Consider the following 112,805-nt stretch of genomic DNA (forward strand, 5'->3'; position numbering starts at 1 on the left):
ATCTTGGGATCCCTCTCCCTCTCCACTCGCGCTCCCCTCCCGCTTGCGGGAGGGGTCGGGAGAGGGCCTGAATGTAGAAGCGAGACGCTATCCTCCCCTCCCCCAGCCCCTCCCGCAAGCGGGAGGGCAGCGCTGGCTGAGGCGAAGGGGCTTCAAGACGTCACACCAGCTGGCAGATATCCAGCACCTGCATGTCGGTGTAATCCTGGTTCTCGCCCGCCATCGCCCAGATAAAGGCATAGGCCTTGGTGCCCGCCCCCATATGGATCGACCAGGGCGGGCTGATCACCGCCTCTTCGTTGGCCATGACGATGTGGCGGGTGGCCTCGCCCTCGCCCATGAAGTGCATCACGCGATCCTTCTCCAGATCGTCGAGCTCGAAATAGAAATAGATCTCGCTGCGACGCTCATGGACGTGGGGCGGCATGGTGTTCCACACGCTGCCCGGCTTGAGCACGGTCAGCCCCATCACCAGCTGCGCGCTGTCGCATACGCCGGGGATAACCAGCTGGTAGATCGTCCGCTCGTTGGACTCGGCCAGGCTGCCGCGCTCCAGTGCATTGGCGTCCGCAATGCCGAGCTTCCGGGTAGTGAACGCCTTGTGCGCCGGGCACGACGCCAGATAGTAGCGCGCGCCCTCCCCTGCGAAGGTCACGTCCTTCGAGCCCATCGTCACGTACAGGCAGTCCTTGTTGCCCAGCGTGAAGACCTCGCCGTCGACGGTCACCGTGCCCTCGATCGCGCCGACATTGACGATCGCGAGTTCGCGCCGTTCGAGGAAGGGATGCCCGGCCGCCGAGGGCGGCTCGGACTGGTCGGGCAGCTTCACCGGGGCGCTGCCTACCTGCACCCCGCCGATCACGAAGCGATCGGCATGGGTGTAGTTGAGCACGCATTCGCCTTCCCGGAACAGGCCGGAGATCAGATAGCGGTCGCGCAGTTCCTCGTTCGACACGCAGTCCATCATGTCCGGGTGCGTGGCGTAATAGGTGCGGTCGAACATCGTCTGTCTCCCTCGCGCGGTGCTTATGCTACCGGTGTCTATCAGGCTCTATCCAGCTTGTAGGCCTTGCGAACAAGCCCGTTGGTGAGCTCGAACGCGAGTTCCGCCGCCTCCCAGTCGAGCAGCCGCCCCTCGGCGACCAGCTGCGCCAGGAAGCCGCAGTCGATCCGCCGCGCGACGTCGTGGCGCGCCGGGATCGAGAGGAAGGCGCGGGTGTCGTCGTTGAAGCCGACGGTGTTGTAGAAGCCCGCCGTCTCGGTCACCTGCTCGCGGAAGCGGCGCATGCCCTCGGGGCTGTCGTGGAACCACCAGGCGGGGCCCAGCTTGAGGCACGGATAATGGCCGGCGAGCGGCGCCAGCTCGCGCGCGTAGACCGTCTCATCGAGCGTGAAGAGGATGATCGACAGATCGGTCGAGGTGCCGAAGCGATCGAGCAGCGGCTTCAGGCCATGGACATAGTCCGTCGCCATCGGAATGTCGGCGCCCTTGTCGCGGCCATGGCTGGCGAACAGGCCGCCATTATGGTTGCGGAAGCTGCCCGGGTGGATCTGCATCACCATCCCGTCCTCGACGCTCATCGCCGCCATTTCGGTGAGCATCTGCGCGCGGAACAGCTCGGCATCGGCCGGAGTCCAGTCGCTGCCGAGGACACGCGCGAACAGCGCGGCGGCTTCGGCCTTGCTGAGGTTCGCCGTGCGCGCGGTCGGGTGGCCATGGTCGGTCGCGGTGGCACCGGCGGCGCGGAAGTCGGCGCGGCGCTTGGCGTGCGCGGCGAGATAGCCGTCCCAGCTGTACACGTCCTCGCCGGTCTTCTCGGCGAAGATCTTGAGCGCACCGTGGAACTGCTCATGCTCGACGTCGATCACCGCGTCCGGGCGGTAGGTCGTCACGACGCGGCCCGGCCAGCCCGAGGCCTGCACGGCGTGGTGCGCGGACAGATCGTCCTGTGGGCCCTCGGTGGTGGCGAGGAACTCGATGTTGAAGCGATCGAACAGCGCGCGCGGGCGGAAGTCGTCGCTCGCCAGCTTGGCGTTGATCGTGTCGTAGTAGAAATCCGCCGTCTCGCCGTCGAGCGCGACGTCGAAGCCGAACACCTCGCCGAACACATGCCCCAGCCACATCGCCGAGGGCGTGCCGCGGAACAGGTAGAGATGCTCGGCGAAGGTGCGCCACGCCGCGCGCGGATCGGTGGCGGGCATGCCCGCCTTGCTCGGCACGCACAGCGCGTCGAGCGACACGCCCTGCGAGTAGAGCGTGCGGTAGATATAATGGTCGGGCGAGAGCAGCAGCTCGGTCGCGTTCGACCAGTTGGCGTTGGTCGAGAACCAGCTCGCATCGGTATGGCCGTGCGGGCTGATGATCGGCAGCTCGGCCACTTCACGGTAGAGTTCGCGCGCGATTTCACGGGTGCGCCCCTCGGCCGGCAACAGCCGGTCGGGATCGAGCTTCAGCGGCTTGGCCATCGGGTACTCCGGAACGTTGGAAGTTGGATCAGGCGTCCATGTCGACACGGGCGAGCCGCGGCGACAGGAAATGCACGCAGGCGAGCGCGACGAAATAGGCGCTGCCGGCCACCGCGAAGAGCGGCCAGTAGCTGCCGATCCGCGCCAGCACTTCGCCGGCATAGAAGGACATCAGGATGCCGCCGACCGCGCCGACGGTGCCGCCGATGCCGATCACCGAACCCACCGCGCCGCGCGGGAACATGTCCGCCGGCAGCGCATAGAGGTTGGCGGAGAAGGCCTGGTGCGCCGCGGTCGCGATGCCGATCACAGCCACCGCCAGCCAGACGCTGCTCAGCGATTCCGCGAACAGCACCGGCAGCACCGCGAAGGCGCAGACCAGCATCGTCAGCTTGCGCGCGACATTGGCGCTATACCCTGCGCGCATCAGCCGCGAGGAGAGCCAGCCGCCGGCGACGCTCCCCATGTCGGACACGAGGTAGATCGCGGCGAGCGGCAGGCCGAAGGTCTTGAGGTCGAGCTGGTAGCGCTCGAACAGATAGCCGGGCAGCCAGAACAGGAAGAACCACCAGACGGGATCGATGAAGAACTTGCCGAGCGCATAGGCCCAGGTCTCGCGCTTCAGGAGCACCGAGCCGTAGCCGAGCTTCTGCACCTTGTCGGCGGGGTCCTGCTCGATCCAGGCGAGTTCCCCCTCGGTGACCTTGGGGTGCTCGCGTGGGGTGCGGTAGAGCATCCACCAGGCGATCAGCCAGACGAAGCTGACCACGCCGGTGATGACGAAGGCCGAGCGCCAGCCCCAGGCGATCACCATGTAGGGGATGACCAGCGGGGTGAGCACCGCGCCGATATTCGCGCCGGCATTGAACACGCCGATCGCGAAGGCGCGTTCCTTGGCCGGGAACCACTCGGTCACCGCCTTGATGCCCGCGGGGAAGTTGCCGGATTCGCCGATGCCCAGCGCGAAGCGGGCGATGGCGAACTGGGTGATGTTGTGGGCCGCACCGTGGAAGATGTGCGCCACCTGCCAGACGACGAAGGCGATGGTGTAGCCGACGCGCGCGCCGACCTGGTCGACGATCTTGCCGAACAGGATGTAGCCCACGGCATAGGCGAACTGGAACCAGATGATGACCCCGGCAAAGTCCTGCTCGGTCCAGTGCAGGTCGGCCATCAGCGTGGGCTTGAGGACGCCGATCATCTGGCGATCGATGTAATTGATGATGGTGGCCGCGAACAGCAGCCCGCAAATCACCCAGCGATACCGCCCCACCCGTTCCACGGCGCCACGTACCGCGGCTTCGCCCTTGCTCGCCATCAACTCTCCAATCCCACTCCGCCGTCCCGGAATCAGGCGATCCCGATCGAGCACTGCACGCACAGCGCCGGCCCGAACCGCGCCTCGACCTTCTGCCCCGGCCGAACCGGGTGGACGCCGGTGACAGCGCCGGTCGATAGCCACTGACCTGCCGCCAGGGGCAGCCCTTGGCTCGCGCGTTCGAACAGGAAGCGCACCGCTCCGATCGGTCCGTCGAGCATCGCGCTCGCAGTGCCGGTTCCAGCGACCTCCCCGTCAATCGTTAGCGACACCGGCCAGCGAAGGAAATCCTCCCTAGAAGATATACGGTATCCGATCAGGAGACCATTGTTGTTGCCGAAGTCGGAAATGGTGACGGCGGGGCCGTGCCGGTTGATGCCTGCGAAAGGTGAGCCGGCGATCTCGATGCCCACGCGCACTTCATCGATGTAGGGTAGCACCGCCTCGTTGGTCCAGGCGCGGTCGAAGCTCTCGGGGAGCGCACCGAGCCGGAGCAGATACTCCGCCTCCGCCGCGCCGAAGCCGCCACGGAACATGGGCATTTCGGGGGTATCGCCCGGTGCCGCCCACACCACGCTGTCGGCGAAGATCGGCCCCGACAGGCGATTGACGCCATGGCGCGCGACCAGCGCATCGGGCACGCGGCCCACCTTCCACCCCGCAATCGGCTTGTCGAACAGATCGATGGCCCGCGCCTGGATGGCATAGGCTGCGTCGAGCGTTTCCGGCATCGCCCCCGGATAGTCGGCGAAGCCCGTGCGCGCGCGGCGTGCGGCCACAAACGCTTCAGCGATTTGATCGACTGCCGCTTGCTCCGCCATCGCTCTGTTTCCCTGTCTCGTGCCGATCCGTCCGACAGGCAGTGCTGATACCGGTATCAAGGTGCGCGATCAACGACGCCGACCGCGCTCTTCGGGTTCAGGCGGCAGCGAGCAGCTCGCGTTCGAGCGCGGCATAGCGTTCGGCCTGGTCCAGGATCCCGAGCCGCTCGTAGAACATCGCCAGGTTGCCGGCCGCGAGGTAGCTGCCGCACCCGATCACCGACCCGTCGAGCAGCGGCTGCTCGCCGATCTCCAGGCAGCGCAGCCAAGCCCCCTCCACCACCGGCAACAGCTCGTCGATGGCGAGTTCCGGAGCATGGCTCGCCCATTCGAGATAGAGGTCCGCCACGGCGAAGTAGAAATCGGGCGATTTCGGCCAGGCGGTCTGCTCGGCGTCGACCAGCGCCAGCGCATCGTGGAGCCGGCCCGCTTCCTTCAGCGCGCGGATATTCGACAGCACCACGGCATGCCGATAGGTCGCGGCGGGCGGCGTCAGGCGATAGGCCGTCTGCAGCGGCTCGACCGCCGCCTCGGCTGCACCGCGAACGAGATGCTCGCGCCCCAGCTGGTACCAGAGGTAGCAATCCTCCGGCGCCTCGGCGAGTGCCGCTTGCAGCAGCGCGAGATTGCGGCCGTGCTTGGCGGCGAGCTGCGCTTCGGCATAGCCATCGTGCCCGATCCGCAACGCACACGGCACCAGCGGCAGCGGCGACACCGGCTGTTCATGGATCCGTCCGACATAGCGCACGCCACGCGGCAGGAGGCGCGGAAGGAAGCGCCGCGCGACACTGCTCGTTCCTTCGTTCCGCAGCTGTGGGCAGCCGATGAACGCCGCCGGTGCCGATTGTGCGGACGGCAGCGCCGCGGGCGACAGCGCCTCGAACCCGCCATCGAGCCATTCATCGGCATCGAGCACCAGGTTCCAGTCGGCATCCGAATGGTCGAGCGCGGCGTTGCGGGCCGCGGCAAAATCGTCGCACCAGGCGAAATTATGGACCGTCGCGCCGCAGCGCTCGGCGATCGCCACCGTCTCGTCCGTCGAGCCGGTGTCGAGCAGGATCATGCTGTCGACATGGGGACGCGCGCTTTCGAGCGCCCGCGCAATCGCACGCGCTTCGTTCCGGGCGATCATCACCAATGCCAGTCGTACCACGCGCACACCTTCCCCCGGCGCCGCCGCGGGCGCCTCGCTCCGCATTATAGGCGATGCGAGGCCAGGTGGGGCGGCGACGGACCGATCAGCACCTGATCCGGTTCCAAAGCCTGCCTTCGCGCCAGCAGGTTACCGAGCACATTTATGGCGCCGCGCCACCCCTGCATCGCGCGGGGATTCTATAATGGAGGACTTGCCACCGGTGCATCCAACGCCGGGGCGCGGGGGATTCTAGGGATGAAACAGTTACTCGCGCGCGTGCGCGTGCCCGTCAAAATCCTGGCGGTGATCGCCTTGATCAGCCTCGTGACGCTGGTCGTCAGTGCGATCAGCGCCAGCAGCCTCAATCGCGCCAATCGCGATTATTCCGAACTCACGCTGGGCAAGCTGCCCAGCACCGCCCACACCGCCCGGCTCAACCGCCTGCTCGAAGCGATGGCCTATGCCGGCTATCGCGCCGTCGCCTATGACGGCAACAGCGCGATGGCGCGGGAAACCCAGGGCGAGGAAAAGGACAATTACACCCAGGCCAAGGCGCTGCTCGGCCAGATCGAACAGGAAGACCCGTCCGCTAAGCCGGTGCTCGACGAGGTTCGCGCCAAGATCGAAACGCTGCAGGACAAGACCCAGGCCGCCATCCAGCTCGGCCTGCGCAACGAGGACGCAGCCGCGCTGGCGCTGCTGCGCGAGGTCGACCCCGACGTCCAGGCGATTTCGCAGCGCCTCTCCAGCTTCAACAATGAACGGGTGAAGGCCGCAGCCGAAACCTCGCGCAACCTGCAGGCGGCCGGCGAGTCGACCGTGTGGACGCTGGTCGTGATCAACGTGGTCTCGCTGCTGCTCGCCATGGGCACCGGCTATCTCGTCGCGCGTGTGGGCATCACCGATCCGCTCAACGCGCTGCAGGCTGCCATGCAGGCAGTCGCCGGCGGCGACCTCCGGCGCGCGGTGCCGGGCACCGATCGCGGCGACGAACTGGGCACCATGGCGCGCACCGTCGAGGTATTCCGCGAGAATGCGATCGGCCTGCAGTCGACCCAGCAGGCCAAGGCGGCGGCCGATGCCGAGCAGGCCCGCCTGCTCGAAGCGCTCGATAGCCGCCTCGATGCGCTGTCGCACGGCAACCTCACCGCCACGATCGATGTCGCGGTGGCGCCGGAATTCGAACCGGTAAAGTCCAACTTCAACCGCGCCGTCGCCAATCTGCGCGCGCTGATCGCCCAGGTGCTCGAAAGCGCCACGACGATCCGCACCGGGTCGAGCGAGATCGCGACCGCCTCCGAAGACCTGGCCAAGCGCACCGAAGCCAATGCCGCCAGCCTCGAGCAGACGGCTGCGGCCGTGACCCAGATGGACCAGCGGCTGAAGGCGACCGCCCGCGCCGCGGACACCACCGTCCAGCGCACCAACGGTGCGATACAGACCGTTAACGACGGTCGCGCGATCACCGACACCGCGGTGCAGGCGATGACCCGCGTCTCCGAAGGCGCCAAGGGCATCGACAGCGTGATCGAAGGCCTCGACAAGATCGCGTTCCAGACCCGCGTTCTCGCGATGAACGCCGCCGTCGAGGCCGGCCGTGCCGGCGAGGCCGGCCGCGGCTTCGCCGTGGTGGCCGACCTCGTCTCGCAGCTGGCGATGCGCTCGGAAGAGGAAGCCAGCCGCGCCCGAGACCAGCTGAGCGCGACGCAGAAGGACATTGTCGAGGCGGTGCAGACCGTCCAGCAGGTTGAAGGCGCGCTCGACACCATCTCCACCGCGACTGCCGAAGTCCACCAGCTGGTCAGCGCGATGGCCAGCGACAACCAGGCCCAGGCCACCGCGATCTCGCAGATCGCCGCGGCGGTGCAGACGATGGACCACAGCACCCAGCAGAACGCCGCGATGGTGGAGCAGACCTCCGCCGCCGCGCGCAATCTCAACGCCGAGGTCACCAGCCTCAGCGATTCCGCGCACCAGTTCGAGGTGGGCGGACAGCGTGCGGCACCGCCGCGGCAGGTGCAGCAAGCCCAGCCCAAGCGCGAGGCGCCCCGCAGCAACGGCGGTGGCTATGTCTCGCCGGTGAAGCCCCTCCCCGCCGCTTCTATGGCTGCGGCGGGCGCGGACGACTGGGCGAACTTCTAAGGGCCGTTCAGCGCCGCAAAAGAAAACGGCCGGGAGAGCAATCTCCCGGCCGTTTCCGTTTTCGCTCCGAAGCTCAGGCGGCGGCGAGGCGTGCCGCGCTCCGCGCCCGGCGGCGCAGCGAGGCGCCGACAAAGCCCACGCCCGCGATCATCAGGCCCCAGCTGGCCGGCTCGGGCACGCCGCTCGGGCCGAACACCGCGACCGGGGTTGCCGTGCCGATCGTCGCGCCGGCAAGGCCCGGGGTGCCGAGCGTGGTGCGGAATGCGGCCGCGGCCTCGTCGGTCAGCGTCAGCACCGAACCCGCGCCGAGGTTGAACAGCGAAAGGTTGTCGCCGAGGGTGAACCCATTGGCCGAGGCGCTGCCGCGGACGAGGCCGGCGGCGGTGTCGATCTCGAAATTGCCGATGCTGAGCGTGTTGCGGCCCAGCGAGAATTTCAGGCCCGAACCGGCATGGTCGATGATCGTCGCGCCGGTCGAATCATTCCGCGAGCCACCGGTGATGAGGAAGGCGGCAACGAGATCGTTGCCGATCTTGAAGGCGCTGGCGGTGCCGTAGGTCGAAACCTTGTAGCCGAGCGAATTGAACGTGCTGGTCGCGGTCAGATCGATGGCGGTCGCGCCGCCGATAACCGTAGCGGCCTGTGCCGCGACGGGGGTGAGCGACAGGCCCGCAACCAGGGCTGCCGCGCTCAAAGCGCCTTTAATCATCCGGAAATCTCCTGAACAGGGTACAACTCGCCAGGAACGGCCGCATGGATCATGCCCGCAACATGGCAGCCTCCGAACTGCAGGCTGACGCGGCAGTTCCGTCGATTTGTCGTGGCAAGCCATCAGCTTGGCTGAAAAATTAACCATTTGGCGGCGGGTCGACGGATTCCATCGACTATCTGCGCAGCTGCGAATGAATCTCAGCGATTGAGGCGGTGGAGCAGCTGCGCGCGCAACCGTCGCGCGGCCGTCATATCGATCGGCCCCAGCGGCCCGCGCGCCGCCTCCGGCAGGTGCTCCGCGGGCAGTTCGGGATCACCGAACACATAATAGTCGAACAGCGCCTTCCAGGCCTGTTTCTCGGGGGCCGGGCGGTCGCGCAAGCTGAGCAGCCCGTGGAGCAAGGTGAGCTGGGGCGTATCGAGCCAAGCCGGACTGGTGTTCCACCAATAATTTACCAGCACGTTGAACGGCGCCAGCGCCTCGACATGGTGCCACCACATGGCCGGATAGAAGAGGAGGTCGCCGGCTTCCATCTCGGCCACCTGCGCCGTCGCCATCGCCGACCGGAAACCGGGGTGGCGATCGAAATCGGGCGCGGCAAAATCGACCATGCTCACCACCTGCCCGCCCGGCGTCGGCTCGAGCGGGCCGGGATAGAGATTGGCGATCTGGTCGGGCGGAAACAGGGTGAAGCGGCGGCGACCCACCGCACACACCGCCAGATTGTGCGACATGTCGTAGTGGCAGGTGGCCGTGGTGCGGTTGCCGATCCAGATGCTCGCCAGATGCTGGGCGAACATGGGGTGATCCAGCACGAGATCGTTCTCGGCGCGGAAGCCCGGCAGATACTCGTCGAGATCGGTGGAGCCGACATAGACGCTAGGCGCGTCCGGATCCCCGATGGTGGTGCGCATCGCGTCGAGCAGCGGCGTCAGCGGCTCGCGGCGGCCGGTGAAGTTCAGCCCGGTGACGCTCTCGTCGTAGAAGAAGCGGCCCTGGATCTCCGGGGCGCCGCTGAACGTCACCACCGGGCGACCTGCGTCGAAGCGCTGCAGCAGGTCCATGGCCGCATCGGCAGAGACAAGGCCCGCGCGGACCAGCGGCCAGTCGGCGGCGATGCCCTTCAGGAGCACCGGCGCCTGATCGGCCATCAACTGGTCGAACGGGATCGCGTCGGGGGCGATGCCCTCGATCACCCGCACCGCGGGTGCCGTGCCCGCGAGGATGTTCACCGCGCCGCGCCGGCGTTCTTGCGCTCGATCAGCGCGCTGATGTTGCCGAGCGAAGCGGCGACCAGATAGGCGAGGCCCAGCACGTTGGCGCTGTGCAGCCGCTCGATCGCCTCCGGCGCCAGCGCCGCCAGCCGCTCCCGCGAGAGCATCTGGAACCCGTCGATCCGGTACCGCTGCTCGTCGTGGAGCGTCACCTCGATGACGTTGCGCTCGAGCAGATCGAATTCCTGGAACAGTGTATAAACCGGTGCGGCCGCACCGATGCCGCCATGAATCCGCCCCAGCACGCGCGAGACATGCTCCAGATAGCGGCTCGCGCCGCCCTGGGGCAGGAACAGGAGCTCGCCCGCCTCGGTGCCGACACGGGGATCGTCGAGGTCGACATGCACGGTCGGCCCTTCCTCGGCATCGGCCCCGTCCGCGGGAATGCCGATCGAGAAGGGCCCGCGCTGCTGGAGTGCGGGCACGTAGCGGCTGGTCCAGCGCGCGCCGTCGAAGAACAAGTTTTCGTCAAGGTCGAAACCGGTAAGCGCCACCGCCTGCAGCCCCTCGCCTTCCGCCTCGCGGAACAGGATCGGGAATTCGCGCTGCACCGCCTCGAACTCTGTGGGGAAGATCAGGATCTGATTGGCGGCATCGCCGAATTCCGCACCGTGGCGGAAGGCGACGCGCAGGTCCTGGTGAAGGACATTGTCCAGCGCGACCGGGTTCGTCATTCGAGTACATCCATCATTCCGGGCCTCGCGCCCGGTTCGGCAGGACCATGGCGCAAAGCCGCGGCCCCCTCAACCATCTGCCGCCTGCGCACATAAAGGAAAGGGCCGCTGCACGGGGCAGCGACCCTCCCTCTCCACTCGCGCGGATGCGCGGTAGCTCAGAACTTGAAGCGCACGCCTGCCAGGAAGCGGCGGTCGAGTTCTTGGGCGAACCACAGCTCGCTGATGTCGCGGGCATAGGTCCGCACGCTCGCCTTGGTCAGGTTGATGCCTTCCAGCGAGAGCGCGATCTGCGGCGTGATCTCGTAGCTCACGTTCATGTCGAGCTGACCGAAGGGCGCGGTGAACTCGGGGTTGCGCGAGCCCTGGCGGTTGATGCCCGACAGATACTTGTCGCGCCAGTTATAGGCGAGACGGGCCGAGATACCGTTCTTGTCGTAGATCAGCGTGGTGCTGAACGTGTCGCTCAGGCCGAGCAGCGCGAACTGGTCCTGGCCCGGATCGGCACCCAGGTTGAAGCCCACGTCGCCGCGCACCAGCGTGTACGCCGCCGCCACACCGAAGCCGGTGTTGCCGAGGAAGTACTGGCCGGCCAACTCGACGCCGTAGATCTCGGCATCCTTGTTGTTGATCGGCTGGGTCACCTGGAACTGGTACAGCGGATCGGCCGAGTTGCCACGGAGATCAAACTGGTTGTTGATCGCCTTGACGTAGTTGTCGTCGAGCGCGCGGGTCGAGGCGTTGTAGTTTGCCTGGAACTCGGTGGTCGCCGCCGCGACCGAGCCGCGATTGGCGATCAGCGACGACATGACGAACAGGTTCACGTCGCTGATGTCCGCACCCAGCCCGTTGAGCGCTGCCTTCGCCTGGCCCGACCGGCTGCCTGCCGCGCCCGAGCTCGGATCGCGCAGGCCGAACAGCGCCGAGGTGAACTGGCCGTTGCCGACGAAGTTGTGCACCCGCTTGTCGAAGAAGGCCACCGAGACGTAGCTGTCCGGCTTGAAATACCATTCGAACGACGCGTCGAAGTTATCCGAGATCAGCGGCGACAGGCGGGCGTTGCCGGTCGATGCGCTGGGGATACCGCCATTGTTGGTTGGGCGCGGCGGGCCGCCCACCGTGGTGGCGGTGAACAGGTTGTTGTAGTTCGGCCGCGCGATCGTCTTGCTGTACGACACGCGGGCGAGCAGGTTGCGCTTCAATTCGACCTGGAAGTCGATCTGCGGCAGGATGTTGTCGTAGCTGCCGGTCTGGTCGAGCGGGCTGGCGTTGTTGCCGACCACCACCGTGAAGTCGTTGTCCGAAACCCAGTCGATCGCGGTCGGGATCGACACGAGCGAGATCGAACGCGACTTGGTGTGCTCGTAGCGGACGCCAGCGACCAGGCGTGCCGGCGCACTGCCCACTTCGCCCTTCCAGGTCAGCTGGCCATAGGCCGCCCAGATGTCTTCCTTGACCCGGTTGTTGTTGTTGCCGGTGATGCCGACCGCGTTGCCGCGACCCGCATAATAGGACGACAGGATCGGGTAGAGCTTCGCGGCGTCGCCACGGAAGGCGATCTTCGAGTCCGGATCCGAGCCCGGATCATACTTGTCGAACTTGCACTCGAGGCAGAACGACTTGACGAGGCCCGGCGCCAGCCGCTGGACGTCGCCCGGATTGGCGATACCCCAGTCGCCCAGCGTCTGCTGGGTGCTGACGAAGGTCTGGCGCATGTCCGTCTTGCGGTAGTTGGCGCCGAACTCGAACTTGCTGTCGCCGCCGAGGTCCCAGCCGAAATCGGCACGGACTTCGCGAACCAGCTGCTCCTGGGTCGACTTGTTGGTACGGCCGATCTGGCTGCCGAACGAGGTCAGGTCGAGCGGGACCGAGCCGAGCGTGATGTCCTGCTTCGGAATGCCGGCACCGCTATAGTCGACCGAGTGCGCGGCGACGACGTTGGCGCCCATGCCGACCAGCGTCGAGCTGACGCCGTTCGGATTGTCCGGCAGGCTCGACGACTTGGAGATGTGGCCGTCGAGGCGCAGCGAGAGGTTGCTCGCCATCTGCCATTCGGCGTTGAGGCCGAAATCGGTGAGCTTGTTCTTCTGGGCGCGCGACTGCGCTTCGAAACCCTCGTCCTTGAAGCCGTTGATCGTCTCGTGGAGATAATTCGCGGTGGCTACCGTCGTGTTGCCGTCGAAATGCACTTCGTCGAACGGACGGCTGAACCAGTTGGACAGATCCGAACGGGTCTCGCGCTGGCGGTTCTGCGCGTAGAGCGCATCGGCGGTCAGCGTGAGGGCGTCGGTCGGCTTGAACTGCACCACGGCCTGGCCGTTGATGCGCTCGCGGCTGCCTTCGGCATAGTGGTAGCGGCTGTCATTGGGGATCGCGACCAGCTGGTTGGGATTGCTGGGCACGCCCTTGACGATCGTGCAGGTCGAGCTGAGCGTCGTCTGGCCGGCCGGGCACACCGTGTTGTTGCGGGTGAAGCCGCCGGTCACGAAGCTGCTGTACGGAACGATGTTCCAGTCGTTCGACGTCGCCGCGATCGAGGTGAAGTTACGCTTCTGGTAGCTGCCGAACAGCTCGACGCCGAAGCGCTGGTCCGCATCGCTCCAGCCGACCACGCCGGAGAATTCCGGGGTGACCTTCGCGCCGCAGTCCAGGCAGCCGTCGACGCTGGTGTCGTACACGGCCTTGGCGCCGACGCTGCCGTTGAAGCCCGGCTTGCTGCCGCTGTCGAGCGGACGGCGGGTGACGACGTTGATCGTCGCGCCGATGCCGCCCGACGGCACCGCAGCGCGGCCGGTCTTGTACACTTCGAGCGTGCGGACGCCTTCGGTCGCGAGGTTCGAGAAGTCGAACGAGCGGGTGGTGCCCTGCGCGCCGTCGGCATTTTGGTCGCCGCCCACCACCGAGATCGCCGCCGAGGCGAGCTGGCGGCCGTTCAGCGTCACGAGGTTGTACTGCGGGCCGAAGCCGCGCACCGTGACCTGCGAACCTTCACCGTTGGTGCGGTTGATCGACACGCCCGGAATGCGCTGGAGCGATTCCGCCAGGTTGGTATCCGGGAACTTGCCGATGTCTTCCGCCGAGATCGCGTCGACGATACCCGGTGCTTCGCGCTTGATCGCGATCGACCGTTCCAGCGAGGCGCGAATACCGGTGACGACGATTTCTTCGCCCTGCCCGCCCTCTTGCTGCGGCGCTGCCGTGGCAACGCTGTCGGTCTGTGCTTGTGCAATCGTTGGCAAGACCATGCAGGCAGCCACTGCCATCATGGAAGCCGAGCGCGACCATATAGTCGAACGCGATACGCTCTTCATGTCCCCTCCTCTGCCGACTTTGATCGTCGGAAACCGTTTTTGTTGCGAACGCCCCGATGCTTTCGCGACGGCGATATCGCTACCATCGGTCACAACATTGTCAATGTTGGAAACACGAAGCTGTCCGACAGGTTTGATTTTGTCCGCCGGTGTGTTTTAGAGGTTACAGCCTGTAATTCGCTTTCATTAGTGCAACATCCTTCCAAACGCTATTGCAGCGCAGCAAGCTGTTGGACTGAAACGGGTTACATCGCCCCTATCGAGAAGGGCGCGTCTATTCCGCGCGCGCTAACAGGCGCCGTGCCTGTTCGAGATGCGGGCGGTCGATCATGCGTCCGTTCAGCCGCAGTGCCCCCGCCGCCGGATGGGCGCGAAACGCCTGTACGATATCCTCGGCAGCGGCGATTTCGGCCGCGCTGGGCGTGAAGCCGCCGTTGATCGCCTCGATCTGCGCCGGGTGAATCGCCAGCATGCCGGTGAACCCGTCGCGCCGGCCGCGCGCGACATAGGCCGAAAGCCCTTCGATGTCGGCAATGTCGGGATAAACCGTCTCGATCGCCGCGACACCCGCGGCATGGGCCGCGAACAGTGCCAGCGAGCGGACCATTGCGAAGGGCGCGGTGTAGCCGCCGTCTTCTTCGCGCGCGCTGGCTGCGCCGATCGCGGCCGGCAGGTCCTCCGCCCCCCAGGTGAGCCCGGCAAGATGGGGAGCGACCTCGCCATAGCTGCCGAGGTGGAACAGTGCGGCCGGCGTCTCGGTGGCGATCGGGAGGATCGGGGGGCACGCCGCGCCTGCCTGGGCGACCAGCGCCACAAGGCTGCGGATCGCAGCGGCACCGTCGGCCTTGGGGAGCACGAGCCCCGCCGGACGGCACGTCGCGATGGCCGCCAGGTCCTCCGCAAGCGCCGGGGTGCCTAGCGGATTGACGCGGACGAAACACGCCGTTTCGGAGGTTTCTGCGAGCCATTCGGCGATGGCATCGCGGGCGAAGCCCTTGCGCTCGGCGAGCACCGAATCCTCGAGATCGAGGATCAGCGCATCGGCGCCGCTCGCCGCCGCCTTGGCAAAGCGCTCCGGCCGATCGCCCGGCACGAACAACAGCGACCTAAGACGCATGGCACCCCTCTCCCGTTTTGAGAGGGATGCCATGGCATCATCGGGGCCGGGCTGGCAACTGCCCGACCGTTCGCTTCACTCGCCGCTGCCGGGCTCGGCGATCTTGCGGTGCTGCTCGGCGGTGACCGACTGCGGCAGCACGCCGGCGCCGGCGACCTGCAGCTTGTTGGACAGGCCGGAGACGATGTTGTCGGTGCCCTTCATCAGCGCCGTCCAGCCGTCCTTGGCGACATCGGCGGGATCAGATTTGCTCTCGCTCTGGCCGACCTTGGTGTCCATCATACCGGCGCGTTCGAAGAACTCGGTCTCGACCGGGCCAGGGAGCAAGGTGGTGATGGTGATGCCCTTCACGTCCTTCAGTTCGTTGCGGATCGCCGCCGCAAAATTGTCCACGAACGCCTTGGAGCCGTTATAGACCGCCTGGAAGCTGCCCGGTATCCAGCCGGCGATCGAGCCGGTGATCAACACCTTGCCCTCGCCCGCATCGCGCATCTGCCGCAGCACCTTCTGGAGCAGATAGACGGTGCCGGTGATGTTGGTGTCGATCACGTGTCGCCACTCGGAGACTTCCTGGTCGAGGAAGCCACCGCCGAGACCATGACCGGCATTGGCGCAGAGCAGGTCGATCCGCCGGCCACCCGCGGCCGTCAGCAGCCGGTCGACGCCCTCGATGGTCGACAGGTCGGTCTCCACCGACTGCACCTCGACGCCCTCGCCCTTCAGCGCGGCCGCGGCATCGACCAGCGGGGTGTCCGCCACGACCAGCAGGTCATAGCCGTCGCGTGCCGCGAGCCGCGCCAGTTCCAGGCCGATGCCGCTCGAGGCACCGGTCACGATCGCAAATTTGTCTGCCATTTTCCGCGCCTCCTTATTCGGCTGCCAGCGCCATGCCGGGCTTCAGCACGACCTTGGTCACTTCGTTCTGGTTGTCGTGGAACATCTTGTAGCCCTGCGGCGCCTGCTCCAGCGGCAGGGTGTGGCTGATCAGGAAGGTCGTATCGATCTTGTCTTCCAGGATCGCATTGAGCAGCCCGGGCATGTAATGCTGGACATGAGTCTGGCCGGTCTTGAGCGTAAGCCCCTTCTCCATCAGCGCGCCGAGCGGGAACTTGTCGACGAAGCCGCCATAGACAGCGGGCATTGAGACGCGCCCGCCCTTGCGGCAGGCGAGGATCGCCTGGCGGATCGAGTGGATGCGATCGGTGCCGAGGAAGGTCGACTTCTTGATCTGGTCGAGCACATTGTCGACGAAGAAGCCGTGCGCCTCCAGGCCGACGCTGTCGATCACCGCATCCGGGCCGATGCCGCCGGTCATCTCGAACAGCGCGGCCGCGGTGTCGGTTTCCTCGAAGTTGATCGTCTCGGCGCCGAAGCGGCGGGCGAGTTCGAGGCGGCGCGGGAAATGGTCGATCGCGATGACGCGTTCGGCGCCCATCAGGAAGGCCGATTGCACTGCGAAGAGGCCGACCGGGCCGCAGCCCCACACCGCAACCGTGTCGCCGGGCTCGATCTCGGCATTTTCCGCCGCCATCCAGCCGGTCGGCAGGATGTCGGACAGGAACAGCACCTTGTCGTCCTCGATGCCGTCGGGGATCACGATCGGGCCGACATCGCTGAACGGCACGCGGACATATTCCGCCTGCCCGCCGGCATAGCCGCCGGTGAGGTGGCTATAGCCGAACAGCGAGCCCATCGGCTGGCCGTACATTTCCTGGCCAAGATCCTGGTTGTCCGCGGGCAGCCCGTTCTCGCAGCCCGAATATTGGTGCTTGCCGCAGTGATAGCAGGAACCGCAGGCAATGGTGAACGGCACCACCACCCGCTGGCCCTTCTTGAGCGTCGAGCCCGCGCCGACCTCGACCACCTCGCCCATGAACTCGTGGCCGAGGATGTCGCCGGCCATCATCGTCGGGATGAAGCCGTCATACAGGTGAAGGTCGGAGCCGCAGATCGCGGTCGAGGTGATCTTGATGATCGCATCGCGGGGGTTGAGGATCTCGGGGTCGGGCACCGAGTCCACGCGGACGTCGTGCTTGCCGTGCCAAGTGAGTGCGCGCATCAGTTCCGCTCCTCCTCGAGCTGTTGCTTGGTGCGGGACGAGGTTGCGATCTCGCCGGTTTCCATGAGTTGCTTGAAGCGGCGCAGGTCGCGCTGCGCCTGCATCTTCGGCTCGCGCTGGAAGATGCGGGAGAGGACGCGGCCCAGGGTGCCGAAGGGCTGGTCGTAGTTGATCGTCGCGACGACCACGGTGCCGCGGGCGCCGGCATCGCGGAACTCGATCCGGCCGCTATTCGGGATGTCTGCGCCCTCCTCGGAAGCCCAGGCGATCAGTTCGCCCTCGCGGTCCTCGGTGATGCGCGAATCCCATTCGACGGTGCCGCCGCCGGGAGATTTCACCACCCAGTGGCTACGCTCGCTGTCGAGCACGTCGATCCGCACGACATTGTCGAGGATCGGCGGCAAATTGCTGAAGTCGCGCCAGAAGGCGTAAAGTTCGGCGCGGGGGCGGTTGATCGTCACCGCACGCGCGACGAGCTTGTCGCCGCGCTGGACGATCAGGCCATCCGTGGCCTCGTCGATCGCCTGGCGTTCGTTGTTGGCAGTACTCAGCGGCGCGTCGTCGTGCGACGCGCGGTTCATCGTGTCGGCCATAATGCCTCCGTTGGCGGGGTCAGCCCTGCGGCGAACCGGGCAGCTTCGGGGGAAGATCGTCGTCGCCCTCGGCCGGTGCCGGGGTCGATGTGGCGGCGGGGTTGGTCTCGGTCGAACCGGGGTCGCGCTGTTCGTCACGCACCTCGGGATCGTTCGGCGGGGTGGCCATGATCCAGTCTCCTGCACTTGGGGGAGGTGCAGAAGGTAACCACCGGGGCGGGCACGGGTTGCAAATTTTGTTGACGGTAACGTGGGTTAGGCACGGTTCGGCAGATACCGACCGCAACTCCCCTCTCGCTTGCGGGAGGGGCTGGGGGAGGGTGTGTGAGGGTAGCGGGCTATGCCGGTGCAGAAAGAACCAACACGTCGCACCCTCCCCTAACCCCTCCCGCAAGCGGGAGGGGAATTAGAAGAAGCGGGAGGAAGTAATGGCTTCAGCGCCCGTAGATCCGATCCAGCACCTCGGCCGACTTGGCGAAATGCTCGGCCTCGGCGTCGAACCTGGGCGAGCGGGCCAGTTGCTCCGCCCAGGCTGCAGCCGCCCGGCCGCCCCAAGCGTCCGGCGGGCTCGCCAGCACCGTCTTGGACGTGCCGGTAAACCGCTCCGCGACGAAGTCGTAGAAGCTGCCGCCGACGTTGCGCAGCGCCGCCCCGCCCTCCGTGCCGTAGAACACCGCGGAGATTTCCGCGTCCGTGCCGGCATGCACCCGCCACGAGCAGGCGAGCCGGACGTCGGTATCGCCCGCCCGGAACGCAGCGGTGGCATAGTCCTCCACCTGCATCGCGCCGAGCAGCTGCCCCTTTGCGCGAAGCGACGCCGTGACGCCGTCGACGGCGGGAAAACCGAGCGTCCACAGCGCCAGGTCCACCAGATGCACGCCCAGGTCGATCACGCAGCCGCCGCCCGACTGCGCGGGATCATAGAACCACGGCTTGTCCGGACCATAGGCGTTGTGGAAAACCAGATCGACCGCGAAGACATGGCCGAGTGCCCCGCTCCGCACCAGTTCGGCGATCGCGTGCATGCCCTCGGTGTACCGGTACGACAGATCGACACCAAGCAACCGATCGGCAGTGCGCGCCGCGGCGATCACGGTCTCCACCTCGGCAGCGGTGCGGCCGAGCGGCTTCTGGCAGAACACCGCGACGCGCGCCTCCAGCGCGCGGATGCTCTGTTCGGCATGGAGAGCGCTGGGCGTCGCGATGACGATGCCGTCGAGCCCCAGCGCCAGCATCGCCTCCAGCCCGTCGACCGCCTTCGCGTCCGGCGCCAGCGCCCGCGCCTGTTCGGCCCCCTCGGGCGAAGGATCCGCGAAGGCAGCCGCCTCGATCGCACCGGTGGCGAGCATCGCCTCCATCCGGTGGCGGCCGATCCAGCCGGTGCCGAGAAATCCCACGCGCGGCCTCATCGCAGCATCACCAATGCCTTGACGAAATGCTCGGGCTTGTCGCGGGTCGCCGCCAGCGCTTCGCCAAGTTCCTCCAGCGCATAGCGATGGGTATAGAGCGGCGTCGGATCAAGCCGCCCGCTCGCCACCGCATCCACCGCCTCGCGCAGGCCCTGCATCTGCACTTCGGGGTCGCGCTCGTGGGCGTTGATCACGTCGATACCCTTCCAGTTCCAGCCCTGCATGTTCACCTGGCGCGGCCCGTCCTGATGATAGCCCGCCACCACCAGCTTGCCCCCGAACCCGACCAGCTCGCCCGCCAGATCGAGTGGCCATTGCTTGCCCACCGCCTCGATCACCCGCGCGCACATCGCTTCGCCGGTGAGCGCCTTCACGGTATCGATGATCGCATAATGGTCGTTCATCGGGATGGTCTCGGCAGCACCATAGTGCCGGGCGAGATCCAGCGACTCCCGGCGCCGCGAGATCGCGATCACCCGCGCGCCGGCATCGCTCGCCAGCTTGGTGAGCACCGCGCCGAGAAAGCCGATGCCGATGATCGCCACCGTCTGGCGTTCGCGAATGTCGCTGCGGCGGAAGATGTTGAACGCGCAGCCCAGGGGCTCGCCGGGAAAGGGCTGGCCGGAGAGGCTGTCGGGCAGCTTCACGACCATGTCGGCCTTGGCCACGTCGTAATCGGCGAAGCTGCGGAAGGAGAGCGAGGCGACCCGGTCGCCGGGCATCAGCCCCTCCACGCCCTCGCCCACGACGTCGATCTCGCCCCAGCCCTCATGGCCGAGCTCGCCGGGATCGCCGGGAAACTGGCTCCAGGGCTGGCCCTGCCACGGTTCGACATTGGACGCGCAGACGCCGCAGCCCTCCAGCCGGATGCGCACCTCGCCCGGGCCCGGCGCGGGGAGCGTCGCGGTCTCGATCCGGATCTGTTCCGGACCTTCGAGGATCGCCGCGCGCATCATGCGTTTTCTCCGTGCAACCAATTGATTTGACGCGATGTTGTCGAACGATGATCGAACCACGCCAGGGCATGGGCGCCACGCTCCGCCAGAACATCGAAGACCTCACGGCGCGGCAGCGCGAGGACGCCTTGCGCGCACCGCTCAGTGACAAGGTGGCGGATCGGATCACCCGCTTCACGGGATCGATGACGTTCGTGGTGCTGCATCTGGTCCTCTTCGGGCTCTGGATTTCGATAAATCTGGGGGTGCTGCCGGTAGTGCCGCGCTTCGACCCCACCTTCGTGGCGCTGGCGATGGTCGCGTCGGTGGAGGCGATCTTCCTCTCGACCTTCGTGCTGATCAGCCAGAACCGCATGGCGGCGATGGCAGACCGGCGCGCCGACCTCGACCTGCATGTCAGCCTGCTCACCGAGCACGAGCTGACCAAGCTGGCCAGGCTGGTCGAGCGGATCGCCGACAAGCTCGACATCCGGCCGGACGATCCCGGTTTCGCGGAGATCCACGCGGATGTGGAGCCGGTCCAGGTGCTCGACGCGCTCGATGAAAGCCGCAAGGAAAAGGGGATCGACTGAGGATCCCACCTCAATTACCCGCGATGAACGCTTCCACCGCCGCATACGCGTCGTCATCGGGCATCTGCTCGGGCGGGTGCTTGCAGAACCACGCCGCGGCCGGCAGGATCGCCCCGCCCAGCCCGCGATCCTGGGCGAGCTTGGCGCAACGGATCATGTCGATCGCCACCCCGGCGCTGTTCGGGCTGTCCTCCACGGACAGGCGGAGTTCCAGGTTCATCGGCACGCCGCCGAACATCTGGCCTTCCATGCGCAGGAAGCAGATTTTGTTGTCGTTCTGCCAAGCGACATAGTCGCTGGGGCCGACATGGATGTTCTCGTCCTCCAGCCGGGCCTCGGCGACCGACTGCACCGCCTCGGTCTTCGACTCCTTCTTCGAGGCCAGCCGGGAACGGTTGAGCATGTTCAGAAAGTCGGTGTTGCCGCCGGTATTGAGCTGGTAGGTCCGCTCCAGCTTCACCCCGCGCTTGCGGAACAGGTCGGTCAGCACGCGGTGGACGATGGTCGCGCCCAGCTGCGCCTTGATGTCGTCGCCGATGATCGGCACGCCCGCCGCGTCAAAGCGCGCCGCCCATTCGGGATTGCTGGCGATGAACACCGGGATGTTGTTGACGAACGCGACCCCGGCTTCGAGCGCGCATTCGGCATAGAATTCGGTCGCCGCCTGCGATCCGACCGGCAGATAGTTCATCAGCACATGCGTGTTTGTCTCGCGCAGTGCCTGCACGATCTCGTCCTTGCTGGGCTCCGCGCCGTCGCCGAGCAGGAAGGTGCGCTCCGGTGCATAGTCCGCCATGTGATCGGCAACCCCGTCCAGCACCCTGCCCATCCGCACCTTGGCGCCGGTATGCCGCACTTCCTCGCAGAACACCGCGGTGCAATTGGGCTTGGCGAAGATCGCTTCGGCGACGTCCTGCCCCACCTTGCGACGATCCACGTCCCAAGCGGCGACGACGCGGATGTCGCTGGGGGCATAGCCGCCCAGCTCCGGGTGCATCAGCCCGACCATATCGTTGGCGCCGGCGCGGTAATGCTCGATGCCCTGCACGAGCGAGCTGGCGCAGTTGCCGACCCCCACGAGCGCGACATTGATGGCATGGCGGTCTGGGGACAGCATCAGGCGGACCTCCTCTCGGCGGCGAGACGCTCGTCGCGGTTGAACAGCAAAGGGTTGAGCTCGGGCTGGCTGGTCGCCAGCGTCACCGGCGCGGCGGGTGCCGCCACGGTGGCGGTACCGGCATAGCGATCGATCATCCAGGCGCAGAAATCGGCGAACGCCTGCGGATCGCGCGCCGGGCTGGTGTGGTGCGGGGCGATGCCGAGATGCTCGGGCGTGAAGCAGAAAGTGACGGTGACGTCGAAGTCCGCCAGCGCTTCCATCTGCCGGTCGAACCAGTCGACCGCGTTCTCGCGGAAGCTGTCCGCCCAGCTGAGCCCGGTGCGGATGCGGCGGGTGCCCAGCCGCTTCATCCATGCCACCGCCTCGTCGAGCCGGGGATCATGGAAGTGGAACCACTGCATCAGCCCCACCTCGGCAGCGTGCTCGGCATAGACGTCGAGCGCCGGCTTCGGGGTGCCGTCCTCGCGGATCAGCCCGAGGTAGAAATGGCGGTAATAGGAGGAACCCTCGGCCTCGCGATGGCGAGTTTCGGCGCCCCAGCTGGTCGGCAAGTCGAACAGCGAATACCAGAAGACGCGCTCGGCCCTGCCACGCAGCAGCTCCACCGTGCGCCGCAGGCCGAATTCCTGCACTTCCTCGGCGCCGAACGAGCTGACGCCCACCTCGGTAACCCACACCGGCTTGTCGGTAACCGCCTGTATCTCGGCAATCTTGTCCGGCCAGGCGGAGAGCGGCCACAGGTTCCAGTCGAGCGGGAAGCCGTGCACCGCCACCACGTCGACGGCATCGAGCGCACCATGCGCTTCCATGCGACGCAACCAGTGCGGGTCGATCGGGGACATGCCGCCGAGTACGCGGGGCAGCGTCGGATTCACCGCGCGGATGGCGTTGCCCGCCGCGATCACATGCTGCGCGAACATCGACCAGTCGGGATCGATCGCCGGATCCCAGTGCGACTTGTTGTTAGGCTCATTCCAGAGCATCGCCGCTTCGATCATGCGGCGTCTCCGTGTGCCGGATAGACCGCGGCGGGACCATATTGCGCGTAGGGCACGTCGGCGACGCGGCACCAATAGACTTCGGATTCCGGATTCGCCTCGATCGCGAAGCCGGCAGCTCGCAGCATCGCCTGGCTCGCGGCCGCGTTCGGCGCCCACCAGTTGGTCCAGTCGTTAGCGAACTGGCGCTCGATGAAGTGCAGCTTGGGGTAACCCGGATCGTTGAAATAGGCCGGCGGATCGAAGGTGCCGGGCATGTGGAAGGGATGATCCTCCGGCACCTCGGCGACGTGGTCCGCCCCCTGCTGCATCGTCTGGAATAGCATATATTCGCCAGCGACATGCTCGCGGATCAGGTCCAGCGCCAGCAGCGGGTGGCGCAGATGATAGAGCACGCCCATGAAGATCACGATGTCGAACCGCCGCCCGAGCGCGGCGACATCATAGACCGAGCGGTTCTCGAAGCGCACATCGTCGAAGCCCAGCGCCTCTGCCGCAAAACGGGCCTGCGCCAGATAGCGCTCGTCGCTGTCGATGCCGAGCACCTCCCCAGCCCCGCGGCGCTTCATCTCGAACGCGTAGAAGCCGGCATTGCAGCCGATATCCAGGACCGAGCGCCCCTCAAGATCGGCGGGCAGCGCATCGGCAAAGCGAGCGAACTTGAAGGCGGGATAATCCCCCAGAAAATGCTCGGGGGCAGTCTCCACGCCCTGGATGCGGATATTCTGGAACCATGGCCCCAGGGCATCGATGCGCGCACGCAGATCGTCCGCCGGCACGGTGCGCGCCGTTGCTGAGTTTTTCATTCCTGTCCCCCGTTGAGCTTGAGCAGACGCGCTCCCCACTTGCCGATCAGCAGCGTGCTGACCGAGCCGGGGTCCACGTCAAAGGCGAGCAGGCGATCGAGGCCTAGCCCGAGATAATGGGCGATCACGCCCCGGATGATGTCGCAGTGGCTGACGCAGAGCAGCGTCCCGTTCCAGCCGCGTTGTACCAGCGCATCGAGATGGCCTACGGCGCGGGCGGTCGCCTCCGCCATCTTCTCGCCATTGGGCGGACGAACGGCCGAGCGTTGCCGGTTCCATTCGCGCCACTCCGGATCGCGTTCCAGTTCGTCGAAGCTCCGGCCGGTCCAGGCGCCGAAATCCACCTCGTCGAGCGCCTCCACCACCTGGGCCCGCACGCCGATCCGGCCGCCGATGATTTCTGCGGTGGCGCGGGTGCGCTCGCGCGGGCTGGCGTGGATCGCCGCGATCGACTCCTCGCGGGCGAAATGGGCAGCAAGCCACTGCGCCTGCGCATGCCCCGCAGCGGACAGCGGCGACCTTGCGCTGCGACCGCTGAGCACCTGACCGACATCTTCATGCGCGCCGTGCCGGATCAAATGTACTTTTGCAGTCATCAGCAGGTTTGCAGCCTATGAGCATCAACTTAGATGCTTCCGTAACAACTGCTCTGCCGCATTGGTTCCAATTAACCTAGATCATATTCCTATATTCAACAAGTTAAATCTACTCGTTACACCATGATCACTGGGAACAAAGATGAAGAAGAAGCTGTTTGTTTCACCGACGGATGGTTTCTCTAGCAAATCATCATTTTGTCATGACTTACCCAAGTTAGTTTTACATGCAGGAAAGCATCGACATGGCGGAAAAGGTGCTCGTAACGGGCGGCGCGGGGTTCATCGGATGCCAGGTTTCGGCAGAATTGCTTCGCAGAGGGCATCAGGTTCGCGTGCTCGATTCCATGCTGGAGCAGGTCCATGGCGACCGCGAGCGCCCCGAAGCACTGGATGCTGACGTCGAGCTGATCCGTGCCGACGTGCGCGACGGCGATGCCGTCGCCCGCGCGCTGCAGGGCGTGGACAGCGTCATCCACCTCGCCGCCGAAGTCGGCGTCGGCCAGTCGATGTACGAAGTCGAGCGCTACACCTCTACCAACGATGTCGGCACCGCCGTGCTGTTCGAGCGGCTGATCGACACGCCCGTGCGCCGCGTGGTCACCGCCTCGTCGATGAGCATCTATGGCGAAGGCCTGTACCGCGATGCCGACGGCAAGCTCGTCGAGAATGCCGAACGCGGCATCGTACGCGACGGCCAGCAGCAATGGAATCCGCTCGACGCGCAGGGCCGTCCGCTGGAGCCGGTCGCCACGCCCGAATGGAAGCGGCCGAGCCTCGCCTCGATCTACGCGCTCAACAAATATGTGCAGGAGCGCACCACCCACATCATGGGCGCGCCCTACGGCATCGAGACCGCGTGCCTGCGGCTGTTCAACGTCTATGGCCCCGGCCAGGCGCTGTCGAACCCCTATACCGGCGTGCTGGCGATCTTCGCCTCGCGGCTGCTCAACGGCCAGCGCCCGATGATCTTCGAGGATGGCGAGCAGCGCCGCGACTTCGTACATGTCAGCGACGTCGCCCGTGCCTTTGCCGATGCGCTCACCCTGCCCCAGGCCGCCGGCCAGACCTTCAACATCGGCTCGGGCGACGATCGCTCGGTGACGCAGGTCGCCGAGGCGCTCGCCCGCGCCATGGGTCGCAACGATGCCGCACCGGAAATCGTCGGCAAGACCCGCGTCGGCGATATCCGCCACTGCTTCTGCGACACCAGCCTCGCCCGCGAGAAGCTCGGCTTCGAGGCGCGGCAGGATTTCGAGGCCGGCTTGGCCGAACTCGCCGATTGGGTACAGCAACAAACCGCCGAGGACCGCGTGGCCCAAGCGCGCGCCGAGCTCGAGAAGCGGGGCCTCGTCGCATGAACGGCGGTGACGAACGGCCGATCCTGATCACCGGCGGCGCCGGGTTCATCGGATCGAACCTCGCCGATCGACTGGCGCGCCAGGGCGAGACGGTGGTGATCTACGACGCGCTGCGCCGCCCCGGCGTCGAGCGGAACCTCGCCTGGCTGCAGGCGCGGCACGGCGACCGCATTCGCCCCCTGATCGCCGACATCCGCGAGACGACCAAGCTGGTGGAGGCAGTACGCTCCGCCCGCGCGGTGTTCCATTTCGCCGCGCAGGTGGCGGTGACCACTAGCCTCACCGATCCCACCGCCGATTTCGAGGTCAACATCGCCTCGACCTTCGCGCTGCTCGAAGCCGCCCGCACCGCTGCCACCCCGCCGCCGGTGATCTTCGCCTCGACCAACAAGGTATACGGCGATCTCGCCGATCTGGACTTCGCGCTGGGCGACAATGGTTATGAGCCCGTCGACCGCGACGTGCACGCGCGCGGCATTGGCGAAGCGCGGCCGCTCGACTTTCACACGCCCTATGGCTGCTCCAAGGGCGCGGCCGACCAATATGTGCTCGACTATGCCCGCAGCTACGGCTTGCCGACCGCGGTGCTGCGGATGAGCTGCATCTACGGCCAGCGCCAGATGGGCACCGAGGACCAGGGCTGGGTCGCGCATTTCCTGATCCGGGCGCTCGAAGGCGCGCCGATCACTCTCTATGGCGATGGCCATCAGGTTCGCGACATTCTCGACGTGGCGGACGCCGTGGATGCCTATGTCGCCGCGTGGCGACAGATCGATCGAGTATCGGGCCAGGCCTTCAATCTCGGCGGCGGCCCCGCCAATGCGGTGAGCCTGCGCACCCTGCTCGCGCACGTCGAGACGATCACCGGCCGCCCGCTCGACCTGCATTTCGACGACTGGCGCGCGGGCGACCAGCGCTATTTCGTAGCGGACACCAGCAAGGCGCGCGCGGCACTGGGCCTCGGCGCGCCGACCGGATGGCAGGATGGCGTGAGCGCCCTCGCGCGCTGGCTCGGCGAAGAGCGCGGTCTGACGATCGGTCGCGCGGTGCAGCGCGAGCGCCTGGCGACGGCCGCGCTGTGACCATGGCGGTGCCGCTGCGACTGCTGCTCACCACCGACGCGGTCGGTGGCGTGTGGCAGTACAGCATCGACCTTGCCGGAGCGCTGGCTGAACACGGGGTCGAAACGGTGCTGGTCCAGCTCGGGCCGGCGCCCAGCGATGCGCAGCGGGCAGAGGCGCACGCCATCCCCAAGGTCACGTTCCTGGAGACGGGACTGCCGCTCGATTGGCTGAGCGACGGCCCTGCCCCGGTGCTTGCGGCGGGTGCGGAGATCGGCGGCCTGGCACGGCTGCACGGTGTTGATCTCGTACAGCTCAACATGCCCACGCTGGGAGCTTCGGCGGACCCGGGCGTGCCCATGGTGGCGGTGACGCATGGCTGTGTCTCCACTTGGTGGCAACATGGCCGCCCCGGCGTGCCCCTCGACCCGAACTTTGCCTGGCACCGGGCGCTGACCGAGCAAGGCCTGCGCGCGGCCGATCGGGTCGTTGCCCCTTCTGCCGGCTATGCCGAAGTCGTGCGGGACTATTACGGCCTGCCCGTCCGGCCGACCGTCGTGCACAACGGCCGGACGCCGCTGGTGACGCCCCAGCACGAACCCGCGCAGGACTGCGTGCTGACCGTCGGCCGGCTATGGGACTCGGTGAAGGGCGCCGAACTGCTCGACAAGGTGGCGGGGCAGCTCTCGGTACCCTTCCATGCCGCCGGTGCCGCGACCGGCCCCCACGGCGAAACCGTGCGGCTGGAGAACCTGCATCTGCTCGGCCAGCTGGACAGCGCTGCATTGGCGCAGCGTCTGGCCGCGCGCCCGGTCTTCGTTTCCGCCGCCTGTTTCGAGCCGTTCGGGCTTTCCGTGCTGGAGGCAGCGGCTGCCGGATGCGCGCTGGTGCTGGCCGACATCCCCGTCTTTCGCGAGCTTTGGGAAGGCGCCGCCCTGTTCGTGCCGCCCCGCGACGCCACCGCCTACCGCGCAGCCATCGAGCGACTGATCGGCGATCTCGCTTTGCGCCGCAGCCTGGGCGACGCCGCTGCCGAGCGAGCGCGCCGCTACACGCCCGCCCGCATGGCCGACGCCATGCTCCCCCTCTACCGCCAGCTCCTCGCGGAGCGCGCGCCCGCCGGAAAGGTCGCGGCATGAAGATCGTCTATTTCACCCATTCGCTCGCCTCGTGCTGGAACCATGGCAATGCCCATTTCCTGCGCGGCGTGCTCAGCGAACTGATCGCCCGCGGCCATGAGGTGAAGGTGTGGGAGCCGGAGGACGCCTGGAGCCTCACCAACCTGCTCGCCGATCATGGCCAGACTGGCCTGGCGCCCTATCGCGACGCCTATCCTGAGCTGCATTCCCACACCTACACGCCGATGTGCACGCCGGCCGAAATGATCGGGAACGCCGATCTGGTGATCGTTCATGAGTGGAATGATCCCAAGCTGGTTTCCCGCATCGGCCATGCGCGGGCGATGGGCGGCCGGTTCACGCTGCTGTTCCACGACACCCATCACCGCGCCGTCAGCGAGCCCGCGGCGATGCAGGCCTATGACCTGAACGACTATGACGGCGTGCTCGCCTTCGGGGAGACGCTGGCCGAGGTCTATCGCGGCTGGGGCTGGGGCAACCGCGTCTGGACGTGGCACGAAGCCGCCGATCTGCGCCGCTTCCAGCCCCCGGCGCAGGAAGGTGCGCGCGAGGGCCTGGTCTGGATCGGCAACTGGGGCGACGGCGAGCGTACCGAGGAATTGGAGCAGTATCTGTTCCGCCCCGCCGCCGAGGCCAGCCTGCCGCTCGACATCTACGGCGTCCGCTATCCGGAGGAAGCCAAGGCGATGCTCGCCCGGCACGGCGCGCGCTATCATGGCTGGGCACCCAATGCGCGCGCGCCGGAGATCTTCGCCGGCCACCTCGCAACGGTGCACGTGCCGCGGCGCTATTACGCGACGATCCTGCCGGGCATCCCCACGATCCGCGTGTTCGAGGCGCTGGCCTGCGGCATCCCGCTGGTCTCCGCGCCTTGGGACGACGCCGAACATCTGTTCCGGCCGGGCACCGATTATCTGGTCGCCCGTGATGGCGCGGAGATGACCCGTCACCTCACGGCGTTGCGCAACGATGCCGATCTCCGCGCATCGCTCGTCGCCAACGGCCTCGAGACGATCCGCACCCGCCACAGCTGCGCGCACCGCGTCGACGAACTGCTCGCCATCGTCGCCGGTCTCGCCCGCCCTCATTTTGCCAAGGACGCCGCATGAAGATCGCATTCTACGGATCCAGCCTGCTCTCCTCCTACTGGAACGGTGCCGCGACCTATTATCGCGGCATCCTCAAGGCGCTGGCCGCGCGCGGCTACGACATCTCCTTCTACGAACCCGACGCCTTCGAGCGCCAGCAGCACCGCGACATCGATCCCCCCGCATGGGCCAAGGTCGTCGTCTATCCGGCCACCGACGAGGGCCTGCGCAGCGTGTTGGCGGAAGCGCGACATGCAGATGTGGTGGTGAAAGCCAGCGGCGTCGGCGTGTTCGACCGCGAACTGATCGAAGCGATGCGCACCGCGCCGCGTCCCGACGCGCTTCGCATTTTCTGGGACGTCGATGCCGCAGCGACGCTCGACGAGATGCGCAGCGATCCTACGCATCCGGTCCGCGCCATGCTGCCGGAGATCGACCTGGTGCTCACCTATGGTGGCGGGCCGCCGGTGATCGACGCCTATACCGCAATGGGCGCCCGGGAGTGCATCCCGGTGTACAACGCGCTCGATCCAGAGACGCACCACCCCGCCCCCACTGACCCGCGATTCACCGCGGACCTGGCCCTGCTCGCCAACCGGCTGCCCGATCGCGAGGCACGGATCGAGGAATTCTTCCTCCGCGCCGCGTCTGTGGCACCGGATCGCCGCTTCCTGCTCGGCGGCAATGGCTGGCACGACAAGGGGCTGCCGGCGAATGTGCGCGCGATTGGCCATGTCGGCACCGCGGACCACAACGCCTTCAACTGCACGCCGCAAGCGGTGCTCAACGTCGCGCGGGATTCGATGGCAGCGATCGGCTTCTCCCCCGCCACCCGCGTGTTCGAGGCCGCCGGCGCCGCCGCCTGCCTGATCACCGACGCCTGGGAAGGCATCGAGCTGTTCCTCAAGCCCGACGCCGAAGTGCTGGTCGCCCGCGACGGCCAGGACGTGGCCGAGCATCTCGCCACCCTCACCCCCGAGCGCGCCCGCGCGATCGGCGAGGCAGCCAAGGCCCGCGTGCTCGCCGAACACAGCTATGACCTCCGCGGTGCGCAGGTCGATGCGATCCTCAAGTCGCACCAACCCCGCGAAAGGAAAGCGGCATGAAGCTGATCGTCCTCGGCCTCAGCCTCGGCTCCTCCTGGGGCAATGGCCATGCCACCACCTTCCGCGCCTTGCTCCGCGCCTTCACCGCACGGGGACATGACGTGTTGTTCCTGGAGCGGGAAGTGCCCTGGTACGCCGGTGCGCACCGCGATCTGGTCGATCCGGATTTCTGCCGGCTGGAATATTACCGCACGCTTGCCGATCTCGACGACTGGCGCGACGCGATCGCCGAGGCCGATGCTGTGATGGTAGGCTCCTATGTGCCGGATGGCGTGGAAGTCGGCCAGTTCGTCAAGGGTACGGCGAAGGGCGTCACCGCCTTTTACGACATCGACACGCCGGTCACCCTCGCCAAGCTGGCGCGCGGCGAATTCGAGTATCTCACCCCGGCGCTGATCCCTGGCTACGACGTCTATCTCAGCTTCACCGGCGGCCCGACGCTGGATAGGATCGAGCGCGAACTCGGCAGCCCCGCTGCCCGCGCGCTCTACTGCTCGGTGGATACCGCCGCCTATCGCCCACTCGATGTCCCCAAGCGGTGGGATCTCACCTATCTCGGCACCTACAGCCCCGATCGCCAGCCGACGCTGGATAAGCTGTTGCTGGAACCCGCCCGTCGCTGCCCGGAGAAGCGCTTCGCCGTCGCCGGCCCGCAATATCCCGACAGCATCGACTGGCCGGCCAATGTCGAGCGGATCGAGCATCTGCCGCCCGCCGAGCATCCCGGCTTCTATTCCGCCTCGCGGATGACGCTGAACGTCACCCGCGCCGACATGATCGCGGCGGGCTGGTCGCCCTCGGTGCGACTGTTCGAGGCGGCCGCGTGCGGCACGCCGATCCTGTCCGACCGGTGGGAGGGCATCGAAAGCCTGTTCGTGCCCGGCGACGAGATTCTGCTCGCCGATACCACCGAGGACGCGATCGCGGCCCTCAACCGTGATGCCGAAGCGATCGGCACGGCCGCGCGACGCCGTCTGTTCGAAGGCCACGACGCCGCGCACCGCGCCGCCGAACTCGAAGCCCATCTCAATGAAGCCAGAGCGCGGCCCCACGGTACGCGCCGGGAGAGGAATGCCCCGATGAACAACGATAACGAGAAGTCGCTGATCCTGGTCGCCGGGGGCGCCGGCTTCATCGGCTCGCACCTTTGCGCCGAGCTGCTCGACCGCGGCGAGCAGGTGGTGTGCCTCGACAGTCTCCAGACCTCGAACCTGTCCAACCTGCGCGGACTGGAGGGCCGCCCAGGCTTCGAGTTCGTCCGCGGCGACATCGTTGACGAACTGCCGGCAATCATTCTGGAACGTGCGCATCGTTTCAAACAGATCTACAACCTCGCATGTGCCGCGTCGCCGCCACAATATCAGGTTGATCCTGAGCACACGATGCTAACCAATGTGGTTGGTACCGATCGTCTTTTACGACTGGCGTCGCAGGCGGGCGCGCGGTTCCTGCTGACATCCACTTCGGAGGTGTATGGCGATCCGGAGATGCATCCGCAGCGCGAGGAGTATCGCGGCTGGGTGAGCTGCACCGGGCCGCGCGCCTGCTATGACGAAGGAAAGCGTGCCGCCGAGGCACTCACCTACGACTTTTGTCGCAGCGGGCGGGCAGAGGTTCGCGTGGCGCGGATCTTCAACACCTATGGTCCGCACATGCATTTCGACGATGGCCGGGTTGTCTCGAACCTGATCGTGCAGGCGCTCTCGGGCAAGCCGCTGACGCTCTACGGCGACGGCAGCCAGACCCGCAGCTTCTGCTACGTCTCCGATCTGGTACGAGGCCTAATCCTGCTAATGAATAGCGATATCACCGGGATGGAACCGATAAATCTCGGAAATCCCCACGAAATCACCGTAGGCGAACTGGCCGAAAGCGTAGCCGGATTCACTGGCAGCGAAGTTGCTATTGAATATCATCCGCTCCCCACGGACGACCCCCGACGTCGCAAGCCGGACATTGCGCGTGCTCGTGCGCTGCTCGGCTGGGAGCCGCGGGTTTCGCTTGCGGAGGGGCTGGAACGGACCTGCGCCTGGTTCGCGCAGGCCATGGATGTACCCCTGCCGCAACCCGCAGCGCTTGAGGTAGCCGCAGAATAAAATCAACGGGTTCCACGTTTCCGACGCATCTACCCTGCCCTTAATGCCGTAGTTCCTTTCGTCAGCGCGCGGTCTACGTCCAACAAAGCCGCGTCCCACTCTGCCGCATCCCCTCGGGCGTGGCACCGCACGGGCCACCCCGCTGGCGAGAGGAAGGTACCGGGTGACGCAGCCCACGGCATGTTCTGCAAACGTTTTCACACTGAAGCAGCACCAGGAGCTTTCGGATCCAGCCCCGAATGTGCTGGTTCCGGATGCAAGCCCGGACGCGGTGCTGGCGACGCTCTACGCGCTGGTAGAGGCGCACCACGCGTTGCCGTACCAGGGCGACGCCGCAGATGCGCGCGCACATCTGGATGGGCGTATGGACGCCTTGCGGAGCGCGGACAAGATCGGGGCGACGGCCTCGGCCGTCGATATGGAAATGCTGGTCCGGGACGCGTTGATCCCCTTCCAGTTCGGTGACGCAGAGGGCATCGTGATCGCCGGCCCGGGCGTCCTGCTCGAACCGGCTGCGGCGCGGCTGCTGACGTTCGTCCTGCATGAGCTCACCTGCAACGCAATCAAGTTCGGCGCACTTAGCGGCGGGCGAGACCAGCGCCTGCGTGTGCATTGGGAGCATACCCATGCCGGCGTCGACGTCGTCTGGCAGGAACGCGGCGTCGCGGTCCTCGGGCCGGCGGAACGACCGCAATCGGGTTTCGGTCGAAAACTGATCGAAATGGCGCTCGCGTCATATTGCCCGAACCCGCCCTACTTTCGTTTACTTCCAGGCGGGGTCGAATGCCGGATCACAATCCCCGAGAAAGCACTGATTTACTGATCCTTGTTAAGCAGTTTATTCTGAACTTTGCCCACGCCGTACGCGTTGGCCGAAGATTATGCTGACAACTCCCCCTCAGGCGGCGGACGCATCTGCGTCAAGTCGACTAGGCGCGCTCGCATCGCTCAGCGATGCCGAGCGTCGTGCCCTCCGGCAGGCGGCGGAGTTTCCCCAGCGGGTCCGCGCCACCCGCGACCTGATCGTGGCGGGACAGCGCACGCCGGGGCCGCTCCTCGTCCTCGACGGCTGGCTGGGGCGCGTGCAGCTGTTCAGCGACGGCCGCCGCCAGATTCTCAGCTTTCTGCTGCCGGGCGACGTGATCCAGGATGCCCGCACGTTCCAGCCTGTCGCGCCAAGCACGATTACCGCCCTGTGCGACGCAGTCCTGTGCCCCGCCCCTGCCGCCGAAGACGAGGGCCTTCGCGAAGCCTATGCGGCCAGCGCCGCGCTCGACGAAATCTATCTGCTGCGCCAGATCGCCCGGCTCGGCCGGATGAGCGCCTATGAACGCGTCCAGGACTGGCTCTCCGAAATCCACGAGCGCCTGCTCCTCGCCGGGCGCGCGGGGCCGGAAAGCTTCCCGATGCCGCTCACCCAGGAGATGCTGGCCGATGCGCTGGGCCTCACCAGCGTCCATGTAAATCGAACCGTCCAGGCGATGCGGCGCGACGGCGTCCTGGAATGGCGGGGGGGCACGGTGCGCCTCCGCCACGGCGCTGCAACGACGGCGGCTCGCGGGCGCCCGATGCCGGAAGCGGCGATCCCGGTCTTCCGCAAGGCCCTGCTCGCGGGATAGATCAGGATCCGCGGGACGAAGTCGCCGCAGCGACGGGCATCCGCGCGGCCATGGCGCGCACGCGCCGCTCGTACTCGTCGGCCAGCCGGAAATGCGCGAGCGCGGCGGCATTGTCCTCGCAGGTGCAGGCGATCGCCAGCTCGGCACGTGCGCGGCGCTGGAAATAGCTGCGATCATCGGGACTTGGCATGGGCGGCACTCCGTTGCTCGGCCGTCGACGCTACACCGATTGCCACCAAGCCGCGTTCGCGCAGATCAGGACAACGCAGGACAAGCGGCGCTTCCGGAGTCGACGCGCCTGCGATCGAAGGGCTAAAGGCGCCCGCCATGACCGCCGCTGCCCTGCCCCGCCCCACCCGCTGCGACCGCGCCTGGGTGGACGACGCCGTCCGCACCATCGACGCCGAGTTCAACCGCTCCGCCGACACCCATCTGGTCCGCGTCGAGCTGCCGGGCGCACCGGGCATCACGCTGTACCTGAAAGACGAATCGAGCCACCCGACCGGCAGCCTCAAGCACAGGCTGGGCCGCTCGCTGTTCCTCTACGCGCTGTGCAACGGCTGGATCGGCCCCAAGACGACGATCGTCGAGGCATCGAGCGGCTCGACCGCGGTGTCCGAAGCCTATTTCGCGAAGATGATCGGGCTGCCCTTCGTAGCGGTGCTGCCGCGCGGCACCTCGCCCGAGAAGATCGAGGCGATCGAATTCCACGGCGGGCGCTGTCACGAAGTGGACGATCCCCGCTCGGTCCGCGCCGAGGCGCAGCGGCTCGCGACCGAGCTGGGCGGCCACTTCATGGACCAGTTCACCTACGCCGAGCGCGCGACCGACTGGCGCGGCAACAACAACATCGCGCAGTCAATCTTCGAGCAGATGGCGCAGGAAGCGCATCCCATCCCCACCCACATCGTCTGCGGCGCGGGCACGGGCGGCACCTCGGCGACGATCGGCCGCTATCTGCGGTATCGCCGGCTGGTGACCCGATTGTGTGTCGCCGACCCCGAGGCGTCGGTGTTCCACCGCCACTATGTCGACCGCGGCGTCACCACCGTCGACGGCGCACCGTCCTGCGTGGAAGGCATCGGCCGACTCCAGCTCGAGCCTTCTTTCCTGCCCGACGTGATCGATCGGATGATTACCGTGCCGGACGCCGCGAGCCTCGCGGCCGCGCTGCGGATAAGCCGGGTGCTCGGGCGGCCGTGTGGCGTTTCGACCGGCACCAACATCTGGGCGTGCGCGACGCTGATCCGTGAGATGCGTGCCGCCGGCCAGACTGGCTCTATCGTGACCCTGCTCTGCGATGACGGCCGTCGCTATGGCTCGACCTGCTTCGATGCAGGCTGGCGTGCGGCGCATGGCTACGAGACTGAAACGCACGATCGGGCATTTGACGACCTTTTCCTGCCGGCCGTCTGAAAACCGTCATCAATTCGTCATCCCGTTGCTGCACCCGCCCGCAGGTATCGTTTTGGTGACATGGAGGTTGGGGACGCGATGACGAACGGGGGCACGACACGGCGGCGGTTTCTGGCTGCGGGGGCGCAGGCGGCAGTGGCATCGGCGTTGCCCGCGTCGATCGCCCGGGCGGCAGCGATCCCGGCGGACGTCCGCAGCGGCACCATCGCCGATGTCGCGCATGTCGTGATCCTGATGCAGGAGAACCGCAGCTTCGATCACTATTTCGGCACGCTGAAGGGCGTGCGCGGCTTCGGCGATCCGCTGACGGTGCCGCTGCCGAACGGCCGCAGCGTGTTCGCGCAGGAAGCCGCCGACGGCCGGCTGGTCGCGCCGTTCCATCTTTCCACCAAGGAGCATTTCGAGCTGATGCGGGTGGCGAGCACCCCGCACAGCTGGCCCGATGCGCAGGCGGCCTGGGATCAAGGGCGCATGCAGCGCTGGGCCGCCGCCAAGACCGATCGTGCGATGGGCTATTTTACCCGCGAGGACCTGGAATTCCAGTTCGCGCTCGCCGAGAGCTTCACTATTTGCGACGCCTATCACTGCGCGGTCCATACCGGCACCAACACCAACCGCCTTTTCCTGTGGACCGGCACCAACGATCCCAGCGGCATGCTGGGCGGCCCGGCGATCGGCAACTCGCATGACGAGCTGGCGACCAAGGGCGGCCACCCCGATTCCTACCGCTGGACCACCTATCCCGAACGGCTTCAGGCAGCCGGGATCGACTGGCGCATCTACCAGGACATGGCGGACAATTTCACTGACAACCCCCTGGTTGGGTTCGCCGCTTATCGCGAGGCGCAGCCGGGATCGCCGCTGTACGATCGCGCGCTGACCACCCATGGCCTCGACCAGCTGCGCGCCGACGTGCTCGCTGGCAAGCTGCCCCAGGTCTCCTGGATCATCGCCGATGCCAAGGGCAGCGAACACCCTGCCCCCTCCAGCCCGGCCCAGGGCGCGGCCTATACCGCGGCGGTGATCGACGCGCTGACCGCCAATCCGGAGGTCTGGGCGCGCACCGTGCTGATCGTCAATTTCGACGAGAATGACGGCTTTTTCGATCATGTCCCCCCGCCCGGGCCGCCCTCGCGCGATCCGGCGGTGGCAGGCGGCTTCCTCGGCGCCTCGCAGGTCGACACGTCCAACGACTATCACCAGATCCCCAGCGTCGCCGACGACAAGGCGGAGCGCCCGGAGCTGATCGGCCGGCCCTATGGCCTTGGCCCGCGTGTGCCTTGCTATGTCGTCTCGCCGTGGAGCCGCGGCGGCTGGGTGAACTCGCAAGTCTTTGATCACACTTCCGTCATCCGCTTCCTGGAGACGCGGTTCGGGGTGCAGGAGCCCAATATCTCCGCCTGGAGACGTGCAGTGTGCGGCGACCTGACCAGCGCGTTCGACTTCCGCAGCCCCAATCGCAAGATCGGGCCGGTGCTGCCCGATCCGCGCGACCTCGCCACCCGGGCCGCCGCACTCTCCGGCCAGCCCGAGCCCAGCGCGCCCGTCGCCGCCGGCCAGGCACCGGCGCAGGAGCCGGGCATCCGCCGGGCCCGCGCGCTACCCTATAGGCTGGAGGTGAACGAAGCCGCGCTCGATTCAAGCCGCATCGTTTTGCGTATCGAGTGCATGGGCGCGCCCGCCGTCGTGCATGTCTACGACCGGCTGCGGCTCGACGCCGTGCCGCGTCGCTACACGCTCAAGCAGGGCGGCACCATCGAGGCGGAATGGCCGCTCGACTCGGAAAGCCGCTACGATCTCTGGCTGCTGGGTCCGAACGGGTTCCACCGCCATTTTGCCGGCCAGGGCGCTGCCCATGCCGGTGCGGTGCGCTGGCAGCAGCGTCGCGGCACCGCGCCGTCGCTGCTGATCGAGGCACCGCAAGGACTAACCTCGGAATGGCCGCGGCACAGCAACTTGCGCCCGATCGGCGTGGGCGAAACCAAGGTAACGCTAACGGTTACCGGTGGCTGGTACGACCTCGTCCTCACCGATCCGGCTGTCCCCGGTTACCGTCGTCGTCTCGCCGGAAGGATCGAAAATGGTAGCGATGGTTGGTCGGAACCACCGTTTACCAATGTTAAGGTTTCCCAAATCGATTAGGACGCGATACTGTCAGCGCTGACAGAATAACGCGTTGGGGGGCGGGACAGTTGAAGTCAGTGGGCTTGGTCGAGCTGGCAAAAATCGCGGGGGTGTCGGTTTCGACTGCCTCGAGAGCCCTTTCCAACCATCCCCGCGTGGCGCGAGGTACGCGCGAGCGCATCGTGGCGCTCGCGCAGGAACATGGCTTCCGCCTAAATCAGACCGCCAGTGCGCTGCGCAAGCAGCGTACCGGCGCGATCGGCGTGGTGGTGCCCTTAGGTCACGAGGTCGACCAGGCGCTGTCCGATCCCTTCTTCATGGGGCTGCTGGGCGGGCTTGCCGATGCACTGACCAAGCGCGGCTACGACCTGTTCCTGTCGCGCGTGGTGCCGCAGGGCCCGCGCTGGCTGGACGACATCATCGCCTCGGGTCGAGTCGACGGGATCATCCTGATCGGCCAGTCGGACCAGCTGGAGGCGATCGAGCGCGTGGCAGGCAGCTATCAGCGCATGGTCGTGTGGGGTGCTGCGCGGCTGGGCTCGGACCAGATCACCGTCGGCACCGACAACGTCACCGGCGGCGAGCTCGCGGCGCGCCATCTGATCGCCCGCGGCTGCAAGAAGCTCGCCTTTCTCGGCAACCCGGAAGCGCCGGAATTTTCCGATCGCTACAAGGGTTTCCATGCGGCGATCGCCGAGGCGGAGGGCGTCACCGACATGGTGGTGCCGATCCACCTGACGATGGAAGACGCCTATCGCGAGATGACCGCCTATCTCGCGACGAATCCCGCTCCGGACGGCATTCTCGCCGCGTCCGATGTGATCGCGATGAGTGCGATGCGGGCGCTCGCCGAGCGTGGCCTGCGCGTGCCCGAGGATGTGGCGGTGATCGGCTATGACGACATCCTGCTAGCCGGCTACACTACGCCCGCACTGACTACGATCCGCCAGGACGTGGTCTACGGCGCCAACCTGCTGGTGGAGCTGCTGCTGGCGCGGATCGCCCGGCAGAATGTCGGCTCGGTGGCGATGCTGCCCGAACTGATCGTCCGCGATTCGGCCTAGGCCGGATCGCGCACCGCGGCGCGTACCAGCAACTGGTGGAGCGCCGCGGCGATCGTGCGGGCATCGAACGGCTTCTCGATCACGGTCACGGTGTCGAGCCCGATCGGAAGATGATCGCGGCCATAGCCGCTGACGAACAGGAACGGGATGTCGCGCGCTACCAGCGCCGCCGCCACATCATCGACCAGCGCGCCCTGGAGATTGCCGTCCAGCAGCACGGCGTCGACCGGTGTGTCGGCGATTGCCGCCATCGCATCGCTCGCCGTGGCGGCCACGCCCGCCACCGCCATCCCGGCATCGCCCAGGATCGTGGCGAGTTCGAGTGTCACCAGCGGCTCGTCTTCGACGATCAGCACCCGCTTGCCGACCAGCGCCGCGCCGCCGCCCGCCGGCAGCGCCGGGATCGCCTTGCGCGCGGCGCGCGGCTCCTCACGCAATCGTACCGCGCTGGCATAGGGGATCGACAGCTTCCAAGCGACGCCGCCCTCGCTATAGCTGGGCACCGCGCTGCCGCCCTCGGCCTTCAGGCTGCGCTCGATCAGCGCGGTGCCGAAGCCGCGCCGCGTCGGCGGTGCCGCCGCCGGGCCGCCGCTTTCCTCCCAGTCTAGTTCGAGCATGCCGCCGCGCACGCCCCAGTGGAGCCCCACCCGGCCCTCGGGCACGGACAACGCACCATATTTGTGCGCGTTGGTCGCCAGCTCGTGGAGCACCAGCGCGAGATGCAGCGCGGGCTCCGGCGCTAATTCGACCATCGGTCCACCGGTATCAAACCGCTCCGGATCGATCGTGCCGGTCTGGAGCTGGCCTTCGATCAGCTCTTGCAGGCTCGCGCCCTGCCAGGTGGTGCTGCTGAGCAGCGAATGGGCACGTGCCAGCGAATGGATCCGGCCGATGAAGGTCGGGGCGAAATCCGACGGGCCGGAAGAATGGCGCAGCGTCTGGGTGGCGATCGCCTGCACCGAGGCGAGCGTGTTCTTCACCCGGTGGTTGAGCTCGCCGATCAGCAGCTGTTGGGTTTCCTCGGCACGTACCCGATCGGTGACGTCGAGGATCTGGGTGTTGACAGAGAGCAACGACCCGTCGGGTGCGAGCAGCGCCGAGCCATAGACTTCGCAATCGAGTGTCACGCCCACCGCCGTGCGCATGCGCAGCGGCCGCATGTCGCGGACATGCTCGCCGGCGATCATCCCGCCAATCATCGCGTCAAAGCGCGCGGCATGCTCGGCATCGAGCCATTCGAGTTCGGACGGGCGCAGGCCGGAGACCTCGACCGACCGCCAGCCGAACATCCGCTCGGCACCCGCAGACCAGGCGATGATCCGCTGCTCGGCGTCGAATTCGACAATCGCCAGCGGCGAATTGTCGCGATGCGCCTTGAGCCGGGCCAGCGCCGCGGCATGGCGGTCGCGCTGGCGGGCGATCTCCTGCCGCTGCGCCGCCAGCTCGACGAAGATCTCCACCTTGTTGCGCACGATCTGCGGATCGACGGGCTTGAGCAGATAGTCCACCGCCCCGGTCTCGAAGCCGCGGAAACGGCGGCGCTCATCGGTGGCGACCGCAGTCAGGAAGATGATCGGCACGCGGCGGGTACGCTCGGTGCCGCGCATCAGCTCGGCGAGCTCGAACCCGTCCATGCCGGGCATCTGCACGTCGAGCAGAGCCAGCGCGACATCGTGCACCAGCAGCAGCTCCAGCGCCTCCATGCCCGAGGCGGCGGTGAGCAGTTCCACCCCCTCCTGCTCCGCCAGCAGTGCCTGCAGCGCAATCAGGTTTTCGGGCACGTCGTCGACGGCGAGGACCTTTACCGGATCACGCATCGGCCATCACCCGGAGTCCGACGCTGGTGCGCCGGTAGAGGCGCTCGCCGGGATCGAAATCCGCGAAAGCCTCGGCATGGCGCGAAAAGCGCAGCGTCTCGCGCGCGCCCAGCCCGAGGAAGCCGCCGCGCACGAGCGTGTCGCCGAACAGGCCAAGCGCGCGATCCTGAAGCTCGCGATCGAAATAGATCAGCACGTTGCGGCTGGACACCAGCTGCGCCTCGGCAAACACCTGATCGGTGGCGAGGCTATGTTCCGCGAAGACGGCGCGGGCGCGGAGGCTCTTGTCGAACACCGCGCCACCATAGGCCGCAGTATAGTAATCGGAAAGCGAACTATGTCCGCCGGATAGCCGATGATTCTCGGTAAATTGCGGGATCCGGCCAAGATCGAAAATGCCGGCCTCGGCCTTGGCCAGCGCCGCCGGGCTGATGTCGGTACAATAGAAGATCGTCCGGTCCTCCAGGCCTTCTTCGCGGAACAGGATCGCAAGCGAGTAGAATTCCTCGCCATTGGCGCAGCCCGCAATCCACACCTTGAGCGAGGGCCAGGTGCGCAGGTGCGGCACCACCTTCTCCCGCAGCGCCCTGAAATAGCCCGGATCCCGGAACATTTCGCTCACCTGGATGGTGAGGAAGCCCATCAGCTCGGCGAACACCGCCGGCTCGCGCAGCAGCCGGTGCTGGAGCTGCGAGAAGCTTTCACACGCCAGCCGCTGGCAGGCACGCTCCATCCGCTTGTGCAGCGAGGTGCGCGAATAGCCGCGAAAGTCATACTGATAATGCCGCCAGATCGCCTCGAGCAGCAGGTCCAGCTCGATCTCCGCATGCGGCGGAACAACGTCGTCGATCACCGCGGCATCCACACCCGCACCAGGCTGAGCAGCTTGTCGATGTCGAGCGGCTTGGCGAGATAGTCGTTGGCGCCGGCGTCGAGGCATTCCTGCTGGTCGCGGGCCATCGCCTTGGCGGTAAGCATCAGGATCGGCAGCGTCTTGCCCCAGGGCTGCTTGCGGATCTCGCGCGTGGCGGTGAGGCCGTCCATCTCGGGCATCATCACGTCCATCAGCACAAGATCGACCGGGTCGGAGAGATGGCGCGCGGATTCGTCGAGCGCGTGCAGCGCCTCGCGGCCGTTGCGGGCGATACGAACCTTGACCCCATGCGGCTCGAAAATGCTCGTGAGCGCATAAACGTTCCGGATGTCGTCCTCGACCACCAGGATCGAGCGACCTTCCAGCGCCGCGTCGCGGCCCAGCGCCTTGGCGATCAACGCCTGCTGCGGCTCGGGCAGCTCGGAGACGACCTGGTGGAGGAACAGCGTCACCTCGTCGAGCAGCCGCTCGGGCGACTTGGCGCCCTTGACGATGATCGACTTGGAATATTTGCGGAGACGCAGCTCTTCGTCGGGGCTGAGGTCGCGGCCGGTATAGACGATCACCGGCGGGAAGCCGACGCTGTCATCCTCGCTCAGCCGGTCGAGCAGGTCGAGGCCCGAGGCGTCGGGCAGGTTGAGATCGAGCACCATGCAGTCGAACGTCTCCTGGCCCAGCCGCTCGAAGGTCTGCGCGGCCGAATGCGCCTGCACCGTCTCCACCTCGCGCGAGGCGAGCAGTGCCTTGACGCTCTCCGCCTGCTGGGCGTCGTCTTCCACCACCAGCACGCGGCGCATGCGCTGCGACATCCTGGCCTCGAGGCCTTCGAGCATGTCGACCAGCTGCTCGCGCTTCACCGGCTTGAACAGATAGCCGACCGCGCCGCTCGACAGCGCCGCCTGGCTGTCGTCGTCGACCGAGACGACGTGCACCGGGATGTGTCGAGTCCGCACGTCGCGCTTGATCCGGTCGAGCACCGACAGGCCGGTATGGTCCGGCAGGTTCATGTCGAGAATCACGGCGTTGGGCACATATTGCCGCGCGAGCAGCGCACCCTCGTCCGCGGTGCCGGCGATCAGGCACTGGAAGCCAAGATCATGCGCGATGTCGCAGAGGATGCGCGCGAAGATCGGATCGTCCTCCACGATCAGGATCACGCGGGAATCGCCCGACAGCTTTTCGCGATCGTCCTCGCACGGCTCGGCGCTGCGGCGGCGGCCCGGCTTGGGATTGGAAGGCTGCGGCTTGACCGGCGCCGGGCTCGGGCTCGGCGGCGGTGCGGCTGCCTGGACCAGCGCGGGGTCATAGGCCTCGGGCAGGATCAGCGTGAAGGCACTTCCCTCGCCCGGCATGCTCTCCACCGCGATTTCGCCGCCGAGCAACCGCGCCAGCTCGCGCGAGATCGACAGACCGAGGCCGGTGCCGCCATATTTCCGGCTCACGGTGCCGTCGGCCTGGCGGAAGGCCTCGAAGATCACCTGCTGCTGCTCGGAGGGGATGCCGACACCGGTGTCGCGCACCGTGAAGGCGATCCGCCCGTCGGGCCGCTGGAAGACGCCGAGCGACACTTCGCCCTTTGCGGTGAACTTGATCGCATTCGACAGGAAGTTCTTGAGCACCTGCTCCAGCCGCTGCGGATCCGTCTCGATCTCGCCCGGTGCGCCCGCCGCCTGCTCGACCCGGAACGCCAGCCCCTTGGTGGTGGCTGAGGCGCCGAACACCGCCTTCAGCTTGTCGAGCACCGGCGCGATGCGGACCCGTCGCGGCTGCAATTCCAGCTTGCCAGCCTCGATCTTCGAGATGTCGAGAATGTCGTTGATAAGCGTGAGCAGGTCGTTGCCCGAGGTCTCGATCGTCTCGGCATGGCGAACCTGCTCGGGGCTGAGATTGCCCGCGCGGTTCTCCGCCAGCAGCCGGGCCATGATCAGCAGCGAGTTGAGCGGGGTGCGCAGCTCGTGGCTCATATTGGCGAGGAATTCGGACTTGTAGCGGCTCGCCTGCTCCAGATCCGCGGCCTGCTGCTCCAGCGAACCCTGCGCGCGGGCGAGCTCGTCGCGCTGCAGCTCCAGCGCGCGGGTCTGCGCCTCGAGCTCGGCATTGCTCTGCTCCAGCGCGGACTGCTGCGCCTCCAGCCGGGCGGCGGTGTCCTGCAGCTGGCGGCTCTGCGTCTCCAGCTCGTCATTGTTGGTGCGCAGCTCCTCGCTCTGCACCTGCAGCTCCTCGGCCTGCTTCTGGGTCTCCTCGAGCAGCGCGCGCAGCCGCGCGCGGTACTTGCCGGACCGGATCGATACGCCGAGCTGCCCACTGATCCGCTCCAGCAGCGCCTGGACCTGCGGATCGACCGCGCCGGGAAAGCCAAGTTCGAGCACGCCGTTGATCTCGCCATCGGCTTCGGTGACACCGATTACCAGGGTGCGCGGCTGCGCCTGGCCGAGCCCCGAGCCGTAATAGAGATAGCCCTCCGGTACCTGCTCCAGCACGAACTGGCGACGATCGGCGATCGCCTGACCGAGCAGGCCCTCGCCCGGCTTGACCCATTCGGGCAGCGGCGCGTCGGCGGGCACGGCATAGGTGCCGCGGCGGCGGAAGCCCGCGCCGCTGGGATCGCGCACGAAGATCGCGCCGGCCTGCGCGCCCGTGTAGTCGGCGAGGAAGCGCAGCGCCGCCGTGGAGAGTTCGTCGAGCGGCAGCTCGCCCGCCACAGCCTTGGCCAGGCCGACCTGCCCCGATTGCAGCCATTCCTCGCGCCGGATCGCCAACCGGTTGCGGATGAAGGCGAAGCCGATGCCCGCGAGGATCCAGATGATCGTGGAGCCCAGGATGCGGTTGACCAGCACCACCTGCGGATCGACACCCGGCGGCGCCAGCGTGAACCCCGCGAAGTTGAGCAGCGTCGCCAGCGCCGCGACGATCAGCGGCACCACCGGCCGCCCCGCCGTGTAGGCAATCACCGTCGGCAGGATATAGCCCGCCCAAGTCGCCGTCCCGAGCGGCAGCACCGTATCGGCGCCGAACGGCAGCACTAGCAGGGCGGCAAGCCCCGCATAGAGGGGAAGCGAGGGCTTTCGACTGCGCTGGCTGGGCGACATAAGCGATCTCAAAGGGATAGATGGGCAAGCAGGTACCCGGCTTTGCCATTGCCCTGCAACCCTGACGGCAAGACCATCCCGCTCCTGCCCGGCCAGAAAGCGCTGTCGCGTCAGACAGAAATGCACCGTCATCCCCGCGAAGGCGGGGATCCATTGGCGCTGGTGCCACAGCTCTTTCCCCGGTCGCACAGGCGAATGGATTCCCGCCTTCGCGGGAATGACGATGGTTTTGGAGGCGCTGGCGCCATCTCACTTCAAGCGCGCTTACCTTTGTGGGGGAATTGCCCCTGAACCATCCCCTTCCCCATCAGTTACCCCGAAAACTTCAGGAGACGGCAGATGGCGAAGCGGACCAGCGACTTTTTCGTGGAGCGGCTCAAGGCCTGGGGCGTGACGCGGATCTATGGCTATTCGGGCGACGGCATCAACGGCGTGCTTGGCGCCCTGCAACGGGCGGAAGCCGAGGGTGACGGCATCGAGTTCATCCAGGTGCGGCACGAGGAAATGGCCGCGTTCATGGCTTCCGCCCATGCCAAGTTCACCGGCGAACTAGGCGTGTGCCTCTCCACCGGCGGACCGGGCGCGACCCACCTGATCACCGGCATGTACGATGCCAAGCTCGACCATGTCCCGCTGCTCGCGATCGCCGGCCAGGCCGAGACGACCGTGCGCGGCGCCAACTACCAGCAGGAGCTCAACCTCGATCGGCTGTTCGCCGACGTGTGCGGCTATGTGCAGGAGGTCTCCGCGCCCGCCCAGCTGCGCCACGTCACCGATCGCGCGATCCGCATCGCGACGGCCAACCGCGACGTGACTGCGATCGTGCTGCCCAAGGACGTGCAGGACGAGCCCTATCAGGATCCGCCGCTCCAGCACGGCTTCACCCGCTCCGGCCCCGGCTATGTCCGCCCGCAGATCGTGCCGCCAGCCAGCGCGCTGGCGCAGGCGGCGGAGATCCTCGATGCCGGGCAGAAGGTCGCGATCCTCATCGGTGCGGGCGCGCGCGGCGCCGAGGCGGAGGTAATCGAGATCGCCGAGCAGCTCGGCGCGGGTGTGGCCAAGGCGCTGCTCGGCAAGGACGTGCTGGCCGACGACCTGCCCTTCGTCACCGGCGCGATAGGCCTGCTCGGCACCAAGCCTTCGTCGGACATGATGACGGGCTGCGACACGCTGCTGATGATCGGCACCGGTTTCCCCTGGGCCGAATTCCTGCCCAAGGAAGGCCAGGCCCGCGCGGTGCAGATCGACATCGATCCGGGGATGCTTGGCCTGCGCTACCCGGTGGAATGCAACCTGCACGGCGGCGCACTCGAGACGCTAAAGGCGCTGCTCCCGCTGCTCAAGCGCAAGGAAGACCGCAGCTGGCAGGAAGGCATCGCTCACGAAGTCACCAAATGGTGGAAAACGATTGAGGAGCGCGCCATGGCCGAGGCGAACCCGGTCAATCCGCAGCGGGTCGTCTGGGAAATGTCGCCGCGGCTGCCCTCGAATGCGATCGTCACCTCCGATTCCGGCTCCTGCGCCAACTGGTATGCGCGCGACTATCGCGTGAAGGCGGGGCAGCGCGCTTCGCTGTCGGGCGGGCTCGCCTCGATGGGCGCGGCGGTGCCCTATGCGATCGGCGCCAAGTTCGCCCATCCCGATCGACCGGTAGTGGCGCTGGTCGGCGATGGCGCGATGCAGATGAACAACATGGCCGAGCTGATCACCGTCGCCAAATATTGGCAGCGCTGGGCCGATCCGCGCTTCATCGTCTGCGTGTTCAACAACGAGGACCTCAACGAGGTCACCTGGGAGCAGCGAGTAATGGAGGGCAATCCCCGCTTCCCGACCACGCAGGACATTCCGGACGTGCCCTATGCCCGCTTCGCCGAGCTGATCGGTCTGCAGGGCATCCATGTCGACACCCCCGAGGCACTGGGCGACGCCTGGGACGCGGCACTGCGCGCCGGCCGCCCGGTGGTGCTGGAGGTGAAGACCGATCCCGACGTCGCCCCCTTCCCCCCGCACCTCACCTTCGCGCAGGCCAAGGGCTTCATCTCCTCGATGCTCAAGGGCGATGCCGGGCGCGGCGGGGTGATCAAGGAAACGGTGCGGCAGATCGCCAAGGAAGTTACCGGCTGACCTCCCTGCGTCGGCAGCGATGCGGAAGGGGCGCCGGCGGCCCCTCGCCGTGGAGCGCCGCCACCCGCTCGCGCTGCCGTTCGAGATACAGCGCGCGGCGGGCAGCATAGGGATCGTCGTGCTCGCGGACGGCGCGCAGCATCTCCTCCTTCTGGTCCCCGCGATCAAGGATGCGAACGGCAGCGGCTCCGACCACATAGGATCGCGAGCGAGAGGGCCCGCCGATCATGTAGGGCGAGGCGAAAAGTCGACCAGGCCGCCCGCCACGTCGCGCACGGTCGTGGGCCCGGCAATGGGGACGAACAGGAACGGCCCCGGCTTCACGCCATAATAGCCCAGCGTGTCCGAAAAACCGTTCACCCGCAGCGGCAGGTTGAACGGGCACCGCTTGGCCATGTCGATCGTACCGCCAAGCCCAAGCGTCGTGTTGATCGCGAAGCGGCCGGCGGTCTCGGCCGCCTTGCCCGGCTTCAGCTGGAGCAGATAGTTCGCGAACACCACCGGCTCGCGCAGGTTGCGGAAGACGTTGCGCAGACCCGATCGCACGGGCTTCGGCACCACATGCGCATAGGTCCGTGCCGCCGGTGCGGTCAGCGCGTCATCGATTTGGTTGGTCACAGAAAAGGAGAGCGCGTTGACCCTCTCGAACGGATCGTCCGGCGCCCTGCCCGCCCGCACGGAGACGAGGATTTCCGGCTCGTCCGCGGCGTCCCCGCTCGATGGCGCCGCGGATGCCCCCTGGGTGACGGCGGCAGCAGCGGCCGTCCCGCTCTGCTGCGCCTGCTGGCCGGCGATCGCCGCGACCAAGGCAGGCGCCGCCGGTGGCAGAAGAAGCGACGCCGGGATCATCGGAACGTCGCCTGCGAAGGAAGAACCAGAATGGGATCGGTCGCGCGGCAGTTCGGCAAAGGGGCACTCTCGGTAACGATACGGCAACAAGACGTCGCCGCCGTAACGAAACCGCACCTTCCGGCGCCGGACAAGTGTCCGGACGTTACATCCCCAGGACGCTCCGATCGGCCGTCGCGGCGGCGAGATCGGCCCGCGCCACCAGTGCCTGGTAGCGAGCATCGAGCGCGCGAAGGCGCGCGTCGGTCGCGCTTTCCTCGCGCTGGTTGATCAGGAAGAAGTCGCTGGCGCCCATGTCGAAGCGACGCTGCTCGGCTACCGCCATCTTGCCCGCCAGATCTGCCTCCTGCGCAGCGAGATCGGCGACCTTGTCGGCACCCTCGATGCCGATCGCGATACCCTTCACTTCGATTGCGATCTGCTCCTCGAGCATGCGGTGCCGGGTACGCAGCCCGTCGATCTCGGCCTTGGCCTCGGCGATGCGGCCGCGGGCGCTGCGCCGTTCGAGCGGCACCGAGAATTTGACGCCGACGATCGCTTCGGCGGGCGTGCGCGAAGGGCCGCCCAGGCCGATCGCGCCGACGTCCTTGCCCAGTTCCGCCCGGGCATCCAGCCGCGGCTTCAGGTCGTTCTCGGCAAGGTTCAGCCGGGCAAGCGACTGGTCGATCCGCACCAGTACCGTCTTCAAGTCTGGCCGCAGGACCGGCCCGGCCTTGCGCGGCGCGATCGCCAGTTCGGGCAGCGCATCGGGCAGCTGCTCGGTCGCGGGTACCAGCGGTATGCCGTTCGCATCGCGCCAGAAGAAGGACAGCGCGTTGGCCGTTTCCGCCAGCTTCTGCTCCGCCTGCGCGACCAGCGAACGCCTGCGGGCGAGATTCTGGTCGTTCTCGGTGATCAGGATCTGCGGCCGCGCGCCCAGCTGCACCTGCCGCGCCAGCTGCGAGCGCCGCTTCTCGGACAGCGCCAGCAGGTCGCGATATGCCTTGAGCCGCAGCCCGGCGATCGCCCAGGCCTGGTAGGCGCCCATTGCGCGGCGCTGCACGCCGATCGCGACCATTTCCCGCTCCAGCCGGGCGACGTCGACATCCTGATCCGCGAGCCGCAGCTTGGTGCGCCGCTCGTCGGTCACCCGGTCGCGCAGCAGCGAGAACACCGCGCCGACTTTAAACTCGCCGAGCTGATTGGTATAGGCTTTGTCCTCATAGACCGGGAACTTGCCCCTGGAGAGGCGATAGCCGGCATAGAGCCCGCCGCCATTGTTATCGAGCGCGCGGCTGGCCTTCGCCTCTACCACCGACCCGTCATAATAGCCGAAGGCGCGCGTCTGCGCATCGACGTCGAACACCACGTCGAAGGCGCCCTCGGCGCTCAGCGCCTTGCCCTCGGCCTGACGCTGCTTGGCCAGCGCCTCGATGATCTGCGGCGCGTTCTGCGCCGAGGAGCGCAGCACCTGGTCGAGGGTGAGCGGCCCCTGCGCCGCGGCGGGCACCGCGAGTGCCAGGGCACAGAGAGCGATCAGCAGCCGGATCATTTCTTTTTCTTCTTGTAGACGTCCATGCTCTTCTCCTCGCCCGACTTGTCGGACGCAGCGCCGAATTCGAGCGGGAAGTCGTTGAGCTGGCGCCAGAGTTCGTAGCCGACGGGCACGGTCTCGCCCTGCACCCAGCCGCGCACCTTGGCGCCGAGGCGGACGAAACGGTCGCCCGGCCAGGCGAGCGTGCCCGGCATCGGCTCGATCAGCACGCGGAACAGGCCATCAGGCATGGCCGAGGGATCCACCGAGCGCACCCGCCCGTCGAACAGTCCCCAGGCCATGGACGGCCAGCCGCTGAGCTGGATCGCGGGCCAGCCCTCGAATTCCAGCCGCACGCGGCGGCCCGGGCGGACCAGCGCAATGTCGCGCCCGTCGACCATCAGCTCAACGACACGTTCGGTGCTGCCCTCGGGCGCCAGCGTCGCCAGCTCGGTGCCGGCGCTGACCAATGTCGCGCCCGCGGCAGCGTTGAGCGTCTGGATGCGGCCGTCGCGCGGGGCGCGCACGATCTGCACCGCCTGGCGGTTGAGCGACACCTCGATCCGGTTCAGTTTGGCGCGCGATTCCGCGAGCTTGGCGCCCTGATCGGCGACGCGGATCTGCGCCTGTTCATAGTCGCGGCGTGCCGCGAGCCCTTCGTTGAACAAGGTGCGGGCGCGGTTCACGTCGATCGAGGCGACCGCGCGAGCGCTTTCGATCGAGGAAATCTCCGCCAGCACCTGGTCGCGCTCGGCGGCGAGGCGGTCGAGCAAGGCGGGGTCGTTGTCCGAGATCTTGGCGATCGGATCGCCCTTCTTCACCGCCTGTCCGTCGGTGACGAACCAGCGCTCGACCCGGCCCGGCACCAGCGCGGTGACCGACTGCACCCGGTCGTGCGGATCGAGGGCGACCACCTGCCCCCGGCCCGGCGCGGTCTGCACCCAGGGGACGTACACCATGGTCACGCCGATCAGCGCCACGGCGATGACGATCATCCACGCGATCGCGCGGGCGATGCGCGGCGGGCGCATGGTGGCGAGCGTCGGGAAATGGCCGATATGGTCAGGCCTGAAGGGCATTGCCTGCCTCCTGCGCGTCGAGGGTGGCACGGAGCTGGTCGAGCGTGTCGAAACGCGCCTGGGTGTTCTTGCCCAGCCACAGATAGCCGTCGCGGCGGATCGCCTCGGGTCGGCCGGTGAAGAGGAGCACGGTGGTTCCCGCCTCGCGGAGCGCATCGAGCGCGGCCGTCAGCCGCTGCGGCGGCATCAGGTCGTACAGCGGCCCGAGCAGCAGCACTTTCGGCCGCGCCAGCAGCGCATTGGCCAGCTTGAGCGCCATCAGCTCACCGATCGACAGCGGATAGCCCGAGGCGGCGAGCGGCGTCTCCATGCCTTCCGGCAACTGCCCGATCCGCGCGTCGAGCCCGACCAATGCCAGCGCGTCCAGCACCTTCCCCGCCGGGATGCCGGCGCCGGCCAGACCCAGATAATCGCGGATGCTAATCTCGACGATCGTCGGCCGATCGAGCACGATCACGTCCGAGCGAAGCCGATAGACGTCGAGCGCCTCGAGATCGACGCCTCCCACCATCACCAGGCCGCGGTCGGGCTGGAGATTACGCTTGAGCAGCATGGCCAGGCGGCTGTCCATCGTCGGGGCACCCACCACCACCAGCTGCGCGGCCGCGGGGATGGTCATGTCGATGCTGGCGTCGCCGGCGTGCACCTCGCGCAGCCGAACCTCGCCGTTGCCGGGCGCTTCGCTGCTACGGCTGTGGGTCTCGTGCGGGATCGCGTAGAGCAGCGACACTTCCTCGGCCGCGGCGACCATGTCGTAGAAGGCGTCGAGATAGGTGCCGAGCTGGCCGAGGCCGTAGAAGACGCCGGACAAGATCAGCTCGGCGGCGACGAGCTGGCCGATCGACAGCTGCCCCTGCAGGATCAGCCAGCCGCCCATCGCCAGCAGCGCGGCGCTCGCGGTGGCATAGAGCAGCAGATAGGCGCAGGTCTGGGTGAAGCTGAAGCGGAAGTGGCGGCGATGCGCGGCGACATAGGCGGCGGTCATGGATTCCGACCCGTCCATCGCGAAGTCGAGGTGCCGGCTGGACTTGTAGAAGCCGTTGGAGGTGCCCAGCCCCTCCAGCCAGCGCGCGGCATCATGCTTGGCATGGCTGAGCGCCACCGCCGAACGGATCGCGCCCGGCGACCAGAGCTGCCAGATCAGCCATACCAGCGCGATCAGGATCACATTGAAGCCGAGGAAAAACGGATGGTAGAAGCTGGTGACCACCAGCCCGACCACCGATTGCAGCAGGATGGTGAAGCCGCCGATGACTAGGCTGGGCACGCTCTTCTGCACCGTCATGAGGTCGAAATAGCGATTGAACAGGTCGACGCGGCGGGCATCGGCGAAGAAGGGGTTGCGGGCATGCACCGCGCGGATGGTGATTTCCGCCATGGTCCGCGCGAACAGCCGCCGCTCGAACAGCGCCATGATGTGGACGCGCAGCGCTGCGAGGATCACCACGATCAGCAGCAGCGTGAACAGCAGCGCGGAAAGCGTGATCAGCGGCGCGGGCAGCGCGATCTTGGCAACGCTGTTGATCAGCAGCTGCACCGAGATCGGCGTGGCCAGCGAGAGCAGGCTGATGGCAATGCCATATACCATCGCCAGCCGCAGATAGCCGCCATCGGGGCCGATCACCTCGCTCAGCCAGCCGCGCACCTGCGCCCAGCCGATCTTCTGTTTCGCCATCGCTCCACCTTCTCCCTTCCGGGTCGATGACGTGTGCGCCGCTCGCCATAAGCACAATGGCAGCACGACTATATCATCGATAGGAAATACCTATGTCCTCGACGCAGGCGACAAGCTCCTGCGCCAGTCTCTTATAGGCTGCGGCGCGCGCCACCCCGCTGCGCCACAGCAGCCCCATCTCGCGATAGTGCCGCCCGCCGCGGAACGGCCGCGCCACTACATCGTCCCCGGTGCGGATCTCCTGCCGCACATAAAGTTCGGGCAACACCGCCAGCCCCATGCCCATGCCCGCCATCTGGCGGATCGCATCGAGGCTGGTGCCTTCATATTCCTCGCGTACCCGCGCACCCGCTTCTTCGGCGATCGCGATGGTCTGTTCGGCCAGGCGATAGCCGCGCTGGAGGGTCAGCAGGTCCTGCCCCGCCAGATCCTCGCGGCCGATCATGTCGCGCGAAGCCAGTGGGTGATCGGCGGCCATCGCGAGGTGCAGCGGCTCGCGGAACAGTCGCTCGACCTGCGCGCCGGGCGCCTGCAGCGGCAGCTGGGCGAGGATCACGTCATGGGTGCCGGCCGCCAGCCCTTCCACCAATGCGGCCGGCGGATTCTCGCGCACGTGCACGCGCAGGTCGTGGAATTGCTGGTGCAGCCGCGCGACGAGTCGCGGCAGCAGATAGGCCCCGATGGTGGGCGTCACGCCGAGCCGGATCGTGCCGAGCAGCGCCGCGTCCCCGGCCCCGGCCCCCGCCCCCACCAATTCGCCGAGATCGCGCACCTCCAGCAGGATGCGGCGGGCCCGCTCCGCCACTTCGCGGCCGAGCGGGGTAAGGAATGCGCGCGCACCCCGCTCGACCAACGGCGCCCCCAGCGCCTCCTCCAGCTGGCGGATCGCCTGCGACAGCGACGGCTGGCTCACCCCGCATGCCACGGCGGCGCGGGTGAAGCTCGCCTCGCTGCCCAGCGCGACCACATAGCGGAGCTGGCGCAGGCTGATCTGCTGTTCGAAACCGGAGGCTGCCTTCAGGTCCATACAGCTTCGCAGTGAAGCACAATTCTTGCCCGTTCGCCTACGGTCTTTCCCGTCACCTTGGCGTCGCAGCGGCAAGAACGGCATGCGCCGTGCTGCGCGGCAGCAGCAAGTGGCGCAGCATCTCGACGTCGTTGGCGACCGTTACCGGATCCTCGTCCAGGGACGCCGCCAGCGCCGCTCGCAGCCAGGGGCTGGTGCCTGGGTGCGCCAGCACCCAGGCGATGCGGCGGTCGATGGCGGCGATCTCCACTTCGGGCTCCGCCGCGCGCCGGGGCGGTGCGATCTCGATCCGCATCTTCAGGCCTCCTGCGCGAAGGGTTTCCAGTTCAAGCCACCGGCGTAGCGCCACGCGATCCTGCCGCTCTCGTCGATCGCCAGCAGGTGCAGCCAGTGATTGTCGAACAGCGCGCGTACCCCGTCGTGCCGGGCAAGCACGTCGCCGATCGCGTCCGTCGGCGCCTCGACGACCACCGTCAGCCGCAATGGATCGTGCACCAGCTTCTCGCCGTCGTGGACCGACTGCCAGGGCAGCCCGCCGCGCAGCGTCCCGCCATTGCCTTCGAGAACGCCGATCCCGCCCACGGCATTGTGGAGCAACTTGTTGCCTGCGCCGAACACCGCCGGCGCGACGCTGGAGCCATAATATTGCAGGCTGATCCAGCTCGCCACCACCACCGGCGCGGTGAGGATCAGTTCGAGCACCGAAAGATCGGCATCGGCCCGCCAGTCATAGTCATGGAGGAACGCCCGCCCGCCGAGAGCGCGCCCCGCCGTCCGCCCGCGCGGCGCAGCGATGAAGGCGCTGCAGCCGGCCAAGCCCCATTCAGGCCGCACCTCCGCCCAGTCGCGACCACGCGCGGCGATCTGCGCGGCGCCTTCCGCCCGCGGCAGGTTGGCCGCACGGGCGATCGCCGCCTCCATCGAGGCGCGGCCCAGCGCCTGCTCTACCTCGGCGAGCAACAGCGCGGGCACATCGGCATCCTCGGCAAATAGCCGGATACGGTCGCTGGTGGTATCGTGCAGACCGCCGATCGCCACCGTTTCGGCAGGGATCACGATGCCGCGTGTCGCCAGTCCGCCGCGGACGACCGGATCGTTGAGCAGTCCCGCGAGCAGCCGCGCATTCACGTCCCCGGCATGGCCGCCGCACGCGCCACACTGGAGCGCACTGGCGTGGAGGTTGTTGGTCACGCCTGCGCCATGCCCCACCAGGATCAGCAGCGGCGCAAAGTCGCCGGTCAGCGACATGGCTCGTAGGATCCGCTCCGCGGCATCGACGGCGTCGGGGTGCGGCAAGGGCGGGTGGAAGCGCGGCTTGCCCTTCGCCGCCTTCGTGCTGCCGATGCGGAGCGCACCCTTGAGCAACTTCGCCGCATAGACCAGTCCCGCCGATTCCACGAAGGCGAAGGAAGAGACCGCTGCCTGCTTGAACCGGCCCCACGCTCTGTCGCCGCGGGCATTGGCATGGTCGAGCGCTTCCAGATGCGGGTCGCCGCCATCGTCGCTGGCCAGGCCCGGCCGCAGCAGCACCGGCAGCCGCGCCTCCCCCGCGCACGCACCATGCGGCCGGTGCGCGGTGGCGACGCCAAAGAAGCCGGCAAAGCCTTTGGTCCGAATGCCCGGCGCCACCCGCTCGATCGCGGCGCGGATCGGCTCCGAACGGACATCGATGCAGAACGCCATCTGTGCGATCGGCGTCGTCGTCGCTGCGGTGTTGACCGGCGCGTGCAGCCGTTCGGCGAGCCGGCGCTGCTCGGCCAGTTCGGCCGCGTGCTGGAGGATCGCGTCGATGCAGCTGTCCTGCCCCGGCCGAGCGGGCGCTTCATAGTGCGGCACCGCCTCGGCCCAGCGGGCACGGAGCCGCGCGCCGCCGAGTTCCCACAGCGCGGCCTCCCACACCAGCCGCACTGCGAGCAGATCGATCAGCGTGTCGTCGGCGCCATCCGCCAGCTCGGCCTGCCAGCGACGATAGCGGGCGAACTGCGCCCAGCCACCCATATCCATCAGCAGCCGCTCGAAATAGCGCGCCGCCGCATCCGCCCGCAGCCCCAGCCGCGCCGCGCTGACCGCAATGGCGTCGCTCGCGGTTTCGGGCGCGGCAGCGACGAAGGCGCGGAAACCCGTCAGGCCGAAGATCTCCGGCGTACGGTCGAGACCGGCCTGCGCCCGCCAGCCGGCATAGGCGCCCAGGCGCTGCGGTGCCGCCCACAAGGCCTGCCCAGCATCGAAATAGCTCCCCGCCCAGCCACCGATCTGGTCTCCGACTACCGACGGCCAATCGACTCCACCGGACACTGCAGCCAGTGCAGCAAGCGTCGGCAGCGCTACGGGTTCAGCGGCGTCCTCGCCGATCTCGACCAGCATCCGCTCGAAGGCCGGAGGGCGCTCGGCTGGCGGCGTTGCCGCCCAGGCAGCGTACAGGTCGCTCTCGTAGATCGCGCTTTCCGCGATCCGGGCGCGGTACCACGCGCGCGGCATGGTCGCCCGGGCGCCCCCGCTCCGTGCCAGCCAGGCCGAGGCCTGGGCGAGGCTGCGGCCGGTATGGCCGAGGAAGGGATTGACCGCGACGCTGGTCGCCAGCGGCCAGAGCGGGGGGATGGCGCGCGCGGCCTGTTCGGCGGCTTCGAGGAGCAGCCCGACATAGCTGGGCTGCGGTGCATGCGATTGCGGGTCGGCACTGCGATACATGGGATCAAGCCTTTCCGAGAAGCCGGCCGCCGATCACCCGATCGAGCAGCGCGTTGACATAGAAACCGTGGGAGAGATGCGTGCGCAGGCGCTGCGCGGCGGGATGGTCGCACCACAGCGGCAGCATCGCCTGCGCCACCGCAATGCCGCCGAACGCGACCAGCGCGACCGCGAGCAGCGCCCACTGGAACGGCCCCGGCGCCGGCACCGACGGTAGCGTGCCGGCGGTCAGCCGCTCGGCCGCAGCGTGCAGCAGGAAGTACGCGGTCGTGGCGAGGATCGCGAAGCCCAGGGTGCGCTGGAGCAGCGGTCGCGGCGCGGCGGGGCTCATGCCTTGCACGATCAGATAGGCGACGCCGAACACCAGGATCGCGCCGAGCGCCACCGCCTGGGGCGGCTTGGTCCAGGCGCCGAAGCCGATCGCGAGCGCGCCGTAGAGGATCGCCGCGCCCAGCATCGCCAGCGCGACCGTCATGCCGTCCGGCTTGGCGACGGGGCCCAGCCGCCGCGCCGCCGCGATCCGTTCGACTGCGCCGCCCGAGGACAGGAAGGCATGCGCCTTGTAGAGCGAGTGGGCGACGATGTGCAGCAGCGCGAGGTAGAACAGGCCCAGCCCGCACTGCATCACCATGAAGCCCATCTGGGCGACGGTCGACCAGGCGAGCTGGGTCTTGATCGCCGGCTGGGTGGGCAGCACGAGGCTGCCGAACAGCGCGGTGAAGCCGCCGAGCACCGCGAGCAGCGCCAGCGCCGCCGGCGAGGCGAGCATCACGTCGGCGAGGCGGATCAGCAGAAAACCGCCGGCATTGATTACCCCCGCATGGAGCAGTGCCGAAACCGGCGTAGGCGCTTCCATCACTTCGGTCAGCCAGCCGTGCAGCGGGAACTGGGCGGACTTGAGCATCGCGGCGACGCCGATCCCCAAGGCGGCGAGCGCCATGGCTTCGGGAGCGGTGCCAGCGCGCGCGGTCGCGAGCAGCTGGGCGATGTCCGTCGTGCCGGCCGCCCTCCACAGCAATACCGCCGAACCTATCAGCAGCACGTCGGCAAGCCCGGTGCTCAGCGCCTTCTTGCGGGCGGCACGGCGGGCCGCGGCGCGTTCGGGGTAGAAGAGCAGCAGGTGGCGCAGCCCCTGCCCCGTCGCGATCCAGGCGAAGACCAGCTGCGGCAGCGTGCCCGCGGTCACCAGCAGCATCACGCTCGCCAGCGTCACCGCCAACCAGGCCAGGAAGCGACCCTGCCGGGCCTCGCCGTCGAGATAGGTCGCGGCGAAGCGCACCACCACCCAGCCGACAAAGGCGACCAGCACCAGCATGATCATGCTCACCACGTCCAGTCGGGTCGCGACCAGCGCCTCGGCGCCCGCAAGCGCAAGAGTGCGCGGCCCGATCCATGCGGTCCAGGCTGCCAGCCCGAGGGCCGCGGCCAACGCGGCAAGCGCCGCCAGTGGCACAACCTGCCGCGTCCATCCCGGCCGAAACTGCCGCCCTGCACCCGCCGCGACCGCCGCCGCGGCAAGGAGCCCCGGCCCCATATTCGCCAACCACCACATGCTCACACCCGACCTCCTGTCTGTCTCGGGCGAGCGTTAGGCCTGCGGAACGATCCGATAAAATTCATTGTTTGGCGCATTACGATCTTTTAAAAAGAACGAATGCGCGACCTGAACTACAACCATCTCCGCTATTTCTGGGCGGTGGCACATGACGGGAACCTCACCCGAACCGCCGAACGGATGGCGGTATCCCAGTCAGCGCTGTCCACCCAGATCCGCAAGCTGGAGGAGCGGCTGGGCCATGCCCTGTTCGAGCGCGAAGGTCGCCGGCTGGTGCTCACCGAAGCGGGCCGCATCGCGCTAGACCATGCGGACTCAATCTTCGCGACCGGCGACGAACTGCTCGACGTGCTGCGCGAGACCGGCCGCGCCCGCCAGGCGGTTCGGATCGGCGCGCTGGCCACGCTGTCGCGCAACTTCCAGATCGGCTTCGTCCAGCCGCTGCTCCACCGCGCCGATGTCGAGCTCGTCCTGCGCTCGGGCAGCGCGGCGGAACTGATGCAGGCGCTCGCCGCGCTCCAACTGGACGTGGTGCTCGCCAACCGCCCCCCGGCCCGCGACGCGATCACCCCCTATCTCGCGCACAAGATCGCCGAGCAGCGGGTGAGCCTGATCGGCCGGCCGGGCATCGCCGGGGACACCAGCCTCGCCGCCCTGCTCGCGACCCAGCCGCTGGTGCTGCCGACGCTGGAGAGCAGCGTCCGCGCCGCCTTCGATGCGCTCGCCGCGACGCTGGGCGTTCGCCCGCAGATCGCCGCCGAGGTGGACGATATGGCGCTGATGCGTCTGCTGGCGCGCGAAGGCGTCGGGCTGGCGGTACTGCCGCCGATCGTGGTGCGCGACGAGCTGGCGGCCGGCAGCCTCGTCGAATTCGATCAATTGCCGCAGGTTACCGAGAGCTTCTACGCCGTCACGCTCGAGCGCCGCTTCCCCAACCCGCTGGTGAGCGAACTGCTTCGCGCCGCGCGAAACTGAGCTAACACGCTGTTACCGCGACCATTTCGACGCCAAGCTAGTGCCGGCATCCTATAAAAGGGAATGGAAATGCGGAAAATCTGCACGGGGTGCCGGGACGGGGTCGACTTCGACATCCCGTTCGCGATGGCATTTCAGCCGATCGTCGATGTCGAAACCGGCACGCCCTTCGCCTATGAGGCACTGGTACGCGGCGTCGATGGCTCGAGCGCCTATGGCGTGCTGTCGCAGGTGACCGACGCCAACCGCTATGCCTTCGATCAGGCGTGCCGGGTCAAGGCGATCGAAACCGCCATGGCGGCCGGACTGATGGACAGCGACGCCCGCCTCTCGATCAACTTCTTGCCCAACGCAGTCTATTCGCCCGTCGCCTGCATTCAGCTGACGCTCCAGACCGCGCGCGCCGTGGCGATGCCGCTCGATCGCCTGATCTTCGAGTTCACCGAGAACCAGCTGATCGCCGATCCCGATCACGTCGCGACGATCATTGATTCCTACAAGCAGATAGGCTTCAAGGTCGCGGTGGATGATTTCGGCGCCGGCCATTCGGGTCTCGACCTGTTCGCCCGCTTCGCACCCGACGAAGTGAAGCTCGACATGGTGCTGGTTCGAGGCATCGACATAGACCCGCGTCGCCGGGCGATCGTGCGCGCCATGGTGGGCCTGTGCAACGAACTCGAGACGCTGCTGATCGCCGAGGGTATCGAGACCGCAGAGGAGGCAGCCGTGCTGCGCGACCTCGGCGTGCGCTACCACCAGGGGTATTGGTATGCCCGACCTGCGCTGGGCCTGCTGCCCGGGATCACCGCGAGGGCCTAGTCCTGCCGCAACTTGGCCTATAGAGAAACGGTGACGCCCGCACCGGGCCCCATTTTCTGCAGGCAGGATCCATGACCGTCCTCATCAAGGAAGCCGATCTGATCGAGAGCGTCGCCGACGCGCTCCAGTACATCTCCTACTATCACCCGATGGATTATATCCGCGCGCTGGGCGACGCCTATGAGGCCGAGCAGGGCCCCGCCGCCAAGGACGCCATCGCCCAGATCCTCACCAACAGCCGCATGTGCGCGGAAGGGCATCGCCCAATCTGCCAGGACACCGGCATCGTCACCGTGTTCATCCAATGGGGCCAGAAGTGCGTGCTGGACAGCGAGCGCTCGCTGCAGGACGTGGTCGATGAAGGCGTGCGCCGCGCCTATCTCCACCCCGAAAACCGCCTGCGCGCCTCGATCCTGCGCGACCCGGCGTTCAGCCGCGTCAACACCAAGGACAATACGCCCTGCGTGCTCAACGTCGAGATGGTCCCCGGCGACCATGTCCATGTCGAGCTGGCGGCCAAGGGCGGCGGCTCCGAGAACAAGTCCAAGTTCGCGATGCTCAACCCTAGCGATTCCATCGTCGACTGGGTACTGGAGATGGTCCCGAAGATGGGCGCCGGCTGGTGCCCGCCGGGCATGCTCGGCATCGGCATCGGCGGCACCGCCGAAAAGGCCGTGACGCTCGCCAAGAAGTCGCTGATGGGTGATATCGACATGGCCCAGCTCAAGCAGCGGGGCCCGCAGAACGATATCGAGCGGCTCCGCATCGAGATTTTCGACAAGGTCAACGCGCTCGGTATCGGCGCGCAGGGCCTGGGCGGCCTGGCGACGATCCTCGACGTGAAGATCCTCGATTATCCGACGCACGCTGCGTCCAAGCCGATCGCGATGATCCCGAACTGCGCCGCCACCCGCCACGCGCATTTCAGCCTCGACGGCAGCGGCCCGGTCTATCTCGACCCGCCGAGCCTCGACGAATGGCCCAAGGTGGAATGGACGCCCTCGAAGGAATCGATCCGCGTCGATCTCGACACGCTGACCCCGGAAGTGGTGGCGAGCTGGAAGCCGGGCGACCGGCTGCTGCTTAACGGCAAGATGCTCACCGGCCGCGACGCCGCGCACAAGCGCATTCAGGACATGCTGTCGCGCGGCGAGGAACTGCCGGTCGATTTCAAGGGCCGGGTGATCTATTATGTCGGCCCGGTCGATCCGGTGCGCGACGAGGTGGTCGGCCCCGCCGGCCCCACCACCGCGACCCGCATGGACAAGTTCACCGAGATGATGCTGGCGCAGACCGGGCTGATCGCGATGGTCGGCAAGGCCGAGCGCGGCCAGGTGGCGATCGAGGCGATCCGCAACCACAAGGCCGCCTATCTGATGGCGGTGGGCGGTGCGGCCTATCTCGTCGCCCGCGCGATCAAGGGCGCGCGCGTCGTCGGCTTCGAGGATCTCGGCATGGAAGCGATCTACGAGTTCGACGTGAAGGACATGCCGGTCACCGTCGCAGTGGATGCCACCGGCGAGAGCGTCCACCACACCGGCCCGCTGGTGTGGCGCGAGAAGATCGCCAAGGAGCGGCTGCTCCAACAGGCGTAAGGGCATGGGCACGCCGAACGAGACGCGATTGCGCCGCCGCGCGCGGATTACGCTGGCGTGCCTCTATCTGCTGGCGGGCGTGCTGCACCTGATGGTGCCGCGCCCGTTCCTGCACATCACGCCGGTCTGGGTACCCTATCCGGCGCTGGTCATCGCGGGCACCGGGCTGTGCGAGATCGCGGGGGCGCTGGCGCTGCTTACCGCGCGGCTGCGCAAGCTCGCGGGCGTGATGCTGGCGCTCTACGCGCTGTGCGTGTTCCCGGCGAACCTCCAGCACGCGGTGCAGGACCTTTCGACCTGCACGGGGCTCGGCTGGGCCTATCATGCACCGCGGCTGTTCGTGCAGCCGTTGCTCTGCTGGTGGGCGCTATGGGCAGGTGGGGTCCGGCGCTAGCCGCCAAGCGCGTCCGACAGGTGACAGTTCTTGCCCGGCGTGAGTCCCTCGACCCGCTCGACCTGCAATATCGAGCCCGCGTCCTTGCCCTCCGCATAGCGCCCGATCACCTCACCATAGGCGGGGAGCTTGGCCTTGCGGAGCGCGTCCAGCACGTGACCGCCCGGCGCCTCAACCAGCGCATAGCGGTTCTCGGCCAGGTCGCAGCGCCGCAGGATTAGGGCGGCGCCGTCCAGTTCCAGCGTGCCGATAAAGACGTCGGCGCCCTCCTGCACCGGCGTCGCCGCCGCGGCGAGCGCGAGCAGCATTCCGATCATAGCGGGTTCCCGTCCTTGTCGAGCATCTCCATCTTGTACGAGCAGCCGTACAGCGTCTTGCCCGGATGCGAGGTGACGTTGGATACGTTGAGCGCGATGCGGGTGCGCATGCGGAAATGATCGCCGTCGGGCGGATCGGTGACGTCGCTCATCACGCGTTCGCCGAGAAACTTGCGGAACTTGATCTCGGCCTCGGCCTGCGACCGCGTCACCTTGCCCGACGCCACCAGAGCGTCGACCACTCCGTCGGGACCCATCGCGTTCTCGATCTTCTCCTTGCGGGCGACGACCGCGGGATCGGGCTCGTCGAGGATCGCCAGGATGCCGCTCGACGTAAAGGCGATACGGCGCGTGCTGTACGTTCCGGCCACGACAATCGGCGCGGGCAGTTCATATTCCTTGAGCAGGAAGTTGCTCGACTTCACCGGCTTCCAGCCGCGCTTGGCAGCGACCGCGTCGTCGCCCGCCGCAGCCATGGCGAAGCTGTTATAGGTCGGCGCATCGAGGCGGCATGCGATCGCGTCCCGCACGTCGATCTTGGCGGGGTCGACCTCGTCGTCCTGCCCGGTGGCGGCAAGAGCGGATGCCGGCAGCACCACGGCGAGCAAGGCGATACGGAGCGAGGAAATCGTCATGCCGACCGGTTATTACGCCCGCGACGAGGCGACAATGGTTTCGCGCCGAAGCGATGGGCCGGCAGGATCACCCTATTCGGGCAGGATCCGCACCCGGCGCTTGCCCCAATAGCTGAGGTCGATCGAGAAATGCACCGGCGCGCCCTTTTGGGTGAGGATCATCTGGTCGCCGCGGCCACCTTCGCCGGTATAGCTGAATGCCCAGCCCTTTTTCTTGAGCGCCTCGCCGACCTTGAGCACCGCCGACTGATCGCGGTCATGCCAGAGGGTGATCTGGCGGAAGCCGCTCGCGCCGCCGCCGCCGGTCAGGTCCAGCGCCGCCTCATAGGGTCCTTCGCCCAGCAGCATCACGCCCGAGCGACGGCAGCGTACATGGCCGCCGTCTATCTCCAGGCAATTGTCGAAGCCCGCGCGCCTGGCATCCGCAAGGCTGCCGCTGACCGGCAGACCCGCATAGGCGAGCGACGGCGGCGGCGGTGCCGGCGGATCGGCGCTACACCCCGCGATCAGCAGCGCGGCGACGGCAACGCCAGCATGAAGCGCGCGGCGATGACGGTTGTTAGTCGGTGCCCACATGCCCCTCACCCCTTTGGGCAAGCCTATGCGGCTGCCGGCTCCGGCGCAAATGCCCGCAGGAAGAGATCGACGATGTAATCGGTCTCTTCCTCGATCTCAGCGTCGCTGAACTGGTGGCCCAGCATCGCGCGCTGCTGCGATCCCATGCACAGGCTGGTCAGCGCGAACGCCGCCTTGAGCGGATCAGACTTGCGAAGCTGGCCCTTGTGCATCGCATCCTCCAGATGCGCGGCAACGAGTTCGCGGGTCCGCTGAGGTCCGCGGCGAAAGAAGATCTGGCCCATCTCCGGCGAGCGGTCGACCTCGGCATGGATTACGCGGTGCAGCCGGATCGCGTCCCGCGAGGTTACCTTGCGCAACAAGCTGCGGATGAACGCGCACAGCGTCGCCTGCAAATTGTCCGAGGGGACCAGCAGCTGCATCACCTGCTCGCGATATTCACGCGTCACTTCGTCCAGGCACGCGTCGAACAATTCTTCCTTGGACGCGAAATAGCTCCACAAGGTGCCCTTGGAGCCGCCCAGCTCGGCCGCAATTGCCGACATGGAGACGCCGGCATAGCCCTGCTCCATGAAGTGGCGTTTGGCGATCGCGAGGATGGCGGCGCGCCGATCCTGCTTCCGCGCCTCGCGCTTGCCGAGACATTTGGGGGTTAGCATTTCCATAACCGTACTATAGGGTACGATTTTCTATTGACAAGAGCGGAACCGCTCTCCATCTGGAACTCGTACCCAATAGTACGGTTTTTCCAGACCATGATGAGTCGTTTCCCAACAAGGCCCTTGTTGCTGTCCGCTGCTGCCGCCTCGGCGCTGGCGGCGTGCGCGCCGGTGCCGAACCTCGGCGCCCGCCCGGAAGTGCGCGCGGCGGACAGCTATGCCGCCAGCCAGACGCTCGCCGGTGCGGCCCAGACGCAGGCGCAATGGCCCGTCACTAACTGGTGGACGGCCTACAATGATCCCCAGCTCAGCGCTTTGATGGACGAGGCTTTCCGCGGTGCGCCGAACCTCGCGGCTGCCGCGGCCCGGCTGCGCTCGGCCCAGGCCTATGCCGTTCAGGTAGGTGCCGCCCGCCTGCCGCGCGTCGACGCCAGCGCCTCGGCCGCAGCGAACCAGATCAACACCGGCGACAGCCTGCCGATCAACATCCCGTCGAACGTGCAGACGATCGGGTACGGCACGCTGAACCTGGCTTTCGACCTCGACCTCTGGGGCAAGAACCGCGCGCAGCTCGCCGCCGCCACCTCCGAGGCAGAAGCCGCACGGCTGGAACTGGAACAGGCGCGCCTCGCGCTCTCGACCAACATCGCCGCGGCCTATGCCGACCTCGCCCGCCTTGCGGCCGACCGCCGGGTGCAGGAGCGCGCACTGGAGGTTCGCCTCGCGACGCAGAAGCTGGTCACCGACCGCGTGACCAATGGTCTCGAAACACGCGCCGAAGAGAAGCAGGCGGCCTCGGCCGTTCCCGCGGCCCGCGCGCAGCTCGCCGCAATCGACGAGGATATCGGCCTCACCCGCAACCGCATCGCAGCGCTGCTCGGCCAGGGTCCCGATCGCGGCCTGAGCATCGCCCTGCCCGCCGCGCCGACCGAAGCGCGCGGTATCCCGGCGGACGTGACCACCGATCTGATCGGTCGCCGCCCGGATATCGCCGCCGCCCGCGCGCGCGTCGAAGCCGCTGCCAGCCGCATCAAGGCAGCGCGTGCCGACTTCTATCCCTCGATCCGCCTGAGCGCGCTCGCCGGCTATGGCGCGCTTGGCCTTGACAACCTTGTCAAGGGCAATGGCGCTTCGGTGTTCCAGGCCGGCCCCGCGATCAGCCTGCCGATCTTCCACGGCGGCGAGCTGCGCGGCCAATATGCCCGCGCCCGCGCCACCTATGACGAGGCGGTTGCCAATTACGACAACAGCGTCACCAGCGCCTATCATGACGTGGCGGATGCGGTGACCAGCCAGAAGGCGCTGGCCACGCGCCTGGCCCAGAGCCGCCAGGCGCTGGAGGATTCCGAACAGGCCTATTCGATCGCCCAGCAACGCTATCAAGGCGGGCTGTCGCGGTTTCTCGATGTTCTGACCGCCGAGGAGAGGGTGTTGCAGAACCGCCAGATCGTTGCCGGACTGGAAGCTCGTGCGTTTGCGCTCGATGTCCAGCTCGTCCGCGCCCTTGGCGGAGGCTTTTCTACCAACAACGCGGCCGCTGCCGCCGCTTCCGAGGTCAAGACCCATGGCTGATGCAGAACCCGCCATCCACTCCGCACGTGGCGACGCTGCCGACCGCAACGAACCTTCCCAGGCACCTGCCAGCACGGACATGGATGCCAGCCGGCGCAAGAACCTGCGCAAGCGCCTGATGCTCGGCGTCGGCGGCCTCGTGCTGGTCGCCGGCCTCGGCTATGGCGGCTATTACATGGCCGTTGGCAGCCATTATGTGTCGACCGACAACGCCTATGTCGGCGCTGACAGTGCCAGCATCACCCCGATGACCGGCGGCCAGGTGCTGCGCGTCGCGGTGGCCGATACCCAGGCGGTGAAGAAGGGCGACGTGCTCGTCCAGATCGACGACAGCGACGCGAAGATCGCGCTGGCGCAGGCCGAGGCCGATCTTGCCCGCGCCACCCGCCAGTTCGGCCAGACTTCGGCAACCAGCGAAGCGCTGGCCGCGCAGGTTCAGGCGCGCGAGGCCGACATCGCCCGCGCCCGTGCGCAGGTAACCGCGGCGCAGGCCGATTTCGAGAAGGCGCGCATCGACTTGTCCCGCCGTCAGAAGCTCGCGCCCAACGGCGCGGTTTCGGGCGAGGAACTGACCTCCGCGACCAACGCGTTCGCCGCGGCGCGCGCCAATCTCGAACTCGCCAAGGCCGGCCTCGCCCAGGCGAACTCGACCCGCGTCGCGGCCAGCGGACAGCTGGCGGCGAACCAGGCGCTGGTCAACGGCGCTACCGCGACCACGGCGCCGGAAGTGCTCGCCGCACGCGCCAAGGTGGATCAGGCCAAGCTCGACCTTGCCCGCACTGTGATCCGCGCGCCGTTCGACGGCGTGGTCACGCGGCGCAACGTCCAGGTCGGCCAGCGCGTCGCGCCGGGCGCCCAGTTGATGCTGATCGTTCCGCTCAACCAGCTCTATGTCGACGCCAACTTCAAGGAAGGCCAGCTGACCCGCGTGAAGGTCGGCCAGCCGGTGGAGCTGACCTCCGACCTGTATGGCGGCGACGTGAAGTATCACGGCCGGGTGATCGGCTTCTCGGGCGGCACCGGGTCGTCCTTTGCGCTGATCCCGGCGCAGAACGCGACCGGCAACTGGATCAAGGTGGTCCAGCGCCTGCCGGTGCGCGTCGCGCTCGATCCGAAGGAGCTGCAAGCGCATCCGCTTCGCGTCGGCCTGTCGATGGATGCCGAGATCGATACCTCGGCCAAGTAAGGATTGCCTGCCATGAGCGGCCAGATGCAGCGCGGGGGCTTCCTGGAGGGGCCCTCGCTGATCCTCGCCGGCGTGGTGCTGGCGTTGACCAACTTCATGGTGGTGCTCGACACCACCATCGCCAATGTCTCGGTGCCGCACATCGCCGGCAGCCTGGGCATCTCTTCGAGCCAGGGTACCTGGATCATTACCTCCTATGCCGTCGCCGAGGCGGTCTGCGTGCCGCTCACCGGCTGGCTTGCCGGCCGGTTCGGCGTGGTGCGGGTGTTCATCTTCGGCGTGATCGGCTTCGGCATCTTCTCGGTGCTGTGCGGCATGTCGACGACGCTCGGCATGCTGGTCGCCTGCCGGATCGGCCAGGGGCTGTGCGGCGGTCCGCTGATGCCGCTCACCCAGACGCTGCTGCTGCGCATCTTCAAGCCCGAACAGCATGCCCAGGCGATGGGCCTTTGGGCGATGACCACGGTCGTCGCGCCGATCCTCGGCCCGATCGCAGGCGGCACGATCAGCGACAACTGGTCGTGGCACTGGATCTTCTTCATCAACATCCCCGTCGCCGCGCTGTGCGCCTTCGGCGCGATGCGGCTGCTCACCAAGGCCGAGACACCGACGCAGAAGCTATCCGTGGATCAGGGCGGCCTGTGGCTGCTGATCCTGTGGATCGCCGCGCTGCAGATCATGCTCGACCTTGGCCGCGAGCATGACTGGTTCAACGATCCGACGATCGTGTGGCTGGGCGTGATCGCCGCGATCGGCTTCCTCGTCTTCCTGGCCTGGGAGATTACCGAGAAGAACCCGGTCGTCGACCTGCGGGTGTTCCGCCACCGCGGGTTCACCGTATCGGTAATCTCGCTGAGCTTCGCCTTCGCGACCTTCTTCGCTTCGGCGGTGATCATCCCGCAATGGCTTCAGTCGAGCCAGGGCTACACCGCGACCTATGCCGGCTATGCCACTGCCTTTTCGGGCGTGGCGGCGGTGTTCATGTCGCCGGTGGTGGCCAAGCTGTCGAACAAGGTCGATCCGCGGCTGCTGGTATCGTTCGGCATCCTCTGGCTGGGCCTGTCGGCACTGCTGCGCGTCTACTGGAACAGCCAGGCGGGCTTCTGGACCTTCGCCTTCCCGCAGTTCCTGCAAGGCTTTGGCATGCCCTTCTTCTTCATCCCGCTGACCACGCTCGCGCTGGGATCGGTGCTGCCGGAGGAAACCGCGTCGGCGGCGGGCGTGATGAGCTTCCTGCGGACGATGGCGGGCGCGATCGGCACCTCGATCTCGACCAGCATCTGGGACGACAGCTCGCGCATCGCGCGCAGCGAGATCGTGTCGCGGCTGAACACCGATCCGACGATGAGCGCACTGACCGCGCAGGGCTTCTCGATCGGGCAGGTGCGCGCCGCCGTGGAACGGGTGGTCAGCCAGGAAAGCCTGACGCTGGCGACGACCCATGTGTTCCTGCTGTCGGCGATCATCTTCGTGTTCGCGGCCGGGATCATCTGGTTCACGCCCCGCCCGCGCGGCAAGGTGGATACCAGCGCCGCGCACTGATTTTCCCGAATTCGTAAAAGCAGATAGCCCGTTCCAGGGATGGAGCGGGCTATGTGTCGTATATGCGACAGAAACGTTACGACATACGTCATTCGCGCATTGACACCGTGCGTCCCGGGGATAGCATCCTGAGTGCAAGAAAGAAAAATGTCAGGGGTCGGATGTCTGTATCGGTGCTTTGATCAATAATAGGGTGATCAAATGACCGACTATCGATTTCCGGGCGGCGCTTCGGCGCCGCCTATGCAGATGGCATCGCAAACACGGTCATGCTCTTGTGACCGATATGGCCTGACTCCTATCGAATAATTGAGACGACACGCTGCCAAGATCCGTGCGATCCGGACAAAGCAGCAGCATGCCGGGATGACGTGTTCAGGATGACAGAAGCGATAGTTTCTCTGTCCTCCCACTATTCGTCCCGACGATTTGCGCGGGCCCGGTTCGAACCTGTTTTGATGTGACGTCGCCGCGCCCCCGCAGGGGAGCACGGCATGAAGACGTGCGGCCGCGCCCCAGGGCGCCGCGGCACCTGCGTACCCGTGTTGGGACGACCAACCCCGTTCGCGAAGCCGCGGCTCGGGGAACGGACAGCCATGTCCTCAGCCGGGCCGACACCCAGCGAACGAGAAAGAAGAACAGACCGCACGAGGAACGAACGACAACCATCAGCCTTCGGGGGGCACGATCGAATGCAATTTCGCGAAACGGCATCGTTCACGGTTCTGGCCATCACCCTGGCGCTCGCCGCCACACCCGCCTTCGCGCAGGACAGCGCGGCGCCCGCGGCACAGGGCGACGACATCATCGTCACCGGCACCCGCGTCACCGGCCTGCGCGCCGCGGACAGCCCCGCGCCGATCCAACTGCTGAGCGCGGCGGACCTCTCCCGCACCGGCCAGCCCGACCTGATCCAGGCGCTCGCCCAGAACCTGCCGAGCGTGCAGGCCCAGGCGTTCGGCAGCGATCTCCAGGCGCACAACCTCCAGATGAAGCTGCGCGGCCTCAGCCCCAACCACACGCTGGTCCTGCTCAACGGCAAGCGCCGCCACGGCACCGCCAACGTCTCGGTCGCCGGCGGTCCCTATGGCGGCAGCGCCGCGCCGGACATCAGCTTCATCCTGCCCGACTCGATCGACCATATCGAAGTGCTGCAGGACGGTGCCGCCGCGCAGTACGGCACCGATGCGATCGCGGGCGTGATCAACATCATCCAGAAAAAGGCCGACCACGGCGGCATGATCGATGTCACCGGCGGCCGCTATTACGACCAAGGCGGCAAGACCTACGCCTTCTCCGGCAATATCGGCTTCGCACCGATCGAGAATGCGTATGTGAACATCACCGCCGAGAAGAAGCACAAGGGCTTCAGCTTCCGCGGCGACGTCAACCCGCAGGTCTATGGTAACAACGCCAACGCCACCAAGTACCTGACGCTCTATCCGGGCATCAAGAACCTGCCCTACTACCCGTACACCAACCGCATCCTCGGCGACCCGGAAGTCGATCAGAGCTCGGTGATGGTCAATGCCGGCTATGATTTCGGCGGCTTCGAATTCTACACCTTCGGCAGCTACGGCCATAAGAACGCGCGCGCCTATGAGAATGTCCGCACGCCGGACGTGGTGGTCAGCAAGGCGGGCACGCCGCTCTACCCCAACGGCTTCCAGCCGCTCGAGGCGATCTCCGAGACCGACTATGCCGTTACCGGCGGCTTTCGCGGCAGCATCGGCGCCACCACCTTCGACATCGCCTCCACCTATGGGGACGATTTCGTCGGCGTGTACGTCCAGAACTCGGCCAACGCCGCGCTCTACAAGGACACCGGCTTCACCCCGACCGAGTTCCACAATGGCGACTTCAAGGCCAGCCAGTGGACGAGCACGCTCGACCTCACCCATCCCTTCGACATCGGGCTGGCAGAGCCGCTCAACGTCGCCGGCGGCCTCGAATACCGTCGCGAGACCTATGGCATCGTCTCGGGGGACCCGGCCTCCTATTACGGCTCGGGCGCCCAGTCCTTCTTCGGCTACAGCCCGAACGATGCCGGCAACCACAGCCGCACCAACTTCTCGCAATATCTCGACATCAGCGTGAAGCCGGTCGATGCATGGCTGATCGACGGCGCGGTCCGCCACGAACATTACAGCGATTTCGGCGACACCACCGTCTTCAAGCTGACCAGCCGCTACGACATCACCAAAGCGATCGCGATCCGCGGCACCGTCTCCACCGGGTTCCGCGCGCCGACGCTGGCCGAGGGCTTCTATTCGGGCATCAATGTCGGCCCGAACAGCGTATCGGGCGTGCTGCCGGCCAACTCGCCGGGTGCCAAGGCGCTGGGCTTCGGCGGCCTCAAGCCGGAGAAGTCGACCAACTTCAGCGCAGGCTTCGTCTTCACGCCCAGCCCGCACGTCAACGTCACGCTCGACGCCTATTGGATCGAGATCCGCGACCGCATCCTGATCTCGAGCACCTTCTACGGCTTCAACGGCAAATTTTGCCCGCAGGGCTATGCCGGCTCCAACAAGGCGAACTGCGTCGTTTACAACGCGGACATCTTCAATACCTACAACCAGCAGGCCGTCTACAACGCCGTCGCCACCGCGCTGGGCGGCACCATCCCCAGCTATGTGCTCACCGACGTCAACGGCGAGCGCAACATCGACGGCACCGTCTCGGTCCAGACCTTCGTCAACGGCGCCAAGATGCGCACCCGCGGCATCGACTTCGTCGCCAGCTACGACATGGACAGCCCGATCGGGAAGGTGAACTGGACGCTCTCGGCCAATTACAACGACAACAAGGTCAAAAGCATCGCATCGCTGCCCTCGGCGCTCTACGTCAACAAGGCCAATCCGGCGCTATCGGCGCTGATCAACAATTACTCGATCATCGAGCTGGAGAACAGCACGCCCAAGTTCCGCGCAACGCTGGGCGCCTTCTGGGAATCCGGACGGTTCAGCCTGAACTTCCGCGAGAGCTACTACTCCAAGGTCTATGCGCTGGAATCGACCCCGGGCAACAGCCCGCTCAAGGGTGCCGATCTCCAGGTGCCGGTCAATGCTGCCTTCATCACCGATCTCGAAGGCAGCGTGAAGATCACGGAAGGGCTCAAGCTCTCGGTCGGCGCGAACAACCTGTTCAACCATTACCCGACCGAGCGCTCGTTCGAGAATATCCGCTCGGCCCAGCTCGCCGCCGGCTCGCGCGGCTATTCGTCCAACCTCTACCCCACCATTTCGCCCTACGGGATCAACGGCGGATATTATTACGGCCGGATCAGCCTGAAATTCTGAAGCTCTGCCGGCCGGGGGCACCGCCCTCGGCCAGTCCTGTCGCGTGCGAGAACATAAACCGGGAGTGATGTCCTTTGCTTACCTCATCCATGGACTGGCTGATCCCCCTGCTGGGCCTGCTGGTCGCCGGGCTCGCTGCCGGTTTCGCCGGCGGCGTGTTCGGCATCGGCGGCGGCTTCGTCGTCGTCCCCGCCCTGCTGCTGATGCTGCCGCTGCTCGGCGGTGAGCATAGCCAGTACGCCCATGTCGCGATCGGCACGTCCGCCGCGACGATCATCATCACCTCGATCCGATCGGTGCTGAGCCACCACAAGCGCGGCTCGGTCGATTTCGAGATCCTCAAGACCTGGGCGCCCTGGGTGGTGCTGGGCGACGGCGTCGGCGTGCTGCTCGCCAGCCATGTCGACGGCCGGGTGCTGACCATGGTCTTCGCCAGCGGCGTGCTGCTGATGTCGGTCAACTTCCTGGTGCCCAAGCTCGGCAACCGGGTGATCAGCGACCACATGCCCGGGGGCGTCACCCGCGTCGCCATCGCCGGGGGGCTCGGCACCTTCTCGTCGCTGCTCGGCATCGGCGGCGGCACGATCGCGATCATGGTGATGACGCTGTGCGGCCGCTCGATCCACCGCGCGGTGGGCACCGCGAGCGGCATCGGCACGCTGATCGCCGTGCCCAGCGCGATCGGCTTCGCGATCATCGGCTTGCGCGAGCCGGGACTGCCCTGGGGATCGCTCGGCTTCGTCAACCTGCCCGCGACGGTCGCCATCGCCTCGATGTCGATGCTCACCGCCCCGCTGGGAGTCGCGGCGGCCCACGCTTTACAACCAGCCATGCTGAAACGGGTATTCGGCATTTACCTCATCGTCATCGCGCTGGTGATGTTCCACAATGCGCTGAAGTTCTGACGCGCGTCTCGATCGAAACAGGGAGACCCACGACATGACCATCCTCGAAACGCTCAAGAAGCCGGAAGTCGCCGAGGACCTGCGCGGCCGCGGCTATTCGCGCCGTGACATGGGGCGCATCGCCGCCCTGCTCGGCGGCACGGTCGCGCTCGGCCGCGCGGCGCCCGCCTTCGCCCAGCAATCGGCCAAGGCGGTGATCGGCGCGGTCCGCATCGGCTCCAACGAATGCTGGACCGGCCCGCTGCCCGCAGGTGCCGCGGCGGCGATGAAGATCGTCACCGAAGGCAATCGCTACGAGCCGAACGGCGAGCACGAGCAGCTGTTCGCCGCCGTCTCGGCGGTAGAGGGCTTGCCCGCCACGCACATCAAGGCTTGGCCCGGCTCGAGCGACCCGCTCAACCGCGCCGCCGTCACCTTCGCCTCGCCGACGCGCGGCATCGTCACCGCCGATCCCACCTATGAGCAGATCTGGCGCACCGCCGCATGGATCGGCGCAAAGGTCACCAAGGCGCCGCTCGGGCCGCAATACCAGCACGACGTCAAGGCGATGCTGGCGGCGGACCCCAACGCCGGGCTCTATTATGTCTGCTCGCCCAACAACCCGACCGGCACGCTGACCCCGATCGCCGACATCGTCTGGCTGGCGGAGAACAAGCCCAAGGACGCGGTGCTGATCGTCGACGAGGCCTATATCCACTTCGCTGACGCCCCCAATGCCGCCAAGCTGGTCACCGCCCGCGACGACGTGCTGGTGATGCGCACCTTCTCCAAGCTGTTCGGCATGGCCGGCATGCGGCTGGGCCTCACCTTCGCGGCACCGGCGCTGCACGACAAGATGATGCGCTATGACGGCATGCAGGTGACCAACATGCTGCCGATGACCGCAGTGGCCTGCGGCACCGCCTCGATCCCGCTCGCCGCCGAGATCAAGGCGCGGCGCGACGAGATGATCGCGGTGCGCGAGAAGACCATCGCCCATCTCCAGAACCGTGGGCTCAAGGTGCTCCCGGGCAGCCATGCCAACATGTTCATGACCGAGTGGAAGGGGCGCGCGCCCAAGGAGATGATGGCGGCCTTGCTCGCCCAGAACGTCCAGATCGGCCGTTCCTGGACCGCCTATCCGATGATGTCGCGGGTCACCGTCGGCTCGGCGGCGGATATGGAGAAGTTCCGGATCGCCGTCGACAAGGTGCTGATGGCCTGAATTGCGGTGCCTGGCCCGCGCCGCCTGCCTGGGCGGCGCGGGTCTGTTTTTCCTCAGCCCTGCGGTGCGATCGGCAGCATCGCTTCGAACCGCGCGCCGCCCTCCCCATCCAGCAATGTCAGGTCGCCGCCATGGGCGAGCAGGATCTGCCGGGCGAGCGCCAGCCCCACCCCGCTGCCCTGCGGCTTGGTGGTGAAGAACGGGCGGAAGATCGCGCCGCGATCCGCCTCGGTGACGCCCGGGCCATTGTCCCAGACCTGCCAATAGGCGGCGCACTCGTCGCGCCATAGCGACAGGCCGACCTGCCCGTCAGCATCCCTACCGACTGCCTCGGCGGCATTCTGGAGCAATGCCCAGAGCGCCGCGCTCAGCTGGTCGGCGTCGCCGTGCAGGCGCACCGGCGCTGCGGCCTCGAACGCCAGCGGCAGGTCCGGCCAGCGCGTGGCGAACAGCCGCGCCAAATCCTCGGCCCCCTCGCGCAGGTCGAGCGGGGCGAAGCGCGGCGCCGGCAGCCGCGCCAGTGAGCGATAAGCCTCGCCGAACCGCTGCAGTCCCTCCGCCCGGCGCGCGACGGTGCCGATCGCATCGCGCAGCGCCGGAATCGACGGCGCAGGCTCCTCCAGCATGTCCGCCGCGGTGCGGCTGAGCGAGGCGATCGGGGTCAGCGCATTGACGATCTCGTGGCTCAGCACCTGCACCAGGTCGCGCAGCGTCGCCGCCTCGGCTGCCTTCAGCTCGGCATCGATGTCGATCAGCGCCGCCAGCCGGCTCTGTGCCCCGCCGAGCGCGAAGTCGCTGGTGGTGAGCGCATAGCTGCGCCCGCCGATCGCCACGGTGGCAGCCCGGCCGGAGGCATCGCCGATCGCCTCGACCAGCAGCGCCGGCGGGTCGGCGACGAGGTCCGCCGCGCCGAACAGCCGCCGCGCGGCACGGTTGATCGCGGTGAGCCGCCCCTCGCCGTCGAGCGTGACGATGGGCGCGGGGGAAAGATCGAGCAGCGCGGTCAGCCGTCGCTCGCGATGCGCGGGGTCGGGCGCGGGCATCGGTGCAGCGACCGGTACCAGCTTGGGCCGCTGCGCCTCGACGATGCCGGTGACCACCCCCCATAGCGCCGCCAGCGCCGACACCAGCGCGCTGGCATAGAGCCCCGCGCTCCACGCGACAGCGAACGCGCCGCCCGCCAGCAGCAGCAACGTCCCCCGCAGCAGCGCGGCCCAGCCCCTCGAGGTCATGCCCAAGCGTCGCATCCTCCCCTAACCCCTCCCGCTTGCGGGAGGGGTTAGGGGAGGGTGTGAGAGGCGAGCACAGGCGAACGTCGCAAGCGCGCTAAAGTCCGCCATCCCGCGTCTTCCAGCACCTCCCTCGGCTTCCCGTACACACCCTCCCCCTGCCCTTCTCGCAAGCGGGAGGGGAGAAAAGGGCGCGCCGCGCGCAAGGGCCTGCACCTCACAACCCATATTTCGCCATCCGACGATAGAGCGCCGCCCGCGTCAGCCCGAGCTCGGCCGCCGCGCGGCTGACGTTGAACGCGTGCCGCTTGAGCGCCGCCGCGACCAGCGCCGCCTCGCTCCGCCCCAGATTGAGGTCTGCCTTGATCGCGCGCGGCTCCAGCGTGTCCTCGGGCAGGCTAAGTCCCAATGCGGGGACATCGATCGCGTCGCCGCCGCCGAGCAGCACCGCGCGCTCGATCGCTTGTCGGAGGCCGTGTACCCCATCGGGCCAGGCATCGGCCGCGATCGCCCGCGCTGCCTCTTCGGTCAGCGGGCGCAGGGGCTGGGCGTAGCGCCCGGCGTAGAGCGCACAGAAATGCCGGGCGAGCAGCAGCGCATCCCCGCCGCGATCGGCGAGCGGCGGCAAGTCGATTTCCACCGTGTTGAGCCGGAAGCGCAAATCGTCGCTCAGCGCCGAGCGGGTGCCGGCCCGGTCCCGCCGGCTGGTGGCAAGCACGCGCAGCCCACCGAGACGCCGCGCCAGCTCGGGCTGGAGCGCGGGCGCAAGCTGGTCCACCGCCTCGATCAGCAGCGTTCCGCCCGCGGCCGCGGCGACCCGCGCCTCGATCGATGCGAGATCCGCAACTGCCGCATCCAGCGTCATCAGCGGCCGCTCGGCACGCCCCGAGGCGCGGTGGAGCATCTGCGCCGCCAGCGTCTTGCCGCTTCCCGCGGGGCCGCTGAGCAGTACCGCGGCATCGGTTGGCCCCACGCGCGCGATCAGCCCGCGTGCCGCCTCGATGGCAGGCGCCTCGCCGAGCAGCAGCAGCGCCTCCTCGCCGCTCGGCGCCGGGGCGGCGACCAGCTTGGCCCGGCGCAGCGCCACCGCCCGCTCGACGGTGGCGAGCAGTCGCTCGTTGCTCCACGGCTTGATCACGAAGTCGCTCGCCCCGCCGCGCATCGCCTGCACCGCCACCGCGATGCCGCTATGGCCGGTGACCACCACCACAACCGCGTTGCGATCGGCCGCGATCAGCCGGTCGAGCATGCGAAACCCCTCCTCGCCGGACGTACGCCCGCGTGCGAAATTGAGATCAAGCAGGATCGCGTCCACCGGCCCCTCCGCCAGCCGCACCCAGGCGGCATCGGGATCGGGCGCGCCGAGGACGCGCAGGTCATTGCGCTCCAGCAACAGCGTCGCCGCGCGAACAATGTCGGGATCGTCGTCGATCACCAGGATGGTCGGTGATTCGGTGGGCACTGGCTTGACCGCTCCTGACACGTGTTCGGAATCGCACACTAGCTTGGACACTGTTCGCTCGAAGCGCCAGCCCTTTCCAAATACACCATCAATGTCAGCAATTTAGACCCGTACGCTGGCGTACCGTACACTGTTCGCCATGGACGTTACGCCTCTTCACACCAATGGCGCCGCGATGGATCGGCGGATCGAGCGCCCCCATGCGCGCCACCGCAAGCTGGCGATACGCATCGGCATGGGCTTGGCGGTCGTCGCTGCGGCGGCCGCGCTCTGGTGGTTCCTGCCCAGCTCCGGCAGCCTGGCCGTCGACGCAGCGACGATCCGCATCGCCTCCGTCACCCGCGCCGCCTTTGCCGATTACGTGCCGCTGCGCGCCCAGGTCGCCCCACTCCAGACCGTCTACGTCACCGCGACCAGCGGCGGGCAGGTCGAGGCGCTGATCGCCAGCGACGGCCAGTCGGTCGCCGCCGGTGCCCCGCTCGCCCGGCTCGCCAACCCGACGCTGGCGCTCGACGTCGCCAGCCGCTCGGCCAATATCGCCGGGCAGCTCAGCTCGATCAGCGGCCAGCGCCTTTCGATCCAGCAGAGCCGCGAACAGACCGAGCGCGACATCGCCTCCGCCCGCAACGAACTCGCCAAGTCCGAGGCCCTGCTCCGCCAGAAGCAGATCCTGTTCGACAAGCAGATCGTCACCGCCGCCGCGGTCACCCCGCTGCGCGAGGAAGTTTCGTACCAGCGCGCGCGGCTGACCGCCCTGGCCCGCAACGCCGCCGAGGCGGACAAGATGCTCGCGGACCAGTCCAATGGCGTCGACGCCACTGCTGGTGAGCTGCGCGAGAGCCTCGCCATGACTCGCGCCGGCCTCGCCGCGCTGGTGGTGCGCGCGCCGGTCGCCGGGAGGCTGACCGCCTTCACCCTGCAGCCGGGCCAGATGATCAAGCCGGGCGATGCGGTGGGCCAGGTCGATTCCGAGCGCGCCTGGAAACTTACGGCGGACGTCGACCAATTCTATCTCGGCCGCGTCCGTATCGGCCTCACCGCGGTTGCCGATCTCGATGGGCGCAGCCTGCCGCTGACCGTCATCAAGGTCCTGCCCCAAGTCACCGAAGGGCGATTTCGTGTCGAGCTCGGCTTCAAGGGTGCCCCGCCCGCGGGTCTGAACCGTGGCCAGACGCTCGACGTGCGCCTCGTCCTCGGCGCCAATCGGCCCGCGGTCGTCGCGCCGTCAGGCGGCTGGCTCGATGCGGGCGGCACCACCGCCTTCGTGCTGACCAGCGACAGCCGCGCCGTGCGGCGGGCGATCACCACCGGCCGCAGCAACCCCGACCAGGTCGAAGTGACCAGCGGCCTCGCCCCCGGCGACCGCATCGTCACCACGCCGCTCGGCACCTACGCCCCCTACCAGACCCTACTCATCCACTAGGAGCCCGCCATGATCCAGCTCAACGCCATCCACCGCGCCTATCGCTCTGACGACGTCGAGACGACCGCGCTCGCCGAGATCGACCTGACCGTGCAGGCCGGCGAGTTCCTCGCGATCATGGGCCCCTCGGGCTGCGGCAAGTCGACGCTGCTCAACATCCTCGGCACGATCGACCGGCCGACCAGCGGCGCCTATCTGTTCGAGGGCGAGGACATCGCCAAGGTGCCCGAAGCGCAGCTGGCCAGGCTCCGCCGCGACCGGCTTGGCTTCGTGTTCCAGAGCTTCAACCTGATCGACGAGTTGACCATCGCCGAGAATGTCGCGCTGGCGCTCGCCTATCGCTCGATGCCGGCGCGCGAGAAGCGCGAGCGGGTGGACGCGGCGATGGACCGGGTTGGCATCGCGCACCGCCGCAACCACCATCCGCACCAGCTTTCGGGCGGCCAGCAGCAGCGCGCCGCGATCGCCCGCGCGATCGTCAGCGAGCCCAGGCTGATTCTCGCCGACGAGCCGACCGGCAACCTCGATACCGAGAATGGCGCGCAGGTGATGGACATCCTCACCCGGCTCAACGCCGACGGCGCGACGATCGTGATGGTCACCCACTCGCCCGCCCATGCCGATATCGCCAAGCGCACGGTGCACATGCTCGACGGGCGGATCCTCTCCGCGGTGCGGCGGGCGGCGTGAAGCTCGATCGCGCGCTGACCGTGCTGGTGCTGCTGCTCCTCGCCGTCGCCCTGCTCCGCCATCTTTCCGCCACCCGCGAACCGGGAGTGACGCCATGACCTCCGCGCTGACCAGCTTCTACCGCGCGCTCACTCGCCACAAATTGTTCGCCGCGCTCAACATCGGCGGGCTGGCGCTCGGCATCGCGGTGTTCCTGGTGCTGACCCTGTTCGTGCGGTTCGAGACCGGGTTCGATCGCTGGATCCCCGGCGCGGACCAGCTCTACATCGTCCAGGAAACCTACCACATGCCGGGCTATCCGGAGACGCCGAACCCCTACACCATGGGCAACGAGCTGCTGCATCTGCGCGCGGACTATCCGCAGCTGCAGGGCTTCCGGATCGCGCAGATGGACGCGACGGTGCGGCAGGGCACCTCGAACACCCGCGAGACCATGGCGGCGGTCGATCCCAATTTCTTCGCGCTGATGCGGCTGCCGGTCGTGGCCGGGGACCCGACACGCACGCTGGCCAATCCGGACGGCCTGGTCATCACGCAGCGTGCCGCGACCAGCTATTTCGGCCTCACATCGCCGATCGGCCGCACCCTCACCGTCATCGCCAATGGCACGACCTATACCTATCGCGTCGGCGCGGTGATCGCGGACATGCGCAAGGACCAGAGCTACACCGCCGAGCTGTTCGTGCCATTCATTGCATCGCGCTTCGCCGGCGACAATTTCGATCACTGGGGCAGCACCTCGCTGGTGACGCTGCTGCGCTTCCCCGATCGTGCCGCGGCCCAGCAGTTTGAAGGCGAGTTGCACCGGTTCGCCGAACGACGCGTGTACGGCGGCGACATCAAGAAGGGCGAGTGGGAGCAGTCGCTGCGCCCCTTGGTCGACAACCACCTCTATGCGGCATCCGACCGTGCGGTGGTGACCACCTTGGGCGCGGTGGGCGTGCTCACCCTGCTGATCGCGATCGTGAACTATATCAACCTCGCCACCGCGCGCGCCGGACTGCGCGCCCGTGAGGTGGCCGTGCGCAAGGTGCTCGGCGGCACCCGCCGGGCGCTCACCCGCCAGTTCCTCACCGAAGCGATGCTGACGGTCATCCTCTCGGCGGTGATCGGGCTTGCCTTGGCGGAGATCGCACTGCCGCTGATCAACACGCTGGGTGGGATGGCGCTACGGATCGACTATTGGGGCACGAACAGCGTGCTGCTGCTCCTCGTGCCGCTGGTGCTGGTGGTCGGCGGGGTGGCGGGCCTCTACCCGGCGGCGGTGCTGGCCGGCTTCCGCCCGGCAGCGGTGCTCGCCGCCGCGCGTGCGCCGGGCGGTGGCCGCGCCGGCGCCCGCGTCCGCGCCGGGCTGGTCGTCGTTCAGTTCTCGATCGCGATCGCCTTCGCGATCGGCACCACGGTGATGCTCGCGCAGGCCGCCCACGTCCGCAACGCCGATCTCGGCTTCCGGCGCGACGGCCTCTACGTGGTGCGCTCGCTCAACAGCGGATCTGTGCTGCCCGAGCAGAAGACCGCGCTGATGCGCGCCTTCGCGGCATTACCCGGCGTCAGCAATGTCACCATGGCGCAGAACGCGCCGGGCGATCAGGACGTCACCAACTTCTCAACGATGTACCAGCCGGGGATGCAGGGCATCCGCGCGCCCTCGCTGATGGATGTGCGCGTCGGCGACCATTATTTCGATACGTTCGGCGCGCGGCTGGTCGCGGGGCGCCTGTTCGATCGCTCGCGTCCGGCCGATGACCGCGCACTCCGCGCCCAAGGCAGCACCGCGCCCTTCAACGTGGTGATCAATCGCCGGGCCGCCGGCCTGCTCGGCTTCGCCAACCCCCAGGCGGCGATCGGCAAGCAGATCGAAGGCGACGCCTCAATGACGATCATCGGCGTGATCGACGACCTGCGCTTCCGCGGCCCACGTCAGGCAATCAGCGGGACGTTCTATCGCCTCGACACCCGGCCGCTGAACGACGCCTTCATCACGCTGCGATACAGCGGTGATCCGCAGAAGATGGCCGATGGCGTCGAGGCCACGTGGAAGCGGATCGTCCCCACCGAGCCCTTCCGGGGCCGGACGATCGAAGAGAATCTGTACAAGGCCTATTACGAGGAGGACACCCGCCGCGGCCGGCTGTTCACCATGGGTGCGGTGCTGGCGATCGGGATCGGCTGCATCGGCCTCTACGGGCTCGCCGCCTTCGATACGACGCGGCGGATCAAGGAAATCGGCATCCGCAAGGCGCTGGGCGCCTCCACCCGCGACGTGCTCCAGCTGCTGGTGGCGAAGTTCCTGCGGCCGGTGCTGCTCGCCAACCTGATCGCCTGGCCGCTCGCGTGGGTGGCGATGCAGCGCTGGCTGTCGACCTTCGACGACCGGATCGGCCTGTCGCCGCTCTACTTCCTCCTCGCCTCCGCCGTCGCCGTGCTGATCGCGGTCGCCACCGTCATCGGCCAGTCCTGGCGCGTCGCCCGCGCCGAGCCGGCCCGCGCGCTGCGCTACGAATAAGGATCGCACCATGCACCGCCTCGCCTGGCTCGCCCTGTATCGCTCGTTCACCCGGCACAAGCTGTTCACGCTCGTCAATATCGGCGGGCTGGCGCTCGGCATCGCGGTGTTCCTGATCCTCTATCTGTTCGTCCGGTACGAAACGACCTTCGACCACGCCGTGCCGGGCTGGGACCGCACCTGGGTGGTACAGCGCACCCTGCAATTCCCCGGCGCCAACGAAGTGAACATTCCGTCCCGCCGGGAGATGCTGGACCAGCTGAAGGCCGATCGTGCCGGGCTCGCCGGCACGCGGCTGCTGCTGAGCAGTGCCGCCCTGCAGACCGGCAGGGGCAGCACCGCCGTCCAGTTCGGCGAGCTCGACGCGAACTTCTTCCAGCTATTCCCCTTCCCGGTCGTGGCGGGCGATCCCACCGCCACGCTGCAGCGCCCGGACGGGGCGGTCATCACCGAGCGCCTGGCGGAGACGCGCCTCTCCGGCGGCTCGCCGATCGGACGAGTGTTGAAGCTTACGATCGGCGACAAGCCGCGTCTGGTGCGCGTCGGCGCGGTAGTGCGCCTTCCCCGGGCGATCAGCCTCACGGGGGATGTGTTCATCCACCTCGCCCCCGACGCGCCGCTTTTCGGGGACAGCAGACTGGGCCTGCAAACCATCTTGCGGATGGCGCCGGCGGATCGGGCCGCCGTGGAAGCGCTGGTCGCCGGATATGACAAGCGCCACCCCGACCCCAGCCTGGCCAACGCACCCCGCGGCATCCGCGTGACCACCAGCCTGACGCCACTCGGCGCGTTGCACTTGCGTGCCGCCCGCGATCGCATCGTGGTCGCGACGCTCGGGCTGGTCGGCGCGCTCGCACTGCTGGTTGCGATCGGCAACTATGTGAATCTGGCCACCGCCCGCGCCGGCCTGCGTGCCCGCGAAGTGGCGATGCGCAAGACCCTTGGCGCCACCCGCGGCGCGCTGATCGGCCAGTTTCTTGCGGAGTCGCTTGCTACCACCGCTATTGCCGCGCTGCTCGGTCTCGCGCTGGTCGAGATCGCGCTTCCGCTGGTAAACGCGATCGGCGGAACGGATCTCCACCTGCGCTATGGGGGAGGCGAGACGATCCTGCCGGCGTTGGCAGGCCTGATCCTGGTCGTGGGCCTGGTCGCAGGGGTCCATCCAGCCTTCGTCCTGTCGGGCTTCCGGCCCGCCGCTGTCCTCGCCGCAGCGGGCGCAACCGGTGGCGGCCGCAGCGGTCGGCTGCTGCGGGGAACGCTGGTGGTACTGCAGTTCGCCATTGCGATCATGCTGATGATCGGCACCGGCGTGCTGCTCGCACAGCTATGGCACATCCAGACGGCGAATCTCGGCTTTGACCGTCAGGGCCTGGCGATGGTCTCCTCCTTCGGCGACGCTGGGCTGGACGCCGCCCAGCGCCGCGACGTTGCCGCGGCGATCGCTTCTCTACCCGGTGTGACCGGCGTCGCCCAATCCGCGATTGCCCCCGGCGGCGGCAGCTTCGGGATCATGGAGATGCACCGCGAGGATCGGGGCGGCGAAAAAGTGTCGGTGATCCAGGCCTCGGTCGGGCCCGGCTTCTTCCAGCTCTATGGCACGCGGCTGCTGGCCGGACGCTGGTTCGATGCGCGCCGCTTTGCGAGCGACGACGCGACCGACGGCAAGGTCCACAGCGTCATCCTCAACCGCACCGCCGCAGCCCGCCTCGGCTTCGCAACCCCTGCAGCTGCGGTGGGCAAGGTACTGGTCGGCAGCGGGAGCGTGCAGACCGTGATCGGCGTGGTCGAGGACCTGCGGCTGATGGGACCGGTCGACCCCGTCGAAGCGCAGGCCTATGCCCTGCAGACCACGGGCCTCGCCTCTCCGGTGCTAAGCCTGCGCTATACCGGCGGCGACAGTCGTGCCCTGCTGGACCGCATCGAGGCCGCATGGCGCCATATCGTTCCCGCCGTTCCGCTGCGGGCGCAGACCGTCGACCAGCTGCTCTACGAAACCTACGTTCGCGCCGACCTCCAGCGCGCCCGCCTGTTCACCGCGGGCGCCGGGCTGGCGGTGCTGATCGGCTGCATCGGGCTCTACGGCCTTGCCGCCTTCGATACCGAGCGACGGATCAAGGAGATCGGTATCCGCAAGGCACTCGGCGCCTCGACGCGCGACGTGCTCCAGCTGCTGCTCGCCAAGTTCCTGCAGCCGGTGCTGCTCGCCAACCTTCTCGCCTGGCCGCTGGCCTGGGCGGCGATGCAGCGCTGGCTGGCGGGTTTCGACGACCGGATCGCGCTCACCCCCTGGTATTTCCTGGGTGCCTCGGTGCTCGCGGCGGCGATCGCGGTGCTGACCGTGCTCGGCCAGTCCTGGCGGGTCGCCCGCGCCGAGCCTGCACGCGCGCTGCGCTATGAATAGCCTTGCAAAGCAAAGACGATGGGGCGGGACTTGCGGAGACTTGCAGTTCGGCTAGTGTCGATCGCCGGGGGTTGATCGATGCACGACGGGAAAGGGGCGGACGAGCGGCTGGTGGCCGCGCACCAGGCATTGCGCGATTCCGGCCGGATCCAGTTCGATCTCAAGACAATCGAGCCGCCGCCCGCTCCCCCCGGCTGGATCGAAGACCTGTTTCGAACGCTCGGGCGGTGGCTGGCGCCGGTCGGCCGCTTCCTGCGCTGGGTGACGAGCTTCATGCCCGAAGCGCCCTATGCTCGGATCCTGCTGTGGGGCGTAATCGTCGTGCTCGCCGGGCTGCTGCTTCGCGTCCTCTATGTCGGGCTGCGGCACGGCGAGTGGCGGCTGCCATGGCGGAAGCGGCGGCGCGACGGCGCGAGCATCGGCCCGTCGGAAACACCGGACACGGCGTGGGTGCCGGCAGCGGCCCCCGCCCGGCAATGGCTGGCAGAGGCCGATCGTCTTGCCGCAGCCGGCGATTATGCCGCTGCCGTGCACCACCTGCTGCTGCGGAGCATCGACGACATCGCCCGCCGGCGCCCGCGGCTGCTGCGCCCCGCGCTGACCAGCCGCGAGCTGGCCCGCACCGATGCGATCCCGCCCGCACCGCGCCGGCTATTCGCCGACCTTGCCGCGGTGGTCGAGCGCAGCCTGTTCGGTGGCCGCGCGATCGACGCCGCAGAATGGAGCCGCTGCCGCGACGCCTATGCCGATTTCGCCCGCGCGCGGAGCTGGCAGGGATGAGCGACATCGCGATCGGCGGAGGCCCCGCCGCACCCTCCGCGTTCAGCCTCCGCACCATCGTGGTGATGCTCGCGGTGGGCATCCTCGGCTTCATCGGCACGGTGGTGCTCGGCGCCTACGCCCCCGACCTTCGCGGCGGCGAGAATGGCGGGGCGCACGCCCTGTCGAACGCCGCCACCGGCTATAGCGCGCTGGTGGCGCTCGCCCAGGCGACCGACCGCCGCGCCCGCATTACGCGCAGCCCCGCTGCGTTCGACACCGAGGACCTCCTGGTCGTGACCCCGGAGCGCGGCGAGACCGACATCAGCGCGGTGCTGCAGCGCCGCCTCGCCAGGCCGACCCTGTTCATCCTGCCCAAGTGGCAGACCGTTGCCGACCCGAAGCACCCCGGCTGGGTCCGCTCGAACGGATTGCTCCCGGCCGCGGAACCGCTTGGGGTTCTGGCGCCGGGCATCCGCTTCGGCATGGTTCGATACCGCTCCGGGGGCGAGTTCTTGCAGGGCGAGGGACTGCCGTCCGGCATTCGCCTGCATGCGCCGCGCATGGTCCAGGCGATCACCGGCATGCGGGCGACGCCACGCGAGGACGGGTCGACGCCGACGCTGTACCCGCTGATCACCGACCGCGCCGGGAACATCCTGCTCGCCGAAGTCGGCGACGGACCGTTGTACGTGCTTGCCGATCCGGATCTGTTGTCCAACCAGGGCCTGAAGGACGTCGAGGCGGCGCGTTCGGCGCTGCTGCTGCTGGACTGGCTCAATTCGAACAACCCCGAAGGCATCGCCTTCGACGTGTCGCTCAACGGGCTGGGCGTGACGCGCAGCCCGTTGAAGCTGCTGCTCGAGCCGCCCTTCCTGGCGCTGACCCTCACCATCGTCGCCGCGCTGATCCTCGCAGGCTGGCATGGCGCCGCACGCTTCGGCCCGCTGGCGCGCCGCGAGCGGGCGATCGCACTCGGCAAGACCGCGCTGGTCGACAACGGCGCGATGCTGGTCCGCAAGGCGCGGCGCGAGGCGGCGATGGGCGCGCGTTATGCCGCGATGATCCGCGAGCGCGCCGCCCGCATCTTCGGCGCACCGGCCCGGCTGCGCGACGCCGCGCTCGATGCCTATCTCGACGCGCTGGGGGGGCCGGCGGCCTTTACCGATCTCGCGCGGAACGCCGAGCGGGCGCGCGACCGCGCCTCGCTGCTCGACGCTGCGCGCGCACTACACCAATGGCACATCGAAAAACTGGGGAAGAGCAAGTGAGCGTTGCAGAAGTCCAGGCGCTGGCCGCCGATATCCGCGCGCAGGTGGCCCGCGCCGTGGTGGGCCATGAACCGACGGTCGAGCTAATGCTCGTCGCGCTGCTCTCGGGCGGCCACATCCTGCTGGAAGGGCCGCCGGGCACCGCCAAGACGCTGCTGGCCTCCAGCTTCTCGCGGGCGATCGGGCTGCAGTTCGGCCGGATCCAGTTTACCCCGGACCTGATGCCGGGCGACATCATCGGCGCCAACCTGTTCAACTTCCAGACCAGCCAGTTCACCCTCACCCGCGGCCCGATCTTCACCGAGCTGCTGCTCGCCGACGAGATCAACCGCACACCCCCCAAAACCCAGGCCGCGCTGCTGGAGGCGATGCAGGAGCGAACCGTGACGATCGACGGCGAACGGCTGCCGCTGAGCGAGCGCTTCACCGTCGTCGCGACGCAGAACCCGATCGAGCAGCAGGGTGTGTATCCGCTGCCCGAAGCGCAGCTCGATCGCTTCCTGTTCAAGCAGATCGTCGACTATCCGAGCGTCGAGGAAGAGCGGAAGATCATCGCAGTGCACGGCGCGCGCAGCGGCGCGATGGCGCCGGAGGATTGGGGCATCACCGCCGTCGCCGACGGCGCACGGGTTTCCGCGGCAGTGGCCGCCGTCGCCGAGGTACGACTGGCCGACGAAGTGACCGACTATATCCTGGCGCTGATCCGCGGCACCCGCGGCGTCGCCGATCTGCAGAGCGGTGCCTCGCCGCGCGCGGGGGCGATGCTCGCCGCGGCGGCGCGGGCACGCGCCGCGCTCGACGGGCGCGACTTCGTGATCCCCGACGACGTGAAGGCGCTAGCCCCCGCGCTGCTCCGCCACCGCCTGCTGCTCTCGCCGGCGGCAGAGATCGACGGGCGGGCGATCGAGGATGTCGTGGCGGACATCATCGAATCGATCGAGGCGCCGCGCTGAGCCCCGCATGATCTACCCTACCCGCACCGCGATTCTGGCGACCGTGATCGGCATGCCGGTGGCGTTCCTCGTGGCGCTGCTGGTGCCGGGGCGCTGGTATGCGGCGCTCGCCTGGCCCGCCGCGGTGCTGCTGCTGACCGTGATCGACGCGCTGCTCGGCGCCCGCCCGGGCAGCGCCCGCGCGCGCGTGACCCTGCCATCCAGCGTCGGCGTCGGCACCGAGGTGCCGGTGACGCTCGATATCGCAGTGGACAGCGGCGTCCGCCGGGCGCAGCTGGTGCTGCAGACCAACGCCTTGCTCGAAGCGGCCGATGCAGCGCCGCTATGGGTGGCGCTGGAGGGCGGCCTCGGGCGCTTCGACATGCCGTTTCGCGCGGTGCGCCGCGGCACGGCGCAGGCGGAGCGGCTCTGGCTGCGCTGGCCCGGCGCGCTGGGGCTGAGCTGGAAGCAGCAGGTCTTCCGGCTCGAGGCAAGCACCGCCGTGCTGCCCGATCTCGCGCCGGTGCAGGAGCGCGGGGCACGCGTGTTTGAACGCCACTCGCTCGACGGGCTGATGGCGCAGCTGCAGCACGGCGACGGCGACGATTTCGATGCGCTGGTCGAGTTCCGCGCCGGCATGGACCGGCGCTCGATCGACTGGAAACAGTCCGCCCGCCACGTCAAGCTCCACGCCAAGGAAATGCGCACCGAGCGCAACAACCAGATCGTCTTCGCGGTCGATTGCGGGCGACAGATGAGCGAGCCGGTAGCCGGGCTGAGCCGGCTGGATCGGGTGATCTCGGCGGTACTGCTCACCGGCTGGGTGGCGCTGAAACTGGGCGACCGGGTGGCGCTCCACGCCTTCGACTCGCGGCCGCGCGTGGCCAGCGGCCTCGTCTCGGGCACGGCTGCGTTCGGAGCCCTGCAGCGGCTCGCGGCACAGATCGATTATAGCGGCGACGAGACCAACTATGTCTACGCGCTGAGCGCGCTGGCCGGCCGGCTGACGCGGCGCTCGATGATCATCCTGTTCACCGAATTCACCGATCCCACCTCGGCCGAGTTCATGCTGGGAGCAGCCGCCCGCCTGCTCAAGACACATCTGCTGCTCGTTGTGGTCCTGCGCGACGAGGAACTGGAGGCGATCGTCGAGCGGGCGCCGTCCAGTTCCGACGATGTCACCCGCGCGGTGACGGCGGCGGCGCTGCTGCGCGACCGGCTGACCGTGCTCACCCGGCTGCGCCACCTCGGCGCGCATGTCATCGAAAGCGAGCATGACCGCGTGCCCGACCGGCTGGTCGAAGGCTATGCGGCACTCAAGCGGAGGAACCTGCTGTGACCGCCCTGCCCGGCGATGCGCTCCCCGGCGGCCCGCTCGTCAACGCCACGCGATTCCGCGCCGCGCACGAGGCCGATTGGGCGCGGCTCGATGCCTTGATCACACGGATGGAGAAGCGCTCCGTCCGCGCGCTGAGCGACGACGACGTGCTGGCGCTGCCGCTGCTCTATCGCTCGGCCTTGTCCTCCCTCTCCGTCGCGAGAGAGACCTCGCTCGATCGTGCGCTGGTCACCTATCTTGAGCAGCTGTGCACCCGCGCCTATTTCCAGCTCTACGGGGTGCCCACCTCGCTGGCAGGGCAGCTGCGGCGCTTCTTCGCGCGCGGCTGGCCGCTGGCGGTGCAGGCGCTGTGGAAGGAAACCCTGTTCTGCGTGCTGCTGCTGGCGGTGGGCGCGGTCGCCGGCTTCGTCCTCGTTTCCAGCGATGCGGCCTGGTTCTACAGCATCATGCCCGAAGGCATGGCGGGGGGCCGCGATCCTTCCGCCACCACCGAAGCGCTGCGCCAGACGATCTATGGACAGCAGAACGACGCTATGCTGCTGCCCTTCGCGACCTTTCTGTTCACGCATAACAGCCAGATCGCGCTGTTCGCCTTCGCCCTGGGCTTCGCCTTCGCCGTGCCGACGCTGCTGCTGCTGGTCTATAACGGGCTGATGCTGGGGGCGATGCTGGCGCTGTTCGCCGCGCGGGGTCTGGGCATCGGCATGGCCGGATGGCTGACGATCCACGGCACAACCGAGCTGTTCGCGGTCGCTATCGCCGGCGCCGCGGGCGTCCGCATCGGCACCGCGGTTGCCTTTCCCGGCCGCGACGCGCGGATCGACGCCGCGGTGCGGGCCGGGCGCAGCGCCGCCGTCGCCATGGGCGGGGTGATCTGCATGCTGATGGTCGCCGGACTGCTCGAAGGCGTAGGCCGCCAGACGATCCAGGGCGACGGCGCTCGCTTCGCCATCGGTATCGCCGCCTTGCTGGGCTGGATCGCCTATTTCTACTTGCCGCGTCGATCGGAGGACGGCGATGCGCCTGCCCTTCCGCGCTAAGCGCAGCCCGAAGTCCGCCACCCGGCGGCGCAGCTTCGTCACACCCGAAGGGGTCGATCTGGGCCTGGAGCTCGCCCGCCCCAGCGCGCGCGCGACCGCCTTCGCCGTCGACAGCATGATCATGCTGATCGTCCTGATTGTGGCAGCGGTGGGTATTGGCCTGCTCCGGCTGGGAAATGCTGGCCTCGAGGCCATCGCGATACTGTGGATGCTCGGCGCCTTCGTGCTGCGCAACGGCTGGTTCATCCTGTTCGAAATGGGCAGCCGCGGCGCCACACCGGGCAAGCGGCTGATGAAGCTGCGCGTGGTCGCGCGCGACGGCGGTCGCCTCACCGGCGCGGCGGTGATCGCCCGCAATGCGATGCGCGAGATCGAGCTGTTCCTGCCGCTGTCGTTCCTGGCCGCCCAGCGCACCGCAGGCTTGGCGGACGGCGCCCTCACCGGCTTCGCACTGCTGTGGACCGGGCTGTTCCTGTTCTTCCCGCTGTTCAACCGCGACGGGCTGCGTGCGGGCGATCTGATCGCGGGGACCTGGGTGGTGAACACCATGCGCGGCAAGCTCCACGCCGATCTCGCGGCGGCGGACGTGCAGCGGCCGCGCCGCACCTTCAGCGCCGAGGCGCTCGACCTGTACGGCGTCTTCGAGTTGCAGAAGCTGGAGGAAGTGCTGCGCCGGGGCAATGAGGAAGCCATCGTCACCGTGGCCGCGACGATCCGCCGCAAGGCGGGACTGCCCGACGACGGCGACGATCTCGGCTTCCTGACGGATTATTATGCCGCGCTCTGCGCCCGGCTCGAGCGCGGCATGATGCTCGGCAGGCGCCGCGACGACAAGCACAGCGGCTGGTCGCAGCGCTGAGCCGAGGCGCGGCTTAGCCGAACACCTCGGCCATGCTCGCGACATTGTCGGGGTCCTTCGGGTCGAGGCCGAAGCGGTTCTCCCCCGGCGTGCCAGGCAGGACCATGAACACGAAAACAATCAGTCCGCCGACATAGGGGATGAAGTTAAGCAGCACGAACCAGCCGCTCATGTCACGATCGTGGAAGCGCCGGACCTGCACCGCGATGGCCGGCACGAGGATCGCGAGATAAGCGAGGCCGCCCACAAGCCCCCACACCAGGCCTAGGCCGCTCGGCTCGCGCCCCGCAAATCCGCCCAAGCCGGCGAACGCGACGAACCCCACGCCCCAAATGATCGCTGCGATAAAGATGAGCAGCGCGAACATCCAGTATTCAAGCCGCCGCGAACGCCCCTGAAAATCCGCGTAACGCTTCAGCGGCAACAACATCCAATTCATCAAAACCCCCCTTGGGTCATCACAGGAAAATCACCAGACCACGGTTTGCGGGCGGGAGCAAGATCAAGCAGTCGGCAGGGCAGATGGTTTTTCAATAGCGCGCGACGTTAGGCTTAACAAAGACTTACACCCTCATATTACAGCACCCGCGTATCGCCCCCACCCGGCCGGCCGCCACCCGAACGACTATGGAGCATCGTCAGCGATGCCGACGATGCTCCAAACTTACGGAACGCTTTTGGGGCCTGCGCGCCTTTACGACAGTAGGACCGCCAGGGGGTGGCGATAGACCGGTGCGTCCTGCGTCGTACGCGTCGGGGTAGAAGCAACGCGACTTTCCAGCGCGAGGCCCAGCAGACTTCCGAACAGCAGGAAGCTGCCCATAGCGCTGCCCAGTTCGGAAAGGCTCGGCATGTCGCTGTTCGGTCCATAGATCTGGCCCGGCTTGGTCAGGTCGGCATCCGCCTGCGTCACCTTCTCGCCCAGTTCGGTCTGCCAGCCGGCGGTCGATTCCAGCACGGTGAAGCCGTCGCGGTTGGCGGCGTCTAGCGCATAGCCGTTGGTCGAGACGCTGACCGAAAGGTCGCCCAGCTGCTGTTGGCTGATCCCGTCGATCACCACCGCATTGGCACCGCGTGTTACCACCACCTGGCTGGCGAAGTAGACGTTGGGATTGCCCTTCGCCTGCTCGGTATTCACCGTGATCTTGGTGCCGTTGTCGAGCTCGAAGGTCGTCGTGCCGTAGAAGTCGAACTGGTGCTTGCCGTCCACGTCAACATGCGGATCGCCCCACACGCGCGTGCTCTGGCCCGTCTTCTCGTTGACGATCGTCATCTCGCTGTTCCGCTCGTCGATGGCGAGGTGATAGCCGTCACCCAGATCAACGCGCGCTGTGCTCTGGCCGGTGGTCTGGGCGGTGAAGCCCGCCTGGGGCTGGAGTTGCCCGGCGCCCGCCATCGTGCCCAGCTGGATCGACAGCAGCGACGGCAGCATCGCGCTGGCATAGGCGCTGGCGCCGAGCGGGTTGAACTGCTGGGCGAGCACGCCGCCGGCCAGCGCCAATTGCGCGGCGGCGAACGGAGTCGAGGCGGCGGTCGAAATCGTCGTCATGTCCATGCTCCTGAGAAAGGCGATTGGGTGCGAGCCCGTTGGTATGGTGCTGCTTCCCATGCCCCGGCCGCCTTCGGCATCGCCGGATCGCGTAGGCCGCCTAAACGAATCGTCTAGCGACGGACCGTGCCGGCAATGGCATCCGGGAATCCGACGGCCTTCGGCGAGGAACCACGAACATGATGTTGGCAGCGGACCAGCTATCGCGACCCACCGGCATCGGGTCTTCCTCGGCGATTTCGACGTCGCTGCATCGCGCCGCGAACGACGATTTCCAGGCACGCCACCTGCCCCCGCGCGAGCTGCTTGCCTGGCAGCAGCCTGCGCCGCCGGTCCAGTTCGTCCGCAGCGAAGCCCCACAGCTCACGGCCGAACGGACCGGCGGACCTTCCACCATCGATCTCGCAGCGATGGCAGCCGACGTCTACAACGACATCCCCGCCCCGCCCGCCGGCTACCGCGTCGCGAGCAGCGACGACCTCGCCCAGCTTGGCCTGCGCGGCGAAGACTTGACCTCGCCGCAGAGCAGCTTCCGCGCCCGCGTCTATGTGGCGGAGGGCGATGGCGGTCCCAATTACGTCGTGAGCTTCCGCGGCACCACCGACGGCAGCGACTGGAAGGCCAATGCCCAGCAGGGCGTGGGCCTGCCCTCCGATCAATATACCCGCGCGCTGATGATCGCGAAGGCAATCGGCCGCCACCCGGAGGCGCAGGTGACGATCACCGGCCATTCGCTCGGCGGCGGCCTCGCCTCGGCGGCGGCGCTGGCCAGCGGACGCGACGCGCAGACCTTCAACGCCGCCGGGCTCAGCGACGCGACGATCCGCCAGGCCGGCGTCATCCGCGGCGATGCGCCTGCTCCCAAGATCGCCGCCTTCTACGTGCGCGGTGAAATCCTGTCCGCGATCCAGGACGGGGGCGACCGGGTTGCCGGCGCAATCCTGGGCGGCATCCCCGGCGCGATCCTCGCCGATGCGCCGGAGGCCTATGGCACGCGCATCCCGCTCGACGCCAAGCAGCCTGCCGGCCAGCATTGGTATCAGGACACGCCGCTCGCCCGGCACGGGATGGACTGGGTGCAAAGCAGCCTCGGCGCGCATTGACCCGGCGTTCCCCGACTCCCTACAGCATGGCCTCATGAACCGCCGCGTCCGCATCTTCGCCGCGCTGATGCTGGCGACCGCCCCGATCGGAGGATGCATGGCCGCCGCGCCCAGTTGCTACACCAAGCGCGCATCGGTGGTGCTGCCCGACCGTACCCGCGTCCTCGCCCATCTGAGCAACGGCGCCTCTGGTCGCGCGGTGGCCGAGGCGATCTTCGACGGGCGTGTCGACGCGGCGCAGGCCATGCTGGCGCGCGATCCGCAGCTGATCAGCACGGCGGTGGTGGACGACCCCAAGACTCCCCAGCCCCCCGCGGGCCAATATGGCGACCTGCTCGCTATCGCTGTCGCCCGCTGTGATGCCGATGCGGTGACCATGCTCTTCGCCGCCGGCATGCCCAAGAACGGCGTGAAACCGGGCGCGGCACTGTCGCTGGCGATCCTGGCGGACAGCCCGGCAATGGCGGAGCAGTTGCTCGTGGCCGGCGCCTCGCCCGATCCGCAGGCGAGCGGCGGCGAAAGCCCGATGCGCGGCGCCATCGCCTTCAACCATATCGGCGGCGTGATGACGCTGCTCCGTCACGGCGCCGATCCGCGATGGGCCGATCGCTTCGGGATCGATCCGGTCCGCTTGGCCATGGACGCCGAACAGGCAGAGATCGCGGAGCTGCTGGTCGAAAAGGGCGGCACGCTGTGGAGCGTCGCCGACGACGGCAGCATGGCTGCGCACGCGCTGCTGGAGGAGCCGGTGATCTTCACCAGCCCCGAAATGCGCGCCGCCCGCGCACGATTGATCGAACGCGCCCGCAACGCCGGCTTGGGCTGGCCGCCGCCCGACCGAGCGACCGTAAAGCAGCAGGTGGCGCGCGGTGCCTGGCCGACGGCCGAGATGGCCAAGGCGGGAATGACCGTCGCGCCTGCGGTGCAGGAGCGGCTGCGGGCAGCAAAGCAGTAGCGCTTCCGGAGCACGTGCGCAGCGCCCCCAAGATCAGTGGCTGGTGACACCGGTGCTATCGCCGCCGCCGGCATCGCCACCGGCGCCCTCGAGGGATCGCCACTGCGGCTCCAGCGTCGCCTCCAGCCGCCGGAGTTCGGCGTCGAGCACCGCGACCGTCTCCTCGTCGCGTTCGGCCATGGCGAAGCGGATGCGCGAGGAAAGCTCCGCAATCGCATATTCGGCATAGGCCACGGCATTGGCTTCGCGATTGATCACCGCCGAGGCGTTCCCCGCAAGAGTTCGCAGCGTCTCCAGCGCATCGCTGCCGATCGTGCGCGGCTTCTGGTCCAGCAGGCAGAGCGTGCCCAGCGCGAGGCCGTCCTGGGTCACCAGGGGCGCCGCGTAATAGGCGCGCACGTTCATCTCGATGACGGCTGGGGCGAATTTGAAGCGCTGCTCGCGCCACGCATCGGCGACGCAGAGCGGGGCGAAGCCGGGCACCTGGATGGCGGCGTCGCAAAAACTGTCGGGACGGGTGAACTCTCTGGGATCAAAACCATAGGCAACCGCAAGCCACAGCCGCGACCGGTCGACGATGGAGACGGCCGCGAACGGGAAGCGCGTCGCCTGCGCGGCATGCTCCACGATCCGGGAGAGTTCTGCATCGCCGCGCATGCCGAACACACCGCTGGTAAGCACGCGCGCTTGACGCCGCAGTTCACTCAGATGCCGCGCATCTTCTTCACAGCCGATCAAGTGCATCCGACACCCCCTCAATGAAGCGAGAATGCTATCGCCGAGAAACGCACATTCGCAACGACTTTCCCTCACGCACAAGCAAGCCAAACGATTTCTTTGTCCGGGGGAGACGCATCTTGCCGCCGACTACGATCCCGACACCCGGGATCACGCCCGCTCGCTGGCAGCTTTCGGTTATTCGGCGATCCTCGCGCAGTAGGAGCATCGGCGGCAGCGGTGCCGCTCCGTGGCTTTACCTAAGCGATTCGTGGAGCGCGCGCGCCCTGCAAAGTCGCTACTCGTGCACCCATGTTCCCTTCCACGGACGAGATTCGGCGATGACCCAGCCCATCGGAATCACCGGCGCCCGCGCAAGCGCCATCGGCGCCATTGGTGCAGCCGGCAAGACGCCCGGGTCGCTCGCCGCCCAGGCGATGACGGTGCTCAGCAATCGCGTTGCCGGCACCGTGACGCGGGAACTGGGCCTTGTGCAGGGCGGCCGATCGCCGCTGCGGGCCGGGGATGCCTATGGCACCGAAGGCGTCGCCCGCGATCTCGCAGCGACGCTGAATGCGAGCCCGGCCGATGCAGGGCGGCTGTCCCGCGCGCTGAACGACTTCACCAGCGAAGTCGCGGCACTGGTCGCGGCGAGCCCGACGAGCGACGTGCTCGATCGGCTTTCGGGCCTCGGCTATGCGGTGCTCGATCCCGATGGGCGACCGGGCATGAGCGATAGCGACAAGGTCGTCGCGACGATCGACTCCGCCATCTTCCAGCTGCGCGAAGATCCCACGCGGGCCGATCGCTAAACGCCGTCGCGTCAGCGCCGCGCCGCCATCGGCACGGCGTTGCCCTGCACCCCCACCTTGCCGACGCGCACCTCGCGGCGCAGAAGCCGCTCGTGCAACTGCTCGCTCCACTGCGTTGCCACTGCGGGCGGCACCGCGGCGGAGGGGATCAGCAGCACGTTGACCTGCCCTGCCAGATCGCGCCCCAGCACCGCGCCTTCCACCTTGTAGCTGCCGAGCGGCAGCGACAGATGCACCTCGGGCTGCGCGGTCTTGCTGACTTCGGCGATGGCGGCCGCGATACGATCGAGCTGCGCATGCTGGGCGGGATCGACCGCCCCCGCCGCCGAGGGCCGCGCCGCAACCGCAATCGCCGCGAAATCGCGGGGGGCGACCATCGCCGCCACCCCGTCGGCCTTGTCCAGGCCCGGATCCTTCGCCGCCCGCTTGCCGGCGTGGCGAGAGAGCGCATCGGCGAACGCCTTGCGCTGCTTGGGCGCTGCCTCGGGTTCGCCCTTGGCGGGCGCATCGCGGGCGGTGGGTGCAGGCTTGCTCTGGACCGAGCCACTAGTCGGAGCGCCGTTCATGCCCAGCCCCGCGACAGGAGAAAGGCTGCAGCCTCGGAATCCACTCGATCCTCGGCACGGCGCTGCTCGGCACGGCGGAGAGTCTGGTGATGCGCCGCGACACTCTCGCTGCGGACGCGGTGCTGGTCGAGCGCGCGTCCGGCGGCCCCCTGTGCATCGACCGCAATCTCATGCCGGGCGCGCTGGTCGCTGGCGCGGGCCGCGGCGCCGGTCTCCTCGGTCACGCGCTGGTCGAGCCAGAGCCGCGTCTGCGGGCAGGCCGGGCTCGCTTGGAAAAGCATGCGGGCTTCGCCGCGCGCGCGCTCCGCCGCGCTGCGGGCGGCTTCGGCAGCGCTGGCTGCGGTTTGCGCCTGCTCGGCGGCCTCGCGCGCCTCGATCAGCGCGCGGGTGAGGCGCTGCTCGCGCATCTGGGCGATGCGCGCCAGCACGGGCGCGCGACTGTCAGCGGGCATGGTCCATCTCCTCGAAGGTGCGCAGCCGGGCGATGCTCTCGCCCAGCGACGTGCGTTCACTGCCGGACTGGCGCAGATAGGCGGCGATCGCCTGCCGCTCGGCCAGCGCACGATCGGCCAGCGGATCGCGACCGGGCTGATATTCGCCGATCTGGACGAGCAGCTCGATCTCGTCGAGCTTGGCCAGCATCGCCCGCAGCCCATGCGCCGCGCGCTGCTGCGCGCCGCTGGCGAGGCGGGGAAACAGACGTGACAGGCTGCCCAGCACATCGATCGCCGGATAGTGCCCGCGCGAGGCGAGCTTGCGCGACAGGACGATATGGCCGTCGAGCAGCGAGCGCACTTCCTCGCCGATCGGATCGCCGTCCTCGTCCTCGAGCAGCACGGTGTAGAGCGCGGTGATCGCCCCCTGTTCCGCAGTGCCGCTGCGCTCGAACAGCCGCGGCAGCTCAGCGAATACCGAGGGCGGAAAGCCGCGCCGCACCGCCGGCTCCCCCGCCGCCAGCCCGATCTCGCGCAGCGCACGGGCGAAGCGGGTGACGCTGTCCATCAGCAGCAGCACATGCCGGCCTTCGTCGCGCAGCCCCTCGGCAATGGCGGTGGCGACATGCGCGGCGCGGACGCGCTCCATCGCCGGGCGATCCGAGGTGGCGACGATCACCACGGAGCGGGCGAGTCCTTCGGCGCCCAGCGTCTCCTCGATGAACTCGCGGACCTCGCGGCCGCGCTCGCCGATCAGCGCGATGACGATCGCATCACACTGCGCATTGCGCGCGAGATTGGCGAGCAGGGTCGACTTGCCGACGCCGGCGCTTGCGAAGATGCCGACGCGCTGGCCGATGCCGATCGGCATCAGGCCGTCGATGGCGCGGATGCCGGTTTCCATCGCCGCGTCGATCGGGCGGCGATGCATCGGGTTGGGCGCCTCGCCGTGAATGGGACGGTCGGTGCCGCGGCGCACGTTCCCCAGGCCGTCGAGCGGCTGGAGGCGCGCATCGAGCACGCGGCCTAGCATGTCGGCGCCGTACGGCACCCGATCCTCGCCGCTGCGCAGGATCACATCGCTGTGCATCGAGAGGCCGCGCAAGTCACCGAGCGGAGTCAGGATCGCCCCACCGTCGGCGAGGCCGATCACCTCGGCCCAGAGCGAGAAGCCGGTCTCGGCATCGACGATCTCACAATTTTCACCGATCCGCGCCCGTACGCCGGTGACGCGCAGCGTGGTACCGAGCGCGCCGACGATGCGGCCATGCTGCTCGAACATCGGCGCCGCATCGAGCGCACGCAGCAGTGCCAGCGGATCGCTCATGCCACCCCCCAGCGCTTGGCGAGGGTTTCGAGCTGGACCGACAGGCTCGCGATTACCTGGCCTTGTTCAGTCCGGATCGCGCAGTCGTGCGCGCCGAGTGCCGGATCGGGGAGGACGCTGACTTCGGTCAGCGCCGTCAAGCGGGCGGCTACCTTCTCGGCCATGTCCGGCGTGACGGCGACGATCACCGCGCCCTGCGGCTGCAGACGATCGAGCGCCCGGGCGACCAGTGCAGGAAGCAACGTCGCGTCGTCGAGTTCGCCCAGCACCGCACGCACCGCAGCCAGCGCCGCCTCGGCAATCTCGTTGCGCCTTGCCTGCTCCTGCGCGTCGATCGCGGCGGCGAACTGCGCGATCTCGCGGGCGAGCAGGTCGTCCATATCGGCCCGTGCGCCATCGAGGGCGGTGCTGTAGGCCTCATCCCGCGCAGCCTCCGCGGCCTGGACCGCACGCGCCTGCGCCTCGCGCACCGCGCCGAGCAGCGCCACCGCGTCGCTGAACGACCGGCGCTCGTCGCGCTTGATCACTGCCCGCTCGCTGAACAGCAGCGCGGCGTGGTCGGCATGGACGAGATGATAGGTCATGCAATACTCTCCGCGAGGGCATGGGCCTGCGCCAGCAGGTAGCGCGCCGCGGCATCGTCCCGCGCGCCGGGGAAGCGGTTCGCCAAGGCTAGCGGGAGAGCGGCCTCCAGCAACTGCTCGCCGGCGGCGAGCACCCGCTCAGGTGGCGGCAGCTTTTCCGCCCCGGCCATCTCTGGCACCTCGGCTTCGCAGACCGCGTCGAACAGCGGCTCGCCCACCGCAGCCGCGAGTGCCGCCAGCCGTGGCCCGGAAAGCTCGGCATCGATCGCCCGGCGGTGGCGCAGCAGCCCGGCCACCGCAGCAATCCGCTTGCGCTGTTCCTCGGAAGCGTCGAGCCAGTCGGGCAGCTTGGGGAGGTCGCCGAAGCGTACCGCAGGCAGCCCGCTCGCCCTACGAGCAAAGCGCGCGCCACGCCCCTGCCCGCAATGCCAGGCGAGCAGCGCCAGCTTGGCGGTCCGCGTCTCCCGGTTCACCGCTGCACCGTGTCCGGTAACGTGGTCCGGGGTTTGCGCATCCGCCACAGTCCGCGTCCGGCAATCGCCAGCACGATCAGCGCGACCACGCCGATCGCCCCGCGCATCAGCGTCGAGACCGACACCATGCCCTCGCTCTCCGGCAGCACCGGCGCCGTCTGGGCCGGCACCATCACTACCGAGACGCGGTCGTAGGTGAGGCCGTCGATCGAGTTGGTGACCAGCGACTTGATCGCGCCGGTCTGGCTGCGCAGGTCGAAGCCGGTGCGGTATTTGACGAAAACCGATGCCGCCGAGGGCTTGGCCTCGCGCGACAGTGGATCGGCCTCGGGCATGGTCAGGTGCACGCGCGCCTGCACCACGCCGTCGATGCCGCTGATCGTCCGGCTCAGCTCCTGCGACAGGCCGTAGATCAGCCGCGCCCGTTCCTCGAGCGGGGTGGAGGTGAAGCCCTCCTTCTTGAACACCGAGCCTAGCGAGTCATAGTCCTCGTGCGGCAGGCCGTGCGCGCGCAGCGTTTCCACCGCGCGGGCGAAATCGGCCTGGTCGACGGCGATGCTCCACTGGTCCTTCTCCCCCGCCACCTTGGTCGCGGTGATGCCGGCCTGGTTGAGCACGGCGATCATCTCGTTGGCGGCCGGCTCGGTGAGCTTGCCATAGACTTCCTGCCGGCTGCAGCCGGCAAGCCCGAAGGCGGCGATCACCAGCAGCGGCGCGGCGATGCGCGCCTGCCAGCGGCGCGTGGGGGCGCGGCCGCTCATTGCTGCTTGAACAGTTGCTGCACGCCGTCCGAGCTCCGGTTGGCGATGTTGGAGGTTAGCTGCGCCTGGAACATGAATTCGGAGCATTTCATGTTGAGCTGCACCATCTCGCCCGGCGTCAGCTGCCCGCCGCTGGCCTCGGCCGTCTCGGCATAGCGCGAGACGGCGCGGGCCTGGACGTTGACCTGGTCGAGCGCGTTGAACATGCCCTTCATCGCCGGCGGGATGGGCCCCGCCGCGACCGCGCCCTGCACCCCGCCCATCTTCTCCAGCGCCGCCTGGAAGCGCGCGTCGAACTGCGGGGTGGTGGCGCCACCGCCATGGCCGCCGGGGGCGAGCAGCTCGAAGGCGCGGGACACGCCGCTCGTGCCCTGCCCCCCGGCCGGCGCCACCAGCGCGCCGATCGCATCGATGCTCATCGTCAGTTCTTCCGCGCCATGGTTTCGAGCGCCTTGGAGACGCTGTCGATCGAGCTGTGCGAGCTGTTGGCCATGAAGCTCATCCGCATCGATTCGGTGGTCAGCTGGGTGATGTCGGAAGGTTTGTCGCCGCCCTGGCTCACCACGTCGGACTGGGCGGTGATGGTGTCGGCCTGGGTGTCGAGCGCCTTGCCCCAGGCTTCGCCGAACGCCTCGAACCAATTGCCCTTGCCGGTGCGGCTTTCGGTGGTGCCCATGTTGCCGAGCGAGGCGATCGTGCCGAGGACGGCGCTGTTGATCGGGTTGGTCATTGGATGGTCACTCCGTTGGTGTCGCCGCCAGGGGTGGTGGGAGGTGCCGGGGACGGCGGCGTGCTGGGTCCCAGGACAAGTTCTTCGATCCGGCCGTCGCGCTCGAAGCTGGCGCGGCCGTTGCCGATGGCGACGATGCGGTGGCCGGTCGGCACTGTGGCACCGGCGAACCAGCGCGTGCCGTCGGCGGTGGTGATGTAGCCGGGGTCGCCGTCGACGAAGGTCGCGAGGCCGTATTCCGAGCCCGAGAAGAAATATTGCAGGTCGCGGTCGCCGCGCTTGCCGTCGGTCGCGAAGTCGACGCGGGTGATGCCGGGCACGTCCTCCTTGATCAGCCGGGCAAGGTCGGCCTGGCGATCGGCGGGCAGGAATTCGGCCTTCACCATCAGCGCGTTGCCGCGGCGGGGAATGGCTTCGGCGTCCACCCCTTGCGCGCGCAGCAGATCGGTGGCGGCGGCGGCGAGGCCGTCCATCGTCTCGACGTCGAGCGTCGCTGGGCCGAGTTGCTCGGCAACGACCTGGCGCAGCCGCGCGAGGGCAGCGTCGTCCTTGACGATGCCGCGCACAATGGTGCCGTTGCGCGTCTCCTCCACCTTCAGGTCGCGGAAGCCAGCGGCGGCGAGCATCGCCTGTTCGCCCGCCGTGTCGTGCAGCTGGCGCGTCGCCCAGCGGACGGCAGGCGGCGCGAACAGCAGGAGGAGCAGCAAGGCCGCGACCGCAGCCGCATAGGCCGGCCAGTAGCGGTCGAGCGCCAGCGCGCCGCGCATGGGATAGAGCCGCGTCGCCACCCGCTCGGGAATCGCCGCGCGCTGCGGCGCCGGGACGGGCGCGTCACCGACGGCAGGCGCCACCATCGGCGCGAGGCGGATGGCATCGTCCCAGCGTGGGTCCTCGGGCTCGCCAATCGCGACGGCGACCGAACCCACCAGCATCGGCACGAACGGCGGCAGCGAGGCCTGCTCGCCCGCCGCGACCGGTCGCCCGAGCAAGGTCACCTGCCCTGCCGCCACGCGGACGCAGGCCACACTCTCGCCCAGGTCAAGCTCGAGCGAGACACCCCGCGCGGAAGGATCGCGCAGCACGATGTCATGCTCGAACCCGTGCCCGACGCGCACGAACTTGCCCCGATGCAGCCGGTGCTCGGCGCCCGACAGGCGGCCGTTGAGCACCCGCAGCACCATGGTGCCGGGCTTTACCGGAGCGAAGGGCGCGTTCACCGGCGCGCCCTCCGGCGGCGCTTCTGATGGTGATCGGCAGCCGCCTGGATCTGTTCGATCGGGATCGGGTTCGTCGCCGTCGCAGGCTGCACCGCCGCCGCCTGCTGCTCGCGGCGCGAGACGACGCGCGGGGTGATCAGGAAGATCCGCTCGAAATGCTGATCGCCCTGCTTGCGCTTGCGGAAGGCCTGGCCAAGAATTGGCACGTCTCCGGCGACCGGCACCTTCGACTTATAGTCGTAGGAGGTCTCGACGGTCATGCCGCCGATCAGCAGGCTCTCGCCCTGCTTCACCACCGCGCTGGTATTGATGCTGCTCTGCTTCACCGCCGGAATGCCGTCGACAACAAGGCCGGTCGGCGAACCGTCGAGAATCTCGATCGCCATGCGGGTGCGCAGTTCGCCGCCGTCATAGAGGATCGACGGATTGACCCGCATCACCATGCCCGCGGTCACCGGGAACAGATCCACCTGCCGGTCGCCGGCGACACGGACGTAATATTGCACCTGGTTGTTGAACACGGCGGGGATGTTGTTGAGCGTGCTCAGCCGCGGCCGCGAGATCACGCGCAGCGCGCCGGTCTTCTCCAGTGCGGTGATGCGCGCGGCGAACAGGTCGAGCCCGCCGGTAAGATACGCCGCGCCGACATTGCCGGCGGAGAAATTGTTGGTCGGGTTGGTAGCAGCGCCGCCGAACAGCGCGCCCAAGCCGCCGGTCTTGAAGCCGAAGTCGAGCCCCAGTTCCTTGAGCTTGCTGGTGTCGAGTTCGAGGATCGTCGCCTCGATCTCCACCCCGCGCGGCTCGACGTCGAGCGCGCGGACGATGTCCTCGTAGACCGTCATCGACTCCGGCCGGTCGCGGATCAGCACGGCGTTGTTGCTGGGATCGACCTCGACGCGCGGGCCGTTGATGTCGCGCACCGCCGCCTCGCGCACCACCACGGTGTCGAGCCCCGGCGTGCCCTGCTGGTCGAAGCTGCGCTGCGCCTCGTCGGGCGGCACGGCATTGAGGCCGCGCCCGCCGAGCCGGGGAAGCGACTGGCGCTGGACGTCGAAATTGCCGCTGGTCGAAACGGTCGCGCTCGGTCGTCCGTCGCCCATCATACCGCGCAGGATCGAGCCGACGCCGGGGATGGTGATCGTGCGATCGAAGCTCTTCTGGATCGTGTCGTCGGCGCGGGCATAGCGGAGGTAGAAGATCCGCACCTCATAGGGCGACCGGGTGGTCGCCCCGCTCAGCACCTTGGAGCGGAGCGGCGAACTCGTCACCGTCTCCAGTGCGGCCGGCCCGAGCAGCGGCGAGACGATCGGCGCGTTCGGGGACGTGGCCGAGGCCTGGATCACCGCCGGGTTGCCCGCCGTCCCCGCCAGCTGCGCGACGCGATCGAGGAACGCGGGCACGCCGGTGGCGCTCACCGAGTTGCTCGCGGCCGAGACGCGATTGGCGTCGTCGAGGATCCGCAGCTTCTGGGCGTCGCGCACCACCGCCTCGGGATCGGCAGCGTTGAAGCTGCGCGAGGTGACCTCGGCCGCCGAATAGACCCGCACCACCGCGCCGTCATAATAAGCGACGAGGTTGAAGGCCTTGGCGAGTTGGGTCCACACCTGCCGCGGCGTGCCGACGAACACGCCGTTGACCTTGCCGGTCACCGCCGAACTCACCTTCGCCTTGACTCCGGCCTGACCGAACAGATCGACCACGGCGACATCGACGCGCTGGTTGCGCGCGGTGAGCGTGATCCGCTTCTGCCCCATGGGCGGCGTCTCGGCGGAGGCGGCGACGGGCAGCAACGCGGTACAGGCAAGCAAGGCAAGGAAGCGCTTAGCGCGGATCATAGGGAAACCTCGTCCGACATCTGGTTGGTCAGGCTCTCCGGGGCGGCGTTGATTTCGCCGACGATGTCGAGCGGCACGGCCGGGTTGAGCTCGTTGAAGCTGATCACCGGCACCTCGAACAGGTCGCCAGCGATCAGCAGGCGGAGCGGCCGGCGGAGATCCTGCGCGGTGAGGATCGCTCGGGCGCCGCTGCTGGCGACCTGGGTGGAAAGCAGCGCGATCAGCGCGCGCATCTGGTGCGGGTTGATGGCGAGGCGCATCTGGCCGTCGACAGGGGTGACAGTCTGGCGGATGGTCTCCTCCAAATCGGCACCGACGATGAGCACGCGGAGGCGCCCGGCCTCGCAGAGCGGCGCGATCAGATGGCGGCGCATCGCGACCCGCACCCGCTCGGCCATCGGCACGGCTTCGCGCTCATACTGGCCGACTTCGCCGATCGCCTCGATTGCGTCGCGGAAGTTGCGCAACGGCACGCTTTCCTCGGCGAGCAGGCGCAGCACTTCGCCGATCCGGCCGGTGGGCACCGCACGCACCGCTTCCTTGACGACCTCGGGATGCGTCTCTCCGAGCCGGTTGAGGTGATCGGTCACCTCCTGCAGCCCGAGGAACAGGCCGAGATTGCGTTCGAGCAGCTGCGCGACGCGCTCCGCCGCGACGTCGGGCAACGCGCCCGCGTCGCTGGCGCCGCCACCGAGCGGGGCGTCGTGCGCGCTGAGCAGCCATTCGCCCTCATTGAGGCGCGCATCGGGGACGACACGCAGGTCGGGAATGGCGATGCCGGTTCGCGTCTGGAGCGCGGCGGCGCCCTCGCGCAGCCGGTCGGCGAGCGCGGCAAAGGCGGGATGCTGCGGCGGCAAGCCGACCGCGAGCCGCAGCGGATCGACCACCGGCAGCGCCTGCGCGGCGATCAGCGTCTCGCCGGTCGCGACCGCCGTCTCGCCCGAGGCAACCCCCAGCCGGGCGCGCAGCCAGGCGCCCGAGGTCGGATGGAGGAACGCCCCGCCCAGCAGCAGCGCGCTCGCCAGCGCGAAGAAGATCAGCGTCGGGAAGCCCGGCACCAACCCGAGCAGCATCGCCAGCCCGCCGGCGATCATCATTACATGCGGCTTGCCGGTGATCTGCCGCGCGATCGCGGGGCCGAGATCGCTGTCGCGCTCCTCGTCGGTGGTGCGCGTGACGAGCATGCCCGCCGCCATCGCCGAGAACAGCGCCGGCACCTGCGCGACCAGCCCGTCGCCGATCGTCAGGATCGAAAAGGTCGTCGCCGCCTCGCCCGCCGACATGCCGTGGTAGAGCATGCCTACCGCCAGCCCGCCGAGCAGGTTGACCAGCACGATGATCACCGAGGCGATGGCATCGCCCTTCACGAACTTCATCGCGCCGTCGAGGCTGCCGTGAAGCTTGCTCTCCATCTCCAGCGTGCGGCGCTTCTCGCGCGCCTCGTCCTTGGTGAGAATTCCCGAGCGAAGGTCGCTGTCGATGGAGAGCTGCTTGCCGGGCATCGCATCGAGGCTGAACCGCGCGGCGACTTCGGCGACGCGCTCGGCGCCCTTCGAGATGACGATGAACTGGACGATGGTGATGATCAGGAACACCACCAGCCCGACCACGAGGTTGCCGCCCGCGACCATCTGCCCGAACTGCTGGATGATCTCGCCGCCGTCGACGTGCGTCAGGATCATCCGCGTCGTCGAGATGCTGATCGCCAGGCGGAACAGCGTGGACAGCAGCAGCACCGTGGGGAAGGTCGAGAAATCCAGGGGCTTGGCGACGTACATGCAGCTGAGCAGCAGCAGGATGCCTACCGTCATGTTGGTGGCGATGAACGCGTCGAGCGCCAGCGGCGGCATTGGCACGATCATCAGCAGCACGACGGTGACGACGCTGCCGACCAGCAGCATGTCGGCCACGCGCAGGGGCATGCGGCGCAGGCCGCGCAGGATCAGGGCTGGGGCCATGGTCAGCGGCTCCGCGCGGCCTGTTCGGCGAGCAGCCGGCTGTACCGGCCCATCACGCCGGCGACATAGGCCTGCGTCTCCGCATAGGGCGGGATGCGGTTGCCGTAGCGCCGCACGGCGCCCTCGCCCGCGTTATAGGCTGCGAGCGTCAGGTTAAAATCGTTGAACCGGCCGTGGAGCTGGCGCAGCAGCCGCGCGCCGCCATCGACATTGGCCTCGGCATTCGACGCCGAGACGTTGAGCATCCGCGCCGTGCCCGGCATCAGCTGCATCAGGCCATGCGCGCCGACCGGGCTGCGCGCATCGGCGCGGTAGCGCGACTCTTGGTCGATCACGGCATGGAGCAGCAGCGGATCCACCCGTCGACGCGCCGCGACCCGCTGGATCATCGTATCATAGCGCGTCGCATAGGATACCGGGCGCATCGCCAGGATCGCCGCGTCGGAGGCAGCCGCCGCGGTCAGCGACGCGGGCTCCTGCCGCAGCGGCGCGATTGCCGCGACGCGCAGCGTGGCGGCGGGCGCCGGTTCCGCCTCCCGATGCTTCTTGCCCGAGACCAGCTGGAACGACGCGGCACGGTCGCCCGAGGAACCCTCCTCGGCTTCCGGCGCGATGCGCACATCCTTCGGCATCTCGGCCGGGGTGCCCGGCGCGACGACGATGTTGCTGCACCCCTGGAGGGACTGGATCCCCGCCAGCGACGCTGCATCCGCCACCCGCAAGGTCGCGGTCAGCGCACAGGGCGGCGGCGGCGGGGTCTTGTCCCGCGACCATGCCGCTCCCGGAATAAAGATCGCCGCACCACACAAGGCGAGCGAGGATACGCTAAGAACTACTCTACACATTGCATCGCTCCCCAGCCGATGGCGCTCCTGGCCAACAGTTGTCTCAGCACGATGCCCCACAATTCCCGGCCTGCCCGTCCAGGAACACCTATAGGCTGTCGCGATTTTCTTACAATTTCAAGTCGATATTCAGAAATATTTCGCACTGTTTCGGGGCGACGAACCGAGCATTTCGGGCGATAAGCTGCGGAACCTTTCGAATTTTCTGATTTACTGACACAACTGTCAGCACGATCCGTCGTCGACGAGCAACCGTCCGCCGCGACTCGACTCATCGCATATCGTTCAATATCAATGATTTAGACTTTTCGTTTGGCATCCGGCACGGATTTTGCCTGTTGCATCCGGGAACCGGTTACAGGATTTTAACGATGTTGCTGCCCCGCCCCACGGGCAGACAATGTGTCGACCTGCTCGATCTGTCCGGACACTTTGCGACTACGTTTGCACTGTCCGGCAGCAAGAGTTCAACTTCATGAGCCAAGGCAAGGACAGCGCCGACAAGAGCGAGCTCCCGACGCCGAAGCGGCTACAAGATGCGCGCAAGAAGGGTGACGTTGCCAAGTCCAAGGATTTGGCCACCGGATTTCTTACGCTTGCCTGGTTGCTGCTGTTCGTCGGGGTATCGGGCTATGCCGCGAGCGAGCTCGCGCGCCTCGCCTCCGAGGTGGTGGCGCAGGCGGCGAGCGGTTCGTTCGACCAGACCGCCCCGGCGATCGGCTGGGATGCGGCCTGGACGCTGCTGCGCCTTACCTTCGCGACGCTGGTTCCCGCCGCGCTGATCGGCACCTTCGCCGAATTCCTCCAGGTCGGCCCGATGATGACGACCGAGAAGATGAAGTTCGGGCTGGAGAAGCTGAACCCGATGGAGGGCCTGAAGCGGATGTTCGGCAAGGACGGTCTGTTCGAACTTGCCAAGACGCTGGTGAAGGCCGCGCTGATCTGCGCGATCGGCTATCTGGTCTATCAGAGCGCGCTGTCCAGTTCCGGCCAACTGATTCGACTCGCCGCAACGTCCCCCATCGACGAATCGCGCGAAGGCGCCGCGCTGAGCACGATCGGGCTTACCTATTCGCTGACGCTGCAGATGCTGGCGATGGTCGTCGCGGTGTTCCTGTTCGTCGCGGTCGCCGACCGGATCTATTCCAAGCACAGCTTCATCAAGAAGATGAAGATGAGCCGCCGCGACATCAAGCAGGAGCACAAGGAAAGCGAAGGCGATCCGCAGGTACGCGCGCTCCGCCGCGACATGCACCAGGAATGGGCCAACCAGAACAATATCGGCGCGACCCGCGGCGCCGCCGCGCTGCTGGTGAACCCCACCCATATCGCCATCGCGCTCAACTATGACGAGACCACCTGCCCGGTGCCGGTGATCGCCGCCAAGGGCATGGGCGAGCTCGCCGCCGCGATGCGCGCCGAGGCCGAGGAGGCCCGCGTGCCGATCGTCCGCAACGTCGCCGCCGCCCGCAGCCTGTGGGCGCGCGGTGAGATCGGCGAGATCGTCCCCGAGGACATGTTCGATGCGATCGCCGCGGTGATCCTCTGGGCCGCCAAGGCGAAGAGCGGCGACGGCCCGATGCAGCACGACATGGATACCGCCGCCCCGCGCCTCGCCGCGCCCCAACGCTGACCAGACCGGAGAACCAACCGCATCATGGGAATCGGAGCCGTCCTATCCTCGATCCTCGCCATCGTCCTGGCACTTGCCCTGGTATTGGGCATGGCCTGGGGCGTGATCTGGCTGCTGAAGAAGCTGCAGGATCGTCAGCTGGGCGTCGCCGCAAATGGCGAGGCCGAAGCGCCGATCCGCTTCCTCCGCTCGATGCCGCTCGGCCAGCGCGAGCGGGTGGTGCTGATCGAGGCGCGCGGCGAGACGATGCTGGTCGGCGTCACCGCCGGATCGGTGACGCTGCTCGCCCGCTGGCCCGAGGGGCAGGTCCCGGCCAAGCCGCTGCCTTCGCCGGTGCGCTTCTGATGGCGACGATGCTCCGCCTCGACGCGCTCGACCTGCCGCGGGCCGATCCGGCGCGCGATGCGCTGGCCGGTGCCGTCGCGCGGCTGCTCGAGCATGCCGGGTTCGCGGTCGAGATCGTCGCGGCGCCCCCGCGCGGCAGTTGGTTCCGCTGCGCCGACGGCAGCCAGTTCCGCCCCGGCGGGGCGGTGCTCCATCCCGAAAGGATCGCCGAAGCCGCCGCCGCGCTGGACGACGCCGAACCGATGCTGCTCGCGCTGGAACAGGTGCTGGGGCTGCAGCTGGAGCCGGAAGACCTCGGCAGCGCGTCGGAAGCGGCCATGCTCCACTTCGCGCTGCGCCGAGAGGACCAGGACGCCGCGCTGCTCCTCCTCTGCAGCCATCCGCATGCGGCAAACTGGCTCGCCGAGGCGGATGCGCTCACGCCGCTGGCCGCGCGCCTGCCGGTCCTCGCGCAATTGCTGGTGCAAGGCCCCCGGCTCGGCATCGCCGAAGCGGGCGATCTCGCCTCCGGCGATCTGGTGCTGATCGGCGCCCGCCCCCGCGCCACGCTCGAAGCCCCGCATTTCCGCCAGGCCGGTCAGTTCGACCTCGCAGCCGGCAGTTTCACCCCGCATCCCGATGGAGCGCCCATGGAATCCAGCGACGCTGCCCCCTCTCCCCGCGATTTCGCCGTGCCCCTCACCCTCCGCCTGCCCGAGCAGCGGGTCAGCGCCGCAGCGCTCGCCGATCTGCGCCCGGGCGTGGCGCTGCCGCTCGGCCCCGTCGCCGAGGGCATGGCGGTGGAGCTGCTGGTCGCCGGCAGCCCGCTCGCGCGCGGCGAGCTGGTCCAGCTCGGCGATCGCTTCGCGGTGCTGATCGAGTCGCGCGTCGATCTCGCCGAGGGCGCGGTCCAGCAGCCGGTGGAGGTGGACGCGTGAACCTCGCCCAGTTCACCCCCGGCTCGGCGCTGATCACGGTCGTCCTGATCGCGCTCGCCCCGTTCTTCGCGGTGATGGTGACCAGCTTCACCAAGATCGCCGTGGTGCTCAGCCTGGTGCGCAATGCGCTGGGGCTGCAGCAGGTACCGCCCAACCTGGTGCTCAACGGGCTGGCGCTGATCCTCAGCGTGTTCGTGATGTACCCGACGCTGGAGAAGATGCAGGCCGCCGCCGCCGTCCAGGGCCCGGCCACCCCCACCATGCCCGGCGATCCGCCCGCGCAGGCCGAGAACCCGATCGAGAGCACCGGCGACATCTTCGCCACCGCCGACCGCGCCAAGGAGCCGCTGCGCGAATTCCTCGTCAAGCACAGCGACCCGCGCGAACGCGCCTTCTTCCTGCGCACCCAGCAGCGCATCGGCGAGCCCGGCAAGGTGAGCAGCCTGCGCGACACCGATTTCGTGATCGTCATCCCGGCCTTCGTGGTGAAGGAGCTCAAGCTCGCCTTCCAGATCGGCTTCCTGATCTTCCTGCCCTTCCTCGTCATCGACATGGTGATCGCCAACATCCTGCTGGCGATGGGCATGATGATGCTGTCCCCGGTCACCATCTCGCTGCCGTTCAAGATCCTGCTGTTCGTGCTGGTCGACGGCTGGGTGAAGCTGAGCCACGGGCTGGTGCTCTCCTATGCCTGAGGAGGCGCGCGCATGAGCGACGATCTTGTCGCCGTCACCACGCAGGGGCTGTGGCTGGTGCTGCTGCTCTCGGCGCCGCCGATCATCGCGGCGTCGGTGGTGGGGCTGCTCGTCGCGATCGTGCAGGCGGCGACCCAGCTCCAGGAACAGACGCTGCAATACACGCTGAAGTTCTTCGCGATCGTGATCAGCATCTTCGTCACCGCGAGCCTGATGGCGGGCACGCTGTACAGCTATGCCGACTCGATCTTCTCCGGCCTCGCGGCGGTGGGGCGATGATCGAGGCGGTGCCCCCCGGCGTCGGCGTGCCGCTGTTCGCGGCGATGCCCTGGCTCGACCAGCTGCTGGTCGTCGCGGTTGCCTCGGCGCGCTTCGCCTTCGCCTTCGTGTTCGTGCCGGTCTTCTCGCGCGAGGTGATGCCGGGAACGGTGCGCAACAGCATCATCGTCACCTTCGGGCTCGTCGCGCTGCAGATGCAGCCGGACTTCCACCCGAACGATCTCTCCGCGATGGGCTGGCTCAAGATGCTGCTCAAGGAAGCCGCCGCGGGCGGCGCGATCGGCTTCTTCTTCGGCACCGTGCTCTGGGCGCTGGGCGCCGCGGGCGAGATCATCGACACCAAGGTGGGCGCGACGATCGGCCAGCTGGTCGATCCGCTGAGCGGCAACACCAGCTCGCTCACCGGCATCCTGCTCAGCCGCTTCGCCGAAGTGGTGTTCGTCACCGCCGGCGGCCTCACCCTGCTCGTCGGCACGGTGATGGGCAGCTACCTGATCTGGCCGCTCGGCCCCGGCGGGCTGCAGCTCGATGCGCGCGCGCTGATGTTCTTCGAGGGCGAGTTCGGGCGGCTGTTCGCCCTCGCCTTCCTGTTCGCGGCGCCGGTGCTGACCGTGCTCTACGTGATCGACCTGGCGATGGGCTTCCTCAACCGCTTTGCCCAGTCGTTCAACGTCTTCTCGATGGCGATGCCGATCAAGGCCGCCGCCGCCACCTTCGTCGTCATCCTCACCTTGCCCCTGCTCGCCCAGGCGATTCTCGCCGATCTCGGCACGCGCGAGGAGATTGCGGGCGGCGTCCTCCAGCGAACGGCCAAGCCCCAATGACCAGCGCAACCGCCCTCCGCGCGCCCGCGCCGCCGCCAAGCGATGCAGAGCAGCTCGCCCAGCTGATCGCCGAGCTGCGTGCCGCCGAGCAGCGTCGCGGCGCCGCCGCCCGCGAGATCCGAATCGGCGAATTCACCGTCCCCGGCTGGCGGGTTCCGCTGCTCCATCTGGCCGGGCTGCAGACGCTGACCCGCAACGAGGCCGCGGTGCTCCGCTTCCTCGGCTGGGGCCGTGCGAACGGCGATATCGGCACCCTGCTCAACATGACCGAAAACACGGTGCGCACGCACATGAACAACGCGATCCGCAAGCTCGATCTCGACGGCGTTCGCGAACTCAACAGCCTGGCAGGACTGCTCTTCCTGCCGCTCGAATGACCGCGCCCCTCCACGATTCGTTGAGCCCGACTAAACGAATCGTGGAGCGCGCGGGGCGCCGATCCGGGGCAGTTTGCCCTTGTACCGGCGACACGGTGTCGTCGGCTTGGCTCCCGAGGGGAGCGCGATATCTGGATGGAAAGGAACGATCCATGGGTCTCCTGAGCGGTCTTACGCGGTCGCTGGTCAATCCGATCAGCCTGGCTTCCCTCGCGATGGGCCCGGCGGGCTGGGCATCGCTCGCGGTGCGCACGCTGGGCACGGCGATCGCCAAGGAAGTGCTGCAGCAGCTCGGCCAGCAGCTCGGCCTGCCGCAGAGCGCGATCAACCTGGTGCAGGACGGCTTCTCGATGGCCACCGGCTCGATGGGCGGCCCGGCCACGATCGCGGAAGCGGTGGCGAGCCTCGCCCAGAATTTCGACCTGTCGCCGTCGCAGCAGGGCGAACTGCAGCGCGCCGCTGAGTCGGACTCGCGCGACCTCTACACCCAGCTTAGCGAAGCGATGAAGGACGGCGAAACGCAGGCTAAGGCCCACTCCTCACGCAGCGGCAAGGGCCGCAGCTGGCTTCAGGCGATCGCCGATTCGCTGGCAGCCACGATGGACCAGAAGATCTCCGACATGGACAGCCTGTCGCAGTCGCTGGACAAGCAGGGCAAGAACCGTTCGACGAAGACCAGCACCGACCTTACCGTTGCAGGCCAGGAGTTCGGATATCTGATGAGCACGACCAGCACCGTCATCAAGACGATCGGCGAAGGCCTCAGCTCGATGGCCCGCAAGCAGTAATACGATTCTGCGAGTTTCGCGGGGGAGCGGCACGCCGCTCCCCCCTTTTCGCGTTTTTGGAAAGGAGCGCAGTATGAAAAAGATCTTGGGAGCTCTCGCACTGGTAGTCGCCAGCGCCTGGAGCAGCAATGCCACGGCCCAGATGTGGGACAGCACCCAATTGTCGCTCATGCTGCCCTCCATGTATCACACGGATCCGTTGAGCATAACGCTGGAGGATCGGGAGCGGCGCGGGGAAACGCGTGCGCGCCGTGTCGCGCCGAACGCGCCGAACTTGCGCGCGCCGCGCACCCTGCAGCCAGCGGAGCTCGCGACGTTACGATACACGCCCTCCAAAGCGCGACGCACCGCAAACTTGGCGACCTTTGTACAGAAAACTCGCGCTGGCGACCCCCGTGGCGCAGCCGATCTCCAGAAGCTATTCGCCGAGGGCGATTTCATCGAGAAAATCGGCGCGCTCGTTGCCCCGCAAGGCCTGCACATCGACAATGTCGCCGATGCTTATGCGCTCTGGTGGATCACCGCCTGGCAGGCTGCGCACGGCAACAACGATACACCCAGTCGCGCGGTGCTGAGCGCCGTCCGGCAGCAGGCGGCAAGCGCCGTCGCAGCCACCGGGGAGATCGCACATGCCTCGGACGCCCAGAAGCAGGAACTGGCCGAAGCGCTGTGGGTGCAGAGCGCGCTGATCGACGGCGCGGTCGAACAGGCCAAACGCGATCCGTCCCGCCTTCGCGCGGTTGGCGATGCGGTGCGCAAGGGCGCCAAGGGCTTGGGCCTCAATCTGGATGCGATCGACCTGACTTCCCAAGGCTTCGTACCCGTTGGCGTCGGTCAGAACGACGCCCCCTCTACAACGCCCAAGCCAGGCAGCACCGCTCCATATGGCGCCCTAGCGCTGGCCGCCGGCGGCATGGGCGTCGGCGGGTTCCTGATGCTGCGCCAGCGTCGGGGTTGAGTGGATCAGGAGGCTAGCGCCGTGAAATCAGTCCGAACAATCCTCGCCTTGGGTCTGACGGTCTCATGGGCGAGTTGTGCGAAGGCGCAGATCGTCGACGGATGGAGCTGGAGCATTCTCGTCCCGTCCGTCGGCCGTACCGATCCTCTGGGCATGTTCCTGAATGATCGCCGAAGGGAAGACGAAGCGCGTCAACGCCGAGCGCTTCCGCGCACGCCCGAGCTACCAGAAACCCGCAACGCGCCTCCTGGCGACGCATCTTCGCTGCGTTACCTCCCGACAAAGGCACGCCGCAGCGCCAACCTTGCTGCGTTCGTCCAAAAAACGCGCGCAACGGATCCTCGTGGCGCAGCCGATCTTCAGAAGCTGTTCGCCGAGGGCGACTTCATCGAGAAGATCGGCGCGCTCGTCGCACCGCAGGGCCTGCACATCGACAACGTCGCCGACGCCTATGCGCTATGGTGGATCACCGCCTGGCAGGCTGCACACGGCAACAACGATACGCCCAGCCGCGCCGTCCTCGGCGCCGTCCGCCAGCAGGCGGCAAACGCGGTCACGGCCACGGACGAGATCGCGCGCGCCTCGGACGCGCAGAAGCAGGAACTGGCCGAAGCGCTGTGGGTGCAAAGCGCGCTGATCGACGGCGCGGTCGAACAGGCCAAGCGTGATCCGTCCCGCCTTCGCGCGGTCGGCGATGTGGTGCGCAAGGGCGCCAAGGGCATGGGCCTCAATCTCGATGCGCTCGACCTGACCTCGCAGGGCTTCGTGCCAGCCAGCGTCGGCCGAAACGACACGCTCCACCAGACACCCGGCAACGGCGGCACGTCCCCCGCCTTTGGAGTAGTCGCACTCGCGGCGGGCGGGATGGGCGTCGGCGGCTTGCTCCTGCTCCGTCAACGCCGCGGCTGAACCTCGAAGGAAGCTCGCATGCACCCAGTTCGATTAGCGATCGCCCTCTGCCTCGTGATGATCGCGGTACCGAGCGTCGCGCAGGTCCAGATGGTCAGCCCGATGCTGTACGAAGGGCCGCGGATCGCGCTCCAGAGCCATGCCAATCGCTTCTCCTCCGATGCACGCGACGCGCAGCCCCGAACGCGCGCCGCAATCCCGCAAGCCGCTATGCATTTTACTCCCTCCGCCGCGCGCCGAGCCGCCAATCTCGCGCGCTTCGTCAGCAAGACCCGCGCGGTTGATCCGCGTGGCGCCGATGACCTGCAGAAACTGTTCTCGCAGGGTGATTTCATCGAGAAGATCGGCAAGCTCGTCGCCCCTTACGGGCTTCGAATCGACAACCTCGCGGACGCCTATGCGATGTGGTGGGTCACCGCTTGGGAAGCGTCGCGTGGAAGCAACGATACACCCAGCCCCGCCACGCTTGAGGCAGTACGTCGGCAAGCCGCCGACGCGGTGAGCACCACGAATGAAATCGCAGTCGCATCAGACGCCCAGAAGCAGGAACTTGCCGAAGCACTTTGGATTCAGAGCGCTCTGCTCGACGGCGCGGTCGAACAGGCTCGGCGCGATCCGTCCCGCCTGCGGGCGATCGGCTATGCGGCACGCCAGGGTGCCAAGGGCATGGGCCTCAATCTGGATGCGATCGACCTGACTTCCCAGGGCTTCGTGCCTGTAGGCGTCGGCCAGAACGACGCACCTGCCACGACGCCCAAGCCGGGAAGTGCCGCTCCCTATGGCGCCTTGGCACTTGCCGCCGGCGGCATGGGCGTCGGCGGGTTCCTGATGCTGCGCCAGCGCCGCAGCTGATGGGCGTCGCGAAACGGGAGCAAAGCATGAAGACGTTCTTGGGACCTTTCACACTGATGGTCGCAGGCGGCTGGAGCACCAACGCCACGGCGCAGCAAATAGGATGGGTTCCGATCCTAGCCACCGCTACGCACACCGACCCTCTGCACATCGTGCTGGACCAGCAGATGCGTGCTCAGAAGGAACAGGGGCGCACGGGACGAGCATTGCCGCAGCGCAACGTGCAACACGATTTGCCACCGCCTGACGTCACGACACTCCGGTACGCGCCGTCAAAGGCAAGGCGTGCGGCCAATCTTGCAGCCTTTGTCCAGAAGACCCGCGCCGTTG

103 protein-coding genes (1 of these 103 running past the window's edge) are annotated in these 112,805 nt (G+C 67.8%); 49 read left to right on the forward strand and 54 right to left on the reverse strand.

Annotation, left to right across the window (positions count from 1 at the left end; translation table 11 throughout):
* Positions 1-160 precede the first annotated feature (160 nt).
* The 5 genes from kduI to QZ670_RS13005 form a co-directional block, all read right to left on the reverse strand.
* The gene (gene kduI, locus QZ670_RS12985) at positions 161-1,003 is read right to left on the reverse strand and encodes a 5-dehydro-4-deoxy-D-glucuronate isomerase (protein ID WP_294256065.1); all 843 of its coding nucleotides are present in this window, start codon (positions 1,001-1,003) and stop codon (positions 161-163) included.
* Between the two features lie 41 nt (positions 1,004-1,044).
* The gene (uxaC, locus tag QZ670_RS12990; RefSeq protein WP_294256066.1) at positions 1,045-2,466 is read right to left on the reverse strand and encodes a glucuronate isomerase; all 1,422 of its coding nucleotides are present in this window, start codon (positions 2,464-2,466) and stop codon (positions 1,045-1,047) included.
* A 28-nt stretch (positions 2,467-2,494) separates the two neighbouring features.
* The gene (locus QZ670_RS12995; protein WP_294256067.1) at positions 2,495-3,784 is read right to left on the reverse strand and encodes an MFS transporter; all 1,290 of its coding nucleotides are present in this window, start codon (positions 3,782-3,784) and stop codon (positions 2,495-2,497) included.
* Positions 3,785-3,816: 32 nt separating this feature from the next.
* A complete protein-coding gene (locus QZ670_RS13000) occupies positions 3,817-4,605 on the reverse strand; it encodes a 2-keto-4-pentenoate hydratase (protein WP_294256071.1) in 789 nt (262 codons plus the stop codon).
* 97 nt (positions 4,606-4,702) lie between these two features.
* Positions 4,703-5,758, reverse strand: a complete 1,056-nt coding sequence (locus QZ670_RS13005; protein ID WP_294256074.1) for a glycosyltransferase family 2 protein — start codon at positions 5,756-5,758, stop codon at positions 4,703-4,705.
* Positions 5,759-5,995: 237 nt separating this feature from the next.
* Between QZ670_RS13005 and QZ670_RS13010 the strand changes: the two genes are divergently transcribed.
* Positions 5,996-7,882 (forward strand): methyl-accepting chemotaxis protein, encoded by a 1,887-nt coding sequence (locus QZ670_RS13010; RefSeq protein ID WP_294256077.1) that lies wholly within the window; start codon positions 5,996-5,998, stop codon positions 7,880-7,882.
* A 73-nt stretch (positions 7,883-7,955) separates the two neighbouring features.
* Here QZ670_RS13010 and QZ670_RS13015 read toward each other — a convergent pair whose 3' ends face one another.
* The 11 genes from QZ670_RS13015 to QZ670_RS13065 form a co-directional block, all read right to left on the reverse strand.
* A complete protein-coding gene (locus QZ670_RS13015; RefSeq protein ID WP_294256080.1) occupies positions 7,956-8,591 on the reverse strand; it encodes a PEPxxWA-CTERM sorting domain-containing protein in 636 nt (211 codons plus the stop codon).
* Positions 8,592-8,791: 200 nt separating this feature from the next.
* Positions 8,792-9,826, reverse strand: a complete 1,035-nt coding sequence (locus tag QZ670_RS13020; RefSeq protein WP_294256082.1) for a cupin-like domain-containing protein — start codon at positions 9,824-9,826, stop codon at positions 8,792-8,794.
* Entirely contained in the window at positions 9,823-10,542 is a 720-nt protein-coding gene (locus QZ670_RS13025; protein WP_294256084.1) for a SapC family protein, read from the reverse strand. Before QZ670_RS13025 ends, QZ670_RS13020 begins: the two co-directional genes overlap by 4 nt.
* Positions 10,543-10,700: 158 nt before the next feature.
* Positions 10,701-13,853 (reverse strand): TonB-dependent receptor, encoded by a 3,153-nt coding sequence (locus tag QZ670_RS13030; protein WP_294256088.1) that lies wholly within the window; start codon positions 13,851-13,853, stop codon positions 10,701-10,703.
* Positions 13,854-14,127: 274 nt separating this feature from the next.
* Positions 14,128-14,970, reverse strand: coding sequence for a CoA ester lyase (locus QZ670_RS13035; protein ID WP_294256092.1), 843 nt, complete (start codon positions 14,968-14,970; stop codon positions 14,128-14,130).
* A gap of 75 nt (positions 14,971-15,045) precedes the next feature.
* A complete protein-coding gene (locus QZ670_RS13040) occupies positions 15,046-15,825 on the reverse strand; it encodes an SDR family NAD(P)-dependent oxidoreductase (RefSeq protein ID WP_294256095.1) in 780 nt (259 codons plus the stop codon).
* 13 nt (positions 15,826-15,838) lie between these two features.
* Positions 15,839-17,029: a zinc-dependent alcohol dehydrogenase gene (locus QZ670_RS13045; RefSeq protein ID WP_294256099.1), complete on the reverse strand. Its 1,191-nt coding sequence runs from the start codon at positions 17,027-17,029 to the stop codon at positions 15,839-15,841.
* Positions 17,029-17,622 carry an SRPBCC family protein gene (locus QZ670_RS13050; protein ID WP_294256102.1) on the reverse strand — a complete coding sequence of 198 codons (594 nt, stop codon included), beginning with the start codon at positions 17,620-17,622 and terminating at the stop codon, positions 17,029-17,031. The genes QZ670_RS13045 and QZ670_RS13050 overlap by 1 nt, the downstream gene beginning before the upstream one ends.
* 19 nt (positions 17,623-17,641) lie before the next feature.
* Positions 17,642-17,791, reverse strand: a complete 150-nt coding sequence (locus QZ670_RS13055; RefSeq protein ID WP_164521791.1) for a hypothetical protein — start codon at positions 17,789-17,791, stop codon at positions 17,642-17,644.
* A gap of 265 nt (positions 17,792-18,056) precedes the next feature.
* A complete protein-coding gene (locus tag QZ670_RS13060; protein WP_294256106.1) occupies positions 18,057-19,019 on the reverse strand; it encodes a Gfo/Idh/MocA family oxidoreductase in 963 nt (320 codons plus the stop codon).
* A gap of 8 nt (positions 19,020-19,027) precedes the next feature.
* Entirely contained in the window at positions 19,028-19,987 is a 960-nt protein-coding gene (locus tag QZ670_RS13065) for a zinc-binding dehydrogenase (protein WP_294256109.1), read from the reverse strand.
* A 47-nt stretch (positions 19,988-20,034) separates the two neighbouring features.
* Here QZ670_RS13065 and QZ670_RS13070 point away from each other — a divergent pair, with 47 nt between their 5' ends.
* A complete protein-coding gene (locus QZ670_RS13070) occupies positions 20,035-20,559 on the forward strand; it encodes a DUF1003 domain-containing protein (protein WP_294256112.1) in 525 nt (174 codons plus the stop codon).
* A 10-nt stretch (positions 20,560-20,569) separates the two neighbouring features.
* Here the strand turns inward: QZ670_RS13070 and QZ670_RS13075 are convergent, their stop codons facing one another.
* Genes QZ670_RS13075 through QZ670_RS13090 form a run of 4 tightly spaced genes read right to left on the reverse strand, consistent with a single transcriptional unit; the run spans position 20,570 to position 24,079 of the window.
* Positions 20,570-21,676 (reverse strand): inositol-3-phosphate synthase, encoded by a 1,107-nt coding sequence (locus QZ670_RS13075; protein WP_294256114.1) that lies wholly within the window; start codon positions 21,674-21,676, stop codon positions 20,570-20,572.
* Entirely contained in the window at positions 21,676-22,677 is a 1,002-nt protein-coding gene (locus tag QZ670_RS13080) for a glycosyl hydrolase (RefSeq protein ID WP_294256116.1), read from the reverse strand. Before QZ670_RS13080 ends, QZ670_RS13075 begins: the two co-directional genes overlap by 1 nt.
* Positions 22,674-23,483, reverse strand: a complete 810-nt coding sequence (locus QZ670_RS13085; protein WP_294256119.1) for a TIGR04290 family methyltransferase — start codon at positions 23,481-23,483, stop codon at positions 22,674-22,676. The genes QZ670_RS13080 and QZ670_RS13085 overlap by 4 nt, the downstream gene beginning before the upstream one ends.
* The gene (locus tag QZ670_RS13090; RefSeq protein ID WP_294256120.1) at positions 23,480-24,079 is read right to left on the reverse strand and encodes a histidine phosphatase family protein; all 600 of its coding nucleotides are present in this window, start codon (positions 24,077-24,079) and stop codon (positions 23,480-23,482) included. Before QZ670_RS13090 ends, QZ670_RS13085 begins: the two co-directional genes overlap by 4 nt.
* A gap of 245 nt (positions 24,080-24,324) precedes the next feature.
* Here QZ670_RS13090 and QZ670_RS13095 point away from each other — a divergent pair, with 245 nt between their 5' ends.
* The 8 genes from QZ670_RS13095 (at position 24,325) to QZ670_RS13135 (ending at position 33,549) form a co-directional block, all read left to right on the forward strand.
* Positions 24,325-25,440 carry an NAD-dependent epimerase/dehydratase family protein gene (locus QZ670_RS13095; protein ID WP_294256437.1) on the forward strand — a complete coding sequence of 372 codons (1,116 nt, stop codon included), beginning with the start codon at positions 24,325-24,327 and terminating at the stop codon, positions 25,438-25,440.
* The gene (locus QZ670_RS13100; protein WP_294256122.1) at positions 25,437-26,522 is read left to right on the forward strand and encodes an NAD-dependent epimerase/dehydratase family protein; all 1,086 of its coding nucleotides are present in this window, start codon (positions 25,437-25,439) and stop codon (positions 26,520-26,522) included. Before QZ670_RS13095 ends, QZ670_RS13100 begins: the two co-directional genes overlap by 4 nt.
* A gap of 2 nt (positions 26,523-26,524) precedes the next feature.
* On the forward strand, positions 26,525-27,640 hold the full coding sequence (locus tag QZ670_RS13105) for a glycosyltransferase family 4 protein (protein WP_294256125.1): 1,116 nt from the start codon (positions 26,525-26,527) through the stop codon (positions 27,638-27,640).
* On the forward strand, positions 27,637-28,749 hold the full coding sequence (locus QZ670_RS13110) for a glycosyltransferase (protein ID WP_294256126.1): 1,113 nt from the start codon (positions 27,637-27,639) through the stop codon (positions 28,747-28,749). Before QZ670_RS13105 ends, QZ670_RS13110 begins: the two co-directional genes overlap by 4 nt.
* Positions 28,746-29,834 carry a glycosyltransferase gene (locus QZ670_RS13115; RefSeq protein WP_294256129.1) on the forward strand — a complete coding sequence of 363 codons (1,089 nt, stop codon included), beginning with the start codon at positions 28,746-28,748 and terminating at the stop codon, positions 29,832-29,834. The genes QZ670_RS13110 and QZ670_RS13115 overlap by 4 nt, the downstream gene beginning before the upstream one ends.
* Entirely contained in the window at positions 29,831-31,930 is a 2,100-nt protein-coding gene (locus QZ670_RS20095; protein ID WP_365894652.1) for an NAD-dependent epimerase/dehydratase family protein, read from the forward strand. Before QZ670_RS13115 ends, QZ670_RS20095 begins: the two co-directional genes overlap by 4 nt.
* Positions 31,931-32,093: 163 nt before the next feature.
* Positions 32,094-32,753, forward strand: a complete 660-nt coding sequence (locus QZ670_RS13130; RefSeq protein ID WP_294256131.1) for a hypothetical protein — start codon at positions 32,094-32,096, stop codon at positions 32,751-32,753.
* Positions 32,754-32,811: 58 nt separating this feature from the next.
* Positions 32,812-33,549 (forward strand): Crp/Fnr family transcriptional regulator, encoded by a 738-nt coding sequence (locus tag QZ670_RS13135; protein WP_294256132.1) that lies wholly within the window; start codon positions 32,812-32,814, stop codon positions 33,547-33,549.
* Position 33,550: 1 nt separating this feature from the next.
* On the opposite strand, the gene QZ670_RS13140 is transcribed toward QZ670_RS13135, so the two are convergent.
* On the reverse strand, positions 33,551-33,739 hold the full coding sequence (locus QZ670_RS13140; protein ID WP_294256134.1) for a hypothetical protein: 189 nt from the start codon (positions 33,737-33,739) through the stop codon (positions 33,551-33,553).
* Positions 33,740-33,876: 137 nt separating this feature from the next.
* Between QZ670_RS13140 and QZ670_RS13145 the strand changes: the two genes are divergently transcribed.
* The 3 genes from QZ670_RS13145 to QZ670_RS13155 all read left to right on the forward strand — a co-directional run bounded on the left by QZ670_RS13145 (position 33,877) and on the right by QZ670_RS13155 (position 38,153).
* Entirely contained in the window at positions 33,877-34,965 is a 1,089-nt protein-coding gene (locus QZ670_RS13145; RefSeq protein ID WP_294256136.1) for a PLP-dependent cysteine synthase family protein, read from the forward strand.
* 78 nt (positions 34,966-35,043) lie between these two features.
* The gene (locus QZ670_RS13150; protein ID WP_294256138.1) at positions 35,044-37,107 is read left to right on the forward strand and encodes a phosphocholine-specific phospholipase C; all 2,064 of its coding nucleotides are present in this window, start codon (positions 35,044-35,046) and stop codon (positions 37,105-37,107) included.
* A gap of 59 nt (positions 37,108-37,166) precedes the next feature.
* Positions 37,167-38,153, forward strand: coding sequence for a substrate-binding domain-containing protein (locus QZ670_RS13155; RefSeq protein WP_294256440.1), 987 nt, complete (start codon positions 37,167-37,169; stop codon positions 38,151-38,153).
* Here QZ670_RS13155 and QZ670_RS13160 read toward each other — a convergent pair.
* From QZ670_RS13160 to QZ670_RS13170, 3 genes are read right to left on the reverse strand one after another with little or no spacing between them, the layout of a single operon-like run.
* Entirely contained in the window at positions 38,150-39,970 is a 1,821-nt protein-coding gene (locus QZ670_RS13160) for a response regulator (RefSeq protein WP_294256141.1), read from the reverse strand. The two genes, QZ670_RS13155 and QZ670_RS13160, sit on opposite strands and share 4 nt — an antisense overlap.
* Positions 39,963-40,835 carry a CheR family methyltransferase gene (locus tag QZ670_RS13165; protein WP_294256143.1) on the reverse strand — a complete coding sequence of 291 codons (873 nt, stop codon included), beginning with the start codon at positions 40,833-40,835 and terminating at the stop codon, positions 39,963-39,965. The genes QZ670_RS13160 and QZ670_RS13165 overlap by 8 nt, the downstream gene beginning before the upstream one ends.
* Entirely contained in the window at positions 40,820-43,933 is a 3,114-nt protein-coding gene (locus tag QZ670_RS13170) for a response regulator (RefSeq protein ID WP_294256145.1), read from the reverse strand. Before QZ670_RS13170 ends, QZ670_RS13165 begins: the two co-directional genes overlap by 16 nt.
* A 339-nt stretch (positions 43,934-44,272) precedes the next feature.
* On the opposite strand from QZ670_RS13170, the gene QZ670_RS13175 reads away from it, so the two are divergent.
* Positions 44,273-46,057 carry a thiamine pyrophosphate-requiring protein gene (locus QZ670_RS13175; RefSeq protein WP_294256147.1) on the forward strand — a complete coding sequence of 595 codons (1,785 nt, stop codon included), beginning with the start codon at positions 44,273-44,275 and terminating at the stop codon, positions 46,055-46,057.
* Here QZ670_RS13175 and QZ670_RS13180 read toward each other — a convergent pair.
* The 9 genes from QZ670_RS13180 to QZ670_RS13220 form a co-directional block, all read right to left on the reverse strand.
* Positions 46,047-46,253 (reverse strand): hypothetical protein, encoded by a 207-nt coding sequence (locus QZ670_RS13180; RefSeq protein ID WP_294256151.1) that lies wholly within the window; start codon positions 46,251-46,253, stop codon positions 46,047-46,049. The genes QZ670_RS13175 and QZ670_RS13180 overlap by 11 nt on opposite strands.
* Before the next feature lie 29 nt (positions 46,254-46,282).
* Complete coding sequence (locus QZ670_RS13185; protein WP_294256153.1) at positions 46,283-46,906, reverse strand: VacJ family lipoprotein; 624 nt, start codon at positions 46,904-46,906, stop codon at positions 46,283-46,285.
* A gap of 145 nt (positions 46,907-47,051) precedes the next feature.
* Positions 47,052-48,437 carry a TolC family protein gene (locus tag QZ670_RS13190; protein WP_294256155.1) on the reverse strand — a complete coding sequence of 462 codons (1,386 nt, stop codon included), beginning with the start codon at positions 48,435-48,437 and terminating at the stop codon, positions 47,052-47,054.
* Positions 48,434-49,498 carry an HlyD family efflux transporter periplasmic adaptor subunit gene (locus QZ670_RS13195; protein ID WP_294256158.1) on the reverse strand — a complete coding sequence of 355 codons (1,065 nt, stop codon included), beginning with the start codon at positions 49,496-49,498 and terminating at the stop codon, positions 48,434-48,436. Before QZ670_RS13195 ends, QZ670_RS13190 begins: the two co-directional genes overlap by 4 nt.
* Complete coding sequence (locus tag QZ670_RS13200; protein ID WP_294256160.1) at positions 49,482-51,173, reverse strand: ABC transporter ATP-binding protein; 1,692 nt, start codon at positions 51,171-51,173, stop codon at positions 49,482-49,484. Before QZ670_RS13200 ends, QZ670_RS13195 begins: the two co-directional genes overlap by 17 nt.
* 73 nt (positions 51,174-51,246) lie before the next feature.
* Complete coding sequence (locus QZ670_RS13205) at positions 51,247-52,200, reverse strand: hydrogen peroxide-inducible genes activator (RefSeq protein ID WP_294256162.1); 954 nt, start codon at positions 52,198-52,200, stop codon at positions 51,247-51,249.
* A gap of 52 nt (positions 52,201-52,252) precedes the next feature.
* Positions 52,253-52,495, reverse strand: coding sequence for a hypothetical protein (locus tag QZ670_RS13210; RefSeq protein WP_294256164.1), 243 nt, complete (start codon positions 52,493-52,495; stop codon positions 52,253-52,255).
* 2 nt (positions 52,496-52,497) lie between these two features.
* A complete protein-coding gene (locus QZ670_RS13215; RefSeq protein WP_294256166.1) occupies positions 52,498-54,888 on the reverse strand; it encodes a DUF2309 domain-containing protein in 2,391 nt (796 codons plus the stop codon).
* Between the two features lie 4 nt (positions 54,889-54,892).
* Positions 54,893-56,440, reverse strand: a complete 1,548-nt coding sequence (locus QZ670_RS13220; protein ID WP_294256442.1) for a proton-conducting transporter membrane subunit — start codon at positions 56,438-56,440, stop codon at positions 54,893-54,895.
* 102 nt (positions 56,441-56,542) lie between these two features.
* Here QZ670_RS13220 and QZ670_RS13225 point away from each other — a divergent pair, with 102 nt between their 5' ends.
* The 4 genes from QZ670_RS13225 (at position 56,543) to QZ670_RS13240 (ending at position 60,226) form a co-directional block, all read left to right on the forward strand.
* Complete coding sequence (locus QZ670_RS13225) at positions 56,543-57,418, forward strand: LysR family transcriptional regulator (RefSeq protein ID WP_294256167.1); 876 nt, start codon at positions 56,543-56,545, stop codon at positions 57,416-57,418.
* Between the two features lie 69 nt (positions 57,419-57,487).
* A complete protein-coding gene (locus QZ670_RS13230) occupies positions 57,488-58,237 on the forward strand; it encodes an EAL domain-containing protein (RefSeq protein ID WP_294256169.1) in 750 nt (249 codons plus the stop codon).
* 71 nt (positions 58,238-58,308) lie between these two features.
* Positions 58,309-59,832 (forward strand): fumarate hydratase, encoded by a 1,524-nt coding sequence (locus QZ670_RS13235; protein WP_294256171.1) that lies wholly within the window; start codon positions 58,309-58,311, stop codon positions 59,830-59,832.
* A 4-nt stretch (positions 59,833-59,836) separates the two neighbouring features.
* Complete coding sequence (locus QZ670_RS13240) at positions 59,837-60,226, forward strand: DoxX family protein (RefSeq protein WP_294256173.1); 390 nt, start codon at positions 59,837-59,839, stop codon at positions 60,224-60,226.
* Here QZ670_RS13240 and QZ670_RS13245 read toward each other — a convergent pair.
* From QZ670_RS13245 to QZ670_RS13260, 4 genes are all read right to left on the reverse strand, one after another.
* Complete coding sequence (locus tag QZ670_RS13245; RefSeq protein WP_294256174.1) at positions 60,223-60,543, reverse strand: hypothetical protein; 321 nt, start codon at positions 60,541-60,543, stop codon at positions 60,223-60,225. The two genes, QZ670_RS13240 and QZ670_RS13245, sit on opposite strands and share 4 nt — an antisense overlap.
* Complete coding sequence (locus QZ670_RS13250; RefSeq protein WP_294256176.1) at positions 60,540-61,178, reverse strand: hypothetical protein; 639 nt, start codon at positions 61,176-61,178, stop codon at positions 60,540-60,542. Before QZ670_RS13250 ends, QZ670_RS13245 begins: the two co-directional genes overlap by 4 nt.
* A 72-nt stretch (positions 61,179-61,250) precedes the next feature.
* Positions 61,251-61,754, reverse strand: a complete 504-nt coding sequence (locus QZ670_RS13255) for a hypothetical protein (RefSeq protein ID WP_294256178.1) — start codon at positions 61,752-61,754, stop codon at positions 61,251-61,253.
* A 23-nt stretch (positions 61,755-61,777) separates the two neighbouring features.
* Positions 61,778-62,419, reverse strand: a complete 642-nt coding sequence (locus QZ670_RS13260; protein WP_294256180.1) for a TetR/AcrR family transcriptional regulator — start codon at positions 62,417-62,419, stop codon at positions 61,778-61,780.
* Between the two features lie 90 nt (positions 62,420-62,509).
* Between QZ670_RS13260 and QZ670_RS13265 the strand changes: the two genes are divergently transcribed.
* The 6 genes from QZ670_RS13265 (at position 62,510) to QZ670_RS13290 (ending at position 72,121) form a co-directional block, all read left to right on the forward strand.
* Positions 62,510-63,985 carry an efflux transporter outer membrane subunit gene (locus tag QZ670_RS13265; RefSeq protein WP_294256183.1) on the forward strand — a complete coding sequence of 492 codons (1,476 nt, stop codon included), beginning with the start codon at positions 62,510-62,512 and terminating at the stop codon, positions 63,983-63,985.
* 118 nt (positions 63,986-64,103) lie between these two features.
* Positions 64,104-65,171 (forward strand): HlyD family efflux transporter periplasmic adaptor subunit, encoded by a 1,068-nt coding sequence (locus QZ670_RS13270; RefSeq protein ID WP_294256444.1) that lies wholly within the window; start codon positions 64,104-64,106, stop codon positions 65,169-65,171.
* Between the two features lie 12 nt (positions 65,172-65,183).
* Positions 65,184-66,713 (forward strand): DHA2 family efflux MFS transporter permease subunit, encoded by a 1,530-nt coding sequence (locus QZ670_RS13275; RefSeq protein WP_294256185.1) that lies wholly within the window; start codon positions 65,184-65,186, stop codon positions 66,711-66,713.
* A 692-nt stretch (positions 66,714-67,405) separates the two neighbouring features.
* Positions 67,406-70,012, forward strand: a complete 2,607-nt coding sequence (locus tag QZ670_RS13280) for a TonB-dependent receptor (protein ID WP_294256187.1) — start codon at positions 67,406-67,408, stop codon at positions 70,010-70,012.
* Between the two features lie 89 nt (positions 70,013-70,101).
* Positions 70,102-70,917 (forward strand): sulfite exporter TauE/SafE family protein, encoded by an 816-nt coding sequence (locus tag QZ670_RS13285; protein ID WP_294256189.1) that lies wholly within the window; start codon positions 70,102-70,104, stop codon positions 70,915-70,917.
* A gap of 34 nt (positions 70,918-70,951) precedes the next feature.
* On the forward strand, positions 70,952-72,121 hold the full coding sequence (locus tag QZ670_RS13290; RefSeq protein ID WP_294256191.1) for a pyridoxal phosphate-dependent aminotransferase: 1,170 nt from the start codon (positions 70,952-70,954) through the stop codon (positions 72,119-72,121).
* A gap of 53 nt (positions 72,122-72,174) precedes the next feature.
* Here QZ670_RS13290 and QZ670_RS13295 read toward each other — a convergent pair whose 3' ends face one another.
* Together QZ670_RS13295 and QZ670_RS13300 are read right to left on the reverse strand one after the other, a co-directional pair.
* Positions 72,175-73,353, reverse strand: coding sequence for a PAS domain-containing sensor histidine kinase (locus QZ670_RS13295; RefSeq protein ID WP_294256445.1), 1,179 nt, complete (start codon positions 73,351-73,353; stop codon positions 72,175-72,177).
* 214 nt (positions 73,354-73,567) lie between these two features.
* Positions 73,568-74,812 carry a response regulator gene (locus QZ670_RS13300; RefSeq protein WP_294256193.1) on the reverse strand — a complete coding sequence of 415 codons (1,245 nt, stop codon included), beginning with the start codon at positions 74,810-74,812 and terminating at the stop codon, positions 73,568-73,570.
* 139 nt (positions 74,813-74,951) lie between these two features.
* Between QZ670_RS13300 and QZ670_RS13305 the strand changes: the two genes are divergently transcribed.
* The 10 genes from QZ670_RS13305 to QZ670_RS13350 all read left to right on the forward strand — a co-directional run bounded on the left by QZ670_RS13305 (position 74,952) and on the right by QZ670_RS13350 (position 88,032).
* On the forward strand, positions 74,952-76,235 hold the full coding sequence (locus tag QZ670_RS13305; RefSeq protein ID WP_294256195.1) for an HlyD family efflux transporter periplasmic adaptor subunit: 1,284 nt from the start codon (positions 74,952-74,954) through the stop codon (positions 76,233-76,235).
* Positions 76,236-76,244: 9 nt separating this feature from the next.
* Complete coding sequence (locus QZ670_RS13310) at positions 76,245-76,925, forward strand: ABC transporter ATP-binding protein (RefSeq protein ID WP_294256197.1); 681 nt, start codon at positions 76,245-76,247, stop codon at positions 76,923-76,925.
* A gap of 94 nt (positions 76,926-77,019) precedes the next feature.
* The gene (locus QZ670_RS13315; RefSeq protein ID WP_294256199.1) at positions 77,020-79,431 is read left to right on the forward strand and encodes an ABC transporter permease; all 2,412 of its coding nucleotides are present in this window, start codon (positions 77,020-77,022) and stop codon (positions 79,429-79,431) included.
* Between the two features lie 10 nt (positions 79,432-79,441).
* The gene (locus tag QZ670_RS13320) at positions 79,442-81,832 is read left to right on the forward strand and encodes an FtsX-like permease family protein (protein WP_294256201.1); all 2,391 of its coding nucleotides are present in this window, start codon (positions 79,442-79,444) and stop codon (positions 81,830-81,832) included.
* A gap of 78 nt (positions 81,833-81,910) precedes the next feature.
* Positions 81,911-82,612 (forward strand): DUF4129 domain-containing protein, encoded by a 702-nt coding sequence (locus QZ670_RS13325; RefSeq protein WP_294256203.1) that lies wholly within the window; start codon positions 81,911-81,913, stop codon positions 82,610-82,612.
* A complete protein-coding gene (locus QZ670_RS13330) occupies positions 82,609-83,862 on the forward strand; it encodes a DUF4350 domain-containing protein (RefSeq protein WP_294256205.1) in 1,254 nt (417 codons plus the stop codon). Before QZ670_RS13325 ends, QZ670_RS13330 begins: the two co-directional genes overlap by 4 nt.
* A complete protein-coding gene (locus QZ670_RS13335; protein WP_294256208.1) occupies positions 83,859-84,815 on the forward strand; it encodes a MoxR family ATPase in 957 nt (318 codons plus the stop codon). Before QZ670_RS13330 ends, QZ670_RS13335 begins: the two co-directional genes overlap by 4 nt.
* A 7-nt stretch (positions 84,816-84,822) precedes the next feature.
* A complete protein-coding gene (locus tag QZ670_RS13340; RefSeq protein ID WP_294256210.1) occupies positions 84,823-86,133 on the forward strand; it encodes a DUF58 domain-containing protein in 1,311 nt (436 codons plus the stop codon).
* A complete protein-coding gene (locus QZ670_RS13345; protein ID WP_294256212.1) occupies positions 86,130-87,173 on the forward strand; it encodes a stage II sporulation protein M in 1,044 nt (347 codons plus the stop codon). The genes QZ670_RS13340 and QZ670_RS13345 overlap by 4 nt, the downstream gene beginning before the upstream one ends.
* Complete coding sequence (locus QZ670_RS13350; RefSeq protein WP_294256214.1) at positions 87,151-88,032, forward strand: RDD family protein; 882 nt, start codon at positions 87,151-87,153, stop codon at positions 88,030-88,032. Before QZ670_RS13345 ends, QZ670_RS13350 begins: the two co-directional genes overlap by 23 nt.
* A 13-nt stretch (positions 88,033-88,045) precedes the next feature.
* Here the strand turns inward: QZ670_RS13350 and QZ670_RS13355 are convergent, their stop codons facing one another.
* Together QZ670_RS13355 and QZ670_RS13360 are read right to left on the reverse strand one after the other, a co-directional pair.
* Positions 88,046-88,471 carry a DUF805 domain-containing protein gene (locus QZ670_RS13355; RefSeq protein WP_294256216.1) on the reverse strand — a complete coding sequence of 142 codons (426 nt, stop codon included), beginning with the start codon at positions 88,469-88,471 and terminating at the stop codon, positions 88,046-88,048.
* Positions 88,472-88,726: 255 nt separating this feature from the next.
* On the reverse strand, positions 88,727-89,581 hold the full coding sequence (locus tag QZ670_RS13360; RefSeq protein WP_294256218.1) for a DUF1521 domain-containing protein: 855 nt from the start codon (positions 89,579-89,581) through the stop codon (positions 88,727-88,729).
* 179 nt (positions 89,582-89,760) lie between these two features.
* On the opposite strand from QZ670_RS13360, the gene QZ670_RS13365 reads away from it, so the two are divergent.
* A complete protein-coding gene (locus QZ670_RS13365) occupies positions 89,761-90,684 on the forward strand; it encodes an Mbeg1-like protein (RefSeq protein WP_294256220.1) in 924 nt (307 codons plus the stop codon).
* Positions 90,685-90,718: 34 nt separating this feature from the next.
* Complete coding sequence (locus QZ670_RS13370) at positions 90,719-91,639, forward strand: hypothetical protein (RefSeq protein WP_294256223.1); 921 nt, start codon at positions 90,719-90,721, stop codon at positions 91,637-91,639.
* A 33-nt stretch (positions 91,640-91,672) separates the two neighbouring features.
* On the opposite strand, the gene QZ670_RS13375 is transcribed toward QZ670_RS13370, so the two are convergent.
* The gene (locus QZ670_RS13375) at positions 91,673-92,383 is read right to left on the reverse strand and encodes a GAF domain-containing protein (RefSeq protein WP_294256225.1); all 711 of its coding nucleotides are present in this window, start codon (positions 92,381-92,383) and stop codon (positions 91,673-91,675) included.
* Positions 92,384-92,697: 314 nt separating this feature from the next.
* On the opposite strand from QZ670_RS13375, the gene QZ670_RS13380 reads away from it, so the two are divergent.
* Positions 92,698-93,168, forward strand: a complete 471-nt coding sequence (locus QZ670_RS13380; protein WP_294256227.1) for a hypothetical protein — start codon at positions 92,698-92,700, stop codon at positions 93,166-93,168.
* An 11-nt stretch (positions 93,169-93,179) separates the two neighbouring features.
* Here the strand turns inward: QZ670_RS13380 and QZ670_RS13385 are convergent, their stop codons facing one another.
* From QZ670_RS13385 to QZ670_RS13440, 12 genes are read right to left on the reverse strand one after another with little or no spacing between them, the layout of a single operon-like run.
* Positions 93,180-93,734, reverse strand: a complete 555-nt coding sequence (locus QZ670_RS13385; RefSeq protein WP_294256229.1) for a hypothetical protein — start codon at positions 93,732-93,734, stop codon at positions 93,180-93,182.
* Positions 93,731-94,186: a hypothetical protein gene (locus QZ670_RS13390; RefSeq protein ID WP_294256232.1), complete on the reverse strand. Its 456-nt coding sequence runs from the start codon at positions 94,184-94,186 to the stop codon at positions 93,731-93,733. Before QZ670_RS13390 ends, QZ670_RS13385 begins: the two co-directional genes overlap by 4 nt.
* On the reverse strand, positions 94,176-95,495 hold the full coding sequence (locus QZ670_RS13395) for a FliI/YscN family ATPase (protein ID WP_294256235.1): 1,320 nt from the start codon (positions 95,493-95,495) through the stop codon (positions 94,176-94,178). The genes QZ670_RS13390 and QZ670_RS13395 overlap by 11 nt, the downstream gene beginning before the upstream one ends.
* Entirely contained in the window at positions 95,492-96,079 is a 588-nt protein-coding gene (locus QZ670_RS13400; RefSeq protein WP_294256237.1) for a FliH/SctL family protein, read from the reverse strand. Before QZ670_RS13400 ends, QZ670_RS13395 begins: the two co-directional genes overlap by 4 nt.
* Entirely contained in the window at positions 96,076-96,552 is a 477-nt protein-coding gene (locus QZ670_RS13405) for a hypothetical protein (RefSeq protein ID WP_294256242.1), read from the reverse strand. The genes QZ670_RS13400 and QZ670_RS13405 overlap by 4 nt, the downstream gene beginning before the upstream one ends.
* Positions 96,549-97,313 (reverse strand): type III secretion system inner membrane ring lipoprotein SctJ, encoded by a 765-nt coding sequence (gene sctJ / locus QZ670_RS13410; RefSeq protein ID WP_294256244.1) that lies wholly within the window; start codon positions 97,311-97,313, stop codon positions 96,549-96,551. The genes QZ670_RS13405 and sctJ overlap by 4 nt, the downstream gene beginning before the upstream one ends.
* A complete protein-coding gene (locus QZ670_RS13415; protein ID WP_294256247.1) occupies positions 97,310-97,732 on the reverse strand; it encodes a hypothetical protein in 423 nt (140 codons plus the stop codon). The genes sctJ and QZ670_RS13415 overlap by 4 nt, the downstream gene beginning before the upstream one ends.
* Before the next feature lie 2 nt (positions 97,733-97,734).
* On the reverse strand, positions 97,735-98,043 hold the full coding sequence (locus tag QZ670_RS13420) for a hypothetical protein (RefSeq protein WP_093295479.1): 309 nt from the start codon (positions 98,041-98,043) through the stop codon (positions 97,735-97,737).
* Positions 98,040-99,260, reverse strand: coding sequence for a hypothetical protein (locus QZ670_RS13425; RefSeq protein WP_294256252.1), 1,221 nt, complete (start codon positions 99,258-99,260; stop codon positions 98,040-98,042). The genes QZ670_RS13420 and QZ670_RS13425 overlap by 4 nt, the downstream gene beginning before the upstream one ends.
* On the reverse strand, positions 99,257-101,095 hold the full coding sequence (sctC, locus tag QZ670_RS13430) for a type III secretion system outer membrane ring subunit SctC (RefSeq protein WP_294256254.1): 1,839 nt from the start codon (positions 101,093-101,095) through the stop codon (positions 99,257-99,259). Before sctC ends, QZ670_RS13425 begins: the two co-directional genes overlap by 4 nt.
* Complete coding sequence (locus QZ670_RS13435; protein WP_294256257.1) at positions 101,092-103,053, reverse strand: flagellar biosynthesis protein FlhA; 1,962 nt, start codon at positions 103,051-103,053, stop codon at positions 101,092-101,094. Before QZ670_RS13435 ends, sctC begins: the two co-directional genes overlap by 4 nt.
* A gap of 2 nt (positions 103,054-103,055) precedes the next feature.
* On the reverse strand, positions 103,056-103,898 hold the full coding sequence (locus tag QZ670_RS13440) for a lytic transglycosylase domain-containing protein (protein WP_294256260.1): 843 nt from the start codon (positions 103,896-103,898) through the stop codon (positions 103,056-103,058).
* A gap of 475 nt (positions 103,899-104,373) precedes the next feature.
* Here QZ670_RS13440 and QZ670_RS13445 point away from each other — a divergent pair, with 475 nt between their 5' ends.
* The 12 genes from QZ670_RS13445 to QZ670_RS13500 all read left to right on the forward strand — a co-directional run.
* Entirely contained in the window at positions 104,374-105,531 is a 1,158-nt protein-coding gene (locus tag QZ670_RS13445; RefSeq protein ID WP_294256263.1) for an EscU/YscU/HrcU family type III secretion system export apparatus switch protein, read from the forward strand.
* A gap of 24 nt (positions 105,532-105,555) precedes the next feature.
* Entirely contained in the window at positions 105,556-105,876 is a 321-nt protein-coding gene (fliO, locus tag QZ670_RS13450; RefSeq protein ID WP_294256266.1) for a flagellar biosynthetic protein FliO, read from the forward strand.
* Positions 105,876-106,793, forward strand: coding sequence for a FliM/FliN family flagellar motor switch protein (locus QZ670_RS13455; RefSeq protein WP_294256269.1), 918 nt, complete (start codon positions 105,876-105,878; stop codon positions 106,791-106,793). Before fliO ends, QZ670_RS13455 begins: the two co-directional genes overlap by 1 nt.
* The gene (gene sctR, locus QZ670_RS13460) at positions 106,790-107,488 is read left to right on the forward strand and encodes a type III secretion system export apparatus subunit SctR (protein WP_294256271.1); all 699 of its coding nucleotides are present in this window, start codon (positions 106,790-106,792) and stop codon (positions 107,486-107,488) included. Before QZ670_RS13455 ends, sctR begins: the two co-directional genes overlap by 4 nt.
* A gap of 12 nt (positions 107,489-107,500) precedes the next feature.
* Positions 107,501-107,767, forward strand: a complete 267-nt coding sequence (gene sctS, locus QZ670_RS13465; protein WP_019368943.1) for a type III secretion system export apparatus subunit SctS — start codon at positions 107,501-107,503, stop codon at positions 107,765-107,767.
* Positions 107,764-108,591, forward strand: coding sequence for a type III secretion system export apparatus subunit SctT (gene sctT / locus QZ670_RS13470; RefSeq protein WP_121075918.1), 828 nt, complete (start codon positions 107,764-107,766; stop codon positions 108,589-108,591). The genes sctS and sctT overlap by 4 nt, the downstream gene beginning before the upstream one ends.
* Positions 108,588-108,968, forward strand: a complete 381-nt coding sequence (locus tag QZ670_RS13475) for a helix-turn-helix transcriptional regulator (RefSeq protein ID WP_294256287.1) — start codon at positions 108,588-108,590, stop codon at positions 108,966-108,968. Before sctT ends, QZ670_RS13475 begins: the two co-directional genes overlap by 4 nt.
* 152 nt (positions 108,969-109,120) lie before the next feature.
* Positions 109,121-109,756: a hypothetical protein gene (locus tag QZ670_RS13480; RefSeq protein WP_294256290.1), complete on the forward strand. Its 636-nt coding sequence runs from the start codon at positions 109,121-109,123 to the stop codon at positions 109,754-109,756.
* A 73-nt stretch (positions 109,757-109,829) separates the two neighbouring features.
* Positions 109,830-110,714, forward strand: a complete 885-nt coding sequence (locus QZ670_RS13485; RefSeq protein WP_294256295.1) for a DUF6683 family protein — start codon at positions 109,830-109,832, stop codon at positions 110,712-110,714.
* Between the two features lie 48 nt (positions 110,715-110,762).
* Positions 110,763-111,623, forward strand: coding sequence for a DUF6683 family protein (locus QZ670_RS13490; protein ID WP_294256297.1), 861 nt, complete (start codon positions 110,763-110,765; stop codon positions 111,621-111,623).
* 18 nt (positions 111,624-111,641) lie between these two features.
* Positions 111,642-112,475: a DUF6683 family protein gene (locus QZ670_RS13495; RefSeq protein ID WP_294256300.1), complete on the forward strand. Its 834-nt coding sequence runs from the start codon at positions 111,642-111,644 to the stop codon at positions 112,473-112,475.
* 26 nt (positions 112,476-112,501) lie between these two features.
* Positions 112,502-112,805: the beginning of a DUF6683 family protein gene (locus tag QZ670_RS13500; protein ID WP_294256303.1), read on the forward strand. The gene runs 569 nt beyond the window's last position; the window shows 304 of its 873 coding nt (coding positions 1-304); its start codon is at positions 112,502-112,504; its stop codon lies off the right edge, out of view.

Origin of the sequence: uncultured Sphingomonas sp. (genome assembly GCF_913774285.1) — a bacterium.
Taxonomy (GTDB): Bacteria; Pseudomonadota; Alphaproteobacteria; order Sphingomonadales; family Sphingomonadaceae; genus Sphingomonas.

What these genes read in the sequence shown, in the direction of transcription:
- QZ670_RS13230 (WP_294256169.1), top strand. Translation starts at nt 57,488, where the DNA reads ATGCGGAAAATCTGCACGGGGTGCCGGGACGGGGTCGACTTCGACATC.
- QZ670_RS13420 (WP_093295479.1), bottom strand. Translation starts at nt 98,043, where the DNA reads ATGACCAACCCGATCAACAGCGCCGTCCTCGGCACGATCGCCTCGCTC.
- sctT (WP_121075918.1), top strand. Translation starts at nt 107,764, where the DNA reads ATGATCGAGGCGGTGCCCCCCGGCGTCGGCGTGCCGCTGTTCGCGGCG.
- QZ670_RS13000 (WP_294256071.1), bottom strand. Translation starts at nt 4,605, where the DNA reads ATGGCGGAGCAAGCGGCAGTCGATCAAATCGCTGAAGCGTTTGTGGCC.
- QZ670_RS13380 (WP_294256227.1), top strand. Translation starts at nt 92,698, where the DNA reads ATGACCCAGCCCATCGGAATCACCGGCGCCCGCGCAAGCGCCATCGGC.
- kduI (WP_294256065.1), bottom strand. Translation starts at nt 1,003, where the DNA reads ATGTTCGACCGCACCTATTACGCCACGCACCCGGACATGATGGACTGC.
- QZ670_RS13485 (WP_294256295.1), top strand. Translation starts at nt 109,830, where the DNA reads ATGAAAAAGATCTTGGGAGCTCTCGCACTGGTAGTCGCCAGCGCCTGG.
- QZ670_RS13220 (WP_294256442.1), bottom strand. Translation starts at nt 56,440, where the DNA reads ATGTGGTGGTTGGCGAATATGGGGCCGGGGCTCCTTGCCGCGGCGGCG.
- QZ670_RS13475 (WP_294256287.1), top strand. Translation starts at nt 108,588, where the DNA reads ATGACCAGCGCAACCGCCCTCCGCGCGCCCGCGCCGCCGCCAAGCGAT.
- QZ670_RS13210 (WP_294256164.1), bottom strand. Translation starts at nt 52,495, where the DNA reads ATGCGGATCGAGATCGCACCGCCCCGGCGCGCGGCGGAGCCCGAAGTG.
- QZ670_RS13305 (WP_294256195.1), top strand. Translation starts at nt 74,952, where the DNA reads ATGGACGTTACGCCTCTTCACACCAATGGCGCCGCGATGGATCGGCGG.
- uxaC (WP_294256066.1), bottom strand. Translation starts at nt 2,466, where the DNA reads ATGGCCAAGCCGCTGAAGCTCGATCCCGACCGGCTGTTGCCGGCCGAG.
- QZ670_RS13140 (WP_294256134.1), bottom strand. Translation starts at nt 33,739, where the DNA reads ATGCCAAGTCCCGATGATCGCAGCTATTTCCAGCGCCGCGCACGTGCC.
- QZ670_RS13100 (WP_294256122.1), top strand. Translation starts at nt 25,437, where the DNA reads ATGAACGGCGGTGACGAACGGCCGATCCTGATCACCGGCGGCGCCGGG.
- QZ670_RS13265 (WP_294256183.1), top strand. Translation starts at nt 62,510, where the DNA reads ATGATGAGTCGTTTCCCAACAAGGCCCTTGTTGCTGTCCGCTGCTGCC.
- sctC (WP_294256254.1), bottom strand. Translation starts at nt 101,095, where the DNA reads ATGATCCGCGCTAAGCGCTTCCTTGCCTTGCTTGCCTGTACCGCGTTG.
- QZ670_RS12995 (WP_294256067.1), bottom strand. Translation starts at nt 3,784, where the DNA reads ATGGCGAGCAAGGGCGAAGCCGCGGTACGTGGCGCCGTGGAACGGGTG.
- QZ670_RS13455 (WP_294256269.1), top strand. Translation starts at nt 105,876, where the DNA reads ATGGCGACGATGCTCCGCCTCGACGCGCTCGACCTGCCGCGGGCCGAT.
- QZ670_RS13010 (WP_294256077.1), top strand. Translation starts at nt 5,996, where the DNA reads ATGAAACAGTTACTCGCGCGCGTGCGCGTGCCCGTCAAAATCCTGGCG.
- fliO (WP_294256266.1), top strand. Translation starts at nt 105,556, where the DNA reads ATGGGAATCGGAGCCGTCCTATCCTCGATCCTCGCCATCGTCCTGGCA.
- QZ670_RS13315 (WP_294256199.1), top strand. Translation starts at nt 77,020, where the DNA reads ATGACCTCCGCGCTGACCAGCTTCTACCGCGCGCTCACTCGCCACAAA.
- QZ670_RS13330 (WP_294256205.1), top strand. Translation starts at nt 82,609, where the DNA reads ATGAGCGACATCGCGATCGGCGGAGGCCCCGCCGCACCCTCCGCGTTC.
- QZ670_RS13110 (WP_294256126.1), top strand. Translation starts at nt 27,637, where the DNA reads ATGAAGATCGTCTATTTCACCCATTCGCTCGCCTCGTGCTGGAACCAT.
- QZ670_RS13175 (WP_294256147.1), top strand. Translation starts at nt 44,273, where the DNA reads ATGGCGAAGCGGACCAGCGACTTTTTCGTGGAGCGGCTCAAGGCCTGG.
- QZ670_RS13290 (WP_294256191.1), top strand. Translation starts at nt 70,952, where the DNA reads ATGACCATCCTCGAAACGCTCAAGAAGCCGGAAGTCGCCGAGGACCTG.
- QZ670_RS13285 (WP_294256189.1), top strand. Translation starts at nt 70,102, where the DNA reads ATGGACTGGCTGATCCCCCTGCTGGGCCTGCTGGTCGCCGGGCTCGCT.
- QZ670_RS13320 (WP_294256201.1), top strand. Translation starts at nt 79,442, where the DNA reads ATGCACCGCCTCGCCTGGCTCGCCCTGTATCGCTCGTTCACCCGGCAC.
- QZ670_RS13275 (WP_294256185.1), top strand. Translation starts at nt 65,184, where the DNA reads ATGAGCGGCCAGATGCAGCGCGGGGGCTTCCTGGAGGGGCCCTCGCTG.
- QZ670_RS13250 (WP_294256176.1), bottom strand. Translation starts at nt 61,178, where the DNA reads ATGACGATTTCCTCGCTCCGTATCGCCTTGCTCGCCGTGGTGCTGCCG.
- QZ670_RS13050 (WP_294256102.1), bottom strand. Translation starts at nt 17,622, where the DNA reads ATGGCCGACACGATGAACCGCGCGTCGCACGACGACGCGCCGCTGAGT.
- QZ670_RS13070 (WP_294256112.1), top strand. Translation starts at nt 20,035, where the DNA reads ATGATCGAACCACGCCAGGGCATGGGCGCCACGCTCCGCCAGAACATC.
- QZ670_RS13215 (WP_294256166.1), bottom strand. Translation starts at nt 54,888, where the DNA reads ATGTATCGCAGTGCCGACCCGCAATCGCATGCACCGCAGCCCAGCTAT.
- QZ670_RS13015 (WP_294256080.1), bottom strand. Translation starts at nt 8,591, where the DNA reads ATGATTAAAGGCGCTTTGAGCGCGGCAGCCCTGGTTGCGGGCCTGTCG.
- QZ670_RS13325 (WP_294256203.1), top strand. Translation starts at nt 81,911, where the DNA reads ATGCACGACGGGAAAGGGGCGGACGAGCGGCTGGTGGCCGCGCACCAG.
- QZ670_RS13235 (WP_294256171.1), top strand. Translation starts at nt 58,309, where the DNA reads ATGACCGTCCTCATCAAGGAAGCCGATCTGATCGAGAGCGTCGCCGAC.
- QZ670_RS13185 (WP_294256153.1), bottom strand. Translation starts at nt 46,906, where the DNA reads ATGATCCCGGCGTCGCTTCTTCTGCCACCGGCGGCGCCTGCCTTGGTC.
- QZ670_RS13115 (WP_294256129.1), top strand. Translation starts at nt 28,746, where the DNA reads ATGAAGATCGCATTCTACGGATCCAGCCTGCTCTCCTCCTACTGGAAC.
- QZ670_RS13095 (WP_294256437.1), top strand. Translation starts at nt 24,325, where the DNA reads ATGGCGGAAAAGGTGCTCGTAACGGGCGGCGCGGGGTTCATCGGATGC.
- QZ670_RS20095 (WP_365894652.1), top strand. Translation starts at nt 29,831, where the DNA reads ATGAAGCTGATCGTCCTCGGCCTCAGCCTCGGCTCCTCCTGGGGCAAT.
- QZ670_RS13445 (WP_294256263.1), top strand. Translation starts at nt 104,374, where the DNA reads ATGAGCCAAGGCAAGGACAGCGCCGACAAGAGCGAGCTCCCGACGCCG.
- QZ670_RS13075 (WP_294256114.1), bottom strand. Translation starts at nt 21,676, where the DNA reads ATGCTGTCCCCAGACCGCCATGCCATCAATGTCGCGCTCGTGGGGGTC.
- QZ670_RS13190 (WP_294256155.1), bottom strand. Translation starts at nt 48,437, where the DNA reads ATGATCCGGCTGCTGATCGCTCTCTGTGCCCTGGCACTCGCGGTGCCC.
- QZ670_RS13365 (WP_294256220.1), top strand. Translation starts at nt 89,761, where the DNA reads ATGATGTTGGCAGCGGACCAGCTATCGCGACCCACCGGCATCGGGTCT.
- QZ670_RS13170 (WP_294256145.1), bottom strand. Translation starts at nt 43,933, where the DNA reads ATGTCGCCCAGCCAGCGCAGTCGAAAGCCCTCGCTTCCCCTCTATGCG.
- QZ670_RS13355 (WP_294256216.1), bottom strand. Translation starts at nt 88,471, where the DNA reads ATGAATTGGATGTTGTTGCCGCTGAAGCGTTACGCGGATTTTCAGGGG.
- QZ670_RS13310 (WP_294256197.1), top strand. Translation starts at nt 76,245, where the DNA reads ATGATCCAGCTCAACGCCATCCACCGCGCCTATCGCTCTGACGACGTC.
- QZ670_RS13080 (WP_294256116.1), bottom strand. Translation starts at nt 22,677, where the DNA reads ATGATCGAAGCGGCGATGCTCTGGAATGAGCCTAACAACAAGTCGCAC.
- QZ670_RS13085 (WP_294256119.1), bottom strand. Translation starts at nt 23,483, where the DNA reads ATGAAAAACTCAGCAACGGCGCGCACCGTGCCGGCGGACGATCTGCGT.
- sctS (WP_019368943.1), top strand. Translation starts at nt 107,501, where the DNA reads ATGAGCGACGATCTTGTCGCCGTCACCACGCAGGGGCTGTGGCTGGTG.
- sctJ (WP_294256244.1), bottom strand. Translation starts at nt 97,313, where the DNA reads ATGAGCGGCCGCGCCCCCACGCGCCGCTGGCAGGCGCGCATCGCCGCG.
- QZ670_RS13030 (WP_294256088.1), bottom strand. Translation starts at nt 13,853, where the DNA reads ATGAAGAGCGTATCGCGTTCGACTATATGGTCGCGCTCGGCTTCCATG.
- QZ670_RS13045 (WP_294256099.1), bottom strand. Translation starts at nt 17,029, where the DNA reads ATGCGCGCACTCACTTGGCACGGCAAGCACGACGTCCGCGTGGACTCG.
- QZ670_RS13270 (WP_294256444.1), top strand. Translation starts at nt 64,104, where the DNA reads ATGCTCGGCGTCGGCGGCCTCGTGCTGGTCGCCGGCCTCGGCTATGGC.
- QZ670_RS13395 (WP_294256235.1), bottom strand. Translation starts at nt 95,495, where the DNA reads ATGAGCGATCCGCTGGCACTGCTGCGTGCGCTCGATGCGGCGCCGATG.
- QZ670_RS13375 (WP_294256225.1), bottom strand. Translation starts at nt 92,383, where the DNA reads ATGCACTTGATCGGCTGTGAAGAAGATGCGCGGCATCTGAGTGAACTG.
- QZ670_RS13350 (WP_294256214.1), top strand. Translation starts at nt 87,151, where the DNA reads ATGCGCCTGCCCTTCCGCGCTAAGCGCAGCCCGAAGTCCGCCACCCGG.
- QZ670_RS13245 (WP_294256174.1), bottom strand. Translation starts at nt 60,543, where the DNA reads ATGATCGGAATGCTGCTCGCGCTCGCCGCGGCGGCGACGCCGGTGCAG.
- QZ670_RS13025 (WP_294256084.1), bottom strand. Translation starts at nt 10,542, where the DNA reads ATGACGAACCCGGTCGCGCTGGACAATGTCCTTCACCAGGACCTGCGC.
- QZ670_RS13160 (WP_294256141.1), bottom strand. Translation starts at nt 39,970, where the DNA reads ATGCGTGATCCGGTAAAGGTCCTCGCCGTCGACGACGTGCCCGAAAAC.
- QZ670_RS13200 (WP_294256160.1), bottom strand. Translation starts at nt 51,173, where the DNA reads ATGGCGAAACAGAAGATCGGCTGGGCGCAGGTGCGCGGCTGGCTGAGC.
- QZ670_RS13440 (WP_294256260.1), bottom strand. Translation starts at nt 103,898, where the DNA reads ATGTGTAGAGTAGTTCTTAGCGTATCCTCGCTCGCCTTGTGTGGTGCG.
- QZ670_RS13240 (WP_294256173.1), top strand. Translation starts at nt 59,837, where the DNA reads ATGGGCACGCCGAACGAGACGCGATTGCGCCGCCGCGCGCGGATTACG.
- QZ670_RS13280 (WP_294256187.1), top strand. Translation starts at nt 67,406, where the DNA reads ATGCAATTTCGCGAAACGGCATCGTTCACGGTTCTGGCCATCACCCTG.
- QZ670_RS13385 (WP_294256229.1), bottom strand. Translation starts at nt 93,734, where the DNA reads ATGAACGGCGCTCCGACTAGTGGCTCGGTCCAGAGCAAGCCTGCACCC.
- QZ670_RS13260 (WP_294256180.1), bottom strand. Translation starts at nt 62,419, where the DNA reads ATGGAAATGCTAACCCCCAAATGTCTCGGCAAGCGCGAGGCGCGGAAG.
- QZ670_RS13400 (WP_294256237.1), bottom strand. Translation starts at nt 96,079, where the DNA reads ATGACCTATCATCTCGTCCATGCCGACCACGCCGCGCTGCTGTTCAGC.
- QZ670_RS13150 (WP_294256138.1), top strand. Translation starts at nt 35,044, where the DNA reads ATGACGAACGGGGGCACGACACGGCGGCGGTTTCTGGCTGCGGGGGCG.
- QZ670_RS13040 (WP_294256095.1), bottom strand. Translation starts at nt 15,825, where the DNA reads ATGGCAGACAAATTTGCGATCGTGACCGGTGCCTCGAGCGGCATCGGC.
- QZ670_RS13065 (WP_294256109.1), bottom strand. Translation starts at nt 19,987, where the DNA reads ATGATGCGCGCGGCGATCCTCGAAGGTCCGGAACAGATCCGGATCGAG.
- QZ670_RS13105 (WP_294256125.1), top strand. Translation starts at nt 26,525, where the DNA reads ATGGCGGTGCCGCTGCGACTGCTGCTCACCACCGACGCGGTCGGTGGC.
- QZ670_RS13390 (WP_294256232.1), bottom strand. Translation starts at nt 94,186, where the DNA reads ATGCCCGCTGACAGTCGCGCGCCCGTGCTGGCGCGCATCGCCCAGATG.
- QZ670_RS13495 (WP_294256300.1), top strand. Translation starts at nt 111,642, where the DNA reads ATGCACCCAGTTCGATTAGCGATCGCCCTCTGCCTCGTGATGATCGCG.
- QZ670_RS13205 (WP_294256162.1), bottom strand. Translation starts at nt 52,200, where the DNA reads ATGGACCTGAAGGCAGCCTCCGGTTTCGAACAGCAGATCAGCCTGCGC.
- QZ670_RS13055 (WP_164521791.1), bottom strand. Translation starts at nt 17,791, where the DNA reads ATGGCCACCCCGCCGAACGATCCCGAGGTGCGTGACGAACAGCGCGAC.
- QZ670_RS13195 (WP_294256158.1), bottom strand. Translation starts at nt 49,498, where the DNA reads ATGCCCTTCAGGCCTGACCATATCGGCCATTTCCCGACGCTCGCCACC.
- QZ670_RS13135 (WP_294256132.1), top strand. Translation starts at nt 32,812, where the DNA reads ATGCTGACAACTCCCCCTCAGGCGGCGGACGCATCTGCGTCAAGTCGA.
- QZ670_RS13225 (WP_294256167.1), top strand. Translation starts at nt 56,543, where the DNA reads ATGCGCGACCTGAACTACAACCATCTCCGCTATTTCTGGGCGGTGGCA.
- QZ670_RS13255 (WP_294256178.1), bottom strand. Translation starts at nt 61,754, where the DNA reads ATGTGGGCACCGACTAACAACCGTCATCGCCGCGCGCTTCATGCTGGC.
- QZ670_RS13035 (WP_294256092.1), bottom strand. Translation starts at nt 14,970, where the DNA reads ATGCGTCTTAGGTCGCTGTTGTTCGTGCCGGGCGATCGGCCGGAGCGC.
- QZ670_RS13340 (WP_294256210.1), top strand. Translation starts at nt 84,823, where the DNA reads ATGATCTACCCTACCCGCACCGCGATTCTGGCGACCGTGATCGGCATG.
- QZ670_RS13415 (WP_294256247.1), bottom strand. Translation starts at nt 97,732, where the DNA reads ATGAGCATCGATGCGATCGGCGCGCTGGTGGCGCCGGCCGGGGGGCAG.
- QZ670_RS13435 (WP_294256257.1), bottom strand. Translation starts at nt 103,053, where the DNA reads ATGGCCCCAGCCCTGATCCTGCGCGGCCTGCGCCGCATGCCCCTGCGC.
- QZ670_RS13145 (WP_294256136.1), top strand. Translation starts at nt 33,877, where the DNA reads ATGACCGCCGCTGCCCTGCCCCGCCCCACCCGCTGCGACCGCGCCTGG.
- QZ670_RS13370 (WP_294256223.1), top strand. Translation starts at nt 90,719, where the DNA reads ATGAACCGCCGCGTCCGCATCTTCGCCGCGCTGATGCTGGCGACCGCC.
- QZ670_RS13090 (WP_294256120.1), bottom strand. Translation starts at nt 24,079, where the DNA reads ATGACTGCAAAAGTACATTTGATCCGGCACGGCGCGCATGAAGATGTC.
- QZ670_RS13480 (WP_294256290.1), top strand. Translation starts at nt 109,121, where the DNA reads ATGGGTCTCCTGAGCGGTCTTACGCGGTCGCTGGTCAATCCGATCAGC.
- QZ670_RS13360 (WP_294256218.1), bottom strand. Translation starts at nt 89,581, where the DNA reads ATGACGACGATTTCGACCGCCGCCTCGACTCCGTTCGCCGCCGCGCAA.
- QZ670_RS13295 (WP_294256445.1), bottom strand. Translation starts at nt 73,353, where the DNA reads ATGACCTCGAGGGGCTGGGCCGCGCTGCTGCGGGGGACGTTGCTGCTG.